This window comes from Microcoleus sp. PH2017_35_SFW_U_B, from assembly GCF_020737865.1.
Taxonomy (GTDB): Bacteria; Cyanobacteriota; Cyanobacteriia; order Cyanobacteriales; family Microcoleaceae; genus Microcoleus.
In genome coordinates this window covers 1-98,223 of the sequence record NZ_JAEQDE010000024.1, presented here as the reverse complement: position 1 = coordinate 98,223, position 98,223 = coordinate 1, and the positions used below count along the sequence as shown (strand labels likewise).

Here is a 98,223-nt window from a genome sequence, read left to right as displayed (position 1 = left end):
CAAGACGCCGAACCAACCTACATAAATGCGGTTGTCGGTGCTGGTGACCCAGTTGCAAAACTGCGACCACAGGTTGGCGCTTTCGCGCTGCTGTAAGGTTGCTGTCATGGTTTTATGATTGCTGTATTTGGTTTTCAATGTTCGTGACGGCTTTGTGTTCCGCCATGTAAATAAATATAAACCTTTTATTTCGGTTTGTAAAGGGGTGTAACAACAGCTTAACTGATGAGAGTCATCAGGAAAGCTGATGAAACGATAAAGAGGCGAAAAGATTGCGTCGCTTCGATCGCACTTAACCCTAACGGGGAACAGGAGCTACCCGAGGTGGAGCAACTGGAGAAGGTGGAGCAACTGGAGCGATCGCAGGTGCAGGTGCAGGGCTGCGAGGAGGTGGAGCACTGCTGAACTGTTGCAGTTGCTGGGGGGTGAGCGATCGCAAAATTCTCAGTCCCAAAGTATTTCGGGAGATGCCCAGGGCGTAGTTTGGCTCTAAATACGGGCGGAACTTTGATTTGTTGTTCAAATAGCTTTCCATGAACGCTAGGCTGAGTCCGTTGAGGTAGCGGCGGGCTAAGGCGGGTTCGGGCCCGATCGCCTGTGCTGGTGGCAAAAAGACGCTTTGAGGGGATTGGTCGATCGTGGAAAAGTGAGTCCCGTTGTTCATCAGCACCAGATATTTGTTCGGCGATGTCAGCCATGTGAAGGGTTGAATTTGTTCGAGCAAAGCGGGGGCGACGGTATCGGCGGTGCCTGCGATTACCATGACTGGGATTTGGATTTTGCTGAGGTTTGTTTCTCCTAAAATGCTGCTGACGATCGGGTTGATGGCGATCGCAGCTTTGACGCGCGGATCGCCGAAATTGTACTGGTTGCGATCGAGGCTGCGGGCGCGGCACTGCAACAGCAGCGAGAGGTTCCAAGTTTCATTTTCCAGCTTGCAGTCTTTGTCTAGCTGTGCAAAGTTAATCTCGGCTCCCGCTAGTGTTAAAGCCGTATAGCCTCCGAAAGATTGGCCGATGACGCCGACTCGCTGCAAGTCTAGCTGTCCTCGGTAGGCCGGATTGGTTGTCGAAAGTTGGGTTAAATAATCGAGCAGGTCTTTGATGTCTAGGGGGCGGTTGACAAATTCTGCTGGTTCTGCTACTTCGTTGGCTCTGCCTGTTACTAGGTCTTGGATTTGTTGGGCGTTGCTGCCGGGGTGTTCGGGGACGGCGACGGCAAAGCCGTAGGAGGCTAGGTGTTTGGCTAAATACTCGTAGGAAATGCGATCGGAACCTAAACCGTGAGAAATTACTACGACTGGAGCCGGTTGCGGACTTTTGAGCGGCAGGTAAATGTCGATATCAAAGGTACGATCGCGATTTGGACTCGTCAGAGTTACCGATGATTTTTTCCAATTATAGGGGCCCTTTTCCTGGATCTGTAGCATTTCGGCGGGCGGTATCCCAGACTCCTCGGCTGCTTGTGTTTCCGACAACTTGGCGACTCCGGCGATCGTCCGATTGGAACGGTTGATCAGCGATGTCAGCTCGTTGGCGATACCCAAGCCGCGCGCAATGTCAATCCTGATGCCGTAAGTGGGGAATTTCCGCAGCACGTTGAGAATTGTCATGCCTTCTGGATCTGAGGCTGCTAAAATTAGGGCCGCTCGGATGGCATAAAATCCGGGCTGCCGAGCTTTGGTTTGAATTACTCGCCCCAAGCGTTCCAGCAGCAATTCTCCTTGAGGCGTGTAGAGGAATTGGGCGATCGTCACGTGGCTGATTTCTGCTTTCGCTTGCAGGCCGTTGCGAATCTCCGCTAGCTGTGATTTTTTGGCGTACTGAGCGAAGCCGTCCAAGTTTGAGTCTATTTTGCCTTCTTTGGCGAAGAGTGTCAGGGATTCGATCGGCACTGATACTTCTAGCGGCCCGTAAGTTATATAGATTCGTTCTGCTCCCAAGGCCGGTGCAGCAGTGCAAACAGCCGTGAATGCAAACAATCCTAGGTATTTTGGGGCGATCGACCGCCGAGCGCGAATTGCCGCAGTAGAGATACTCGGAAACAGACAGTTCATAACTTTAACACCTAGAACTTCTAATAATTAGTCGGTGAAACGATGTAAATTGTTTCACTAATATTTAATACCAAAAAATCGATCTTTACTTGGGAAATTAGGTTATCGTGGGAAGTATATCCAAAAGAGCAATTTTCTGACCTAACAAGACTAGCTGAACTTTAAAATTCAACGCCGAGGGGTGAGTGGATTTGAGAGTTGAGATTTGAGATTTGAGATTAACTCGGCAGATAAATCTGGAAGCTGAAACTAAGGTCTAAAATTTGGGGAGCATCTAGGACTTAAGGCGACGCTTGTATCCGTCTTTGGGCGAGGGGTCAAACCTACTATAATGCCCATTGATTATTGTTTCAGCTATCCCAGATATTTGCGATCGAGTTTGCAACTATAGCCTGAGTGAGAGAATTTATCATGTTCAATGCAACTGCCATCCTGATTGACGCTTTTGTGCAAGAGCTACAGGCCGGCTACCGCCGCACCTACGGCAAGTACAAGCCTGACTACCCTGAAATTATCGCCTGGGCGGGGACTATGGCTCTCGAAAACATCGCTAACTGCGATGCTCTTTACCACAATGTGGAACACACAATGCTCGTGGCCTTGGTGGGACAAGAGATTCTTCGCGGCAAGCATATTCGCGAAGGGGGTGTGTCGCCGGAAGATTGGCTGCACTACCTGATCTCACTGCTATGCCACGATATCGGCTACGTGAAAGGTGTTTGCCGCCAAGACCAAGAATCTGTGGGACTCTATGCTACTGGTATTGATGGAGGCATGGTTTCTGTGGCGATCGGCGCCACTTCTGCTAGTCTAACTCCTTATCATGTCGATCGAGGAAAACTCGTAATTGACGAACGCTTCGGCGGCCACACATTAATTGATGCCGAACAAATCAAGCGCAATATTGAGTTGACACGCTTCCCAGTTCCTGCTAGCGAAACCCATCAAGACCGAAACAACTATTCTGGGCTCGCCAGGGCCGCCGATTTGATCGGTCAATTGAGTGACCCAAATTACCTCCGCAAAATCAGCGCCCTATTCTACGAATTTGAGGAAGTCGGCACTAATAAAATCTTGGGCTACAAATCCCCGGGAGATTTGCGCCAAAATTACGCCAAGTTTTATTGGAACGGAGTTTTCCCATACATTCCAGCAGCTTTGAACTACTTGGAATTGACCCAGGGTGGCAAACAGATTATTGCCAACCTATACGCTAACGTGTTTCAAGTAGAACACGCTGAACCGCTTGCTTTCACCAAGCCGAACTCTCAAGATTCGATTAAATCCCGCGCCAACAGCAACTCGAAGGTTGAAAAAAATAGTGATAATCTTCAACCTTCCATGTCCGGTGGAGATAACAACAAGAAGTTTAGCGATTTTTCCGACCTGAATTTGTGAGAGTGTTTTCGCATAATTCATGATTTATCGACGCGAGTCATCATTAGAAAGTTTTAAGATTTTCTACTTGCTGGCTCCTTTTTGTTTGAGCTACAATAAATACTGTTTACTAGATTCGTAATACAAATTAGGTACGTTGTTGGGCTTTAGCCCTCTTTATAATATTCGGAAAGAGGGCTGAAGCCCAACAACGTACCTCATCTGCTTCCTTGCTCTTTTAAGACAATCTTAAGTAAAATGTATTGAGCTATAATAAGAGTAAGAAATCGTTGTCCCTTAGGGAAAATCAGGTCATGGCAACCAACAACATTGAAGTCGTTTTTAGCTTTGATACAACTGGCAGTATGTACCCTTGCTTGACGCAAGTTCGTCGGAAAATCAAAGAGACGGTAACAAGATTGCTTGATGAAATTCCTGGCATTCGCATTGGCATTATTGCTCACGGGGACTATTGCGATGCTGGCAGCACCTACGTGACTAAACACCTCGATTTGTCCGGTGATGTCGGCAAGATTTGCAATTTTGTGGAAAATGTCGAACCTACTGGCGGCGGCGATGCTCCAGAATGTTATGAATTAGTCTTGCACGAAGCTCAATCACTTTCCTGGACTCCCACTAATTCCAAAACATTCGTACTAATTGGCGACGATATCCCCCACGCACCCGCTCAAACTCCCCAAAAACTTAACTGGCGTCAAGAAGTAGATAAGTTAGCACAGATGGGAATTGCCGTTTACGGCATCCAAGCTCTCAACCGTCCCCATGCTACTTTATTCTACAAAGAACTAGCGGAAAAATCTGGCGGTTTTCACCTCAATCTCGACCAATTTTCCTACATCACAGATTTCTTTTTAGCAGTTTGTTACCAACAATCATCTGACGAACAACTACAAGCTTACGAACAAGAAGTTGTCAGTCAAGGTCGCATGAGTCGCGGCTTAAACAAGATGTTTGATACCATGATGAAGCGGGAAGGGACTGCTGTTTATGAGTCAGTAGAATTGCGCGCTGTCAAACCGGGGAGATTTCAGATTCTCGAAGTAGACAACGAGATTTCTATTAAAGCTTTTGTTCTGGAAAATGGTTTGGCTTTTAAAACCGGGCGCGGGTTTTATGAATTTACCAAAACAGAAACTATCCAAGGTAAGAAAGAAATTGTGCTGATGGAACGTTCGACAGGGGATTTATTTGAAGGAGAAGCGGCGCGAGAAATGTTGGGTTTGCCAATGGGTGAGACAGTTCGCATCAAGCCGAGCAATCTAGAAAAGTATGCGGTTTTTGTGCAAAGTACCTCGGCTAATCGCAAGCTGATGGGGGGAACTCGTTTCCTTTATGAAGTTGAAGATTGGGATCGTTAATCGATTTTAAATGTCCTAACTACAACCACAGAGTAGGGTGCATCTCACTTTTGAAGAGGGCGAAGCATGACCGCATATAAGTTATTAGTTATAATCCCATATTGACTACGGTCGTGCTTCGCCCCTACAAACATATTTACCAAAAACAGATGCACCCCGCAGAGCAGCGCAGATAATGCTAAAATTTCTATGGTTTGTGTTTGTAGCCTTTCTCAAAAAGATGAGGTATGACTGACAGTTTAATATAACTACTAAACTAGGAGGGCTAAAGCCCAACTACGTACCCGATCTTTTTGAGAACCGCTATATTCTAGTATCTGCGGTTAGACAATATACACTTTTAAATTAATATGCAACCAGAAATTCAGCAGCGAGTTAAACAATTGAGGCAGCAGCTACAGGAAGCTAGCTATGCTTATTATGTTCTTGATGCGCCGATGATGGCTGATGAGGTGTACGATCGCCTTTACCGAGAGTTGCAAGAGTTAGAATCAGATTATCCTGAGTTGATTGCTGCGGAAAGTCCGACTCAGCGCGTGGGAGAAAAGCCGGCTACTCAATTTTTTAGCGTCAAGCACAATATTCCTCTCTACAGTTTGGAAAATGCTTTTAATTTTGAGGAATTGACCAAATGGCAGGAACGCTGGCAGCGAATTGCACCCCCCCTAACCCCCCCTTATCAAGGGGGGGGACAAGATATGATTTTACCTTCCGAGGATGGCATTTCACCGCCCCTAACCCACCCTTATCAAGGGGGAAATGCACCCCCCCTAACCCCCCCTTATCAAGGGGGGGGACAAGATGGAATTGCACATCTACCTAGCAATGACGAAAACAGGGAAATTACTCCCCCCCTTAGCAAGGGGGGGCTGGGGGGGGGTTCCTACCAGGAAATTACTCCCCCCCTTAGCAAGGGGGGGTTGGGGGGGGTTTCCTATGTTTGTGAGTTAAAAATTGATGGTTCTGCTTTAGCGTTAACCTATGAAAATGGGGTTTTAGTTCGGGGTGCAACGCGGGGAGATGGGATTGCGGGAGAGGATATTACTCAAAATGTTAAGACTATTCGCTCGATTCCTCTCAAACTTAATTTAGATAATCCGCCGCCTGTGGTGGAAGTGCGGGGAGAGGCTTTTTTGTCTTTGGCTGTGTTTGAGGATATTAATCGGGAACGGGAAAAAGCGGGGGAACAATTGTTTGCTAATCCTCGCAATGCTGCGGCGGGTACGCTGCGACAGTTGGATTCTAAGATTGTAGATAAGCGACGGTTGGATTTCTTTGCTTATACTCTACATTTAGATGAGGGTAATGAGGAAAAGACGCAAGGGGAATCTTTGGAATTGTTGCGAAGGATGGGGTTTAAGGTGAATCCCAATCGGAAAATTTGCTCTTCGTTGGATGAGGTGCGGGAGTATTACGAATATTGGGATACTGAACGGCGAAATTTACCTTACATGACTGATGGGGTTGTTGTTAAGATTAATTCGGTTTGGCTGCAAAAACAATTGGGTTTTACTCAGAGGTTTCCGCGTTGGGCGATCGCACTTAAGTATCCGGCTGCCGAAGTCCCTACAATTGTAGAAGCAATAACTGTACAAGTCGGGAGAACCGGCGCGCTGACTCCCGTAGCGGAACTCAAACCGGTGCAGTTGGCTGGAACGACGGTTTCGCGGGCTTCTCTCCACAATAGCGATCGACTTTCCGATCTCAATCTCCATATCGGCGATACTGTAATTGTCAGAAAAGCTGGGGAAATTATACCAGAAGTTGTCCGAGTTTTAGCAGAACTTCGTCCCCCAAATGCTCAACTTTTTCAAATGCCTAGCTGCTGTCCCGAATGCACGCAGCCTGTGGTTCGCGAAAAGGGGGAGGCCGTGACTCGCTGCATCAACACGTCTTGTCCGGCGATTTTGAGGGGTTCCCTGATTCATTTTTGCAGCCGGGATGCTCTGGATATTAACGGTGTTGGGGAAAAGTTGGTGCAGCAGATGGTGGATAGCAATCTGGTGCAGTCGGCGGCGGATTTGTTTGATTTGACTGCTGACAGGTTGATGGGTTTGGAACGCATGGGTAAAAAGTTAGCAGAAAAGTTGGTAAGTGCGATCGCCCGATCGAAAAATCAACCTTATGCGCGGGTACTTTACGGCCTGGGCATCCGCCACGTCGGCAGTGTCAACGCTCAATTGTTGACTGAAAGGTTTGCCAATGTGGAAGAGTTAGCAGCGGTATCGGCGGCAGGAATTGAGGGAGTTTACGGCATCGGCCCGGAAATTGCACAAGCTGTTTATCAATGGTTTCGAGTTCCGGCAAATCAAAGTTTAATTGCACGGTTGCAAACTGCGGGATTGCAATTGCATTCAGAAATGAAAACTCAGAACTCGGCAGCTCAAAATTTACAATTTGCAGGTAAAACATTTGTACTTACCGGAACTTTGCCGACTCTAAAACGAGATGAAGCTAAGGATTTGATTGTCAAAGCTGGAGGAAAAGTCACAGGTTCTGTCAGTGCTAAAACCGATTATGTGGTTGTAGGTGAAGATGCTGGTTCTAAGTTGGAAAAGGCTCAATCTTTGGGGATTGAGCTACTGTCGGAGGCTGAGTTTATGGAACTTTTGGCAACTTGAAAATTGATAATTGTTCGTAAGGTGTAGCCATCAGCAATGTTTGTAGTCAGGAATGAAGTCCTCTAAATTCATGAGGACTGAAGTCCTCACTACGAACCTGTTTTGTGTTTGATATTCGGACTTCATTCCTCTGATTTTGATAAGGACTGAAGTCCTCACTACGAACCTGTTTTGCGGCAGGCGCAAAATAGCCGATCGCAAATTACGCAATACCTCAAAAGGCATAGAAATTGCGTTAGCGAAGCTTGCAAAAGAGGATCGCACTTCGTCAATATACATACTTCTCTCGCCTGGGCGCCCGAATCGGTTGTCGGCACAGGCTAGTTTTGCTAAAATTTGATATAGTTGGGATTTGCGATCGCGCGTAACTGCCAACCGAACAAAGTTCCAGCAATCAGAGGAGATACGTGATGTCGGAAATCCCAGAACAAACACAAACAAATTTGTCGGCTCCAGAAACAAGTTCCGAAAGCTCTATTTCTTGGACTGAAAACGTAAAAAGTAGCGTGGGAAACATCCTGAGCAGTTGGAAGGTGAAAGCAGGATTGGGAGTGGCTGTACTATTGGGAGTCTTAGTGTTGTCGTTTTTCTGGCAGCACATGATTGCAGTTGTAGGTATGAACAGTTGGGCGGCTCGATCGGGCGCTAGGGCGATCGAATGTATGGTAAGAGATACTAATAACGACGAGTATGTCAGTTGCAGCGCCCTCCTCGACCAGCAAATTGTCCCTCTCGAATGCAGTTCTAGTTTGTTAAACATCGGTTGTCGCGTCAATTACGGAACTGCGGCACCAAATCCGAGACAGCTTGGGCCCAGAGCTTCTGCTGATTTTAGATAATTTTTGACTAGCTTTGCCATCCTAAAAATATGATGCCGATGCCAAGCATAAATGAGGGAGGATCTCATTTTTTCAAAACGCATTTTTTATTGTAGTGCGAGCGTCCCCGCTCGCGAGTCTTGCATCGCTCGCGAGCGGGGACGCTCGCACTATTAAATGCAAAACTGAGATACTTCCAATAAATGGTGCGTCAGAATGAGATGAGGGGTGATAATTAAAAATTACCTTTCCTGACGCACCCTACCCTTGAATTGTTCTTTCTTCCTTCTTCCTTTGCTAGTTTGAGAGAACTTTTGATTAGCTTTGCCGAAAATATGATGCCGATGCCAAGCATAAATGGTGCGTCAGAATTAGATTAGGGGTAATGATTTAAAATTACCTTTCCTGACGCACCCTACCCTTGAATTCTTCCTTCTGTCAACTGTCAACTGTCAACTGTCAACTGTCAACTGTCAACTCTTCTTACCAAGGATTTCCGATGAGGGTGAAACTGCTCCAGTAGTAAGGATGAGAAAAATCTTGGGTTTGTTGTTGTATGTTATTCGGTAAATTTAAGTTGCCCGCTGTTGTCACTAATTGCCGATTTTCAATCCGAACTTGACGAGCAATCATCGCCTGTTGAGTAAGTTGCAGAGTTTCTGCCTTAGTTTTGCCTCCTCGAAGCTGGTGGTAAAATTCGCTCATTAGTCCCAAAGTGCCTCCGTCATCAACATACCACAAACTCCCTAAGGCAGATTTGGCGCCGGATTTGACTGCTAAACCTCCAAAACCTAACTCTGCTTCCCGATCGCCCAAAGCAGTTCTACAAGCACTCAACACTAACAAGTCTACCTGCGGATTGCGCCAATTTAAACTCTCCATGTCATTGAGCTGCAATTTGTAATTCCAGAGTTGAATGTAAGAATTGCTCGGTTGTCCCGAGGTGAAGTTAGCATGGGTTGCTAGGTGAACAATCCGAAATCCTTTGTTGGCGTGTTGCGAGTTGAGATTGTCTATAGTGAAACTCGAATTGAGGAAAGATTGCCCGCGCCACTGGGCAGAAATCGCTTCTAATTCGATCGGCACACTGGGCAAAGGCTTGTTATCGACAAATTCTGACCGTCCCATTGCTAGCACTGTGGCGTCTCTAACTGTCTTATATTCGCGATTAGTCAAGCTAAAACTCGGAATTAGGCTGAAACTGTATTTTTGAATCAAGAAGCCTTTACCGTCGTGCAAAGCGGCAAAGGGCACACTCCGCAATCCGGGATCGACTGACAGCAACAAGGTGTCAATTCCTAAGTTTTGCAAGTCTTTTTCTAGAGGTGCGATCGCCCATTGATACAGTTGCTGGGCGGAGGGAAGATAACTGCTAGTACCGATTTTTGCGGGATTGGTGATTTGTTCGCGGAACTCCTTAACGATGGGATCCAGAGCTTTTCTATTGGCTTCGGGGACGCTGTAGTGAATCGGCCGCCCTACGGGAGGCACTAAAATTAATTCCAGTCGATCGACTCGCGAGATTATATAGATAATACCAGACCGCTTGTGAGTTTCCTGTTCGATATTTCTTAATGTTTGTTGGAATTGCGCCATCATCACTTTTTGGTTGGGAAGGTTGGCTTTGACGCCTAGGTATTCTCCAAACTCTTGATTCCTGATTTGTTCGATTCCCCAGACTGTTTTTTCTATGTCGTTACCTTCAAAAAGTCGATCGGGAGGCGGAACATATCCCAGCACTAAATTAGGAGTAGGGTTGACTGCTGGCGGTGTTTCGCGGCGGGGCACTACTGGCGATTGGCTGGGGGGTAACTTACTGGTGATACTTGAATCCAGTGTTAAAATTTGACCCGCAGCAGGGCCGGGAGTGTCTAACGGTGGAATTCGACGGCGATTTGGAACGTCTTCTGGATCCTCGGGGGATGACGATTCAACCGCTGTTGGAGTTGGATTTGGAGTTGGAATTACGATCGGAGTTGGAGGTGGATTTGGAGTTGGAATTACGATCGGATTTGGACTCGGAGTTGGAATCACCGCCGGAGTTGGATTTGGACTCGGAGTTGGAATCACAACCGGAGTTGGATTTGGACTCGGAGTTGGAATCACCGCCGGAGTTGGATTTGGACTCGGAGTTGGAATCACCGCCGGAGTTGGATTTGGACTCGGAGTTGGAATCACAACCGGAGTTGGATTTGGACTCGGAGTTTGAATTGCGATCGGAGTGGGAGTTGGACTCGGAGTTTGAATGAGTGGGAGTTGGACTCGGAGTTTGAATTGCGATCGGAGTGGGAGTTGGACTCGGAGTTTGAATTGCGATCGGAGTGGGAGTTGGACTCGGAGTTTGAACCACAACCGGAGTGGGAGTTGGATTTGGAGTTGGAGTTGCGATCGGAGTGGGAGTTGGATTTGGAGTTGGAATCGGAGTTGGAGTTGGAGTTGGATCGATCCCATCATCAGTAGGAAATACAATACTAGGCACACCACTAGCTGTACGAGGAAACGACTGCGATGTAATGCTAGATGGCCCAGTTGTAATTGCAGCCGCCGTACCATTTATAGTTGCATTTCCCACGACAAACGGTTGAATCACTCCCCCTCCATCTCCTCCAGTGTGGGCAATTGAAATATTTCCTCCATCGGTGCCACCAGCAGTGGAAATACTAGCAAATCCTGTCGGCGAAAAAGTTGTTGGGAAAGAGCCTGTAGCTCGGAAAAAATTTCCCGCGACGGCTGTAACATTGCCGCCCTTGCCGTTAGTACCGCCTTGGGCATTGATGAAACCGACTTGAATATCGCCGATCGGATCTAAGAGCACATTGCCACCATTTCCGGCTGTACCGCTGGAGTTAATTTGTCCTGCTGTAATTGAAATTTTCGCATCAACAGTGATATTCCCGCCCGTACTTCCCGATGTATTCAAATTACCTGCTGTGAAAACGTTACCGCTTTTGAAGAAAATTTCTCCACCATTAGTAGTAACGTTTTTAACGCTGATATCGCCAGTGGCAGTAATATTAACGTTGATATTCTCGCTCGTACTTCCCGATGTATTCAAATTACCTGCTGTGAAAACGTTACCGCTTTTGAAGAAAATTTCTCCACCATTAGTAGTAATATTTTTAACCGTGATATCGCCGTTGGAAGTAATATTAACTTTGCCTGCGGTTACATCTCCCAATAAGTTGAATGTTTTCGTGTTTTGTGCTGTCACTTGTGCTGCATTAATTGTCGAATTGGCTGTGACATCGCCAGCATTTTTAATCAGAATATTTCCTAATTTGCTGCTGGCGCCCACCGATCCATTGAAAGTGATGCTGCCACTACCAGAGTCCAGAGTTAGGTTCCGGGCCGCATCTATACTGTCGATCGCACTTCCAAACGCAATATTCCCCCCAGCCGTGCTCAATACAGCATCATTCGTCAGCCCGATCGCACCATCAATATTGATATTGCCGTTATTCGTGGTAACATTGCCACCCAATTTAGTATTTAAGGCAGTCACATTCAAACCTGTCAGTGGCGTTGTTTTTCCGATATCTCCTTGCAGCAGCACATTACCTTTAGTAGCATTGATGTTCAAGCGCCGAGATCCATCGATCGCACCTGCGACACTAACATTACCTGTGTCACTACTGAGAATGGCATCACTGCCGAGTTGGACTTTGCCGTTAAGAGTAAGACTGCTGTTGTCTTTGCCGGTAATATTGGCGTTAAGTGCGATCGTACCAGTTCCCGTTTGAATCGTGACTGGATCGGAAAAAGTGCGATCGCTAGGAATAGTAATATTACCGGTGCCATCCGATCGCCCGATCGCGATCGAGCTAAATCCCTTTTGAATCAACTTAATTTCCGATGGAGTCAAATCTAAAGCGGGAGTAGTGTTATCAGTTCCTCCAACCACAATATTTTGTCCTGCTGTTGCCGGTTGCAGTGTGAGCGCACCAGTACCAGAAACTGGCCCAGCAAAATTAATTTCACCTGCTTTTAAAGTCAGCGGGTTACTTCCTGCCGACAAACTCGAATCGAAAGCAATAGTTGCATTTCCTAGTGTAAAAGTTACAGCAGCATTTAATGTCACTGCATCTCCGTAAGTTTGATTGCCGGTTGTCGTGACATTTCCCTTTACCTGAGTTTTCCCGCCTGCATCTGTAGTCAAACTCGCTGCATTGATCGTTTGATTAAATGCGGTTGTTCCTGTAGAGTTAGTTGTTAAATTGCCGAGATCCTTTGGACTTCCAACTGCACCGTTGAATGTAATATTACCACTACCCGCATTGACTTTCAAATCCCCGCTACCGTCAACTGTATTGTTGAAAGTAACGTCGCTACCTGCTTTGAGAATCGGATTGTTGGCGATTGTAACTGCATCTGTGTAGGTTTGAGAGCCGGTTGTCGTGACATCTCCCTTCAGTTGAGTTGTGCCGCCACCACCAGCAGTCAAACTTGCGGCATTGACTGTTTTATTAAATGCAGTTGTTCCTTTAGATAGAGTTGTTAAATTGCCGATCGCACTTTTATCCCCAACTGCATCCTTAAATGTAACATCACCAGTAGTCCCATCCACAGTCAAATCGCTGATGTTATTAGACTTAACAGTATTATTGAAAGTAATGCCTGTGCCTGAGAGAGTGAGATTCTTGGCAGTCGTGACAGCATCTCCATAGGTTTGAGGGCCGGTGGTAGTGACATCGCCATTGAGTGTAGTTGTGCCACCACCATCTGTAATCAAACTTGCGGCATTGACTGTTTTATTAAATGCAGTTATTCCTTGAGAGTTAACTTTAAGATTGCCGATCGCACTTAGATTTCCAACTGCACTACTGAACGTAACATCACCAGTACCCCCATCCACAGTAAAATCGCTGCCACTGTTACTAAGGTTAACAATATTCTTGAAAGTAATACCGTTACCTGCTGTGAGAGTTGGATTTATTTTGGTGATTGTAACTGTATTTTGATAGGTTTGACTGCCGGTGGTTGTCACATTACCATTGAGTATAGTTGTACCGCCAGTATCTGTAGTCAAACTTGCAGCATTGACTGTTTCATTGAATAGAATTGTTCCTTGAGAGTTAACTTTAAGATTGCCGATCGCACTTTTATCCCCAACTGCACCGGTGAATATAATATTTCCCGTACCTGCCGTTAAACTTAGGTCTTTGGTTCCTGTCAGTGCGCCCTTGACGGTGTTGTTGAACAGAATATTTGCACCTGCACCTGTGTTGACAGAAGCATTATCTTGGACGAGTACAGGACTTTGGAAAGTGATATCTTGCTTGATGGTGCTAACGCCTGCGTTGAGTGTTGTCTTGCCGTCAAAAACGATCGAGGCATTATCTTTTCCGGTGAGTGGTTGATTGATAACGATCGCACCGCCGGGAGATTTAACAGTCACCGGATCTTGGAAACTGTGAGGTCTGTCAAAGGTAATTGTACCAGTGCCGTCTGTTCTGCCGATCGCGATCGACTTAAATCCATCTTGCAGGGCATCTTGAAACTGCTGTCCCACATAAATAGTATTCGGATCGACAGGATTAGCTAATCCATTTATGAACTGAATATTACCGCTTGCATCAAACGGTTGCAGAGAAAAAGTACCCGTACCTTGAACAGAATTAGCAGCCCCACCAAAGTTAGCTTCTTTCCCAATTAACGAAATATTTCCCGTGCCGGAATTTATTTGAGCCACATTAACATTCTTAGAAGCTTTCAGAGTGATATCTCCCCCCGAAGCACTCGTGTTAACTGATCCTGATGTTGTAATATTGCCCTTATTGCTCGTAAGCGCGATCGCCCCTCCGGGATTCTTAGTAGTAATATTGGCCGTGGCAATATCGCCAGTTGTTTTGATACTTATAGCGCCAGTGCTGGTAATATTGGCTTCTGGATTTACCCCAAGTGCAGCCAAGGGATTAGTGTCACCGACAGGCCCGTTAAAATTGACAGTACCAGTTCCAGCAGTAATATTTAATTTATTGTTGCCGTCAACAGTGCCGCCAAAGGTAATATTCCCACCGCTGAGGTTTTTAGTGTTGAGAGTGACATCATTACCGAGGGAAACTTTGCCGACAAACGAGATACTCTTGTCTTGAGTAGTAATTGGGCCATTGACTGCGATCGCGCCTCCGCTTGGAGATTGCAAAGTTGTCGAGTAAGGGAAAGTAACACCAGCGGGGTTAATGGCGATCGTCCCCTTCCCGTCAGCCCGTCCGATTACCATTTCATTAAACCCCTTGAACCGTGCAAGTTCAGCATTCCTGAGCTGCAAAACATTAGGATCATCGAGATCGGTGCCGCCAACAGTAATACCTAAACTCGGCGTCAGAGGTTGCAACCGAATTGTACCAGCACCCTTGACTTCAGATGGGGCTAACAGTTGAATTCGATCGCCTGTCAAAGTAACATTTCCGCCGGTGCCTTTGGATTCCACCAACCCTAAAATTGCAATGCCGATGTTGTCCTTCCCGCTTCCCTTACCTGTTCCAGTAAACGTGATATCCCCACTTTTGGTCGATCCAACTTGAGCCGGAACATCAATATTTATCCCTTGATTATTATTCCCCTTCCCATCACCGCCAACACCGTTTAGAGTCACTTTCCCGGTGCCTGTGGATTCCACCAACCCTTGAATCAGAATGCCGGTGTTGTTATCCCCGCTTCCCTTGCCTGTTCCAGTAAACGTGATATCCCCAGTGTTCGTCGATCGAACTTGAGCAGGAAAAGAAATCAATATCCCTTCATTATTGTTATTCCCATTCCCATCACTGGCAACACCGTTTAGAGTCACTTTCCCAATGCCTGTGGATTCCACCAACCCTAAAATCGCAATGCCCGTGTTGTTATCCCCGCTCCCCGAACCTGTTCCAGTCAGGGTAATATCTCCATCCTTCGATAGAACCTTCGATCGAACTGGTAAGCCATTGTTAGCAATAAATATCCCTCCAGTGCTACCTATCCCATTACCACCCGTACCCGTCAGGTTGACTTTTCCCGTCCCCGTTGATTCCACCAAGTCGTTATTCACTAACCGGATGCCGTATTTAGCAGATCCGCTGCCAATACCAGTGAAAGTAATATCACCATCGACTGAAGTTATCGTAGAGCTACGCAAAACTATCCCGTCACTATTGAGACTACTACCGCTAGTCCCATTGAGGGTAATTTTTCCTGTTCCAGTTGTTGTTAACGTGCCAGTAAATATCTCAAGACCAGTGTTGTTTGCTGTGTTTCCTGCACTACCATTGAGGTCAATGTTTCCACCATTAGCATTGATTTTTCCACCAACATTAATTCCTGGTGTAGTGGCAACATTCGCGCGACCAATACCTGTAAAATTCCCACCATTTGTATTGATCGTCACATTGCCAATGGTGAGACTACCACCATTGAGATTGTCGGCATCAGCATTCAGAGTAACGTTACCTGCTTTAGTTGTAATATTAGCCTTGACATCAATGTTGTTATTAGCTAAAGCCGTCAATCCAACTCCCGGAGTAGCTATATTGACCGGAGCATTAAAAGTAATATCATTGGTAGCTTGCAAAATCACATTAGTCGCAGCACTATTAATTAGAGCAGCATCAATCGTATTTCCCCCAATGTCAGGATCGGCAAATTGATCTACCTGAGTTAGTGCAGTAAAAGTTCCCGCGCCATTTTGAATCGTAATATTTGTGGGATCGAGCAACAATAATCCAGGATTACCGTTAGCAGCCAGAGTATTAACATTGCCTCGGAAGTCTAAAAATTGTTTTCCCGACACCTCCACAAACCCGCCATTCCCCGACAACAAGCCACCTCGGGCAGTAATATTGCCATTAAACCGAGTAGTTTCATCAGCCCAAACGATCGCTCGCCCGCCATTCCCGTTGCTAATCGCATCCACATTAATCGTCGAATCTGCACTCACAAATGTCCGCAAAGCATTCGGTACAGTCCCCAAACCCTGAAAATCTCCCCCAATCAGTACATTCCCACCGCCGTTAATACCCGAAGCATCGATGTTAGCCGCGATCGCACCTACACGATCGCCCAATATGCTAACATTACCCCCAGTATTGCCCGAGACGTTGATACTGCCACTGGCGATCGCAGTTCCAGGCACAACAGGCACAGCCACATTCCCCGCCAGCACCACATCCCCATTGGCATTTACCGTCAAATTCGTTGCTTGTTCCTGGCTTTTTCCAGTCAGCAACTGCGGCAAAGATAGCACTGGCTGCGCGAAATTATTCGGCAAGGAACTTTGGCTAGCTGTCGGCTGAATTTCCAGACTCAGCAAATTTCCGGTTTGAGCGATCCGTACCAAATTTTGACCGGGTACGGCCATCACGGTAATATTGCCAGACGGCGCAGTTAACTGACCGGTATTGACTACCGTACCACCGATTAAACTTAAACTTTGACCGGGCGCCACCGTCAAATTCCCTGCATTTACAATGCTTCCTGCTTGCGGACTGGTAAATGCGAAACTGTTCGGATTCCCGATTAAGCTTGCCCAGTTGTTATTGCCGATCGCACTAAACCACTGATTGTTCCCAAAACCGATACCTGTGGCCGCCGTGGCGTTAAAAGAACCAGGTACGTTGAGCAGGGCATTCTGCCCAAAAATTAATTCTTCCTAAGATATTTTGAATGTTGGGATTGGTTAAAAAGTTTGCCGTTTGACCGGAACTGAGACCAAACTGAGTAAAACTGTGAAACAGGTTAGCCTTGTCACCGCCCAATGACCCCCCGGAAATGTCGTAGCGATTGCCGTTGGGTGTCACGACTGTATTCGTGCCGTCTGGTGCGGGGGTGATGGGTTGCGCGGAAGCGGAACCAGCCGCTGCATTGAGCCAGCCAACTATGAATAACCATCCGAGCAAATGTAGTTTGTTGGCTGCCATTGTGTTTAAAGATTTGTGCTAAAAGTGCGATGTATTTATCTATCCTTAGTCTTACTCCTCAAAGTTCCTCATTTGAAATACTCACCGTGCTGAAGCAACGGTGATTCTTGACGCTTCATCGGGGAAAAGCTACCGAAGTAGTCTGACAGTCCCTCTGCGCCCGTTTAGAGTCGTGGCGATTCCCCATCCCGACTTTCTCAATATTCTTAGCGGCGTTTTCATCTCTATCTTGCTCAGTACCGCAATTCAAACAAAGCACTGAGCGAATAGACAAATCGATTTGCCCCCACTTAAAACCGCAGTCTGAACAAACCTGACTGGTAGGTTCCCATCGACTGATGACCTTGAACTCTCTGCCAAACTTCTCTGATTTAGCCTCGCACAAAGTTCGGAATTCATACCATCCTTGTTGGCTAATTGCTCTTGAGAGTTTGCGATTCTTTACCATGCCAGACACATTTAAATCTTCCAAAACAATCACTTGGTTTTCGTTGATTACTTTGGTTGACAACTTAACTTGTGTAAGAAATCTTTGCGAGTATCGGCAATTTTATTGTGCAGCTTGGCGATTCTAATGCGAGTTACATTCCTTCTCTTGGAATCTTTGGGCTGACGGGCTAACTTGCGTTGCAATTTGCGAACTTTGCGGTCTAGTTTTTTATAGCTAGGGCTTTCGGCTTTCTCGCCGTTGCTCATCACCGCAAAGGTTTTGATTCCTAAATCGATTCCGATGCTGGGGTTTTTAGCCTCAGATGAAATGGGTTGAATTTCTATTACAAAGCTCAGCAAATAACGATTTGCACAATCCTTGATTACCGTGACGGAACTAGGTTCAGATGGTAACGCCCTCGACCAAATCGGATTGACAATTCCAATCTTGGCTAGATAAACTCCATCACCTTTGATTGAAAATCCTCCAACTCTAAAACGCGCCGATTGACTGCTGGTTCTTTTTTTGAACTTAGGATATCCGACTTTACGACCTTTTCTCTTTCCCTTGCAGGAGTTGAAAAAGTTCTTAAAAGCAATATCCAGGTCGGCAACTGATTGTTGCAGCGGGACGCACGACACGTCTCCCAGCCAAGCCCTTTCTTCAGTATTTTTAGCCCCAGTTATGACGATTTTTTGCAAATCTGCCGAACTTGGTTTTTTGTCTGACTGTTTGCAAAGTGCGAGCGCATCGTTCCAGACTACCCGGACGCAGCCAAACAACCGAGCTAGGCTCTGCTGTTGTTGGTCGGTTGGGTAAAATCTGTAACGAAATCTTGCTTTCACGGGTTGTGTTAAAATTGGTCTATTATTTGATTATATATTGGTCTACAGGCAATGACAACTATTTACTTACCGCCGAGAACGGCATTCTGTTACAGAACTTAAAATGCACTTGGTCTGCGTGACAAAGTACCGTCGGCCTGTATTTACGGGCGAAAGTCTTGATTTGATTGAAAAAACGTTTCGAGAGGTTGCTGAAAAAATGAATTTTCAGGTTCTGGAGTTTAATGGTGAAGGTAATCACATTCATGCGCTGATTGAGTATCCGCCTAAACTTTCTATCTCTCAAATAGTGAATGCTTTGAAAGGAGTTTCTAGCCGTCGCTACGGACAGGCTGGATACAAAAAACCTCACAAAGAAGCTTTATGGAGTCCTAGCTATTTTGCGGTTTCTGTAGGGGGCGCGCCTCTAGAAGTCTTAAAGGAATATATTAAAAATCAAGAAAAGCCGTCCTAGAAGGACGGGGCTTGTATCCCAATTTTTTGGTCAGTTAGGTAAGTTCGGAATCTTGCATATGGTAGCTTACCAAGGACTGCCGATCAGGGTGAAACTACTCCAGTAGTAAGGATGAGAAAAATCTTGGTTTCTTTGTTTGATATTAGCTGGTAAATTCAACTTCCCTCCTGTTGTCACTAACTGTTGGTTTTTAATTCCAACTTGACGAGCAATCATTGCTTGTTGAGCAAGTTGCAGGGTTTCTGCCTTAGTTGTGCCTCCTCGAAGTTGGTAGTAAAATTCGCTCATCAGTCCCAAAGTGCCTCCATCGTCAACATACCACAAACTCCCTAGGGCAGATGCAGCGCCGGATTTGACCGCTAAACCTCCAAAACCTAACTCTGATTCGCGATCGCCCAAAGCAGTTGTACAAGCACTCAATACTAACAAGTCTACCTGCGGATTGCGCCAATTTAAACTTCCCATATCATTGAGTCGCAATTTAGAATTCCAGAGTTGAATGTAGGAATTACTCGCTTTTCCTGGTTGGAATTCCGCATGGGTTGCTAGGTGAACAATCCGAAATTCTCCCTTGGCGTGTTCGGAGTTGAGTGTATCTAAGGTGAAAGCTGAATTGAGGAAAAATGGCCCCTGCAACTGACCAGAAATCATCTGCAATTCTAGGGGGACGCTGGGTAATGGCTTTTTGTCCACAAATTCCGATCGTCCCATTGCTAGCACTCTGGTGCTATTAACCGATTTGTAATTAGTGTTAGTGGCACTAAAACTCGGAATTAGGCTGAAATTGTATTTTTGAATCAAGAAGCCTTTACCGTCGTGCAAAGCGGCAAAAGGTACACTCCGCAATCCCGGATCTACTGACAGCAATAAAGTCTTAATTCCTAACCTTTCTAAGTCTTTTTCTAGAGGTGCGATCGCCCATTTATACAGTTGCTGGGCGGAGGGTAGATAACTGGTAGTATTGCGTTTGGCGGGAGTGGTGATTTCATCCCGCAACTCTTTGACAACCGGGAAAAGAGCTGCTCTGTTGGCTTCCGGAACGCTGTAGTGAATCGATCGCCCTACGGGAGGAATTAAAATTAGTTCCAGTCGATCGACTCGCGAGACCATGTAGATAATACCAGACCGCTTGCCGGTTTGCTGTTCGATATTTCTTAATGTTTCTTGGAATGTCGGAACCAAGAGTTGTTCGTCTGGGAGGTTGCTTTTTATCCCCAGGTATGATGCAAATTCTTGATTCCTCAGTCCTTCGACTCCCCAGACTATTTTCTGGATGTCGTTAGTTTCAAAAAGTCGATCGGGAGACGAGACATATCCCAGCGCTAAACGAGAATTAGAGTTGGCTGCTGGCGCTGATTCGTTGCTGCTTTGTGTTGGCTGTGATTCGCCCGAGGGCAAGTTACTGATGATACTAGAATCAAGTCTTAAAATGCGATCGTTAACAACACCGGAACTGTTTAGGCGTGGAATACTCCGGGGCTGCAAGTCTTCTGTTTCGGGGGTTGAGGGTGTAGCTGCCGGTGTGGGTGTAGCTGCGGGTGCGGACGATGCTGATGCTGCTGTTCCTACTGTGCTGCCACGTGCGATCGACAATGGGTTAGAATCGATCGCAGGTACTGCTGCTTCTGTTGTTGTCGGCGAAACTGTCGATCGATTTGTCGGCGCAATTCCTTCGGTTGTCGGCGAAACACTCGATCGATTTGTCGGCGCAATTCCTTCGGTTGTCGGCGAAACACTCGATCGATTTGTCGGCGCATTGTCGGCGCAATTCCTTCGGTTGTCGGCGAAACTGTCGATCGATTTGTCGGCGCAATTCCTTCGGTTGTCGGCGAAACTGTCGATCGATTTGTCGGCGGAATGATGTCAGTTATGGGCGACGAAATTGTTGACCGATTTGTCGGCGGAATAAGACCCTCGATCTGCCCATTTGTCGGCGGAATATTTTCCGAGATTAGCCCATTTGTCGGCGGAATGATACCAGTGTTCGGCCCATTTGTCGGCGGAATGATACCAGTGTTCGGCCCATTTGTTGGCGGAATGATACCAGTGTTCGGCCCATTTGTCGGCGGAATGATACCAGTGTTCGGCCCATTTGTCGGCGGAATGATACCAGTGTTCGGCCCATTTGTCGGCGGAATGATACCAGTGTTTGGCCCATTTGTCGGCGGAATGATACCAGTGTTCGGCCCATTTGTTGGCGGAATGATGCCCGTGTTTGGCCCATTTGTTGGCGGAATGATGCCCGTGTTCGGCCCATTTGTTGGCGGAATGATGCCCGTGTTCGGCCCATTTGTTGGCGGAATGATGCCAGTGTTCGGCCCATTTGTCGGCGGAATGATGCCCGTGTTTGGCCCATTTGTCGGCGGAATGATGCCCGTGTTTGGCCTATTTGTTGGCGGAATTACTTCAGGTGTCGGCCCATTTGTCGGCGGAATGATGCCCGTGTTTGGCCCATTTGTTGGCGGAATTACTTCAGGTGTCGGCCCATTTGTCGGCGGAATTACTTCAGGTGTCGGCCCATTTGTCGGCGGAATTACTTCAGGTGTCGGCGGGATTGGCTGCCGATTTGTTGGCGCTGGATCTTTGCCGTCGTCAGTCAACAACACAATATTACCCACAATACTAGAACGCGGAAACGACTGCGATGTAATTCTAGATTGTCCAGTTGTAATTGCACCCGCCGTACCGTTAATAGTAGTATCTCCCACGACAAACGGTTGAATCGGTGGGCCTTGATCTCCACCAGCGTGCACAATTGTAATTTTGCCACCACCGGCGCCACCCGCAGTAGAAATACTAGCAAATCCTGTCGGCGAAAGTGCGGTGGAAAAACCACCTGTAGCGCGGAAAAAATTCCCCGTCGAAATAAACACATCGCCACCAGTGCCACGCGTACCGCCTTGGGCATTAATTGACTCTACTTGAAGATCGCCGATCGGATCTAAGAACACATTGCCACCATTTCCGGCTGTACCGAAGGAGGTAATTTTTCCCGCCGTAATTGAATTTAAAGCTTTAACGGTAATGTTCCCGCCAGTATTTCCCGCTGTATTCAAATCTCTAGCATTCACTTTTCCGGTAGGGCTCGAAAGCTCGATTGTCCCTCCATTTTGCCCGTTTGAAGCAGTGACATTTCCCAACAAATTGATATTTCCGGTGCTATTTACTTGCAAGCTTTGCGCGTTAATATTCGAGTTTGCTGTAACATCCGCAGCATTGGCTGTCAGATTTCCTAGGGCTGTGGTTGCGCCCACCGATCCATTGAAAGTGATGCTGCCGCTACCTGCTGCGAGATTTAGATTCCGGGCGCCATCTATACTGTCGATCGCACCCCCAAAGCCAATATTCCCGCCAGCAGTCTTGAATACAGCATCTTTCGTCAACCCGAGAGAACCGTTAATATTGATATTGCTGTTATTAGTGGTAACATTGCCACCCAACTTAGTATTTAAGGCAGTAACATTCAAACCTGTCAGTGGTGTTGTGTTTCCGATATTTCCTTGCAGCAGCACATTGCCTTTAGTAGCATTGATGTTCAAGCGCCGAGATCCATCGATCGCACCTGCGATACTAACATTACCGACGGCACTGCTGAGAGCGACATCATTGCCGAGTTTGACATTATTGCTGTTAAGAGCAATACTGCTGTTGTCATTTCCGGTAATATTGGCGTTAAGTGCGATCGTACCAGTTCCCGTTTGAATCGTGACTGGGGCGGTAAAAGTGAGATCGTTAGGAATGGTAATATTGCCACTACCATTCAATTTCCCGATCGCGATCGAGCTAAATCCCTTTTGAATCAAATTAATTTCCGATGCCGTCAAATCTAAAGCGGGAGTAGTGTTGTCGGTGCCACCAACCACAATATTTTGTCCTGCCTTTGTCGGTTGCAACGCTAGCGAGGCCGTACCAGAAACCTTATCGGAAAAATTAATTTCACTTGCTGTTAAATTCAGCGAGTTACTTCCTGCTGCTAAAGTCGAACCGAAAGCAATAGTTGCATCTCCCGGTGTAAAACTTACAGGAGCTTTTAGTGTCACCGGGCCTTGAAAACTGATGTTATCATTAGTTGTGGCGATATTGCCGCTAACCGCAACAGTTCCCGCCCCTTTTTGACTGAATGCACCGTCTAAATTCAGGTTTTTCTCAATATTGAGATTAACCTTATTGGTAATTGTGAGCGCCCCGTCATTGGTGGTTGTGACAATTCCTTTGAGATTAACATTGTCAGCAGCAATACCGAGATTGCCAGCTACGTCAACAGTCTTGTTGAAAGTAATATCGGTGCCTGCGAGAATCGGATTGTTGGCAATTGTCACTGCATCTGCATAAGTTTGACCGCCAGTTGTCGTAACACTGCCACCTAAAGATGTTTTGCTGTTGGCAGTTAAACTTGTCAGAGGAGTTGTTTTGCCGATCGCACTTGTGAAGGTAACATTACCGCTAGCCGCCTTCACCGTCAAATCGCTGCCACCATCAACAGTATTGTTAAAAGTTAATTCGCTACCTGACAGAATCGGATTATTGGCAATCGTGACTGCATCGTTATAGGTTTGAGGGTTAGTTGTAGTGACATTTCCCTTCACTTGAGTTGTGCCACCCGCATCTGTAGTCAAACTCGCGGCCTTGACTGTTTGATTAAATGCAGTTATTCCTTGAGAGTTAGCTTTCAGATTGCCGATCGCACTTGCAGCCCCAACTGCACCGCTGAATGTAATATTGCCACTACCCGAATTCACAGTCAAATCGCCAGTGCCGTCAACATTATTATTGAAAGTCACAGCGCTACCTGAGAGAATCGGATTGTTGGCAATTGTGACAGCATCTCCATAGGTTTGAGGGCCAGTTGTAATGACATTGCCCTTGAGTATAGTTGTACCAACCGCATTGGTAGTGACGCTGGCAGAACTGACAGTATTAAATGTGGTTGTACCTGTAGAGTTAGCTGTCAGATTGCCGATCGCACTTAGAGTCCCAACTGCACCGCTAAATGTAATATTACCGCTACCCCCATTCACCGTCAAATTGCTGCTACCGTTCACAGTATCGTTGAAAGTAACGCCCGTGCCTGCGAGAATTGGATTGTTGGCAATCGTGACAGCATCTCCATAGGTTTGAGCGCCGGTGGTAGTCACATTGCCATTTAATTCAGTTTTGCCGCCAGCATTGGTAGTGAAACTGCTAGCAGTGACAGCATTAAATGTAGCCGTACCACCACTGTTGACAATAATATTTCCTAAGGGTACGGTATTACCTATAGCACCTTTCACCGCAATATTTACCGTACCTGTTTCTAAAGTGAGATTGCCACTGCCATCAATATTATCATTCAACAGAATCTTGCCACTTGCTGAATTTCCATTGCCGATCAAGACGCTATCTCCGACTAAGACATTACCCTTAATGGTGATATCTTGAGCGGCGGTGGTAATATTTCCCTTCAGGTTATTAGTAGTAGCGTTGAGAGTAACTGAAGCATCATCAGTTCCCGAAATTGCTTGAGCTTTATTTACAAAAATTGTGCCTTGAGTATTGAAAGTCACAGGATCTTTGAAAACAGCAGGCAAATTGTCTACCGTGATATTGCCTGCGGTAGTATTAGTTCCGATCGCAATTCCACTAAATCCATTAGCCAAGGAGGAGAAAAATTGTTTTCCTAAATCGATCGCCTTCGGATCGTCAGCAAGTGCATCCTGGAAGCGAATTCCGACATTAGGCGAAGACGGCGCAATTGACAAAGTACCCTTACCCTGTACGGAATCTGGGCCTCCCGAAAAGCTCATGTCATTACCGCTAATGCTAATATTTCCCGTACCGGACAATCCCCTAGCATCAATGATATTGATCCGAACTAGATTGGGTGTGGCGATCGCGATATCGCCACCCGCACCGTTCGTAGAACTAGAGTTCCAAACTACTCCGGGATCTGCTAAAATGTTGCCTGTTTTACCCGTGAGGGTAATTTTTCCACCATCGCCCGCCGTGGAACTTGAGTTAAGATTACCAGGAGTAATATTGTTCGCACTCAGTGCAATCGGGCCGCCACTTCCAGTAGTAGAACTGGTATCGATCGCCCCTGTGGAACTCCTCGTAATGTTACCATTGTTGCTCGTAAGCGCGATCGCCCGTCCGGGATTCGTAATATTGCCTGTAGTAATATCGCCAGTAGTGGTAATCGCGATCGGACTGGTACTGGTAACATTCTGAGAATTGACTATTGTCAGGGAACCCAAAGGCACAGTCCCCCCAACAGCCCCGTTAAGATTAATAATACCTGTTCCCGAAGTCAAAGTTAGCTTCCCATCGCCGTCAACAGTTCCCTTAAAATTAATGTCGCCTGCCTTCGTCAACCCAGTATCGAGAGTGACATTAGAACCCTGAACGAGAGACACTTTACCACCAAACGTAATATTCTGTTCGTTGGTGACAACATTTGCATTTAAGTTAGTAGTGGGAGCATCAAAACTAATTGAAGCATTATTTACACCTTTAATGTTGCCATTGACTGCAATTGTGCCGCTAGTTGTGGCGCTAGTTTGGGGAGATCGAAATGTAACCGGAAAATCAAAAGTAACAGCACTGGGGTCAGCAATTGCGATCGTCCCACTGCCGTCCGCCCGCCCGACAATCATTTGGGAAAATCCCTTGAAAGCTGCGAGTTCAGTAGTGCTGAGATTCAAATCAGCAGAATTACCGGCAGTGCCAACAGTAATACCTAAACTCGGAGTCAGAGGTTGCAACAGAATAGTACCGTTGCCTTTGACTTGAGACGTGGGTGAAACCGTAATTGCATCACTGGTCAAAGTAACATCATTACCGGTTCCCGCCGTCAGGTTGATGTTGCTATTATTCAGGTTAATTTCATTAGTACCGCTTGGCCCATTACCAGTCAGAGCAACATTTCCCACCGTCGATTTGAGCGCTCCATTATTCAGATAAATTGCCGCCGAACCGATTGCTGCCTTACCATTCAGATCGATACTTGCCTTCGTCGATTCTACTGCTGAATTACCCTCAACAATAATGCCATAATTTGTTTTATTGATACCAGTCCCCGCACCTGTGCCAGTCATGGCGATATTTCCACTCGCCGATCGCACGTTAGAATTAGCAACAGATATCCCGCTGTTATTGTCTGTGCCCGCACCAGCCGTACCGTTGAAAGAAATACTTCCGCTTCCAGTTGATTCAACTAACGATCCATTTAGAAGTGGTACCTCTGACGACGGCAGGTTTTCCATGCGAATACCGTGGTTACCAATTCCAGTGCCACCACCTGTCCCTGCGAAACTGATGTTTCCATTGTTTGATAGCACTTTGGCGGCGTTAATCAATATCCCGGAGTTATTGTTTTTGCCCGCACCGCCGGTACCGCTGAAACTAATACTTCCAATGCCTGTTGATTGCACTAAGGCCGCGTTGTCGATCGCAATACCGTAATTACTGCTTCCACTGCTGCCACCTTTTCCAACAAGACTGATATCTCCATCGAATGATTTAACGCTGCTATTGCTCTCAACAGATATCCCTCTATTGCTGCCATTAATCCCATTGCCGCCCGTACCAGTCAGGCCAACTTTTCCCGTCCCCGTTGATTCCACCACGGCATTACTCAAAATCAGAATGCCGTTACCAGATCCGCTGCCGTTACCAATCAGTGTAATCTCACCATTGGCTGAACTTATAGTAGGCCCGCGCAAAATTATCCCGTCACTATTGAGGCTGGTACCGCTAGTGCCAGTAAGGGTAATCTTTCCCGTTCCAGTAGTTACTAAAGTAGGTGTAATGGTTCCGCCAGATACCTGAAGGCCGACGTTGATTGCCGTGTTTCCTGCACTACTACCAGTGAGGTCAATATTCCCACCACCAGCATTAATCGTACCACCATTAATATTAATCCCATTTCCATTGACAGTATTCCCGCGGCCAATACCGGTAAAATTGCCACCATTTGTATTAATCGTCGCATTGGTAATGGTGACATTACCACCGGCGAGATTGTCGGTATCAGCATTCAGGGTGATATTGCCTCCCTGAGTTGTGATATTGTTGTTAACAAATATGCTATTACTGGCATTCAGAGTCAGGGAATTTTTATTAGCCCAAGCAATCGGAGCGCTAACTGTAATATCCCCTGCACTCGCACCAAGAGATGTAGTAGAAATAGTGACATTACCTAAACCCAATTGCGTTTGCAGCGTCCCGTTATTAATTGTAGCCGTAGGCGCAGCGATACCGGGAGTAAACACTCCTCCCCCGAATGCACCGGCTGCATCCGGAGCTGTGCTAATAGTAATATTAGTAGGATCTAACAATAAGGTTCCGGCACTGCCGACAGTCGATCGCAAATCCACCAACCCAGCGAAATCCAGCGATTGTTTTCCCGATACCTCCACAAACCCGCCATTCCCAGAAAACAAGCCACCTCGGGCAGTAATATTCCCATTAAAACGAGTAGTTTCATCAGCCCAAACGATCGCTCGCCCGCCATTACCGTTGCTAATCGCATCCACATTAATTGTCGAATCTGCACTCACAAACGTCCGCACAGCATTCGGCACAGTCCCCAAACCCTGAAAATCTCCGCCAATCAGTACATTCCCGCCGCCGTTAATACCCGAAGCATCGATGTTAGCCGCGATCGCGCCTACGCGATCGCCTAAAATGTTAACATTACCCCCAGTATTGCCAGAGACGTTGATACTGCCACTGGCGATCGCAGTTCCCGCCACAACAGGCACAGCCAAATTCCCCAGCACCACATCCCCATTCGGATTTACCGTCAAATTCGTTGCTTGTTCCTGGCCTTTTCCTGTCAGTAACTCCGGCAAAGATAACACCGGTTGCGTCCAATTATTCGGCAGCGAGTTTTGAGTTACTACTGGTTGAACATCCAAACTCAATAAATTACCAGCTTGAGAAATCCGCACCAAATTTTGACCGGGTACAGCCGTAATCAGAACACCGCCTCCTGGCGCGTTTAGCTGGCCGGTATTCACAACCGTCCCCCCCGTCAAACTTAAACTTTGACCGGGTGCCACCGTCAAATTCCCGGCATTTACAATGCTTCCTGCTTGCGGACTGGTAAAGGCAAAACTGTTTGGCTTCCCGATTAAGCTGGCCCAGTTGTTATTGCCGATCGCACTAAACCACTGATTGTTCCCAAAACCGATACCTGTCGCCGCCGTAGCGCTAAAAGAACCCGGTACGTTGAGACTCGCATTTTGTCCAAAAATTTAATTCTTCCTAAGATATTTTGAATGTTGGGATTGGTTAAAAAGTTTGCCGTTTGACCGGAACTGAGACCAAACTGAGTAAAACTGTGAAACAGGTTAACCTTGTCACCGCCCAATGACCCCCCTGAAATGTCGTAGCGATCGCCATTGGGTGTCACGACTGTATTCGTGCCGTCTGGTGCGGGGGTGATGGGTTGCGCGGAAGCCGAGCCGGCCGCTGCATTGAGGCAGCCAAGTATGAATAACCATCCGAGCAAATTTAGTTTGTTGGCTGCCATTGTGGTTAAAGATCTGTGCTAAAAGTGCGATCGTATTTATCTTTCCCTATTCTGACTCATGAAGGTTCCTCCTGTCAATAGGATTTACGGTATTTTGCCTCGAAAAAATATAGCAAATCCGCAGGAAATCTATCTATTTAATTACCATAAATAATTGGTTTAAAGCCGGAACCCTTTTAAGGATAAATTAAAAGCAGACTATTCATTACTCCAATCCTCTTCTTTCCTTTGTCAAGTGCTATCAACTGTCAACTATCAACTGTCAACTATCAACTATCAACTGTCAACTGTCAACTGTCAACTGTCAACTGTCAACTGTCAACCTTGACGATTAGCAGTCAAAAATGCGTAAGTACCGATCGCCAGTGAAAGCAACTTGCTGCTAGTGCCAAACAACTCGCTCCAATTCCTACTCTGGACAGCGCCACAGCCGATTCCAGGGCGAGCAGCTTGCAGTCCGCTTCCAGGAGCAACTCACCCAACAGCCAAATTTTTCTGAGAAACTTTATAAGTTTGGGATGAGCTTTACCAAAATTTTACAAAAATTGACTAAAAAAATTTATATATTTTTGATGAAAGCTAATATTTGCAAGTCTTCCAGTCAATTTGAGACAGTTAGCGATACCAATAGATGTAGTAGCTTGTAAATCTATACTGAGTGAAAATCTGGCTGTGACAGATGAAAGTAGTCTGCCACTAGAGTGTCAGTGAAAACTCTTAAAACAAGCACTCATTGACTCAAAAAAACACCTAAGTGATATCAGTCCGTAGAGTCACTGCCGTAGAGTCTGTTTTGTCGGTTTGACGATCGCCCTTAATATCCGAGGGTCGCGATCGTCTATTCCTGTCTTGACAAGATAGCATTGACCAGCTTACTAACTAACAATATTGGAGGAATCAGGGTTATGACTACCTTAACGCTAGTCAAAAAAACATCTTTTACAGTCGCCAGCTTGGCAACCACAATCTTGCTCAGCATCTGCACGCCCGCCCGAGCTTTCATGTTTGGCAGCACTGGCATCCAGTTCGATCGAGATACCAATATCAACTTTACATTCGACCAATCTCACGGCGCTTACCAGTCTAGCTTGTGGGTAGCCCAAGCTCAGACAGGAGCCAATGGCTACAGCAACATCACCCGACTGTTTTACGAGTTCAAACCCTCAGATAACGGGAACGCCGATGAATGGAAAGGAACCTTCGGCAACTCCGTGGGATCGAACAACGGCTCCCCAACTCAAACCTTCACCTTTTTGCAGGATCAAGTTTATGCCCTGCTGCTCTGGAGTGACAGCGGCAGTGGCAAACAATTCGAGCAGTACGCCTCCAGCAGCACCTTCATGAACAGCCCCGAATGGTTTGCCGCCAACACCCAGTTTCGCAGAGATGACTGTGTGGTGGCCGGATGTCAGCAAGCCGTATTTGGCGAATTTGGGCTCAACCCCCGCTCCCCCGACTCATTTACAAGTATCAACGGCGGTAAAGGCCCAGAACAATATTCATCGCTCACAATGGCCCAACTGGCTCAGGGAAGCAAAATCTCCTTCGACGATGCCGGAGGAGGAAACGATCGCGACTTCCAAGACTTCACCGTCTCCGCCGAGCTAGCACCCGAGCCTGTGACAGTGTTCGGCACCATGCTGGGGATCGGGGCTTTGGCGGCGGCTCGCGGCAAAAAAAAGCGACAGCAGCAACCAAAAAAATGACTCTTAAGCATCCCCATACAAATCTAAATAGTGAGTCTGTTCAGTGGTACTCTGAGAAATAGCATTTCTAAATGTTAAGACTTTTTCCACAACGGGAAAAATAGAATCCTAACAAAGGCACTATTCATGGTATCCACCGCAACAAAAACGAACGTAGGCTACATCACCCAAATCATCGGGCCAGTTGTAGACGTAAAATTCCCAGGCGGCAAACTGCCCCAAATCTATAACGCTATTACGATCGCCGGCAAAAACGAAGCAGGTCAAGACATTTCTGTTACCTGCGAAGTTCAGCAACTCCTCGGAGACAGCCAAGTGCGTGCAGTTTCCATGAGTACCACCGACGGCTTAATGCGCGGTATGGAAGTATTAGATACCGGGGAAGCGATCCAAGTTCCCGTCGGAATCCCGACTCTCGGCCGTATTTTTAACGTCATCGGCGAACCCGTAGACAACCTCGGCCCGGTCAATACTTCCGAAAGTATGCCCATCCACCGCCAGCCGCCGGCTTTCACCGAACTAGAAACCAAGCCTTCGGTGTTTGAAACAGGGATCAAGGTCATCGACCTCCTGGCTCCCTACCGTCGCGGTGGCAAAATCGGTTTGTTCGGCGGCGCAGGCGTCGGCAAAACCGTGATCATGATGGAACTCGTGAACAACATCGCCAAGGCTCACGGCGGCGTGTCCGTGTTTGGCGGTGTGGGCGAGCGCACCCGTGAAGGTAATGACCTTTACAAAGAAATGATCGAGTCTGGGGTTATTGACGAAAAAGACCGCAGCAAATCGAAAATTGCCCTAGTATACGGTCAAATGAACGAGCCACCAGGTGCTCGGATGCGCGTGGGCCTGTCGGCTCTAGCGATGGCCGAATACTTCCGCGATGTCAGCAAGCAAGACGTACTCTTGTTCATTGACAACATCTTCCGGTTCGTACAAGCGGGATCTGAGGTATCGGCTTTGTTGGGTCGGATGCCTTCGGCTGTGGGATATCAGCCGACTCTCGGTACAGACATGGGCGACTTGCAAGAACGGATTACTTCGACTACCGAAGGTTCGATTACTTCGGTTCAAGCTGTGTACGTACCTGCGGATGACTTCACTGATCCAGCGCCGGCTACGACTTTTGCTCACTTAGACGCTACAACTTTGTTGTCTCGCGGTTTGGCTGCGAAGGGTATTTATCCGGCTGTTGATCCCCTGGAATCTACCTCCACAATGTTGCAAATTAGCATTGTAGGCGAAGAACACTATGGTGTTGCGCGTCAGGTGCAGTCTATTTTGCAACGCTACAAGGAATTGCAAGATATTATTGCGATTTTGGGTTTGGACGAGCTGTCGGAAGATGACCGCTTGACTGTTTCTCGCGCTCGCAAAATTGAACGCTTCTTGTCTCAACCGTTCTTTGTAGCAGAAGTGTTCACCGGTTCCCCCGGTAAGTACGTCAAGTTGGCTGATACCATTAAGGGCTTCCAAATGATTTTGGGTGGCGAACTTGATGAGTTACCTGAACAAGCTTTCTATTTGGTTGGCGATATCAACGAAGCGATCGCCAAAGCTGAAAAAATGAAGGCTGACGCTAAGTAGAAAGTAGGGAATGGGTAATGGGTAATGGGTAATTGGTAATTGGTAATAGGTAATAGGTAATAGGTAATGGGTAATAGGTAATGGGTAATAGGTAATGGGTAATGAGTTATTGGAACTGACAAATAACTCATTCCCAATGCCCAATTCCCAATTCCCAATTCCCAATTCCCAATGCCCAATGCCCAATTCCCAATTCCCAATTCCCAATTCCCAATTCTCAATTCCCAACTCCCAATTCCCAATTCCCAATTCCCAATTCCCAATTACCTATTTATGACATTAACTGTGCGCGTAGTGGCCCCAGACAAAACTGTTTGGGATTCTAATGCTGAAGAAGTAATTCTGCCAAGCACGACAGGCCAATTGGGTATCTTGACCGGTCACGCTCCGATGTTGACTGCTTTGGATACCGGAGTGATGCGCGTCCGTCCTGGTAAGGAATGGGTGTCTATTGCTCTGATGGGCGGCTTTGCAGAAATCCAAGAAAACCAAGTAACTATCCTTGTCAACGGCGCTGAGAAAGGCGAAACGATTGATAAAGAAGCTGCTCGTACTGCTTACACCGAAGCAGAAGCTCGTTTGGAAAGCTCTGCTAGTGGCACTTTGCAAGAGCAAATTCAAGCTAAGCAAGCAATCAAACGCGCGAGAGCTCGTTTTCAAGCGGCCGGCGGCACGATTTAGATAAGACGTACGGTTGAAACCGCGCCTACAAAAACAAAGTCCGCCTCCGCGGACTGAAGAAAATAACGTAATGTTAACCGCCAGTTCTTCAACCCGCACTAGAAGGGTTTTGTTTGTATAGACGCGGTTTCAACCGCCCGGTGTTCTTGTATAGACGGCGGTTGAAACCGCCCGGTCTTCTAAACTCCGGCTTCGGACAAGAGAAATTGCATTGTTTCCCAAGATAGCCCTTGCTCGATATAGCGGGGGTTATTTGGATTGTAGGGACTATAGAGCCGATCGACACTAACAATCTTTGCTGTCTCCGGCAAAACTGGCACTTCTGGATCGCTCGCGGTCGATCGCACCAGGGAGCTAGAAAACCCTTTAAAAATAGCAATTTCGTCGAATTCGCCGTCTATTTCGGCCTTCACGATTAACACTTCGTGCGATCGGGCGATCGTGTATTGTTCCAAACGGCGAGCAATAGAGTCAGCCATAGCAAATCTCACATTCCTGAAATCTGCTATAATATAGCTTAATTTGGTCGCTAATTTCAGAGACAGCCAGCCAAAATTTTATATTTAATTCTACCTTTTTTAACACCCGGAAATCAGCGGACATAATATAAGTCAATACGCTTGGGTTAGCGAAGTATGTCATTGCGAGCTCTTAGCGAAGCAATCGCAAAGACTATGGTGCTTCTCAATGAATTTATCTGCGCGCAAAGCAATTAGATTGTTAACTGAACCGTATTGTAATATAAGTATTGTCAAAAACATCTGGAAAATATTACTCCTGCACAACCTACTTCGACGATATTTTATGAGCCACAAAAAGCCGAGGTTTCAATTATCGTTTTTGATTCAAAATATTAAACAGCATTTGGCTTGGAAATATTCGCTGCTATTTATACTATTTTTTTGCTTGAGTTTAACTGTAGCAAGTTGCAACTCCGATCTGATAAATAGCTTTACAGCAAAAAAAACAAACTCATTCTCAAACTTAACAAAAATAGTAAGAATCGGCCATCAGCCTTTCGGATCCCTGTTTTATCTCAAAGCTAAAGGATCTTTGGAAACCCGTTTAGCAAAAATGGGATGGTCTGTAGAATGGACGGAATTTGTCACAGGGCCACCAATTTTAAAAGCAATAGGACAAGGAAAAATCGATCTGGGTTATGCAGGAGTTACGCCGCCAATTTTTGCCCAATCAGAGGGCATACCTTTCGTTTATATTGCTAATGATTCAGCTTTACCTGGCAGCATTGGCATCATAGTTCCTGAAAATTCTCCTATTCGGACTCTCGCAGATCTTAAAGGCAAGAAAATAGCAGCCACTCGGAAAACATCAGCTCACTATTTGTTAATTCGGGCGTTAACTCAAGGCGGATTGAAGTTAAAAAATGCCGAATTAGTCGATTTGTCTCCGCCAAAAGCTCAGGAAGCATTTCTGAGAGGCGAAGTTGATGCTTGGGCGGTTTGGCAGCCGTTTTTAGCTAAGTTACAGGAAACCATGCCTGCTCATTTCCTGACTGATAGCGAGCAACTGATCAATGACAGAAACTTCTATTTGGCAAGTCGCTCTTTTGCTAGCGACTTTCCCGATATTGTTAAAACAGTCATGGGAGAAACGCGACAGATGGCTAATTGGATAACTAAAAATCCCGAGCGAGCAGTAGACTTTATTACCGCTCGAACCGGAATGAAAAAAACCACAGCTAGAAGTTTAACTAAAAGCCGTACCTACGATTTGTTACCAATTCAAGATAGGGCAGTTGAAGAACAACAACGCATTGCTGAAATTTTCTTTAGGTTGGGACTCCTGCCGGATCGAATTTGGATTGAAGATCGGATCTGGAAACAAAAATTAGATTTATAAAACCACAAGTTAGCCAAAGGTAACGATAAATTAAAGGTGGCGATTGTAGCAGCGCTACGAAAAATGAAATTAGGTGTATCCTAGAGAAAGAGAGTTAAAACTGTTAAGTAGCAGAATCAAATGTCCTCAATTGCCAATCAACTGCGTTATGGTTTTGTCTCGATTGTTGTGGCAAGCGTATTGATGGCAGGGAGTACGTTAGCTTACCTCAGCTTTCGGGGACAAATAGAACAGACAAAACAGCTTCAGTACGAGCGATCGCAAGCTGCGGCCGCCCAAATTAGCGCTTATCTGGATAACTTGCAGCGCCAACTTAATTATTTGTCAGAATTGCGTGGCCTAACAGAATTTAATACTGAAACTCAGCGCAGCATTCTTGAAGGATTAATCAATAGCAACAGCGCCTACGAAGTGGTGGGAATTTTAAACAGTAAAGGTCAAGTCGTACAAGTAATGTCGCCTTACGAATCATACTCTACATCTAGCTTAAGTTTAGCAGGTATTTCGGGAGATGCGCCTCTATTTTGGGAGACGTTTCGACAGGCTCAAAATTATGTTAGCTCGGTAGATGTCGATATGAAGACAACGGTTAATGTTGTTAATTTAGCCGTACCTATTCGTGACAGTAAAAATAAAATTGCTGGAGTATTATTTGCCAGAGTAAGTCTAAACTTTTTAATTCAAATTGCAGCCCGATCGCAAGTTGGAAAAACTGGATACAGCTATGTTATCGACAACCGCTCGGTGCTGATTTCGGAAACAGGAAACAAGGTTAATCCGTATTTACTCCCAGATTTGAAAGGGCGATCGTTTGTGGGAGAGTTATCGAAATTAGCTTTAGCTTCGGGAATGCAATCTCCGCTGGTTTATCGAGGCTGGCACGGGGAAGAAGTCATGGGAACGGGTGCGATCGTCCGTCGGGTACAGTGGATGGTGGTTGTAGAGCTACCTACAGCCGAAGCTTACGCTCCCGTGCGATCGCTCATCTACGTCATGGGTGCAGTTACCGCCGTCAGCGCCCTCGCCGCCGTGGGCTTGGGAGTCGCTTTTGCGCGATCGCTCACAAATCCTTTAAAATCTCTAACATCCGCAGCTACTCAAATGACTAGCGGCATATTGGAAACTCGGGTAAATATTGCCTCATCTAACGAACTAGGAAAATTAGCTAATGCCTTCAACAGCATGGCCGGTCAATTGGAAGTATCTTTCACAAAATTAGAGCATCAAAATGCTCAATTGCAGCGACTTGACAAACTCAAAGACGAATTTTTAGCCAATACTTCTCACGAACTCCGCACCCCACTAAACGGCATTATCGGTTTAACAGAATCTTTGATCGATGGTGCTACAGGACAATTACCAGCACTGACTATTTCCAATCTAGAAATTATTGCATCTAGTGGCAGAAGACTGTCAAATCTCATCAACGACATTCTCGATTTCTCCAAGCTGAGACACAAAAATATTGAACTGCAAATCAAGCCCGTCGGCATTCGAGAAATTGTCGATATCGTAGTAACTCTTTCTCAACCTCTAATTGGCACAAAAAACTTGCAGTTGATTAATTCAGTCACTCCCGACATTCCCCTGGTGGATGCCGACGAAAATCGGGTGCAACAAATTCTTTACAACTTGATCGGCAATGCGATTAAATTTACCGACAATGGTACTGTAGAAATTTCGGCGAATGCGATCGGCTTGGAATCGTCGCAGTTGGCAAAAAAAGAAAGTTCAGTAACGAGCCAGCTTCTATCTTTAATTGTCAGGTCAAAACTGCAAATTACCGTATCCGATACGGGAATTGGCATTGCTGAAGATAAGTTAGAACGAATTTTTGAATCCTTTGAACAAGCAGACGGCTCCACTGCTAGAGAACACGGAGGAACTGGTTTAGGTTTGGCAGTTACAAAGCAGTTAGTCGAGCTGCACGGTGGCGAAATTCAAGTATCTTCAGAACTCGGTGTTGGTTCCCAGTTTACCTTTAGTTTGCCAATTTCTAAAAATCAATATCTCGATGACAAGCAGTTGCCAGCAACTGCTCGACATTCTTTAGTTTCGAGAACAGAAGAGCGCAAGTTGATAATTAATGAAGCTGCTCCACCAAGTTTTAACAATAACAGTTCGAGTGCTATTAAATGTTCTTTGAAAAACAACAAAGTAAAAATTTTGATTGTAGATGACGAACCTGTAAATATTCAGGTATTAACTAACAATCTACTTCTTGAAAATTATACAATTGCCGAAGCTAGCAGCGGTAGAGAAGCTTTAGCTCTTATCGAGAGAGGCTACAAACCCGATCTAATATTGCTAGATATCATGATGCCACGGATGACTGGTTACGAAGTTTGCGATAAAGTCAGGGAGAAATTCACGGCTAGCGAATTGCCAATCGTCATGCTAACCGCGAAAAATCAAGTATCTGACTTAGTGCAAGGTTTCAATGCAGGAGCCAATGATTTTTTAACTAAACCTTTTCTCAAAAATGAATTGCTAGCTCGAATCAAAACTCACATCCGTCTCACAAAAATCAATGCAGCTTATGGTAGATTTGTGCCCCACGACTTTCTGCGATTTTTGGGACACGAAAGTATTGTTGATGTTCAACTAGGCGATCAAATCCAGAAAGAAATGACAGTTTTATTTTCTGATATTCGCTCCTTTACAACTATCTCCGAAGCTATGACTCCCCAAGAAAATTTTAATTTTCTCAACAGCTACCTCAGTCGAGTCAGTCCGGTAATTCGCGATCACAAAGGTTTCATTGATAAATATATTGGCGATGCGATTATGGCACTATTTCCTGAGTCGGCAGATGATGCTGTTCGCGCGGCAGTGGAAATGCAAAAACAAGTTATTCTTTTCAACGATCGCCGACAAACAAGGGATTACGCACCAATTACGATCGGTATTGGTTTGCACGCGGGCACTTTAATGCTGGGTACGATTGGCGAAGAAGAACGGATGGAGAGTACCGTGATTGCTGATGCGGTGAATCTCGCGTCTCGTTTGGAAGGATTGACTAAGGTTTACGGCTCTGGAATTCTCGTTACTGAATCAATTTTAGAGCGTTTGGGCGATCGATCGCAATATCTGTGCCGATTTGTCGATCGAGTCACCGTAAAAGGGAAAACATCTGCCGTGTCGGTGTTTGAAATTTATGATGCAGAAACAGAACAAAGCATTCAGCTAAAACAGGAAACTGCTGCTGTATTTCAACAAGGTATACAGCTTTATGTCGAGCAAAATTTTCCTAAAGCGCAAAAAATCTTTAAGAATATTTGCGAAACAAATCCTCAAGATAAGTTGGCAGCAATCTACTGCCAGCGCTCTCTGAAACATCAAATGTATGGAGTTCCAGAAGGATGGTCGGGGATAGAATGTTTGGATGAAAAGTAGTAAAAGTAGCATCAATCTGAAGTCAGAAATTTTCAGGTCTTCATCGATTTTTCTGGAGCTAGTCTCAGTCATAATATATTCATACCGAAGCCTGAAGACCCAAAATGGGGAATTTCCCCGAAAATCCGCTGTAGAGTTCGCTAGGTTTGACTTCATAATCGAATATAATGCGTAAAGCTATGCGAAAAAAAACCTGGTTTCTATAAAAAATCTCAGGTTTGACAGCGATTCAGGAAACAACCTAGAATCAGGCTGTTATTGTGTAACTTTTGTTCAACTACAACAAGGTTTACAATACTTAACAGTGGTGTAGCTTCCCTCCGAGTATAAACCGTGTCTTTTAATCTAAATTAATGTTATGTCAACTTTTTCTCTCAATCGCTTAGCTGCCAAACTTTCAGGAAAAACGACGCTGCAAACTGTACTCATAGTTCCGTTTGTCTTGCAAGTATTTGCGGCAGTGGGAATTGTGGGATATTTATCATTTAAGAACTCTCAAAAAGCCGTGAACGATCTTGCAGATCAGTTAATGGGGGAAGTGAGCAATCGCATTGAGCAAAATTTGATAACTTATTTGCAAACTCCGCACCAGATCAATCAAAGCAAGCTGGATGCACTGAAGTTGGGTTTTGTGAACATCAAAGACTTGCCAGCTTGGGAAAAGTATCTGTGGCGGCAAGTGCAATTATATCCTTATATCAATTTTACCTCATTCGCCAATCGCAATGGAGAATACCGCACTGGCGAAAAGATGTCGAATGGGACTTTATTGATTAACGCCTCCGGCCCGTCTACCAAATTTAATTTTTATTCCTACAATACTAATGATACGGGCGATCGCACAAAAATAGCAGCCACCATCAAAAACTTCGACATCCGACAGAACCCTTTATACAAAGATGCCTCTGTAGCAGGCAAAACCACTTGGAGTTCAGTGGATGTCTCCTCGCTAGAACCCACACTGCTCCTCAGCGCGCTGCAACCAGTTTACAACAACCAGAAACAGCTAGACGGAGTATTAATTACTGCTTTACGTCTGGACAGTATCAGTGAATTTTTAAACAGCCTCAAAATAGGCAAATCCGGTCAAACTTTTATTATCGAAAGAAAGGGAACGCTGCTGGCAACTTCCACCCCAGAAAAACCTTTCCGCAACAAAAACGGTAAAAAACAACAGTTTCAAGTCAAAGAAAGCAGCGATATCGTAACCCAGAGTACAGCTAAATACTTAGAAAGTCACTTTCAAGACTTGCAGCAAATTACCGAATCGAAACTAATCCATTTTGAAATCAACGGGAAGCAGCAATTTTTAAAAGTTATGCCATTCCAAGATGGCAAAGGTTTAGATTGGCTCATTGTCGTCGTCGTTCCAGAAGCCGATTTTATGGAACAAATAAATGCCGGCAATAGAACTACAATCTTGCTATGTCTGGCAGCTTTGGCTGTAGCTACTGCGATCGGAATTTGCACTTCTCGCTGGATTACCAAACCAATTTTAAAATTAAAAGATGCAGCAATAGATTTGTCTCAAGGACAATTTGACAGAACTGTCAAGCTCGATCGTTCCGACGAGTTGGGCGTGCTTGCTACTGCTTTTAACAGCATGGCAGCACAACTGCAAACATCTTTTAGTGCCTTAGAAACTAAAAATACCCAATTGCAGCAACTGGACAAACTGAAAGACGAATTCTTAGCCAATACTTCCCACGAACTCCGCACTCCCCTCAACGGCATTATTGGGATTGCAGAATCTTTGATAGACGGTGCTACCGGAAAACTGCCAGAAACGACCAATTTCAACTTAGCTTTGATTGCATCGTCAGGAAAAAGATTGGCTTCTTTAATAAACGATATCCTCGACTTTTCTCAGCTCAAACACAAAAGTCTTGAACTGCAAACTAAGTCAGTCAACCTCCGAGAAATCGTCTTTGTGATTCTCAAATTATGTCAGCCATTGGTAGGCACAAAAAAATTGCAATTGATTAACTCAGTTGCTCCGGAATTGCCACCAATAGCAGCCGACGAGAATCGTTTGGAGCAAATACTTTATAACTTAATCGGCAACGCGATTAAATTCACTGAAAGCGGCACAGTTGAGATTTCAGCAGCATTGATAACGAGCCCTGAAGAATCATCACCTAATCCCCAATTGGCGATTACTGTATCCGACACAGGCATTGGCATCCCCGAAAATAAATTAGAGCAAATTTTTGAATCATTTGAACAAGCTGACGGTTCCACTGCTAGAGAATATGGTGGGACGGGTTTAGGGTTAACTGTTGCCAAGAAATTAGTGGAATTACACGGCGGTAAAATCTCGGTATCTTCAAGTGTAGGCGTAGGTTCCCAATTTATTTTTACTTTACCAGTCTCAGAGAGTCAGCCGGAAATTAACAGCAAACAGCCTGGTTTAACCGAGGGCGAGGAGATTTTGCTTGCTCCTGAATTAGACTCCGAATCATCTCTAGTAAATTCTACTATCTTAACCAAAAGGGACTTGATAGAAGAAGGTGAAAAAGTAAAAGTTTTAGTGGTCGATGATGAACCAATTAACATTCAGGTCATTATCAATAATCTCGCTCTGGAAAACTATGCGATCGCTCAAGCGATCAACGGCAGAGAAGCTTTAAATCTGATTGAATCAGGATTTAAGCCAGACTTGATTTTACTCGACGTAATGATGCCGCAGATGACTGGTTATGAAGTCTGTCGAGCAGTTCGCCAACAATACTCACCTTTAGAAATACCAATTCTGATGGTGACGGCCAAAAATCAAACGAGTGACTTGGTAGAAGCTTTTAACTCAGAAGCGAATGATTATATAACTAAACCTTTTATCAAAAAGGAATTGTTAGCCAGAATCAAGACGCAAATTAGTATGGCAAAACTGAATGCAGCTTACGGCAAGTTTGTGCCGCATGATTTTTTAGATTTGCTTGAAAGACCGAGTATTATTGAAGTCAAATTAGGCGACAATCAGGAAAAGAATATGACTGTACTTTTTGCTGATATTCGCTCTTTTACGGTACTTTCAGAACAGATGACACCAGCCGAAAACTTTGCATTTATTAATAGTTACTTGGGAAGGGTGAGTCCTGCAATCAGGGAAAACAACGGGTTTATCAACAAATATATTGGCGATGCAGTCATGGCTTTGTTTCCGACATCTCCATCAGATGGTGTGCGAGCAGCAATTGATATGCAAAAAGAATTGAGTATCTACAACGAGCAGCGAGAACAAAACGGCTTGTTGCCGATCGCGATCGGCATTGGTTTGCACGCGGGCAATTTGATGTTGGGTACAATTGGCGAGCGAGAACGGATGGAAAGTACCGTGATTTCTGATGCGGTGAATCTCGCGTCTCGTTTGGAAGGATTGACTAAGGTTTACGGCTCTGGAATTCTCGTTAGCGGTGAAATTATCGATCGCCTGGACGATTCAGAAACATACAACTACAGATTTGTCGATCGAGTAACGGTGAAAGGAAAGACAACTGCTGTGTCGGTATTTGAAATTTATGATGCAGAAACAGAACAAAGCATTCTCCTCAAACAGCAAACTGCGGAGATTTTTCAAGAAGCTCTCAATTTTTACTACCAGAAAAAATTTGTTGCTGCTCAAAAAGTATTTGAGAATATTTTAGAAATCAATCCTGAGGATCTGGTAGCAACGCTATATTTCAAGCGCTCTCGCAAGTATCGAATGTATGGAGTACCCGAGGGGTGGTCTGGGGTGGAAGACGGGGCGGAAAAGTAGGCAGCTTTTCTAAGGAAGGAGAATTAAATAACTTACAATTTTTATTGTTCTTGTGGGATGGGCGTCCCGCCCGTCTTTTCTGGACGGGCGGGACGCCCATCCCACAAATATGTGTAAATTATTTAATTCGCGCTCCTAAGGAAGAGGGTTCGCTTCGGCTTTGCTCTTCTGGTAAAAACAGGGATTCGGGAAGAAGACTTTAGTTGGGAGCATCTCAGTTTTGCAAGAAGCATTTTTTAAAGAGCGGACTGAAGTCCGTACTACGATCCTTTTTTGAGCGGGGACAGCACTATAATAAAAAATGCTTTTTTCAAAAATGAGATGCTCCCGAATCGATCGCATTGGTGTCAGCAATTAAAAACGTCCTCAGCATCGGGCGCGGTTGCTATAAAAGATAGGGCGCGCACGGCACGCCCTACTCTGTTTAAAATATGGTAGTACAAACTTTAAAATATAGTTGTACAAACGCCCAATTTATTCCAAGTTTTTGGGCCGACAATGCCATCAGCAGCGATTTTTTGTTGCTGTTGAAAACTGATGACTGCTTGTTGGGTTTTCGCGCCGAACGATCCATCAGTATCTAGGGAAGCTCCACTGACATTTAAAACTCGTTGGAGGTAGCGGACATCCTCATTTTGGGTGACAGCATCGTTGCGTTGGAGTAGGGGAAAATAACGGCAGGAAGGTAATTCAAGGCGAGTTGCGTTTGTGGTTTGCATGGTTGGATTCTCCATTTATTGTTTGCAAGTTGCGATCGACAAAGAAGTGCGGGCAAATGTTGGCAGTGATTTAACAAGGAGGTTCGCTAACGCAAGCGCCTAATTTCGTCCAAGTTTGCTGGCCAACAATGCCATCAACAGTAATCTTATTTTTCTTTTGAAAATTGATGACTGCTTGTTCGGTTTTGGCGCCGAAGAATCCATCAGTTGCTACGGGATATCCTTTTTTAACTAAGGATTGTTGGAGATAGCGCACGTCTTTATTGGCGGCAGGGCTGCTATCATTTCGTCGCAGTGTGGGCAAGGAAGAGCACATCGGTAATTGAGCGTGAATTTCGTTTGTGGTTTGCATGGTTTTATTGGGGATTAGTGGTTTGCAAGTTGTTTGAACCTGCTATTCCCTAGTTGTAGCTGTGGTGGAAAGTGCTTTAACAGTCGCTTTTTTCAGTGACGCTTGTTTGAGGTAGCTCAGATGAGTGACAGAAGAAACGAGGTTCGTTCAGTTGACAGTTGACAGTTGACAGTTGACAGTTGACAGTTGACCTGGGATAGCGACCTCTACCTAGAAGTCCGAGGATTGGAGTAATGAATCGTCTGATTTTAATTTCTACGCCAAAGAGAGAGGCTTTCAACCAATTCTTTAGCGTATTGAGATAGTGCTTGGTTATTTCATATAAAAAAATATTTTATATTGACGAAGATAATATCGGGATTTTTTGGTTCAAATTAGCTTAAGTATCGCTACTCGCAACTATTTTTTAATGACATATTCAAATACGAAAATCCCCAACTATTAAGATCTGGGGATTTTCTCGATATGGCGCACTTGAGCCAAGGTATGTAGTTGCGCTTCATCGCGCTCTTTCCTAATCTTATAAAGCAATACGGTTTACTTAACGCTTTTGATGAATTTCATCTGACGATTTTTGGATTATAAAGAGGTGAAGTAGATATTAAGAATATTTTACCACAGAGAACACAGAGAACACAGAGAGGGGAGGGATAAAAGGTTTTTTTACGACATCCAAAACCCTCGCAATACTCTGCGCCCTCTGCGCCCTCTGCGCCCTCTGTGGTTCAAAACTCTTCTCTTGATGGAGTGGATTGTATTTCAATACGGTTTACTTAATGCTTTTGATGAATTTAATCTGACGATTTTCTGGCAATATAGCCATTTTGGGCAAGTCAGATTTTTCTTAAGTCAACTGTATTGTCTTATAAAGAGCGCGCTGAAGCGCAACTACTTACCTAGTCAGTAAGGTTGAATAGACTTGCTGCACAAACAACCTATTTTTTTTCTGCTTCTTTTTCTGAAGGTGAAGGAGCTAGCAGACCGGAGATGGCGCCGATCGCATTACTGCCAATCACAACAAAAAGCGGAGGGATTTCCTTGCCCATGACAGAGAGTGTCATGCCAAAAGTAAGTGAAATCATAATCGATCCTGCTAAACTGCCAACAATTAGGCGGTAACAAAAGTTATCAGATTTATACATGATTAATTCAATTGCGAACGATAGTTGACTGCCAAAATTAATATTTATGTTGCAAAACAAATATAATTTGGCGATTTGATGCGATAAAGTTTAGATGCGCTGCTATCAATAGTCGAGTGTTCCCTCGCTCATCTGCCGTTGTCACAAACTTCTAGTATTGGTGCGGGAAATAAGCCCGCTGAATGCTCTATCAGTAATTGCCCAACAAGCTCCGCTGGCATTCAACCATCGCTGAAGTTAGCGGATATTTTCATTTTGGATAACGGCATAGTTTCAGGTAGTAAGTAACAATAACAGCCCCAACGTCATTTAATGTGAATTGCGTTTGTGCTTTGGATGGTTTTTTGATTTGACCTTGGTTGTTTGCGAGTTGCTAGACTTGCTATTCCCCAGTTGTAGCTGTGGGGAAAAGCGGTTTAACAGTCGCTTTTTCTAGTGACGCTTGTTTGAGGTAGCTTAGATGAGTGACACAAGAAAGGAAGTTGGCTAATATATTTTAATGGATGTAACAGATGGATGTTGAGAGTTGAGGGTTGAGGGTTGACTTAATTAGACATTCTATGAGGCCGCACTTAATTATGTAAAGTAGCAGGGAATAATTGTGTAGCGGAGATTTATATCATGAGGTACAATGCGTTAAATTGGGGAATTTGCGTATGTTTGACTCGGTGCTTTTTATTACATCACGCAGCCAGTATTGCTAATTTGCGCGGAATTCGCGATCGCCAATTAGCTGAAACTAATTACTAATTATGCTCAAATGCAACAATCTGCGGATTTGGGCTGGATCTCTGAGAAGTTAGACTATTTATTATGTTAGTGAAAATAATTAGTAGATCGATCGCAAAAATATCTGGTACTATGCCCCTCGGTTTAGCGTTGACATTGCCATTCGTCGTGCAAACTTTCGCCGTAGTCAGTATAGTTGGATATTTGTCGTTCAAAAATGGACAACAAGCAATTCAAAAACTTGCAGACAACTTGCAGGGCGAAATCAGTGGGCGCATTCAAGAACACCTCGCGCATTACTTAGAAAAACCTTATAATATTGTCCAACTCAACGCAGGTGCAGCTCAACTTGGGAAACTGAGACCTGAAGATTTTCTAGAAACTGAACGCTCCTTTTGGCAGCAGGTAAAAATATTTTCATCGGTGCGTCAAATCTATTTAGGGACGAAAGAAGGTCAGTTTATTGGAGTTAGTCGAGAGGAATCTGGTCAATTAGTTACCAGAATTACAGAAAACTTTCCCCGACGTTCTTTTTATGAGCTAGATGCTTTCGGCGATCGAACGAAGCTGTTGCGTTTTGAACCAACTTATGACTTGCGAACTCGCCCTTGGTACATTGGTGCAACCGCAGCCGAATCACCGATATGGACTGCGATTTATACATTTTTTCAAGGCGATTTGGGAATCACGGTGGCTCAGCCATTTTATGATAAGAAGGGCGACTTTCGTGGCATCATGGCAGTCGATATTCTTTTGGGTCAAATTAGCGATTTTCTTAGAAAAATCAAAATTAGTCGATCGGGTCAGGTATTTATTATGGAGCGATCGGGCGCAATAGTTGGCAGTTCGACGGAGGAAAAACCGTACATTACTGACGCCAGTGGCAAATTGCAACGCTTGCCAGCAATTGATAGCACAAATCCCTTAACTGCATCGGCAGCAAAACACATAATTAGTAGTTTCAACTTGAGCTTAGTTGAACCACCACAAAAGCTACAATTTAAACTTAACAATCAATCTAATTTTGTACATATTCTGTCCTATAAAGACCAGGTAGGACTGGATTGGTTGGTGGTGGTAGTAATTCCAGCAAACGATTTCATGGATGAAATCAATAGCAACACCCGCAGCACTATTTTACTTTGTATCGCTGCCCTATTTCTATCAATAATTATTGGAACTTTGACAGCGCGATCGCTCACAAAGCCAATTCTCCGATTAAACGCAGCAGCCAAAAACCTTGCGGGAGGAGAATGGGAGCACAAAGTTGAGCTGGATCTCGATCGCACCGACGAAGTAGGGCAGCTAGCCAAATCCTTTACCAGCATGGCATCTCAACTGCAAATATCCTTCAATACCCTAGAAACTCAGAATCAAGAATTGCAGCAACTCGACAAACTCAAAGACGAGTTCTTAGCCAACACTTCCCACGAATTCCGAACTCCCCTTAACGGAATGATCGGCATTGCCGAATCAATGATTGACGGCGCCACCGGAACGTTATCAGAAATTCAACAACAAAACCTCTCAATGATTGCCAGCAGTGGCAGGCGACTCAACGAACTTGTTGACAACATTCTCGACTTTGCCCAACTCAAAAATCAGAAACTAGAATTGCAGCTTCAGAGTGTAGGATTGAGGTCAATTGTCGAAGTGATTCTCACCGTTTGTCAACATTTAACGGCTGGCAAAGATTTAGAATTAATTAATGCCATCGATTCAGATTTGCCATTAGTTTTAGCCGACGAAAACCGCCTGCAACAAATCTTCTACAATTTAATTGGAAATGCGATTAAATTTACGGAATCCGGCACGGTAAAAATATCAGCAGCAATTGTAGATACCGACGGCAAAACATCTCTGGGAGTGTCCCCGTCAAATCTCCCAGCATCAAACCCAGATTTTCAAATAGCTGTCACGGTTTCCGACACAGGAATCGGAATTTCTGTCGCGAATCTCGATCGCATTTTTGAACCATTTGAACAAGGCGACGGTTCCACAGTCAGGCAATACGGAGGCACAGGCTTAGGTTTGACACTCTCCAAACAATTTGTCGAACTCCACGGCGGCAAAATATACGCAGAATCCCAAATCGGCATCGGTTCGCGTTTCACATTTACCCTACCTCTTTCTCCCGAAACCATTCATCCTAGCGAAGCAGGAATAAATCGGCAGCTAGCATCGCCAATTCAGGATTCAGAATCAGAAAACAACAGAAATAAAACTTATCTATCCTCCAATTGGAATGTGCCTAAACCCGCTCCGAATCCAGTAAAGCAAGCCACTGCGCTATTAGAAGTCGAAAAATTTAAACTTTTGATAGTTGATGACGATCCGATTAACCTGCAAGTTTTAAACAATCACCTTTCTCTACAAAATTACAGTGTCATTCAGGCACTAAACGGCGAACAAGCCTTATCACTCTTGGAAAGCGGGGTGCATTTTGACTTAATCATTCTCGACATCATGATGCCCAGAATGTCTGGTTATGAAGTCTGCGCTAAACTCAGAGAGAAATACCCATCTCACGAGTTGCCCGTAGTGATGCTAACTGCCAAAAATCAAGTATCAGACTTAATAGCAGGATTTCAATTCGGAGCAAATGACTATCTAACTAAACCCTTCTCGAAAGACGAACTGTTAACCAGAATTAAGTCTCACATCAATTTATCGCAAACTAATAGCGCCTACGGGCGATTTTTCCCCGATGCTTTCTTAGACTTTTTGAAAAAAGAAAGCATTGTGGATATCCAATTAGGGAATCATGTCAGCAAACAAATGGCAGTCATGTTTAGCGATATTCGCTCGTTTACTGCCCTTTCCGAAACGATGACTCCGCAGCAAAACTTTGACTTTGTTAATGATTACCTGCGAGAAGTAAGTCCAAAAATTAGAGAACATCACGGCTTTATTGTCAAGTATTTAGGAGATGGGATGATGGCTGTTTTTCCCAACGGTGCTGACGATGCTGTCAAAGGTGGAATCGCTAAACTGCAACAAGTGTACGAATATAATGCCGATCGCATACACAGCGGATATCCACCGATTCAAGTCGGCGTAGGAGTGCATTTTGGTCACATGATGGTGGGTATAGTTGGGGAAGCGGAGAGAATGCAGGGAGATGCTTTTTCGGATAATGTCAATTTAGCCTCTCGTCTGGAAAGTCTCACTAAGTTATATGGAGTATCTTTGATAATTTCCGAGAAAGTTTTGGATAATTTGACGGATCGCGAACAGTATCAAATCCGTTTTTTAGATAGAGTAATTGTCAAGGGAAAACAGCAGCCAATTTCTATCTATGAAGTCCTCGATGGGGAAACAGAGTTGCTCAGGGAAATGAAGTTACAAACTCAGACTGATTTTGAACGGGGTTTAGAACATTATCGCTCTCACGAATTTAAGGCGGCTAAAATCTGTTTTTATCAAGTTTTAGCCGTTAATCCTGACGATAAAACGGCTGCACTATATTTGGAGCGAGTCAATCATTTGATTGAGAGAGGCGTACCGGAAAATTGGTCTGGGGTTTGGACTTTAACTCAGAAGTGATATCGTAGTATCGGTAGATAGTAGATTTGCGGGTTTCAAACAACTTAAGAATTGAGTCAACGACAATTTCTGTAACGATGGGGTTAAAGTCGGTAATAAAGTCATCGGCTTCCAGATTGGCCCTAAAAAATTGCTTAGCCCGATCGCACTGATAGCGCATTTCGTCAAATCCCACAATTTTGACCATAAACGTTGCTAGGGGGGAGTTTTCCAAATCGGTATTAGAACTGCTTTTCGCCCGCCCATTTTCTAATAAATTGAATACTTCTGTTTCTAAAGGAGTTTGAGGTTGGTGAGGTTTCTCTATTTCAGGAAAAAAGCTTTCCAGACGGATGCCTTTATCGGCTCTATCTGGCAGTTCTCCCATCATCATGGCCAGAGAAACATCGAGTCCCAAACCGGAAGAAAGAGCTTCCAGTAGGGCGATAGCAGCCAGTTTGCACCCCAGATAAAGCTGGGAAATTTCGAGATTGTACCTAGCAGTAGTTTCCCAGCGCTGATATGTGCGATCGTCTGGGGTTCCCTCAAACTGCCGAAAAATCACCTCGGGCTTGAGATAAGTCAGAAAACCCTCCATCTTCAGCAAAGCAACTCGGTAGTCGCGAACCGTATAAAAACCGTAGCTGGTAATATTGTGATTAGTTTCCGGTAGTAAATTCCAGGTATTTGCCAAAAAATGGGCTGAACTTTCGTGAGCAAAACTAATTACATCCCGGTTGGCAATTCGCACAGCTTTTTTCACGGTTTCCCGTATTTGCTCATCAGTTAAACTGAGGTGAAACAGGCTAGTTATTGCTTGCAAGCGGTCATAAAGGCGCCGAGTTGGGGTTACTCCCCACTCGGCGGAGCGAAACGGAATTGTTTCTTCTATGCAGGCGACAATTTGAAGCAATTGCTCGCGCTTGAGAAATGGTTCGAGAGATTTTGCTGCAACTAAAGCGCTGAGAAATTCGTTTTGTCCGACGAAGGGATTGAGCACTTCTCCGGGTACAAAACCGAATATGAGCATTACCATTTCTAAGGTAGCATCAGCAGGGAGTTCAGATTGCTCCCGAATCCGTAGCTGTTTGTTAACCTCTTTGGTAACAGGAGTGATGTAGTAGCTGACGTTAAAGTTAATGCTGTGATCGACTTGTACGTAGACGATATCGTGAAATAAAGCTGCCAAAACCTCGATCGCATCTTGATTTCCCCCGACCTCAAAAATATGTTCGGGAGTATGGAAAAACCGCCAGGGCCCGGTCATCGGCTGAACTATAAGTTCGGCAATCCGAGCTAGTTCGGTTGGTTCGACTTCTGCGTTGAGGCGAGCGATCGCCCAAATCAGCTTTTCTAAGCATTGTAAGTATGCTTCTTTGCTATCAATCACAGTCTTTTCCACTAACATTACACCCACTTCTACCATCCTCTTATTGTTTTTATTTTTCCGTAAATTTGCCCCGTTTTTTATTTCTGAGTTTTTTTGAAGAGATTAACAGGAATTTAGGAAGCAAATACTTCCTTGAAATCAACTTAATTCCCTGTAGCAGATCTGCCTTGTTTTCCCAATCTAATTAGGACAAAGTATGATAAGTAAACCACATAAATTGCTAAACCTGTCAAACCCAAAAATCCCAAAAATTGAGGGCTTGCTTTAGCATGAAACATCTGTTTGTACAGCCAAGGCGGGTCAAACCAAACGCTGCAAAAAGGTTCGTCAATTACTTGTATTTGAGATTTAAAGGCACAGGTTAAGAAGGGAATTTGAGCTAGAGCGCCCAAACCGCTGTAAACAGTAATCGCCCACCGCCAAGCTGTAAAAGCCAGCTTTAAAGACGACTGCGGTCGATCGGCAATTTCGTCGTTTAAATCTTCCCAAAACCACAGACAAGCAGGAATCAATGCCCTCCCCATCACCGACGACACAAAGCTTACAGGCAGTGCAGCCATCATCAGGTAAAGTGTAATTGCCAACAAACTCGCCACCCGCCAATAAATCATCAACAAACGGGCGATCGCGTCAGATGAAGCAAAAACAGCCCAAATCAGCACTACCAGCGGGATCGAAATGGTTAATAACACCGACAACCGGTAATCCATCCACACAAGTGGTTGAAACCAAGGCCCGGTGGCTGCCAATAAAAGACTAAACATCTTTGGGAAAATATACTTACTTATTTCTGACAGATTTTACTACAAAAGCGCTCAAAAAGCAGGGATGAGATAAGACGGCGGTCTTTTTAGGTCTTCTTAGGATCGTGAATTAAATAATTTACACATATTTGTGGGATGGGCGTCCCGCCCGTCCAGAAAGGACGGGCGGGACGCCCATCCCACAAGAACAATAAAAAAAATTGTAAGTTATTTAATTCTCATTCCTTAGTTGCTTCATAAACCGATCAAAAAATCCCGCGCCAAAAGTTAATTTCGGCGCGGGATCGAAGGGAGAAAACTAAGTTGCTCGTTTATTCGTCGTAGATGCGGCACTCAGCAGCGTCAGGATTGTCATCGCAATACTTTTCAAAAGAATTCTTAGGTTTGACTTGCTTTTGGTGGGAAGCTTCAGCTTGCAGTTCTTCAACTGCGTCCCACGCTGCTGCACATTCCCCGGAAGTGGCGCCCTTCAAGTCACAGACGGTACGAGCGCTTTCTAGTTCTTCTTCAATTTTTTCTTCGATGTTGCCTGCGGGTGTTGTTGTCATAAACTTGTTGGTATGAAAGGTTTTCTTTTTGGATGTTAGCTTGTGTTTGACTTGCCGTTTCTGTCTGGCGATCTCAACTAATACTAGCTTGAGATGTGCTGCTGTGGCAGCCCAGATAGAAACCATCCCTAACTGCGATCGCGGCCGCCGTCTTTACTTCCTGCTTTGCCCAGATCCCGTCGGCGGGTTCTAGTCCACAGGCATGAATGCAGGTTGAGCTGACCTGACTTTTTATGAAAACACTACACGAAGTTGGTGTGTCAAACTGTATTGAGCTTTATCTTTTAAGATTTTGCTGAACACGGCTTTTAACACTAAACAGATTGAGTCGAGACTCATGTTAACTTATGTTAACACGATCGCGGACTGCGAGGGGAATCGATCGCCCCATAAAACCGTCCCGTCAGTGGCCTGTTCCGGTTAGCCTAAGTATTGTAAAACTTTATTAAAACTATAAGCAACAGTAAGCAATAGTAGTACCATATAGTCAGGAGGGCAAAATGAAACTACCCGATTACGCAAAAGCAATAGGCATCAGTTATACAACAGCTTGGCGGTGGTGGAAGACTGGCAAGCTACCACATCCGGCACGGCAAACAGAAAGCGGTTTAATTATAGTTGACTATTCGCCACAAAAACCACGTTCGGAGTTGAAACAAAATCGAGTTGCAATTTACAGCCGAGTCTCGTCTTCTGAAAACAAGGAAAATCTCAACCGCCAATCACTTCGATTAACCGAATATGCGATAGCCAACGGTTATCAAATCGTCAGAAATGTCAAAGAAATTGGCAGCGGATTAAATGACAACAGAAAACAACTAGAAGCTTTACTCCAACAAGATGACTACAATATTCTTTTAATTGAACATAAAGACCGTCTAGCTAGATTTGGCACACATTATCTAGACATACTTCTACTAAGATCAGGAGTTAAGCTAGAAATTGTCAATTTAGCCGACAATGGGCGAGATGAATTAATGCAAGACTTAGTGGCTGTTGTCACAAGTTTTGCTGCTCGACTTTACGGACAACGCCTGGGAGCACGAAAAACGGAGAGAATCATTGCCGAGTTAAAAAATGGAGAGTCTGAATGCAATTAGCAGAGAGACATATCATTAAATCCACAGAACATCGTTTCGCCACTATCGATCGGTTAGCCTTTAAATCAAAAAATCTCTACAATGCTGCCAACTACGTTATCCGCCAAAACTTTGTATACGGATGGGGGTATCTCAACTACAACAAAATGGCTCAGTTGATGAAATCTCATCCAGCATACAAAGCATTGCCAGCGAAAGTAAGCCAACAAATCTTGATGATATTGGACAAGAATTGGCAAGGTTTTTTTGCAACCGTTAAAGCTTATAAAATGCAGCCCACAAAATTCACGGGATGCCCAAAACTACCTAAGTATAAAGATAAAGTCAAAGGGCGAAACCTTGTTGTATACACAATTCAGGCGATTAGTAGTAAGCAATTACCGAAAGGAATTATCAAAATTTCAGGGACTGATATCTCAATTAAAACTCAGGTAAAACCAGAGAAAATATGTCAAGTTAGGTTAGTTTCCAAGTGTGATTCTTATGCGATTGAGGTAATTCACGATGAGCCGGAGTCCACCAGTGATGCAAATCAGAAAGAATCAGTAGCTAGTATAGATTTAGGATTGAATAATTTAGGAGCGCTAACTTCAAATCAGCCGGGGTTTGTCCCTTTACTGATTAACGGGCGACCACTGAAATCAATTAATCAATTCTACAACAAACGTAAGGCACATATACAGTCTCGATTGAAAGGTCTGCGCCAAACATCGCGTAGAATTCAGCGCTTGACTCGTTGTCGAAACCAGAAAATCGATAATTACTTGCACCATGCCAGTCGTGACATTATCAATCTTTTAAGAGAACTCAAGATTGGGACTCTGGTAATTGGCAAAAATGTACAATGGAAAAACGAGATAAATTTGGGGAAAAAAACTAATCAGAACTTCGTCACAATTCCTCATGATCGATTGATTGAGATGTTGGAATATAAGGCTGCATTAGTTGGGATAAGAGTGATGTTACAGGAAGAATCATATACTTCTGTCTCCAGTTTTATTTCTTTAGACCCGATTTCTGTTTACGGTCAGAATAGCGCCCAGGATGTCAAGTTTAGTGGCAAACGAATTAAGAGAGGATTGTACAAAACATCGAGCGGTCAATTAATTAATGCCGATGTTAATGGGTCTTACAATATCATGAGAAAAGCAATCCCAAATGCTTTTAGCAATGGGATAGGGATCTGCGTAGCTCAGCCGAGGCGGGTCAATCCGCTCGAAGTAAGAAAGAAGGGGGAGGGACTTCATGCCTCCTGTGTCATGTAATAAATGACTATACTTTTACAAGCTATAGAAATAGTTTTTATAGAGAAGTTTGCCTTATGTACGAAAACCAAATGCAATGGGTCAGTGCTTTATCAACCCGTCCGTCTTTAGAATCAGCCCTGAAAGAAGTTGTAGAACAAGCCGATCGCGAATTACAAGGCCCGGCAGATTTAGCCCTGATCTTTATCTCATCTGCCTTTGCTAGCGAGTATTCTCGGCTGATGCCTTTACTGCGAGAATTGCTGCCCGTGCCCGCGATTTTGGGCTGCGGCGGGGGAGGAGTCATCGGCACGAACCGGGGCGGGCTCACCGAAGAAGTAGAGGGTTCTCCCGCAGTCAGCCTGAGTTTAGCCCGCTTACCTGGAGTAAACGTCAGAACTTTTCACGTCGGTGCAGAAGAACTGCCGGACTTGGACAGCCCCCCGGATACTTGGGTGAATGTCTTGGGTGTGCCTGCCCAGGAAGAACCGCAGTTTATCATCTTGGCAGACCCATTTTCCTCACAAATTAACGATTTGCTCCAAGGACTCGATTATGCCTATCCGGGCGCGCCGAAGGTAGGAGGACTGGCCGGCGGGGACGGTGCGGGCAGAGGTGCGGCGCTGTTTTGCGACTATCAGTTGTACCGAGAAGGGACGGTGGGAGTGGCTTTGAGCGGGAATATAGTTCTGGAAACGATCGTCGCGCAAGGCTGTAGACCGATCGGGCATCCTTATCGGGTGACGGAAGGAGAGCGCAATATTTTGCTGAAACTCGAAGAACAAACCGACGATATGGGCAGCAGGGGCATCGAGCGATCGCCCTTAGACGCCCTGCGAGAGTTAGTTCAAACTTTGAGCGAAGCAGACAGAGAATTAGCGCAGCACTCGTTATTTGTCGGCTTAGTCAGCGATGAATTCAAGATGACATTAGAGCCTGGGGATTTTTTAATCCGCAATTTGTTGGGTGTAGATCCGAAAGTGGGGGCAATTGCGATCGGCGATCGAGTCCGTCCCGGACAGCGCATCCAATTTCACCTGCGGGACGCCCGCACCTCCGCAGAAGATCTAGAAATGCTGCTCGATCGGCATCAGCGATCGGCCGAGGACAGGGGTACATCCAGTGCCGGCGCCTTGATGTTCTCCTGTCTGGGGCGCGGGGAAGGGCTTTACGGTCAATCGAACTTTGACTCGCGACTGTTCGGCAGATACCTCAAAAACATCCCCTTGAGCGGCTTTTTCTGCAACGGCGAAATCGGCCCTGTCGGGGGCAGCACATTTCTGCACGGTTACACCTCCGTATTCGGGATTTGCCGCCAAAATTCCTAATTTTGTTGACTGTTGATGGTTGATATCATCTCAAATCCGGTGGCATCGGAATTATTAGCCAAAATTAGGAGACGGCAGTGCCGTTTCCCTACAATATTATTTTCAGTAGGGAAACGGCACTGCCGTCTCCTCGCTTGTCATTCCGATGGCATCGAAATTGATATCAAATCCGGTGGCATCGGAATTATTAGTAGCCAAAATTAGGAGACGGCAGTGCCGTTTCCCTACAATATTATTTTCGGTAGGGAAACGGCACTGCCGTCTCCTCCGTTGCTTTTGACCAAAAAATAAAAGCGGCAGTCACCTGCCGCTTTTAGCTTTAACTAGATATCCGGAAACCTTAGAAACTAAAGGTTGTCCGCAGGACTCCTACCCAGATATCTTCGTTGTTTTTGTTGTGTTCCGGATTCAGAATCACGTAAACGCCGGGTGTCACCGAAATAAAGTCATTAACTTGGAAGCGATAGAAACCCTCTAAGTGATAAGAGGTGTCGCGATCTCTTCTGACATCGCTCTCAGTAACTTTTGGCGGTACACCGGCAATAAAACCGAGGAGGTTTCCAGGCTTGCCAAAATCTGGCAGGGCCAAGAAAAGAGCACCATTCTGAATAGTAGCGTCTCGATCTGCGCCACGTTCTTGGTGAGCCTTGGTGTAACCGTACCAACCACCCAACTGGAAGCGCGGGCTGGGTTTGAGGTTAAGTTGTACCCCAAAGTTATCTGATGCAGTCGATATTTGACCGAAGGGACGGTTAGCCAAGGCACTGCCTGTGCCGCCCATGATCGCAACATCGCCACCCCGATTGTATTTCCGGTTGTAAGTTGCACCAATGTCAATAAATTTGCTTAGGGAGAAGTTGAGCTGACCCAAAGCGCTGAAAGAACCGTCGAAAACGCCCCGGCCATTAGCTGGGTTGGGAGCATCGCCGTCGGAGGCAAGATAGGCGACTGTGGCTCTCACGGCGCCAAAGTTGTATTTGATAGCAGCACCTGCTCCTTCGGGGCCGCGGAACACTGCTGGGTTGTAACGTCCAAACGCGGAGATAGCGCCGCTACTAGGACTTTCTAAGGGAGTAGTCAGTTCGGCAACGTCATCGAGCCTCAGTCCTTTCGGCCCGAACCAGACTGTAGCGTTGCCTGCTGGGAAGCGATACCACAATTGATCGAGGGAGAATTGGCTGCCGTCTTCGCCGGTGAGGGCGACGCGAGCCATGTTTGTACCAGTGGCAGTGGCTGCACCGTAGTTGGCGACGTTTCTAGCTTGCAAGCGGGTTCTGAGCAAGTCTTTGCCGGTGAAGCTGGTGTTGAAGTTCAACCGCACCCGGTAGCCGAGGGTGGTGGAAGTTTTGTCGTCGCGCAGGCCGATACCATCTCCGAAGCTGTCGCTGGCGAGAAAAATGGCTTCTCCTGCCAGTTTGGTTGTGGTGGAGAACTGGTTGGCTTCGAGTTCTGCGGTGCGAGCTTCCAGACCGTCTACTCGTCCGCGCAGGGTAGCGAGTTCGGCTGCAAATTCTTCTTGCAGGCGTTGCAGGATGGCTAAGTCGTCTTTGGTGACGAAGGTCGATGTTGCCGAGCTAATTTGCTTGGTTACTTGGTCTAAGCAAGCGTTGACGCCGGCTGCAAATTCGTAGCGAGTCAGGGCGCGGTTGCCGCGGTAGGTGCCGTCGGGATAGCCTACGATACAACCGTAGCGTTCGACTAGCGATTGCAGGGCTTGGAATGCCCAATCTGTCGGCCGCACGTCGGAGAGCTGAGAGACCGATGTCACTTGGGACATGGCTCCAGATGGTTCGGCGGGGAGGGCTTGGGGTGCTGCTGGGACGATCGGGCCACCCATGCCTGCGGGTGCTGTTTGAGCAATTTCTACCTTGGCGGCTGGGGTGCTAGCAATTGCTGGCACTTCAGTTTTGGCGGTTGCTGTCGGGGTGCTTTCCACTGCCAAGTCTGAGGCTTGGGGCAATGGTTGGGCTGTGGTGACAGCAGGTAGGGGAGCGATCGCTGCCGCTGTGGTGGCGGGGGCGATGGGTGCTGCTGTATTGATGTCGATCGCTGCTGTTTGCAGTTCTGTGGCGCTGGTTTCTGGTGCGATTGCTGCCAGTTTTTCGGCGTCTGCGGAGTTGGCGATCGGGGTTTCTGCCGCCGGAGCGATGCTGTTTAAAGCCAGCTTTTCTGGGGCAGCAGGGGTTGCTGCAACTGGTTCTACAATTTTTGACTCAGATGGCTGTGCTGTTGCTACCTGGTTGGCTTCAGCGGTTGCGGTCGCTTCAGTAGCGATCGCAGCGGTACTGACGACTGATGATAGCCCCAGAATTGCCGGGGATACTAGAAGTAAATTCCAAAAAGTTCTGTTCATTTTCCTCACACCTTCACACTCTATTCAACTCGATCGGCAATTCCCAACTGATACTTTTTGTGGTTCCTTGCCTGTTGACAATAACTGCCAAAAAAATAGAACCTATCCATAACTGTTGATGCACAGTAGGCGTGTCTAGTTCCTGCTTGAACGTAGAAGGCTGGCCCTTTTTACAGCCCAGACCCCAATTTAGGTCAAGCCCACATTACACTACGCTTGATTATACCATCAGTTGCTAATTTCATCTGTCGATCGCCAGACTTGCTTGAGTTGCTTTCTCCCAAAGGGCGATCGACAACCAGTGGTATGGGTTAGACCACAATCGCCTCAAACTGACAAATACTGATAGTCCTTGCTTATGTCTGAGTTAACACACACTTATAGGTAGGATTAGGGCTGCTTGTCGCATTCCTTATACAGCTTTCGATCCTATTATGTCAAGCTTTTTAACCTAACTTTAAACCTCGCGGCCCGGACGGGGTTATTTTTCCGCCAGCAGTGGGGAACGGAAGGTTAAACGCTGCTAGATGCACCCGTGGGGGCAAAATTCCAGTCTTGACCAATTTGGGTGTTCTGATGCGCCCACCAGTCGAGACTTGCCAGCGCGATCGGCATTTTTGAGATGCCCCGTTCGGCGACTTGAATTTGCCACTATTTTAACACAATTTTTTTGTAGTTTGACAGTGGCAGCAGACTGAATGTCTGTGACCTAAAATTAAAGTTTTGTTCCCTCGCTGCGAAGGAGTTTTACAGCCAGTTATTTTTTTGGCACAGCCGATGTCTTTCAAATCACCTTTTGTATGTGATTTATGCTACCGAACAAGGAGCTATTGAGCCTTCACCATTCCTGGACGGATCAACCCGGTCAAATGGACGAAAATACTTGCTTTGATGCGATCGATCGCAGTAAAAAAAACGGTGTATGAGAGCAAGGAGTGCCTCCAGGACATTCCTCATTCGCTACTAACACAATAAATAAATGCCACAAATTATTAGAGGGCGATCGAAGAACCTGTAGATGTGGCAATGCACTTAACCTCGCTCTGGTATGTTACATTGAGGCGCAGCATCTATCTTTTTTGCCACCTTCCATCTATGACTTTGATTAAAAGCAAACTGGGCTTCTTAGTAGTTATCTTATTGATATTAGGATTGTTTTTTCGATTCACCAACATCGACACAAAGTTTTATTGGTATGATGAAGTATTTACTTCCCTGCGGATTTCGGGATACACGCAAACAGAAGTGCTGCATGAAATAAGCAGCGTTCAGTTAGTCGGCGCACAAGATTTGATGAAATATCAGCGCTCCAATCCCGCAAAAAATTTTGGCGATACAGTTAAAGGTATTGCCATTGAAGAACCTCAACTGCCGCCTCTATATTTTCTGGCAGTCAAGTATTGGGGAAAACTATTCGGTGATTCTCCTTTATCGACGAGAAGTTTCTCAGTTTGGGTGAGTTTGTTAGCATTTCCCGCTCTGTACTGGCTGTGCCGAGAATTGTTTCCAGCACCAGAAGTGGCGTGGATAGCCGTGGGATTGCTAGCAGTTTCTCCCTTGCACGTGCTTTACGCTCAAGAAGCTCGTCCCTACAGCTTGTGGCCGGTGCTGATTTTAGTTTCTTGTGCGTCTCTGCTGAGAGCAATGCGGCTTCAAACTAAGCTAAGTTGGAGTATTTATGCAGTAGCAACTATTCTGGGATTTTACACACACTTGTTTAGCCTGTTAGTCGCTTTGGGACACGGAATTTATGTATGGGGAATGCAAGGTTATAGGTTGAATCGCAAGGTAGTTAATTACGTGATGGCAATTGGCTTGTCTTTGGTAGCTTTTCTGCCTTGGATGGTGATTCTAGTAATAAACAAAAAGGCAGCAAAAGAGGCGACTCTTTGGGCGAATGGAGACAGTAATTTGCTATCTTTGATTAATAATTGGAGCGGGAATATCGGTCGTGTTTTTTGGGATTTTGGGCTAAATTCTCAGGCTACATCAATAAATTTGATTGGGTTGATGGCAGCGACTTTGATTTTATTGGCAATCGTAAGTTATGCGGTTTATTTTCTGTGTTGTGAGACAAAGAAACAGGTTTGGCTGTTTTTGCTGGTGTTGATGGCGGTGACAGCAGTGGCAGTGATGCTACCAGATGTTATATTGGGAGGAATCCGATCGACTAAACCTCGCTATCTATTTCCGACTTATTTGGCGATGCAAATATCTGTTGCTTACCTGTTAGCGACTAAAATTAGCGCGCTGGGCGTGCCAAGCTGGAAACGGCAGATGTGGAAAGTTCTGACAGTTGTACTGCTAACGGGCTCTGTGCTGTCGAATATTGTTAGTTCTCAAGCCGAGACTTGGTGGACTAAGGAATTGGGCCGGGAAAATCCCGTAATTGCTCGGAGGATCGATCGCGCTCCTAAGCCGCTGGTTGTCAGTGATATCTCGGAAGTCACTCTGGGAAATATACTGTCAATGAGTCATTTGTTAGAGCCGAAAGTGATGTGGCAATTGGTGTTGCTTGACCAGGAAGGGCGCCGTCAAGCTCAGTTGCTAGACCCACCCGCGATACCCAAAATTCCCAGCGGTTTTAGCGATGTTTTTGTTTACGGGCGAACGCAGAATTTTAGTGCTAAGCTGGCAAAAATGCACAACTCGAAAATAGATGTGCCGAAAAAACAAACAATCCAAATGTTGTGGGTTGGCAAGTTAGAAAAAGAGTGAGAGTTATGGAAGATTTTGGTATTATTATTGCCTGCTGCGACCAGGATTATCTGTTTGCTAAGGGTTGCTGTGCTAGCATTCGATATTTCCTGGGAGATGTACCGATTTGTTTGTTGATTGATGGTACGTTTTCTGTGAGTGCTTTGGAAAAGTCTTACGGGGTGCGAGTTATCGATCGCACAAACGTTTCCCAAGAGGTTCTCAGGAAAAGAAGTTTTGGGTGGGGTAAAACTAAAATGATTGCTTTCTGGGAAAGCCCTTGGTCGAATTTTATGGTTTTGGATGCCGATACGATCGTCTGGGGCGATGTTCTGAAATTGGCTAATTTTAAAGAATTTGATTTTACGATAGATAAGCCTTGTTACGATTACTCGGATGCAGATGTTTCGGAGTTTTTCTTTGATATTCCGGGCGTTGAAAAGCATTTCCCGAAGTTTCGGTGGTCGGAATCGCGATCGAACTATTTCTGCACGGGTACTTTTTTTGCTAAACGCGGTATTTTTAGCTTGGAAGAATACATAGAAATTTTAGATTTTACGGAGGCTAATCCGGGGATATTTAAGTACGGAGAAATGGGGTTTTTGAACTTTATGATTTTCCGGGCGGCCGGGGAAAATCGACTGCGGGTGCAGAATGTGGATATGCAGTTGTTGGTGCCGGATTTTGACCAGGATTTGCTGAGAAAGCGGTTTCCGGTGGCAGAAAACGGGCCTGCGGGCGATCGCGAGTCGGCGACTGTGATTCACTGGTGCGGGCCGAAGCCGACTTTATCGACATCTAAGGTTTACTCGGAACCGATGAATTTTTGCCGCCGCAAGTGTCAGGAGGATGCTTGGAATCGCACGGGTTTGGCTGCGGAGATGTCGCTGCAAGTTGAGGATTTTCAGCGATCGATCTATGTGTATAAGAATAAGTTTAAGAAGAAGTTTCGGCAGTTAGTGCGATCGACTTGAAAAAATACCACAATTAAGTTTGTAGTAAGGACTTTAGTCCTTATATTATGTCCGGTAGATTAGACCTCTTGCATAAGTCTTCGATCGATCCTTCAACCGCAGATTTCAGACAGATAAACACAGATTAACGCAGATAATTTCAGGGTGTTTTCCGATTTTTGCAAGAGGTCTATTACCGATAATCTAATTAGTTTGTAGTGAGGACTTTAGTCCGAGGGAAAGAAGGACTAAAGTCCTCACTACGAACCAATTTGATTGTGGTTATTAAATGTGAATATTATTCATCGAGCGAGCGAGCGACAATTTAACCTTCCAGAGGCAAAGTGGGCGCGGCTGGCGGTAAAACTTGGCGGTGAACGCTGACTTTGTGACTTTCCCGCTGAGTTTGCATTTCGACGGCGATCGCCTCAAATTCAATTTCCATGCAGCCGTAGGGAATCTCTAACTCGATACTAGCTCGCATATTTCCCAACCCGGTAGCTGTAAATTCGGTAATCCAGCGCGGCCCGTCGAGAATTAGGTAGGTTTGCCGATCGAATACCCAAACTTTTACATAAATCCGCGGCATTAATTCCGGTAGTTGCACTTTCACTATTACAGCCTGGCCTGCAAGGATTTGGGCGCGCGGCAATTCCAGGATGGGCATCGGTACTGACTCGTCTTCTGACAAAACGTAGGGAGTTGGTGGAGTTGCTTCTGCTTCTACTTTGGTGGTTTTTTGAGCAACTTGTTTCGGCTGCGGGGGCTCGTCAAACACCACAAATTCTCTCGCTTCCGGGCCAGTAGGTTGCGGTTGGGAAATGGTTTCCCTGATTGCTGGTTGCACTTTAGTTGGGCTGCTTTCTTCGACGACTGTTATGGCTTCGCTGGTATTGGGGGTGGCTTTTGGAGTTGGCGACAGGCTGGTTGCTTTCAGCCATTCGGGGGATTCGCCGGTGCTGGCTAGGGAACTCAGTCGCGACCAAAATCTATTTTGGACGTTTAAGGTTTGAAATGCCTTTTGTGAGGGGGGTGGCGTAGGTTCTGGGGCTGGTGTTTCTGGTTCGGGAGTGTTTTGGGGTTTTTGGTCGATCGCCCGAACTTCGGCCTTTTCTGGGGTAGTTGCGATGTCTGAGGGTTTGGTTGGTTGGTCGATCGCCCCGGCGGATGTTCTAGACGAATTGGTGATTTCTGAGAGCAATTGCGATCGGCTGCTGTCGGGCAGTTTGTTACCGAATGCCGGCAATTCTAGGCCGCCCGCACTTGGAGTCTGGCGGGAATTTAGTTGAGGGGGTAGGGATTCATTGCTTAAAGATTCATTGATGGCGACTTCTGCGGGAGATGGCAGATCTAAGCTTTTTTGTGCTACCCGGAGGAAGGATGGATGTACTTCTTTCCGAGGTGGTCTGACTGCTGTTGCAGAGGGTTCGGCTTGATGTTTTTCTTCGATGAAATCGTCTTTAATTGCTTCTAGCAGGTGTTCTAAACCGGCTGTAATTGTAAATAGTTTGGTGGCTAAAGTTACATCGCCGCTGCTAAGAATTGCTTCTCCTAAAATTAGGCGACTTTTGCAGTCGGGTGGGATGTAGGTAACGCAGGCAAAGATGCAGGGAGGAGCTTGTTCTGGCATCGGCTGCTCGATTTGGGCGAGTATTTGTGAGGTTTGGGGGTCTCGCAGGTAAATTTGCAGTTGTGCTGAACCGATGAGTTTTTGGAGTTCTTGAAGTTGCGATTCGGGGATGGGAGGTGGTGTTCTTCTGGTTTTTTGAGGTGGTTGGGGAATGTCGATTTTGCCGGAAATGATTAAGGGGCGGCCGAGTTGGGTGATGAAGGTTTCTCGATCGAGTACGAGTTCAAGTTCGAGTTTGACTGGGGGGTTCGGCGGCTGAGGCGTTTGGGGAAGGGGGAATTGGTAGATTTTGGTCGGCTGCGGTGGAGGTGGAGGTGGGGCTGGGATTTGGGTTGGTGTCCGATCGACTGCTGCTGCGTTTTGTGAAGCTGAGGGGAAAGCGGCGGCTTCGGAGGAGTCGATCGCGGGTAGGGGTTCGGAAGTTTCCGATTCTGCGGGCAATACTTCTAATTGCACGCCATACTGCCAAGATTTTGCTGGTTCTGATTTGGAATCTGGTAAGCAGGAGAGTTCCCACATTCCGGGTTTGAGACGGGTGTAGGGAATAATCACGACTAATCCTTCGGGGTTGGTGCGGGCCGATCTGCTTTGGACTTTCCGCTGGGGGGCCGTTTCGTCGAAGGATGTATGGATGATGCGAATTTCGATGTCGGTGTTGGGGTGCTGAATGCGCGCCACGACGCGATATTTGCCTTCTAGAATTTCCACGTCGGGGGTTTCTAGGGGCAACCAGGCGCGATCGCCTTCTTTCTGTAGTAAAAATTCTAATTTTTTCATTTTTGTTTCCCCTTGAAGGCTCCCGCTTGATTTGTCACAGGTTGGTGGTGGTTGGTTGAGCGACAGCTACAGATATTGAATTACTTTATGTTTTATAGCCTATCACCTCGATCGGTCAAGAGGCTCGATGGACAGTTGACAGTTGACAGTTGACAGTTGACAGTTGACCGCTGACAGTTGACCGCTGACAGTTACATAGTACGAGCATCAAACTGTTTATGCTAAAGAGTCCTAGCATATATCGATTCTATTCTATATATTTATCTCAATATCGGTAGTGGCGGTTGCTATATCGTTCCGTACAATTATCGCCATCCAAAAGCGATCGACTTACCAAACAGAGCCATTCTTCAATCTAAAATCTAAAATCTAAAATCTAAAATCTAAAATTCATTGACGGCGGCCCCACAAGCCGCTACGCTGTGAAATTAAGGTTGCTTTGCTCGAAGAGGAAGCAGCCAGCGTCGCCCGAAAATCTAGTTGCACTGTCCAAAGCTGCTGTAACAGCTAAGGACAGCTAACCGCCAAACTGGGATGAGCAGTATGGAGGCTAATCGAGGATAACATTCTCTGTCGCCGCCCTGCCTTTTGTTAGTATGCGGGGCGGCTGGGTTTTTGGGTTTTCCTCACCAGAAAAACCAAAAACTAGGAGACCATATTATGTCACAGGAATTTTTGCCTGACGATAACTCGTCCGTTAGCGAAGCCCTCGAAGAGGATCGTCCAAATGACGACTTTGAATCGGAACAGGAAGTCTTGCAGATAACCGTTTTCGGTTCCCACAAAGCCGTTTTAGAAACCATCCACACGTTGTACCGGCTGGGATTTGCAGCCGTCGGCGATTGGAGTCCTCCGCAGCGAGGGTCAAAACCAGGACAAGTGATTAGTGTACTGATTAAGCGATCGGGCAAAGTCTAGAAATTGGGCGGGCTTCATCTTTTTGTGCGGGCTAGAAGCCCACCCCACAATATTTTAAATAAACCCAATTGTGAAACAGGCATCTTGCCTGTTTATCCCCCAATTGTGGCACAGGCATCTTGCCTGTTTATCCCTCAATTGCGGCCCAAAAGATTTAACTTTTTGTGCGGGCTAGAAGCCCACCCCACAATATTTTAAATAAACCCAATTGTGTAACAGACATCTTGCCTGTTTCTCCCTCAATTGTGGAACAGGCATCTTGCCTGTTTCTTCCCAATAGTGGAACAGGCATCTTGCCTGTTTCTTCCCACAATTACGCAATGACTATCTTAAGTAAACCGTATTGATTTATAGCCTTTCTCAAAAAGATGAGGTATGACTGACAGCTTACATAACCCTTCAACTAAGAGGGCTCAAGCCCAACAACGTACCTCATATGAGAGCTAGATCCGCTATAACTGTTTCTCCCCCATAGTGGAACAGGCATCTTACCTGTTTCTCCCCGACAATTACCAAGGACTGCCGATCGTACTAAAAGCGGCCCAATAATAAGGATGCGATAAATTTTTGCTCTCAAGTTTGGGGATAGACGGCGGCAACGGAGTTTCTCCCCTAGAACTTCGCAGTTGCCCATTTTCGATGGTGACTTTACCTTTAATCGCAGCAATTTGTGCTTGTCTGAGAGCTTCAGCTTTAATGATTGGAGGATCTTGAGGTTTGCTGCTAATTTTTAACTGCTGGTAAAACTCTGTCATCAGCGCCAGAGTCCCCGCATCTGACACATACCACAAACTGGCGAGGGCAGATTTTGCTCCCGATTGCAACGCTAAGCCGCCAAATCCGAGTTCTGCTTCTTTGTCTCCCGAGGCAGTTCTACAGGCGCTCAATACTAACAGTTCCAGTGGCGGATTGTTCCATTTCAAATCTCTCATTTGAGATAATCTGAGTTGGTTATCCCAAAATTGAATGTAGGAGTTATCTGGGCTTCCGGGGCGGAATTCCGCGTGAGTCGCCAGGTGGATGATGCCGTATCTTTGTTGCAGTCGCTGCGATTGCAAGTTAACGATGGTAAAATCTTCGTTGATAAAGGATTGACCTGGCCACTGTCGGGCGATCGCACTTAATTCTAACGGAACAGCCGGTAGCGGTTGTTTGTTCGCGGTTTCTGAGAAATTTTCTGCTCCCATTGCTAGGACGTGGGAGTTTCTGAGATCGGCGTAATTGATGTCTATCAGCTTGAATGCCGGAATCCGCGACATACTGTATTTTTCGATCAAAAATTGCTTTCCGTCGTGCATTGCTGCTAGGGGTACCGTTCGCAAACCTTCGCCGACGCAGAACAGCAAGGTGTCAATTTTTGCTATTTTCAAGTCTGCTTCTAGCGGTGCAATTATCCATTGATAAAGTTGTTGAGCTGATTCTAGATAGCTGGTAGTATTAATTTGTGCTACTTTGGTGATTTCGCTGGTAAATGCTTGGACGACTGGCACCAGTTTGTCTTTTTGGGCTGAGGGGACGCTGCGGTTAATTGGCGGTCGATCGGGCAATATTAAGATTAGTTCTAGTTGGTCTGTGCGCGGGATAGCGTAAATTAAAGCTGGTTTTTTCTTAGTTTGAACTGCTAGGCGGGAAAGAGTTTTTGATATTGATTGGGCGGTTTTTTCGCGGGCGGCAAAGTCTTGTTCAAAGTATTTTTGATAGTCTTCTTCCCAGTCTTTTTCGATTCTGGTGACGGCTTCGGTGAGGTTTCCGCGATCGAGAATTTGTCTCATTTCTTGCCCGTTAAGTCCGCCTGGTTCTGGCTTTTGGGCAATGGTAGCGAGGTTCGCGGTGCTCCAGCAGAAAAGTATGGCTGTCAAACAGTAAAAAATAGCTCTTTTGATTTTTTTCTGAGTTGCGTGTTTTTGACGGTGCTGCTGGGATTGGTAGTGCATGGTTTTGGGGCGGTTAGACCATTTTCGATTTGCGATTAAAGAATTGGGAATGATGGTTAAAATCGAATTTTTTGAAACAATAATAACGGCTTATTTGACTGCTGCACCACTCTGGATCGTAAAAACCGTTGGTTCGGAGTGCGATCGTCCTGCTCGGTTGCCGATCGCGCTTCCTGTAAATAATTAACTCTGCTGGCGATCGCGATTATAGCATTCCACACAAACCCCAAACATTTGCGATCGCCCCAACAGCCCGCACCGCCTGATTCCTGGCGCACCAACGACCGCCCCTGGGCCCAGAAATTCGCGAATTATGTAAAGTTTTGTAAATTATGCAGAAGTTTTGCATAAAAATCGCAGATCCCGACAGATAGGCAAATAGAAGGCATTGCAGGGGATATGGCGGCTCCGACAGCCGGCGCACCAGTCGCTCTGGGAGCATTCGCTCAACCCGGCGGCCTGCATAGCTGGTTGGAGACTATTTTTCTGAGTAACCTTGGAACAAGAGATGCCTACTAAGGACGAAATTGACGATCGGCTCAAACAGCTAGCCATAGCTGCCAAAAATCACCAGCCTAAAACTTTAGGGCGACAGAAAGCTGTGACCAGATTAGTGATGGAAATTGAAAAATATAAAATCATTAACTGTCCGCAGAATAAGAATTTTTCCTACGCAATTTATCAGGAAATTTTGCTGGAAGCCAAACAGGAACTGATGTTTCGCATTTCCCGGGAAATTCACAACTACCGACCTGAAAAAGAGGTCAGCCAATGGGTAAACTTCTTGATAGTTAAATGTTTTCAAGAAACCACCCCTAAAGTGATAGGTAGGAAAGATTTACAAACTGTATACTACGGAGATATGGAACCCGTTTTCAATCAAATGGAAAAGCAGCAGGTTCAACATGAATCTTGTCAAGTTGGAGCGGATCTAATTGATATGATTTTAGAAGATCCCGGCAATGTCTTTGAAAACGAAGTGAGTAAAAAGCATCCCAATGTCAATTTTAAAGTGTTGCTGATCAAGAGAGTGATAGAAGATGCAAGTTTGCAGCAGATATCCGAAGAGTTAGGAGTAAGTGTTTCTACTCTGAGCAGTTTTTACCAGAGATCTTTGGAGAAATTCACGCCCAGATTCCGAGAATACTTGTAGGACATTAAAAACCAAAACACAGAGATGGATCATGAATAACACAGAAGTTGATTTAGTTTTGACAATACCGATCGCCCCAGCAGCCTACCGCAGCGCTCAAACCCTTGCACAGCAACAAAGTGACCCCAAAAAAGCCAAACAGGTTTATCTCAATGCTTTGGCGGTGCACGCAGTCGATTTGTACTTTCAGTGCATGGAAATAGACACTGATTTGGGCGCCAGCAATATTTGGAATCCTGTGATCCAGAAATTTATGGATATTGCAGATTTGGAGGTAAAAGGTATTGGGAAGCTGGAATGCCGTTGGGTAAGCCCTGGTGAAGAAGGTGTCTCGATTCCGGCAGAAGTGCGATCGGACAGAATCGGTTATGTTGCTGTAGAGATCGGCCAATCTCTCGAAGAGGTGAAGTTGCTGGGATTTGTCAAAAATGGCGATCGAGAAAAAGTTCCACTTAGCGAGTTGGAGTCGATCGACAACCTGCTAGAATACTTAGACGAGCTCAAGCCTGTAAATCTCAGTCAGTGGTTGCACAATATTGTCGGTAGCGGTTGGCATACAGCCCAAACACTGTTCGAGTCAAAACCAGAATTGCAGTTTGCTTTCCGAAGTCCCCAAGTAGTCGAAAAAAGTGCTTCAGCAGATGTACGCGTACCAGTCAAGCGAGGCAAATTACTCAACTTAGAGTGGGGAAAAGAGCAAGTAGCTTTATTTGTGGAATTGATGACAACCGATGAACCAGATATCGATATTTCGGTAGAGGTTTATCCCACAAACGGTCAAACTAACTTGCCCAACGATTTGCAGTTGATGGTGCTGGATGATGAAGGTGAACCTCTGATGCAAGCTAGGGCAAATAAAACAGAAAATTTGCTCTTTGAGTTAAGCGGAGAACCGGGAGAGCATTTTAGTGTCAAGTTGGCTTTGGGCGATTTCAGCGTGACTGAAAATTTTTTGATCTAATTGTCACTTATCAAGAGGGGGTGTGAATTGTGGATAAGTTAATTGTTTTGAAATTAGACGGAGATTGCGAAGAAGGTTTTCGCTGCACCATAAAAATTGGGAAAAATAATCAATTTCCCTCTACGGACTTTACGGAAAGTAAAACATTGCCAGCCAACCCGCAAATAGCAGCTTTTGAAGAAGAACATTGGCGGGAAAAATATCGAGCTATGGGAACAAATTCCCGGCATCACCAGGAAAATTTAGTGCATTTAATTTACCCTTTTTTGCACAAAGATGCCAAAAAAAATACTGCTGTGAAATCGACGGTGGCTAAAGGATTGTCTTTTCGTCGGATAAAACCGAAAAAGATTAATGCAAGAAGTCCTGTGAATGATTGCAAAGAGTCTGGGAAAAAACTTGTGTTGATGCTGAATGATTGGCTCAAGTCTCCTGAATTTGCCAGGGTAGATAGAATAATTGGGGACAATTTAAATCCAGATGAAGAGGCAAGGGTGCTGATTTGCACAAATGACAAACACTTGCACAAACTGCCTTGGAATCAGTGGGATTTGTTTGAAAGATTTCCGAAAGCCGAACCTTCGCTGAGTAAATTAAACTATGTAACACTGGAAAATCCTGGACAACCTATCCGCAAGTCTAAGGTAAGGATTTTAGCAATTCTGGGAAACAGCGCTGGGATTGATATCACGCAAGATAGGAAAATTTTGGAGAATTTGTCTCCCAATGCTGAGGTGAGGTTTCTAGTGGAACCGAAACAGGACGAAATTAACGACGAACTTTGGGAGCAATCTTGGGATATTATATTTTTTGCAGGACACGGGGAAACTGAGGACGATATTGGAAAAATATATATCAATCAAACTGATTTTTTGACAATTAATGAGTTGTGGTGCGGCTTGAGGAAAGCGGTAAAAAATGGTTTGCAACTTGCAATTTTTAACTGTTGCGATGGGTTGGGTTTGGCTAGAAATTTAGATGATTTTCAGATGATTCCGCAAATGATTTTAATGCGGGAGTTTGTGCCGGATTTTGTGGCTCAAGAATTTTTAAAGTGTTTTCTTAAAGAGTTTGTGGATGGCAAGTCTTTGTATGCAGCAGCGGGGGAAGCACGGCGGCGGTTGGAGACTTGGGAAAAGGATTTTCCTTGTGCTAGTTGGTTGCCTGTAATTTGGCAGCATCCGGCAGCGAAGCCTGCGGTTTGGAACGATTTTTTGCTGGCGCCGGATTCGCCTGCTGTGGCCCAGGATTTGACTTTGCTTCCCACGTCTGGGAAAAGACCGCCGGTTAATGTTTTTTCGCGTTTGAAGTCGGTGATTTTGGCGAGTGCGGGCTGTACCCTGGCTGTGATGGGAACGCGCTCTCTGGGGGTTATGGAGGCGCTGGAACTGTCAATGCTCGATCGACTAATGAGCCAGCGCGAACCGGAATTAATCGACAATCGGTTGCTGGTTGTGGAAGTGACAAACAAGGATGCCGAGAAGTACGGCTATCCCCAAACGGATGCTACTTTAGCAAAGGCGATGGACAAATTGCAGCAGTTTAAACCTATAGCAATTGGTTTGAATATGCACCGAAATGTGGCAAGGGAGCCAGGAAGAAAAAATTTAATTTCCCTATTTGATAGCAATCCTAATATTATTACTGTATGCAGTTATGGTTCCAATGATATAAATTACGATCCGCCGCCAGAATTGTCTAAGGCTAAATTAACCAATCAACTTGGTTTTAGCGATTTGACTCCGGATGAATTGCGCCATGAAAAAGGTAGCAGTATTCGCCGTCAATCTCTTTCCTATAAACCAAATGTTTCTAGTTTTACTAACAAGTGTAAAATTCCCACTAGCTTCAGCTTTCTGTTAGCTTTGCGTTTTTTGGAAAATCAAGGAATAAAATCACAGATAAGTAACAATCAAGAGTGGCGAATCGCTGATGTTACATTCAAAAGATTGGCTACTCGTACAGGAGGTTATCAAGATTTAAAGGCGCTAGTAAGTCAAGTTTTGCTCAACTACCGCGCCAACCCCAAGCCAGCTTTTAAAGTGACGCTTCAAGAAGTATTGGAAGGGAAAATAAACTCTGATTTAGTCAAGGGTAAAATTGTCCTAATTGGTCACACTTCGGAGGTTTCGAGGGAGGATTCTGATACTCCTTACGGTAAAATGTCGGGAGTTTGGATTCACGCTCACATGGTGAGTCAAATCCTCAGCGCTGTAATTGATAAAAGGCCGCTTTTGTGGGTTTTGCCGCAATTGCAAGGGATACAGTGGGGAGATGCTGTTTTTGTGTGGTTGGTGGCTGTGACGGGCGGGCTGTTGGTTTGGCGGGGTCGATCGCTCTTGGTGTTGGCGATCGCTAGCGGTGCTATGATCTGTGTGCTGTACCAAGGTTCTTTGGTAATTTTGACTTTCGGTGGCTGGATGCCTTTGGTTCCGGCGGTTGTGGCTTTAGTTGCGACGGGTGGTATCTTGTTTGTGTACGATCGATCTTAATTAGCCTCGGCGGCTGAAATTTCGGAGAAATGTCGGCGGTTGAAACCGCATCTATACAAGCAAATTCCGAACTCAGAGGGACTGGGAGAGAAGAGAGCTTTTATGTGTAAAATGCAATTGCAGTTAGTTTTGGGTTTAATTTTGGCGATCGATTCTGCGTCAGCGCTGGCAAATCCGGCACATCCAGCTACTGTAGTAGAAAATAATTTGGTCAAAAATCATCGAATTGCGATCGCACAAAACGCCAAACCCCAGAGAAAGCCGGATATAAAAACACCAATCACACCACCAGACAAAAACACGAAACCCGGGGCCGGATCGAAAGTATCAAAAACACCTAACACACCTCCCGATTCTAATACCAAACCTGGTGGACTCGACCCTTCTAAATCATGCAAAAGAACCAATAAGGTAATTGCTCAACCCCTTTAACAAGAAGACAAGATAGACATTAGATAAAGGAATGGAAAAACTCCCCGACTTAAAACAACTATCGAGCGAGGCAAAAGAAGCCTTGATAGTAGAGCTATGGGAGAAAATCCAAAAACTCAGCGCAATATTAGACACCTACGAACCAAAACCCGAGCCAGAGCCATCTCCCAAAAAAACTCTTCAAAATTCCAGCACTCCACCTTCCAAAGGATTCAAGCCCAACATTTGTACCGACGCTCTAGTTGAGCAATTACAACGGCAGCTTATTTTGAGAAATAGCGGCAATTGATTCCCCTGCGATCGCAAATCCCGCCTTGATTTCAACACCCTCGATCAAATCCTGTGGCATATTTTTAAAGACTCCAACCCAAAAATAAATCTAACAATCAATACAGTTGAACCTGAAGCAGCGGAAATTCGGGATTGAGATCGAACTCTCACCGTAAATTTTTCAATAATTGCTTTTTATGTCCTATGTCTTTAGGTTGTGAATTAAGTTGCAACAATCAAATTTAACTAGCGCTATCACTGGGAGCAAAGTATGGCAAGCCTCGTGGTAGAGTTCGGCTAAGTCGATATTTTGGGTGGCGACAAGTTGGCGGCGGTATATTTCAGTTTTGGATCGCAAAGTAAATAATTTACACTCTTGAAAGTGGGACGGGCGGGACGCCCATCCCACAAGAACCATCAATAAGTTATTTAATTCTCATTCCTTTGCTGTTGACTTGATTTGCGATCGCACCAACAATTTTCGATCTGATAGGTACTTGTACGGATTACGAAAATAGTGTTAAGGCTACCAATCAAACCAAATTTCTCAGTTTTTTTTATACTCATCTTTGTTAATTGTGGCACGGGCGTGTCGCCCGCGAGCCATCGGCAGTTAAAAACTCCAAAATTTATGGTACTTTTTCCGATCGAGCAACTAACTGTGATATATATAACTCACTTTTCCTAATTTATATGTAATAATACTTAATTAGATAAATAATTTTACACTATGCGGTCGATCGCCAATGTTAGCTATCGACAACCCAAACAGAATCGATGCCAAATTAAAAACAACATTTCCAGCTCCCTCAATGAAAATAGCCGCGTGTGGCAGTTAATTGCAGTAAATTCAAGTCAGGGATTGATAAACAGATTGAATTTCCAAATTTACACACGATTTTCATATAAATTGACAAATTTAGCCAAACAAATTAATTCTAAACTGTTAGAATAGCTAACAGTTAGTATTACTGCAATTGCGGTGCAGAGCGAATACCTGTACTGTCTATAAAGCAAATTAGCGATCCGTCCATAATTAAATGCCCGAGTCGCCTATACTTACTTACACCCCCCTGGGAAAAGTAAACTAAAAACCTAAATAAGTCACTGAAGCACCCTCCGAGCAAGTGCAGGAGCTTCACAGAAAGCCTCTGTTGACGCCAAGGTTTTTTTACTCAAACATGAAATTTGATTTGTATGCTGCACCAACCGAGCATCCCTTTTGCTCACGCCACCTTGCTGAGTACAGCAATGGTGGAGATTTTTCAGGGGGAAGAAAGATGAATTTGGAACAATCCTCTACAGGAATAACCCCCGATAGCTGCGCTGCGGCAGTAGTGGAAATCATTCCGCTGATTGTGGGGTCGATTCGAGCCCAAATGCGAAATCAAGGAGAACCCTTTTTATCGATATCTCAGTTTCGCAGTCTCATGTTTCTTTACCGCTATCCAGGTTCTTCTTTATCCAAGTTAGCAGATTATTTGGGGGTAACTCGACCGACTGCTTCTGCAATTTGCGAGCGCTTGGTTCAGGAAAAATTTGTAGACCGCAAAGAACATCCTCAGGAACGGCGAGCGGTGGTGCTGAAACTGACAGAAACTGGTCGTGCGAGGCTCGAAGAAATTCAAGCGCTCACCTGTAGCAATATTTCGCCAATGTTCGAGGATTTGTCTGAGGAGCAGATGGAGAGCGTTTTAGCAGGATTGACGTTACTCAGAGAGGTGTTTGACGGCAAATCTAACGATCGGTAAAACCTCATATACATCTATTTACTGTTTAATCTGTGACATATAGGTTGTAGGGTACGTAGTCCGCACCCTACAGCTTTTTTTGACCTATAGCCCAATACGGTTCATTTAACACTCCTTATACTTGGATATCCCCCTCGCATCCTCGTTAAGAAGCAGCGTGGTTTTATAGTCATCACAAAAATTAGGTACGTAGTTGGGCTTGGGCCCTCTTTATCCATAGGCCTAAAGAGGGCTTAAGCCCAACTACGTACCTTGATTAGGAATAACAATTTAATAACTTAAGCAATGTTTGCTCGTTGCTCGTTACCAGGAAGAGCCTAGTAATGCAGATTCGGAGGCTCTGCTTCCCTTTACCTTGCCGCTTATGGAGATAGAGGATAGTTATTACATAATTTACTTTTTGGCTGAATTTAACAGCTTTGCTAAAACGTTTCGCGTTATCTGCTGAGCTCCGGCATTTAAAACAGGCGATCGCAACTGCGGCGCATTGTAATCGTCTAATCCCCACGCCCACTGCATCGAACCAGTCGCGAATACTTTCGCCCCCGAATCTGCTGTATAAACCGTCATGTCAGCATAGCGAGTCCCGCCGCCGTGAGGGTATGGAGAATGCCCGACCCGAACTATATTTTTCGGAGCATTGCCAAACATTCGATCGACTTCATAACCCAACAGTCCCGGTAACTTGTCGCCCTGTTTTAACTGAGTTTTTTCCAGCAGCCAATCCGGGGCATTTTTATCAATCACAATATCAGAATTAACTTGAAATGTCTCGTACATAACACCTATCAAAGCATCTTCTGGACTTCCGATAGAGTGGTCTCGCCAGCGAGTTGTTACTAAAGAATTAAGTGCTGGCGATTTATTGTAACTTGTTGCTATTTGAGTGCTTTCTAGTTGCTCTGTTCCATAGCTTAATTCCCCAGTATTAGCTATTTTTACTATCGAATTAACGGCGCCTAATTCTTTTTGTAATGCGCCCATAGGGTCTAAATCTGCCATTTCTTTATAAGCAACCACAGTTCGGTTTACTTCCCTAGTAATTCGGCTGGGTTCTAGGCGGATCTGCCAATAGCAAATATTGGAACCAAAAAATCCGATGCTGACGCCTTCATCTCTAGCAGCTTCTATATTTTCTCGCATATCTCGCGACCAGTATTCGTCGTGACCGACGGACAAAAATGCTTTGTGAGACAACAGCAACCGGGAGTTAAAATGCGTGTCAATGTTGGTGGCATAGGTAACATCGTAGCCTTCTTTTTCCAGCCACCTGACCATATTGTATTCCCAACCAGCGCTCGAAGTTCTCCTTTTTGGCTGAAAATTTGTCAGAAATTCCCCCGCACCTACGCCGTAAGCTGCTTTGCGGTTGGGACTCATGGCGTAGGGCCGATTAAACGAAACCTTGTAAGCTTGTTTTGCCATGCTGTTCCAGCGGTAAAGGGATTTGTGACCCCAATTGTTGTACGCTTGGAAAGTGGTAACGCTGGATTGAAATAAAATGTCGGATTTGCGATCGTCATCCCGCACTATAAAGATGATATAACTTTGTTTCCCGCTGATACTGGCAGTGAGTTTAGCTAAATAAATGCCGCTTGTCCAGTCGGAAGGGCGATCGGGAATTCGCAAAATATACGGGTCTTTCCAATCGCATTCTATCAGTCCCGATGCTTCATCTTCTCTCGGCGGAGGCTGTCTGATTCCCTTCCGCACAATTGGGTCATTCATCCGGCGGCCACCGAGTCCATTATACCATCCGGTGCGGAATATTTCTATGCTATAATTCGGTTCTTTAGTGTTGACAAATAACTTAATTTCGCCGCCGAGATTGACGCTGGTCAGAGAGGCATAACCTTCGATTTCTCGCTTCGTAGCAGGATTTTCTAACTCCCAGTCTGGGGTTCCGGGTTTTTGGTTTTCTCGGGCTGTGAGATTGGTGCCGATAGCACTTTTTGCGATATTTGAATAGTCTTGAGAATGTGCTGCGCTGTTAGACAAAAAAGGGGCGGCTAAGCCAAGTGAGAAAGCTTTCAGAAACTCTCGGCGGCGCAATTTCGACAATAGTTTAACTGTCACTGGTTTAAGTCTATGAATTTTAGGTGATAGATTGTACGGTTGGGTTTGGGTGTATCGGGCGTAACAATACTTTACAATAGCCCTGGAAACATCATACCTGAGATAGATTAATTTGCGATCCTCTTCGAGGGCTTCGCCAACGCGCGATCGTCCTACTCCGACTGAGTGATTTGTCTGAATTTTTCTTCACATATAATGTATTAGGTCTTATGATGTATGCCTTATGGCGTATGTCCCATCACCGAACAGTTTTAGATAGAAAAGCCGATTTGAGATGTTTTTAGGTACAAGTCCCCGGAAGCATCCGCGAATCGCCTCTAAAATCTAAAATCTGAAATCTAAAATCGGATGATTTATTTGTGTGAACCAGCTTTATGAGTGAATCAACCAATCCACCGCTATCTCCACCAGTTTCTCGACGAACCGCCCTCAAATTCCTCGGAGTCGGTGCCGCAGGCGGGCTGCTGGGCTACTCTCGATTGTCCAAGCCCGAACCCGCCGTTTTTGTGCAAGATACTCTTGACTTGCCGCGAATGCTGAATAAACCCAAAACCGTTGCAGTTGTCGGCGCAGGATTAGCAGGGCTCGCCTGTGCTTACGAACTGAGTCAGCGGGGTTTCGCCGTGACGCTGTTGGACAAATCGCCCCAACTCGGCGGTAAAATTGCTAGTTGGCCGATACAAGTCGGCAACGAAACCTTTATGATGGAACACGGTTTTCACGGTTTTTTTCCGCAATACTACAACCTCAAAAGTGTGGTCAAAGAACTAGAAATTACCGATAACTTTGTATCTTTAGAATCCTACGCCGTTGTATTTCGAGACGGCAAATACCAACCAGAAGTTTTCCGTCCCAACCATTCAGCTTTCCCCTGGAATATCGTTGATTTGGGGATATCTTCTCCGAATAGGCTCAAGTGGGGAATCAATCTGACAAAACCCGCTCACTGGCAAGTCTTTCGGGAAATCGGCGGTTTTCAAACTCAAAAAAGTTTCGCTCGCCTTGACAATATATCAGTTGCTGACTGGGTAAAAGGTGAATTCCCGCGCGGACTTTACGACTTGTATTTTCTGCCTTTTGCCAAGTCCAGTCTCAACGCTCCCGACGAATTGAGCGTGGGAGAATTAATGCAATTCTTCCACTTTTACTTTTTCGGAAATCCCGAAGGTTTGGCATTCAACGGCACGCGGCAAGATATGGGCACGAGTTTGGTGCAGCCGATTGCCAGATCCATTGAAAGTAAAGGTGGCAAAGTATTGACAGATGTCGCAGTTAGCGGAATTCACTGGGAAAACGGTCAGATTGATTCTTTGACTTATCAGTCTGGAGACGTGCAGAGTAAAGTACCTTTTTGGGTAAAGCGAAACGCGCTGTTAACTGACAGCAACTCTACGGAATATTTCGGCGCTGGCGACAGCGTGTTTGCCGCCGCACCCGGAGGAAAAGAGGCAATTTCTCTGAGCTGTACTCACCAAGGCTGCACGGTTCAGAAACAAAATGACGGTCAATTTCACTGTCCTTGTCATGGGGCAGTTTTTGATGCTGATGGGCGAGTTGTGAGCGGGCCTGCTCAACGGGATTTGCCTCGATTTAAAGTAGTTGATAAAAAATCCGATGAGATACAGTTAGCCACCGCTCCTAATAAGTCGCAACCGCAGAATGCAGGGGAAACATTGAAGGCTGATTATTATGTATTTGCGGCGGATGTTCCGGGGATGCAGCATTTGTTTAGTTTGGCCAGCGGTGAGGTGAATCCGCAGGTGCAGAGCCGAATTGAGGAATTGAAAATAGCCGATCCGTTTGCGGTTGGGCGTTTTTGGTTCGATCGCGATTTTGCCTGGGAACACAGCAATTTTAGTTCGCTTTCCGGCTACAAACTGACTGACAGCATCACACTTTACCACAAAATCCAGGATCAGTTCATCGAGTGGCATCAGAAAACTGGCGGTAGCGTAGTGGAACTGCACGCTTATTGTTACAAGGAGAAGGAATTCCCCAACCAGGAAGTTTTGCTGGCTACTTTTGAGCAAGAATTGTATGAAATTGTACCGGAATTAAAAGCAGCAACTCTGCTGCACCGGGAGTTGGTAAATCAAAAGAATTTCTCGGGCTATCCGCCCGGTAGTTATGCGGAAAGGCCGGAGACTTGCTGCGCTGTTCCCAATCTGTTGTTTGCCGGAGATTGGGTAAAAATGCCTTTTCCTTGCGGTTTAATGGAAAGGGCGGTGAGCAGCGGTTTGTTGGCAGCTAATGCTATTTTATACCAGGAGGGTTTGCAGAGGCGATCGCTCTTGACGGTGAATCCCGAAGGCGTGCTGAAAATCTAAGGTTTGCAGCGGGGCGGATTTTCAATCGTGTCCGCACGAATAAAAACTGGTTCGTAGTGAGGACTTTAGTCCTCAGGAGAAGAAGGACTAAAGTCCTAACTACGAACCTTAAAAAAAACTGGTTCGTAGTGAGGACTTTAGTCCGCATCCATAGAAGGACTAAAGTCCTAACTACGAACCTTTTTATTTTATTTCGAGTTAAATTAGCACACAAAACATTGGTTTATGGCTAAAAGAATCTGGTGGCAAAAACCGCAAATCCGCACCGACGAAGAACAGCAATTGCACCGAAAAGTTAGCTGGCTGGAACTCTTTTTTGACCTGGTATTCGTAGTTATTATTGCCGAATTATCGCACAATTTGGCGATCGATGTTTCTTGGGTAGGCGCGGGTAAATACATCTTGCTATTCTTGCCCGCGTGGTGGGTTTGGATCGGTGCAACTTACTATAATGAGCGGTTTGAGACAGAAGGAATTGAAAATCGATTGTTTACGTTTCTCCTAATTTTGGCTGTAGCGGGATTGGCGGTATTTTCCCACCACGGTTTAGGAGAAACCTCTGTGGGTTTTGCCTTATCTTACGTATTTGCGCGATCGATCGTAACTGTTCTCTGGTGGCGTGCTGGTTACCACGAACCGAGTTTCCGCCCAACTGCGAAACGGTTTGTCATTGGTTCTAGTATTTCGATCGCCTTTTTTATCTTATCCGTTTTCGCACCTCCCCCAACACGTTTTATCTTGTGGGTAATTGGCTTATTTGTAGATATCAATACCCCGATATTTACCCTCAGACACCAATCAAAACTCCCCCAATTTAGCAGTTCCAGACTTCCCGAAAGATACGGACTATTTATGATTATAGTTTTGGGGGAAGCCGTAGTCAGCGTAGTTCAAGGATTAGCCGCCAAAGAACACTTTGAATTCGCCCATGCCATCACTGGAATTCTGGGAATGACGCTGATTTTCGGTATATGGTGGATATACTTTGATTTTGTCGCTCGCAGGCCTCCAAAACCTGCAACTGGTTGGGTATTTGCTTGGGGATATTTGCATATGCCGCTGGTAATGTCGGTGACGGCAACGGCGGCAGGAATCAACAATGTAATTGCCTCGAAAGCAACAGTGCTGCCTTTGAACGTGCGGTGCTTAATTTGTGGTTCTTTAGCGATTTCTTTAGCTGTGATTGCTCTACTAGAAACCACTTTGCGCCGAGATGAGGACGAACCCGCTCACCCGATATGGAGTCCTGCCTTAAAGTTAGCTGCGGCGGTTGTGACACTAATTGTAGGTCTTTTCGGAGGATTAGGAGCGATCGCTCTCCTGAGTTTGTTGGTAATATTACTAGCAATTCAGATGAGTTACGGTTTGTGGGTGTGGTTTCGCTGAGGAGAAAAGTCAGAGCTTGGGAACAAAAAAACATCCGCGTGGCTTTGGGTGCATCTGCGGGTAAAATGTTGAATGAGTATAAAGCAAGAATAGATGCTGAAGAGTAACTGGAAAATTCCCAATAAATCTGTAACGTTTGATGATTTTGCAACAGAATACGATTTCGCTGCCACCTTGGAAAGCCAGAACGATTTTTTTACTAAAAATCTGTCTTCCAACAAAGGTACAGCATTAGATATTGGCTGCGGTTCTGGCATTCTGGCTTGGGAATTAGCTAAGTATTACGAGCGTGTAGTGGCGGTAGATTTATCAGCAAAAATGCTGGCTATTGCTAGTCAAAAACGCTCAGCCCCCAATATCGAATACATCCAAATGGATGCCAGTCAATTAGCGCTCGATCGCCAATTTGATTTAATAGTTAGTGCCACCACTTTTCACCACCTACCCAACCTACCCGTCGCCCTCTCAGGCATTAAGAACTTGTTAAATCGGCAGGGTAAAATTGTCTTTTTAGATAATGTCTCAGAAGTCGAAACACCAGCCACCCTCGGCTACATTATAGGTGCAATTAGAGATTTTATTCCCGATTGTTCTAAATACGGATTTCGCGATGCTTCAAGATTGTTGAAATTTAGATTGTCGCCAAGCTGGTTGAAGCATTTAGCGAGCGACAGGTATTTGTCAGAAGGGAGATTTAAAAGAATTTACGGCCGTTGCTTTCCCGGCTGTTATTTTGTAAGATTGGGTTGTTCTATGGGCGTAATTTGGGAAAATTTGTAATGCAAAATAATGCGATCGAATCGATATCTGCAAGGGGAGAAAAAACTCACATCCGCGAGTTGGGCATTAATTTGGAGCAATGGTATGCAGTCGCCCGCAGCACAGAGGTACAGAGTCAGCCCCTAGCTGTGATATTGTGGCATCGGGCGATCGCACTTTTCCGCGACAGTACAGGCAAAATCAACGCCTTAGAAGACAGGTGCCCGCACCGACAAGTTAAACTCAGCCACGGCAAAGTTAAAGGCGATTTAATCGAATGCGCTTACCACGGATGGCGATTAAATGCAAGCGGAGAATGCGCCGAAGTCGATTATTTAGCAGAAAACCAAAAGCTACCTAACTGCAAAATTCGCTCCTATCCAGTCAAGGAGCAAAACGGTTTTATCTGGCTGTTTCCCGGCGACAAAACCCAAGCCGAAAAAATAGATTTATTGGATTTGCCCGAGTGGGAACATCTCAATTATATTGCCACAGTCTCAGTCATCGACTGTCAGGCACACTATTCATTTTTAATTGAAAATTTGATGGATATGTACCACGGACACTTGCACGATGATTGGCAAGCTTGGGCAAATCCGGTATTAGATAGTTTAGCAGAAGACGAGCATCAAGTAACAGCTCGCTATCAAGCACAAAGTTATTACAAAATAGATAAAATTTGGTCAATTTCCCAGTTATTTTTTAAGTCTCTGCGCCGACTGCACCCGGAACCGCTTGACGTGAGTTATGTTTACCCGAACTGGGTTTCAACATTGGGAAGCGACTTTAAGATTTACTGCTTAGTTTGCCCGGTAAGCGAGACAGCAACTCGCGCTTATTTAGTTCATTTTACCTCATTAAATGCGTTTTGGCGGCTGCACAAATTGCCTGTGTGGTTTCGCAAGTTTATCAAAGATAGCTGTTTCGGTGCCGCTCAAAAGTTATTAGATGGTTTGGTGCGGCAGGATGTGTTAATGATTGAGGAAGAACAGCAGGCTTTTTTGCAGAATTCGGAAAGAAAGAGTTACGAATTAAATCGGGCGTTGGGTAGCGTGCAAAAGTTGATGAGAAGTCAGGCAGAAAATGGGTGATTCAGCCGCAGATTGACATCTGCGGCGCGACGAATGGAACCAGCCTGCACAGGCTAAGTTGAGAGTTCGCCTTTCCAAGCTTGAGCATGGTATTCTAGCAACAGGGAAAATTGACTTTCGGGAAGCAATTACCAACCACACCTAACACAGGAACCAAGCATGAACCGTGTCAGCATCAAGGGTGAACAACATCCGATTAAAAAAATCTTTAGCGATGACTTTATGTTCACCATTCCCCTCTACCAGCGTCCCTATGCTTGGACAAAGGAGGAAGCTGGGGAACTGCTGGAAGACCTGCTAACATTCTTGGGAGATGGTAACGAGACGATTGATGAACTCAACCCCTACTTTCTAGGCAGCATAGTTTTGATTAAATCGGAGCAGCCAGCCGCTGAAATTGTAGATGGTCAGCAACGTCTAACGACTCTCACCATACTACTAGCTGCTCTCAGGGCATCATTGCCAACAGAACACGCCAATGACTTGACCACTTTTCTATACCAAAGAGGCAGCTTGATTGCGGGTACTCCTAATCGTTACCGTTTGACTTTGCGCGAGCGAGATGCAGACTTTTTCAAGGAATATATTCAAAATGAAGGTGGTATTAACAAGCTCAAAGAGTTGAACAGTGTTGAGCTGATGGATAGTCAGAAGCTGATTAAAGAAAATGCACATTTATTCTTGCAACGTTTCCATGCAATAGGCGAACATTGCTGTATACGCCTTGCCCAGTTCATCATTACTCAGTGCTTCTTAGTAGTGGTTTCTACGCCTGACTTTGACTCTGCATATCGGATATTCTCTGTGTTGAACAATAGGGGATTAGATCTTTCTGTAACTGATATCTTGAAAGCTGACATTATCGGAAAAATACCCGAAAGTCAACAAGAAAAATATACTAAAAAGTGGGAAGATACCGAGGAGAATCTGGGACGCGAGTTATTCAAAGATTTGTTTTCTCATATTCGCATGATTAAGGAAAAGAAAAAACTTAGCAAGAGTATCCTTAAAGAGTTTCAAGAAAACATCAATCCTGCGGCTGGGCCTCAGCAATTCATTGATGAAATTTTAGCTCCTTATGCTAAGGCTTTTTCGGACATTTACAACTTAACCTATGAAAGCGAGGCGCGTGCACAGGAAATTAATCAACTATTTAAATGGTTAAACAAAATTGATAATTTTGACTGGGTACCACCTGCCATTCTCTACCTATCTCGCAACCGTAACCGTAATAACCCCGATAATTTGCTGCGTTTCTTTAGAGATTTAGACCGCCTTGCCGCAGGTTTAATGATTGTCCGCGCCAATATCAATGAGCGCATAGAACGTTACAGCAGATTGCTTACTGCTATTGAGCAAGAGGAAGATTTATTCAATTCCTATTCACCGCTCCAGTTTACTCCTGAAGAGTCAAACAATATCCTTAGAGTCCTCGATAGTGACCTTTACCTAATGCAAAAAATTCGTCGTTATGTTTTGGTGCGCTTAGATGCTGCTCTGTCAGAAGGTGAAGCATCTTACAACTTCTCCAACATTACTGTCGAGCACGTACTTCCCCAAAATCTAGGTGCTAATAGTGAGTGGATGAAGTGGTTTGCTAATCAGCAAGAGCACGCTCAATATGTACATCGTCTTGGCAACTTAGTTTTACTATCTTGTGCGAAAAACACTCTGGCACAAAATTATGATTTTGATGTAAAAAAACAGAAGTATTTCACCACTAAAACAGGTGTTTCACCCTTTGCACTTACTACCCAAGTGCTGCGGGAACAGGAATGGACGCCAGAAGTAATCGCTCGACGACAGAAAGAGCAGATTAATGTTCTCAAGAATCTTTGGCGCTTATAGGATAATTGAATTGGATATCAAATTGCTATTATCTATCCATCAGCACAAAAGCCAGAGCTAAAATTAACAATCAAACCAGAAATTGCTTCGGGTGCATCTGGCGCAAGGAAGAGGGCGAAGCATGACCGCATATAAGTTATTAGTTATCATCTCCTATTTTCTGCGGTCATGCTTCGCCCCTACGCATATATTCGCTTGCATTGAGATGCACCCATTGCTTCAAGATTGAAAGCTAAAATCAAAGGAAAAGTTACTCATCCATAAATTAAAATAGAACCCTGTTGTTGGGTTCTCTTCTTGTTCTTGCGAACGAAACATGAAAAAAATTGGCGCGGCCTACACTGCTCTATCGAACAGTTCGGTCGTACATTACTGATTATAGCTTGCTTCTTAGCAGAAGGCAACCCATATTTCTAACTTGCCCGAAGGCTACACAGCCCAAAACCTACATCCGATGGCTCGATAGGATTGGTTACACCTCTGCTAAAAATCGCAATTCATCTGCGTTAATCTGCCGTTATCTGCGGTCAAAAAAATCTAAATCCCGCAGCAAAAACCTTACTTTTTCGGCCGCTGCTGCTGGTAAACGCTGACAACTTTTTCCGCATAAGTAGCAGTGGCGCCACTTTTGCAAGCTGCGGATTCTCCTGTCATCCACCAGCAAGCGGCGCGGCGGATAGCGGTTAATTCATTGTTGCTGCTAGCTTTGTATTCGTCGCGCAGCAAATCGCCCACGATACAGGTAACAATTGTTTTGGCTTTTGTGGCGTCGGCTTCAAATTGTTGCGGTGTTAAATCTTGTTTGGTACAGAATTTTGCCCAGCGGGAAATATTACCCGGTAAAACTTGCCACTGACTGTACATTCCGTCATTTGCGGTTTGCGGCGGGGCGGCTTGTCGCAGCGCTTCTACGAGGGCGGAAACTTGCGCGTCGGTGACTGCGGCTGCGGCTGGAAGTGTTTGGAATCCGAGACTCACGATTAGGCTGCTGAGTAGTAGATTGGTTTTTGCGATCGATTTAAAGTTCATTCACAATTCCCTGTTTTAATCAAAGTTTCCTGCACAAGGTTTACCTGAAAGGCGATCGAATGCCTCTGTCTTAAGTATGATTTGCTTTTTAAATTTGAGGGCGATCGCGCTTATTATAGAAATTAGCCAAGAATTAAGATAAAATTGTGGAAGTACAACCCAGGGAAATTCGACGTTACACTACAGCAGAGGGTAGGGCACCATTTACCGAGTGGCTTGATGCCCTCCGCGATCGGAATGTTAGAGTTAGAATCAAATCTAGGCTTGACCGAGTTGAGCAAGGTAATCTCGGAGATGTCAAGTCAGTAAAAGAAGGAGTTTTTGAACTCAGAATTAATTATGGGCCGGGCTACCGCGTCTACTTCGGACAAGTTGGGTTGACAATTGTCGTCATCCTAGTAGCCGGAGATAAAAGCACTCAAGAACAAGACATTCGACAAGCTATAGTATACTGGGAAGATTATGAAAGACGTGAAAGCACCGACAAGTGATAGCTACCGCGAGTACCTAATTGAATCTCTCAAAGAGCCGGAAGAAGCTGCTGCCTATATCTGGGCTATTTTGGAAGAAAAAGACCCTGAACCCGCACTTTTGAGAAATGCTATCAGAAAGGTGATTGAGGCTAGAATCAGGATGAATGCTCTTTCGGAGTCGGCAAAAGAACATCACGAAAAACTCGACAAGATGCTGACTGAAAGCGGCGGTTCGGAAATTTACAGTTTGGTAGAATTGCTTGAAGCTTTAGGATTTAAACTAGAAATTAAGATCGCAAATATTGAGTTGCCGGCCGAGTCGGAATCAACAACTTTTGTGGAATCAGAATTATGCCCGGAACCTGCTAATCTATAACGAGTTGGAAGTCGATCGCATTCTGTGCATCGGTCAGGGCGGGTTTATAGATATTGTGAATGTGAATCAAAGATTTTTTGTGAACCCGCCCCTACAAATATGGTCGTTAATTCACCGAGAATCATATCACCGCTCTATCGCAAAATCTAACAGTCGGTGAGCCATTTCTAGCTTGCTGCAAGGTGCAATTTCTACTTGCTTCCCGGCGGTATTAATTAATATTGCTTGATTGGTATTGCTGCCGAAACCTGCACCTATTTTATCGATCGGGTTTGCGGCAATTACATCCAGCTTCTTAGCCCGCAATTTCTCCAACGCTGGCTTGACAATATCCCCAGTTTGTGCTGCAAAGCCGATGAGCTTTTGGTGCGGCTGCTTCAAGTTCCCCAACTCTGCCACAATATCGGCTACAGGCGCTAACGGTAAAGAATTGGGGAGCGATCGCTTTGGCAATTTCTGATTACTGCGATCGACTGGTTTGACATCCGCCACCGCCGCCGCCATCACCGTCAAATCGGCATCGTGAAAGCATTCTAGCATCGCCTGTCGCATTTCTTGGGCGCTGGTAACTGCGATCGCCCGTACACCAGACAGCGACAATTCCCCAGTTATGCTGTGTACCAGCGTCACAGCCGCGCCGCGATGCAGTGCAGCTTGCGCCAAAGCTATGCCCATTTTGCCCGTGGAAGGATTGCCGATAAACCGCACCGGATCGAGGTGTTCTCGGGTTCCTCCCGCACTGATTAACACCCGCTTGCCCGCTAAATCTCGATCGCCCTTGGTATACAACAGCGACTCAATATGAGGCAAAATCTCATTAGGTTCAGCCATCCGGCCAACACCCGCGCGATCGCACGCCAGCATTCCCGCCCCCGGATTCGCCGCATGATAGCGCCGATAAGTCAACACTTCCCGCCAATTCCGCTGCACCGCCGGCTGTTCCCACATATCAGTATTCATCGCCGGCGCCAGCAGAATCGGGCAAGTAGAAGCTAAGACAGTATTAGTCAACAAATTATCAGCAAAACCCCCCGCCAACTTAGCCAAAGTATTAGCAGTCAGGGGAGCAATTACAAAAACTTCCGCCCATTCTCCCAGTTGAATATGCAGCGGGCGGCCGTGATTTGCTTGCCAAAAATCCTTGTCTGTAAAAGCAGGATGGCGGGAAAGAGTAGCAAAAGTCAAAGGCGCGACAAACTCCCCGGCCGCATCCGTAAGAATTGCTTTAACTTCAGCTCCTGCTTTTGCTAAAGTTGAAACTACTTCACAAACTTTGTAAGCGGCAATCCCGCCACTAACGCCGATTAAAATTCGTCTACCTTTCACCATAGGATTTTATATTTTAGATAGGGAGCATCTCAGTTTTGCATATAGTGCGAGCGTCCCCGCTCGCGAGTATTATACTGCTCGCGAGCGGGGACGCTCGCACTATAATGAAAAATGCTTTTTTCAAAAATGAGATGATCCCTTTAGATAAAAAACGACTTACTTATAATATTATTTGGATATAAGATTGGTTGGTAGTGAGGACTTTAGTCCGCATCCATGAAGGACTAAAGTCCTCACTACCAACCTTGTTTCATATTTCAATAAAAAAGAATCAAGAAAGAAGTTGAGATGAAAACAGACAAAAATCCATAACTCATCTGTTCAATCCGCAACAAAATATGCTGCTAACTTCTTCCTCAATCCCGTCGAAATTTTGAGCTAGATTTTTAAGCCTATGCTTCGTCGTAGGCTTCCATATCCAGAAGGTGGAGATAGGGTTCAACCATCTCCGGCCGCTGAAAGGCAAGCGATCGCAACAAATGCCAATCATTCAATCCCTCAAAAGGATCTGTATAATCGTCAACTTCCAAACGGACAGCCAATTCTGCCACGTCCTCAGAAGTAAGTACAGCAATATCGCGCGATGCTTTGGTTAAAGTTTTCATTTTTTGACCCTGCCCGAGACTTCCGCCATACTATATCCTAAGCCTTTAATCAGATTTAGACACAGTTTCTACAACAAAACTTCGCATTACATCTACAACTTCCGGCAGAATCTCGTGTCCCATGTTAAATTCTCGATACTGCACGGGTGCTCCCCAAGCAGTCAAACTCTCGCGCGATCGCACCGCAGCACTAACGGGCACAATATTATCTTGAGTACCGTGCACGATCGAAACAGGCGGCAAAGCACTCCCAGCAACGGGCGAAATCGACGAGTGCAAATAACCGCTCAGACAAATTAAACCAGCTACGGGCAAAGTCAAACCCACATCCAGAGTCATCGCCCCGCCTTGAGAAAAGCCTCCTAAAATCGTGCGAGACAAAGGCACGCCCGTGCTGCTTTCCAAAGACAGCAATAATTCCTTCAGCAATTCCCTGCTTTCTACCAATCCCTCAGCATCTTTGTTTGCCAAGTCATACCACATTTTGCCACCCATTACCTGGGGATGGGGAAACGGAGCATCGGGAAACACAAACTGATAATCCGGCAAATTGAAAGCCGGTGCTAACGCAGTCAAATCCCGAGCATTAGCACCCCATCCGTGCAAAGCGACAATTAAAGCGACTGGTTTGCGATCGGTGGTTGGCGGAATGCTAATAAATTGTAAAGACATCGTAATTAGTAATTGGTAATCAGACCTTACTACAATGATAAATTGTCGCGGCGCGTAAAATCCCAGATATTTGTTTTCGGTAATATTTAAATGTAAATTAGGATGTGCTTGCTAATATCGTTTCCGGTTGCATCGGTATTGTTTAAACTGTCAACTGTCAATTAAGGATCGCAAATTAAATAATTTATACATATTTGTGGGATGGGCGTCCCGCCCGTCTAGAAAGAACGGGTTCTCCCGCCCATCCCACAATAACAATAAAAATTGTAAGTTATTTAATTCTCATTCCTAAGAGGGCCCGCACTCTTGGCACCGCCATATAACTGTCAACTGTCAACTGTCAACTGTCAACTGTCAACTGACGCGTACCGCTGATGAAATATTAGCAACTGATTGCTCGGGCTGTTGCCGCACGGGTACCTCAATCCAGAATTCAGTTCCCTCTCCCGGAGCCGATACGCACCTGAGCGAACCTTGATGTTTTTCCACTATTTGATAGCTAATCGACAATCCCAATCCGGTACCTTTGCCTACAGGTTTGGTAGTAAAAAATGGCTCAAACAAACGTTGTTTTACCTTCTCCGTCATGCCCGCTCCATTGTCCGCGATCCGCACGCACGCACAATTATAACTTAAAAGTTCAGTGCGAATCACAATGGTAGGTAAAAAAGGCGACTCTGAGGAAGATTTTGCGATTAAATGTTTATTTTTTTCGCCGTCATACAAAACATCAATCGCATTGCTTAAAATATTCATGAATACCTGATTTAATTGTCCTGCCCAGCACTCCACCAAGGGCAATTTGCCGTATTCTTTGATAATTTTAATGCCGGGAAAATCACCGCTAGCTTTTAGCCTACCGTCCAAAATCATCAAGGTACTGTCAAGGCCTTCGTGAAGATCGACCGACTTCATTTCAGCTTCATCCAAACGCGAAAAATTTCGCAGAGAAAGCACAATCTGGCGGATGCGTTCGGCTCCTACATTCATCGATTTTAGGAGTTTAGGCAAGTCTTCACTAATGAATTCCAAATCGATCTCTTGTAGTTTTCCTTGTACTTCTGGCGTTGGGTTGGGATATTGCTGCTGGTATATTTTCACAAGTTCCAGCAAGTTTTGAGTATATTCGCCTGTATGGCTCAGGTTGCCAGAAATAAAGCAGACAGGATTGTTAATTTCGTGAGCGACTCCAGCCACCAACTGCCCCAAGCTGGACATTTTTTCAGTTTGGATTAGTTTTAATTGCGCTGACTGTAAATTTGTCAGTGCCGTTTCTAGTTCAGCGGTGCGCTCTTTTAGTTGAATTGTACGATCGCGCACTTGGTGTTCTACTTTGGCTGTACGTCCTAGAGACATCAACAGGTAAGCCGTCAAGCTGCCACTCATCAAAAGCCCGATCGCGCCAATTGCCAGCGAACCCTCATGGGCGCTCAGACTATCGTACCCCTTTCCCGGCAAAACTAGCAGCATCCACTGGCGGTCTGCTACGTTGAATGTGCGAGTGCAAGCACTCTTATTTTCACAGATAGGTTGCCGGAGATTAGTTAACTCTGGATGTTCTAGTTGTGGATTATCTATAAACTGCTTGGTTTGCGAGTCGTAGCGCATCAAAAACCGTTCTTTTTCTGTGGCGGAGTTGTCATAGAGATAAAAATTTATGTGGTCTAAATTCAGTGATTCTAAATAAAAATTGACCATATTGGTAATCTGAAACACACCTGAAATCACTCCCCTGAGGTTTTCGCGGCTGTTTGCCGAGTTATCTGGAGAACTTGCGCGGCCAGGTACTGGCAGAAATAGTTGCACTCCAGGTCTATCGTTCTTAATTAATTTAATCTTCCCCGAAGCAGCTATTTTCCCGGTATTCACCGACTTCTCTAAAGCTGCTTTGCGTTCGGGATTGGAAGCCAGATCGAAACCCAGTGATTTTGTATCTGCTTCCAGGGCTTCTCTGTACGTGACAGGAAAATATTCCGATCGCGCTTTTACTGGTACAGGCTTTTTGTCAGCATCTCGCTCGTAGATTTGAAATGCCCGAAAACCTTCGGCTCGAATTGTCTGTTCGTAAGCTGCTTTGTCCGCAGCCGGGACGCGCAAAACCCAGTTTACAGAAAAGACAGCAGCATTTCGGGACAGTGCCGGTTGAACGAATTCCCTCAAATCTTGTCTGCTAACTTCAGCAGATGCGCTGTAGAATGCTTGAATTGAGTACAGAAAATCTAAGTTTTTGTTGATGCTTTGCTGTAAAGTCGCATTCAGGCGATCGGCTTGCTGATGAAATTCTGCTGCCATCCGCTGATTTTCCCAATTCCAGACAACGGCAGCCGCTATCAATGACAAGCCGGCACCCGTGCAAAGAGTCAACGCTGCTGGAATGTAGCGGCGATACGACTGTAAATTTTTCGTCAGTGAATTAAACCAATTGCTCGCAACATTCATATTTCCAGAGTTTTTGGCACCGGAGTGCGATTCGTTTAAATAGTTCTGAATTTCCTTGATAACACGATCGACAGCGCAGAAACAAGATTGTGTCAAAACTTAAGATCGCACAAATATGAATTTATCTTCATAAAGTTCGGTTTCTACGAAAATATTAGTTTGGTAACGACAATATAACAATTACTTTACCTCAGTATAGTGCGCCGAATGCACCTTACACAAGTAGCAATTCGCACTTGATTGTTAAATTTGAGTGGGCGCTACACACCTTGCCTAAATAGCAATTTGCACTTAACCGTCAACACGAAGGTGCGCTTATTACTTTGTGCGAGTAATAATTCGCACCTTTGTGTTGATTTAATTGTATGCAACCCACACCTTACTCAAGTGGCAATTTGCACCTTACAAAATAGTCCCAATTTCCTTCAAATACACCCGAGTAAACGGTTCCCCATCCTCCAGACTGTACTGTTCGATCAAACCTTGGCGGCGGATAGAAATACTATTGCCTTCCCGCACCACCACAGTATCATCATCAGTGCTTTCCCTGAGCAAAATCATCTCTGTTTCCCCCGGATTATCCAGCACCACCATATTACTGCCCTGATAAAACATTCCCTCAGCTTCCAAAACATTTTCGGGATATTCAGCAATCAACAAATCGAGTTTAGGATTTCGCAGCAAAGTTTGCACATTAAGATTGTAATTTTTATGCAAAACCTTTTCAGAACGGTTGACAAAAAGTCCAGTGCGACAAACAGCACCGATTGTCCAATCAGGATGTTGCAACAGAATGTGGTCAATTGTTTCTTGCAGTTCGTGTACCGAAATTCGGTTGAACGTAATAATCGGAATTCTGGCTGACTTTCCAGAATCAAAGAAAGTATCAATAATATGTGAAGGCACATCAACCCCTTCTCCGACAGCCGGGTTGAGGTGCATAAAAATTCCCGGCGCGGCATTGATTTCGATAATCCCAAAATTCCCGGTTTTCCAAGATTTGGCGAGAGTTTCTGTGACAACATCAATCCCCAAACAAGTTAACCGAAAATGCAGGGCGATATCTTGAGCTAAAACAATGTTATCCGGGTGAATGGTGCGGGTAGCATCGATGCTGACGCCGCCTGCGGAAAGATTGGCTACTTTGCGAAGAGATACAGTGCGATCGCGCTCTACGACACTATCCAATGACAGCCCTTGTTCTTCCAGGTACATTTCCATCGCTTCGTCGGACTGAATTTTGCTCATCGCCGAAGTTGGCGTGTCCAAGCGTTCTGGTTTGCGGTTTTCGCGGCGGATCAATTCCCGAATAGTTGAGTCGCCGTCCCCTGTTACCCAAGCGGGCCGACGTTCAGTTGCAGAAACAAACTTGCCGTCAACGCACAGCAGCCTAAAATCCGCTCCTTTGATGCTATTTTCCACAATAACTCGCACGGGCCATGTTTCGGGAATTGCGTTGACTGCTCTTTTAAAAGCCGCCTGCAATTCTTCTGCATCTCGGATATCTGCGGTGACGCCAATTCCTTTATGACCGACTACTGGTTTGATAGCAACTGGGTAGCCAATTTCTCTCGCAACTCCCAGAGCTCCGTTTTCTGTGGAGACGATATCGCCTTTGGGAACTGGAAATCCTAAGGTAGCAAGAAAAGCTTTACAATCGTCTTTGCGCGTGGTAAAATCCGAGTCTAAATGGCTGTCGGAATCAAAAGTTGTGGCAGAGCCACGCACCAGTTTTTTACCGTAACCGTATTGCATCAATCCTTCATCCCACAAATAAAATGTGGGAATGCCTTTTTGGGATGCCGATCGCATTAATGAATAAACTGTCGGGCCTCCGTAAACAGACTGGCGGAACATATTTTGCAGCGCGCCAATTTGTGCTTCTAGGGGGAAATCTTGATTTTGATTGATGGCTTCAAACCAATCCCAAACAGCGTAAACTACGGCTCTGGCGCTGCGGGCGTGAATTGCTTCTATGCTGATTCTGCTAAAGTGAGAAAATGGTTTGACGTTCCAGTGTTGGAAGTGCAAACCCATGTCGAGTTTTGCTACTTCTGAGGCGGTGCGGCCGAACAGTTGGGCGTGGTTCGTGAAGGTTTCGCCTAGTAGTTGCGGGTAGCGATCGCCAATAATTTCATGATAATGTGCGATCGGCTGTGGTGCGATCGCCTCCGTCACCGCAAAATCGAAAACTAAAGCCGCTGTTTCTAAATAAGGGTTTGGCCCGATGTAATGTTTGAAGTTGAAAATATCAAAAACATCGGTTTTTCTAGCATTGACGCGGGTTGTCTCGGTATTTTTTTCTTGAAGCATTTTTTGACCTCCTTTGAGCTAACTTGTCACCCTAGCTCTCTTGTCGGCGCATTGGGTACTACCTATGGGTATAGATATTGTAGAGTCTCAGACAGATGAGGTATGTCCGCTAATCGGTAATCGGTAATCGATCGAGCATATAGACTCGATCGGGTTTTTGGAGGTACAGACGCCACCGTTTACAAATCCTGACATTCGCAGAATCTGGCATACCTCATGGGGTGCGATCGCCACTATATTGCAGAGAGAGGGAGAGAATGGGAGAGGGGGAGAGGGGGAGAGAGGGAGAGGGGGAGAATTGCCCAATTACCAATTCCCAATTACCAATTCGCCATTACGAATACTAATCACTAATGACTAAATTACTAATGACTAAATTATTAATCACTAATGAAAAAAAGCTATAACTTTTGAGAGGTACACGGCCAATTAAAATTGGCTATGACTGTGAAAAAGGATTTAAGAGGCAGAGAATTATGAAAATCGCACAAACTGCTCTCAGGGATCAAGTTCATCAATTAGCTGAGGAAGCATTTCACTTGAAGCTGATTTCTGGGTACGGTGACGGTCAACATAGCAACGAATATCAGATTGTCTGGAACGGCAAACCCCGACACCTGCCTTTGGAACGAGCGCGTACAGTATTGAGCAATTTGATCGAGCGATCGCACTAATTCGCGATCGAACTAATCTAGAAGCGCCGATCGACCCGGTTGATACGAAAAATAAGAGGTTTATGGGTGAAGTCTCCAGTCAGAAATCGGGTTGATACCCCGTCGCGCGTCCAAGACTGTAATGTAAACTCATTTTTTGACCCCTCCTCCATGGCCTGAGGAGGGGTTAGTTTTTTATAAAAAATCGCGTTACAGCCCCGCATTCGAGCGAAATAACCGGAATGCTTGAGTTGCGTGCTTCCAACACCTATCAAAATCAGATGTTTATTCTGTATCAATCTCTACCTTTTGGCAGTGTTAGGAAACAAAAATGTTATGTTTTAGTGAAATATAATCCATTAAGAGTGCAGATCGTATGGCTGGCAGCGAAAATCAGGGAAAGTTGCTAATTATTGGCGGCGCCGAAGACAAAGACGGGGATTGCAAAATTCTGCGGGAATTCTTGCGGTGTGCTGGAGGCACTAAAGCCCGCATTGTAGTGATGACGGCTGCTACCAGCCTCCCAGGAGAAGTCGGAGATAATTACATCAGAGTGTTTGAGAGGCTGGGCGCTGAAGATGTGCGAGTGGTTGACACCCAGAAAGCCGAAGATGCTGACAATCCAGATTATTTAGAAGCGATCGAACAAGCGACTGGCATATTCTTTACCGGCGGGGAGCAAGCGCGGATTATTAGCTGCTTGAAAGATACCAAACTCGACGCAGCTATGCACAAACGCTACTCCGAAGGGGCGATTATTGGCGGCACCAGTGCAGGCGCGGCGATGATGCCAGACATGATGATTATTGAAGGAGACTCCGAGACAAATCCTCGCGTTGACGTGGTAGCAATGGGCCCGGGAATGGGTTTCCTGCCGGGAATTGTCATCGACCAGCATTTCGCCCAGCGAGGCCGTCTGGGACGCTTAGTTGCTGCACTCTTGTTGCAACCAGCAGTCTTGGGATTTGGGATTGACGAAAATACAGCTATTTTAGTCAGCGGTGACGTGGTTGAAGTCATTGGCGAAGGGGCTGTAACTGTCATCGACGAGTCGGAAAAACTCCACGACAATATGGATGGACTGTTGAAGGATGAGGCTTTGGCGATTTGCGGGGCCAAGTTGCACATCCTCCCCCACGGATACCGGTTTAATTTGAAAACTCGCCAGCCGATGCTCGATAGGGTAGCAACGGTAGCATAGTCAGAAAGGGCGATCGGGCAACTTACCTGCAACTGTCCAAAAATCTCAAAATTATCTAGGGTGCGATCGATCGCACCTTAGTGCTTGAACGAAGTATAGCGGATCGAGCTCTCCTATGAGGTACGTTGTTGGGCTTGGGCCCTCTTAGTTTAGTGGTTATAGAAGCTGCATGAGAGCGGACTGAAGTCCGCACTACAAACCTTTTTGTTCGTAGTGCGGACTTCAGTCCGCAGCTTTTTACGGACTGAAGTCCGCACTACGAACATTTTTGTGATGGTAATCCACCGGACACGATCTCAGGGTTAAAAAAACCTGATACTTCGTCCAAGACACTAATAAAAAGAAGAGGATTTTACCTCTTCTTTTATTGCTGCCGTTTCTGCTTTTTTAAGCACTTTTTTGTTCGTCAAAAAACGACTGCTGCCCATCTTCAGTCGATACTAAATTCCACCCTTGAGTTATCAGCCTCTGAAAAGTTGCCCATCCCTTAGAACCCCCTGGCTCCATGTAGTCCGAAACCGCGAACTGCGGAAAAGCTGTATAAGGCCGCCACGCTTGACGAGCTTCGGTACGCAGGTGCAATATCTTTTCTCCATTGCCTCCCAATCTGGGCAACCAACACATTTGTTTTAGCATTTTTAACACTCCAGAGTTTTTACAGTAACGGTAATTCGTCAACATCCCAAATTAAACTTTTAGAGCCATCTTAGCCGCTGCTCGGAAGATCTAACAGGTAACAGGGACGGATGAAATTTTCACCGATTACCAATTACTGAGGTAGCAGCAGTCGTTTAAGCTGATTTTGGTTCTGCACAGTTTCCCAGTCTTTGACTAAAAAACAAGTGCTACCAAGGTATAAGCAAAAATAATCATTGCTCTGATCCGCTCAAACTTGACTTAAAGGCGATCGCCCGAGAATCCAGTTGAATAAAGTATTTATCTTTCTGGTTTCCCTTACTTGATAACTACAAGCTCATCCTCGCTGTTTCCGCCTAAAATGACATCTTTCTACGGTATTAGCTCTGTCAGCTAAAAAATGTTCCTTTAGTTACAAATATTAATATCTGAAGGCGATTTATCTAGTTATCAAAAGTTAAATTAATTTTCATAAACAGCGATCGATAAGTTTTAGTTACTTTAGCTACAATTTTGATTTCATTCAGGGGTTCGGAGAGATAAAGGTACGTAGTTGGGCTTGGGCCCTCTTGAGACGTATAGATAAAGAGGGCCCAAGCCCAACTACGTACCTAATTTTTATGATGACAATAAAACCACCCTGTAGGGTGCGCGCGGAACTCGTGACAACATTCGAGTTACGATTTAACTCTTAAGAACGATGGCGACAGATTGGCAAAATTGTAAAAATGAATACTAATCACAGTTATAAGTTCTGCGTAAAAGGTATTCATGGCCGCTGCAATTGAATTCAAACTCTTCGCTCCCAACAACAAAGCAGCTACAGTGCTCGGCTCTTTTTCTAAATGGGAAGAAATTCCCTTAGAAAAAGATGATAGAGGTTATTTCCACACTAAAATTCAGCTCGCAGGCGGTATTTATCAATATAAGTTCCGAGTGCAGTCGCAGAGTCCTTGTTTTGAAACCGACGAATGGGTAAAAGTTAATGACCCCTACGCTACTGAGATTGACAGCACTGCTCATATTTTAAACGCGCTAAATTGGCAGCAGTTTTGCTAGTCACAGCAGTAGGAATACCGATGCTGTGGATGGGCGAAGAGTTCGGACAATCCACTCGCCAAACCCCCAACCAGCCGAATAAATTGCAATGGTCTTTGTTGAACAATCAGCAGAATCATGATTTGTTGGAATACTACAAACACCTGATTCGATTGCGGACAAATGTTCCGGCACTTTACACCGAAAACATTGAATTTATCCACCAAAATGCCGAAGCTAAAGTGCTCGCTTACTATCGCTGGAACGATGATGGTTCGCGAATAGTAGTGGTGGCCAATTTTTCGGACACTTATCTATCTGATTACTGTATTCCTAACTTTCCCGATACCGGAAATTGGCACGAGTGGATGTACAACAAAATTGTAGGAGTTGGGGAAGAAGACTTTAAGTTTGATTTGCCGGAATGGTCGGCTCATGTATTTCTTTGAGATGAGAAAAATTTATGTCCCCAGGCAGAGGTTTGGTGAAGTTGTAGAAGATTAAATTGTATTTATGACTGGCACATACAACTCGATCGACCGGGTTTTTATACCGAGCATGATGGCCATAACAACTCGGTGTATGCGTCCTGAATGGCGATCGCAATTCCTGGTATTGAGCATAAGAATTGTACGGCGCCGTGCCAAATGTCAATTAACAAAAATATTGTGAGAGGGTAACTTCTATGGGCTGGCTAAAAAGACTGTTTGGTTTAGAAAAACTGGAAAATCAAGAAAATGTGGAAGCTCCTGCTTACCAAGCACCTGTAGCTCCATCTCAAGCTCAAGTTCAAACTCAACCTGCTGCGGCTGCGACTAAAACAATCCCGCCGGAACGCATGGGATTGAATGGAGAATACGATCAAAGCGGTTTAGCTAAACGGGTGGCTCAGGCTTTCGATGCAAATCCTGATGTGGCGGACATTGAGACTGTTTATGTTGCTCAACACGGTACTACGGTGGTTCTCAAAGGTACAGTTCCCAGTCAGGAAATTGTAACCAAGTTGGTGACAATTGCTAAAAGCATTAATGGTGCAACTGGGGTGGAAACCAATCAAGTTACTGTTGGCTAGGGGAGCATCTCAGTTTGGCATTTATAGTGCTGTCCCCGCTCGCGAGTTGTAGAATACGCGAGCGGGGACAGCACTATAATAAAAAAAATGCTTTTTGCAAAACTGAGATGCTCCCGTTGGCTAGGGCGACGGTTGTTGGGAACAGTTAACGGTTAACAAGTTAACTGTTAACGATTAATTATTTTTTTGAGCGATCTTGCTGTACATAAAAAATATGACCGGGGAAAATTTAGTACCTACTCGCGGCACATTAGAACGGAGTCTTGGGCAAGGGATTCAAGCTTTGTACCGATCTGTACTCGGACACCAAACGAGTCAGGCGCTCTGCAATCTTTTGGATAACAAATTAATCATTGTAATCGAAAATGCGATTACTCAACCAGAAAAACTGCTGGCTCAGAACGGTCAGCAAGATTTGGCTTCCCAGGTGCGATCGCAATTAGAGTCAGTTCTGGAATTGCCACTGAAAGACTTAATCAAAGAAGTTTTGGGTGTGGGAGTGATCGATCTCCTCAGCGATGCCACTTTGGAGACCGGTCGCGCCGGAACGATCGCAATTTTGGAGTCTGCACCTCAAGTTCGCGATGCTACTTCTAAGTCTAAAACTCAACCAGAAGTGGCTGATGGTTGAGGTGGTGGCGGATAATTAGTTCTAAATCCTTGATGTTGAAAGGTTTAGAAAGATATGCAACGCAGCCTGCTTCGAGAATCCGATCCCGGTCTTCTGTTTTTGCTAGTGCTGTGACGGCCACGATCGGAATATGTCTGAGATCCGGGTTTTCTCTGATCCGCTTTACTAATTCTATACCGTCTATATCGGGCAGACAAATATCGAGTACGATTAGGTCGGGAGAGCGCGAGACTGCTGTCGAAAGAGCACTGTACCCGTCCATGGCTCCTACGCACTCGCAGCCGAATAAATCGAGTATTTGCGTCAGCAGCTCTAAGTTATCGTGATTGTCGTCTACAGCCAATACGAGAGGACGCTTGTCAACCGCCAGGTGACCCATATTTAAAGAAGATTCCAAATGCTGATTCCACGTAGGGTAGTTCATAAATCCAGATCGAAAAACGATCGTAAAAGTTGTACCCGAGGCATTCTTCAAGTGGCGCTCGGGCACTTGAAACAGATTGGCTCGTATTTGTAGCTCTCAGATGGCCAGTCTTCGGTCTAACCAGATTGTACAATATGGCTGCGAGTTCTGGCAAAGACTGCACCAGTTGATCGCTCCACAGTATCTCCATAATTTTACTGATCCCCGGGCAAATTGCCAACTTACGCCCTAAGGTTGCGTCAGCTTTGACAACAAGAGGCGATTACTAGGAAAAAGCTTGCTAATAAACTATCCTAGCTTAATTTTTGCTTTGAAGAGTGGCCGCAGTTTTTGAGAATTCCCTCAACATTACACTACTGATATCCTCCGTGTATCTACCTAAAGAAAGATTAGATGAGGCACATAAATTTAACAACTTCCACCTGCTGAGAGATACTTATTTCTCCGGTTTAGATTTCAATGTTTTTAAGTAGTAATTATCGCTAATTAAACCCGTAAAAATATCATTTTTTACTGACTGTTTACCAGATATTAACCTAGGAGATGTTGATGACAATTGCAATCAGAGACGACTTAACTTACCAGAAAGAATTGGTTGAAAGCCCGCCCGCGCGATTTGATGACAACAGAAGCCAGCGATCGCGTGGAAGCCGAACTGCACAAAGAAGTTTTACCTACGGACGACAAAACCCTCCAAACAGAAATAGCTGACCTCTGGAAAGATACGAATCCGCTGGTACGATTGCTAAGCCGGGTGCGTGAGCCTTTGCGCGGGCCTGCACCTTTGGGCATCGATTCCAATTTGTTTGTACGGAGGGTCGAACTAGAAGGCTCACTTCCTTCGGGAGTAAAATCGGAAACTGCGATCGCGGGTGTATTTTCGGCAACGAAGGATGAGTTGTCCCAGGAGCGAATTCAGGAAATAGCGAGCTTTTTGCCGGAGAGAATTCGGGAAATTTGGGAGTCGGCTTAACGGGATATTTCCCAGTATAAATACTGAGCAACCGGTTTACTCTTCCAGCATTCTGCACTCTCAGTCAGAAGCTTGTGCGATCGACCCGCTTTCTAGATTGGTTTGATCGTTCGGACTTTAGTCCGCATCAAAGTCTGTTGAGAAACCCAGTTAGGATCGCAAATTAAATAATTTACACATATTTGTGGGATGGGCGTCCCGCCCGTCTAGAAAGGACGGGCGGGACGCCCATCCCACAAGAACAATAGACCTCTTGCAAAAAAAATCTATGCTATAATAAAAGATTTTCAATTTAATCCCCCTAGAGCTAACTCATAATTATAAATTGCTGATAACAAATTACA

66 protein-coding genes and 3 pseudogenes are annotated in these 98,223 nt (G+C 45.3%); 38 read left to right on the top strand and 31 right to left on the bottom strand.

The genetic code is table 11. The features are described 5' to 3' along the window. Nucleotides 1-108 (bottom strand): annotated as a pseudogene (locus JGK36_RS04715) (photosystem II q(b) protein); the annotation flags it as partial. A gap of 190 nt (nt 109-298) precedes the next feature. Further along, nucleotides 299-2,056, bottom strand: coding sequence for an alpha/beta hydrolase (locus JGK36_RS04710; protein WP_293196363.1), 1,758 nt, complete (start codon nt 2,054-2,056; stop codon nt 299-301). Between the two features lie 411 nt (nt 2,057-2,467). Here JGK36_RS04710 and JGK36_RS04705 point away from each other — a divergent pair, with 411 nt between their 5' ends. The 4 genes from JGK36_RS04705 to JGK36_RS04690 all read left to right on the top strand — a co-directional run bounded on the left by JGK36_RS04705 (nt 2,468) and on the right by JGK36_RS04690 (nt 8,272). Next, nucleotides 2,468-3,454: an Npun_R2479 family HD domain-containing metalloprotein gene (locus JGK36_RS04705; RefSeq protein ID WP_293196361.1), complete on the top strand. Its 987-nt coding sequence runs from the start codon at nt 2,468-2,470 to the stop codon at nt 3,452-3,454. Nucleotides 3,455-3,747: 293 nt separating this feature from the next. After that, nucleotides 3,748-4,812 (top strand): vWA domain-containing protein, encoded by a 1,065-nt coding sequence (locus tag JGK36_RS04700; RefSeq protein WP_293183051.1) that lies wholly within the window; start codon nt 3,748-3,750, stop codon nt 4,810-4,812. A gap of 350 nt (nt 4,813-5,162) precedes the next feature. Continuing rightward, entirely contained in the window at nt 5,163-7,433 is a 2,271-nt protein-coding gene (gene ligA, locus JGK36_RS04695; protein WP_293196359.1) for an NAD-dependent DNA ligase LigA, read from the top strand. Nucleotides 7,434-7,843: 410 nt separating this feature from the next. After that, the gene (locus JGK36_RS04690) at nt 7,844-8,272 is read left to right on the top strand and encodes a hypothetical protein (protein ID WP_293196357.1); all 429 of its coding nucleotides are present in this window, start codon (nt 7,844-7,846) and stop codon (nt 8,270-8,272) included. A 462-nt stretch (nt 8,273-8,734) separates the two neighbouring features. Here the strand turns inward: JGK36_RS04690 and JGK36_RS04685 are convergent, their stop codons facing one another. The 4 genes and pseudogenes from JGK36_RS04685 to JGK36_RS04670 form a co-directional block, all read right to left on the bottom strand. Further along, nucleotides 8,735-9,847, bottom strand: a complete 1,113-nt coding sequence (locus JGK36_RS04685) for a CHAT domain-containing protein (protein WP_293196367.1) — start codon at nt 9,845-9,847, stop codon at nt 8,735-8,737. Between the two features lie 334 nt (nt 9,848-10,181). Continuing rightward, nucleotides 10,182-16,667 carry a hypothetical protein gene (locus JGK36_RS04680; protein WP_293200824.1) on the bottom strand — a complete coding sequence of 2,162 codons (6,486 nt, stop codon included), beginning with the start codon at nt 16,665-16,667 and terminating at the stop codon, nt 10,182-10,184. A 151-nt stretch (nt 16,668-16,818) separates the two neighbouring features. Then, nucleotides 16,819-17,139, bottom strand: coding sequence for a hypothetical protein (locus JGK36_RS04675; protein ID WP_293200822.1), 321 nt, complete (start codon nt 17,137-17,139; stop codon nt 16,819-16,821). Between the two features lie 81 nt (nt 17,140-17,220). After that, a pseudogene (locus tag JGK36_RS04670) lies at nt 17,221-18,414 on the bottom strand (RNA-guided endonuclease InsQ/TnpB family protein). Between the two features lie 70 nt (nt 18,415-18,484). Between JGK36_RS04670 and tnpA the strand changes: the two are divergent. After that, nucleotides 18,485-18,868 (top strand): annotated as a pseudogene (gene tnpA / locus JGK36_RS04665) (IS200/IS605 family transposase); the annotation flags it as partial. A 66-nt stretch (nt 18,869-18,934) separates the two neighbouring features. On the opposite strand, the gene JGK36_RS04660 reads toward tnpA, so the two are convergent. The 3 genes from JGK36_RS04660 to JGK36_RS04650 form a co-directional block, all read right to left on the bottom strand. Then, complete coding sequence (locus tag JGK36_RS04660) at nt 18,935-20,461, bottom strand: CHAT domain-containing protein (protein WP_293196351.1); 1,527 nt, start codon at nt 20,459-20,461, stop codon at nt 18,935-18,937. Further along, entirely contained in the window at nt 20,434-27,909 is a 7,476-nt protein-coding gene (locus JGK36_RS04655; RefSeq protein ID WP_293200821.1) for a filamentous hemagglutinin, read from the bottom strand. Before JGK36_RS04655 ends, JGK36_RS04660 begins: the two co-directional genes overlap by 28 nt. Nucleotides 27,910-27,980: 71 nt before the next feature. Beyond that, nucleotides 27,981-28,382 (bottom strand): hypothetical protein, encoded by a 402-nt coding sequence (locus tag JGK36_RS04650; protein ID WP_293200819.1) that lies wholly within the window; start codon nt 28,380-28,382, stop codon nt 27,981-27,983. A gap of 905 nt (nt 28,383-29,287) precedes the next feature. Between JGK36_RS04650 and JGK36_RS04645 the strand changes: the two genes are divergently transcribed. Further along, nucleotides 29,288-30,088, top strand: coding sequence for a PEP-CTERM sorting domain-containing protein (locus JGK36_RS04645; RefSeq protein WP_293190619.1), 801 nt, complete (start codon nt 29,288-29,290; stop codon nt 30,086-30,088). 126 nt (nt 30,089-30,214) lie between these two features. Continuing rightward, nucleotides 30,215-31,672 carry a F0F1 ATP synthase subunit beta gene (atpD, locus tag JGK36_RS04640; protein ID WP_293183033.1) on the top strand — a complete coding sequence of 486 codons (1,458 nt, stop codon included), beginning with the start codon at nt 30,215-30,217 and terminating at the stop codon, nt 31,670-31,672. Here atpD and JGK36_RS04635 read toward each other — a convergent pair. Further along, nucleotides 31,589-31,921, bottom strand: coding sequence for a hypothetical protein (locus JGK36_RS04635; RefSeq protein ID WP_293196345.1), 333 nt, complete (start codon nt 31,919-31,921; stop codon nt 31,589-31,591). The two genes, atpD and JGK36_RS04635, sit on opposite strands and share 84 nt — an antisense overlap. Nucleotides 31,922-31,945: 24 nt before the next feature. Here JGK36_RS04635 and atpC point away from each other — a divergent pair, with 24 nt between their 5' ends. Then, nucleotides 31,946-32,353 (top strand): ATP synthase F1 subunit epsilon, encoded by a 408-nt coding sequence (atpC, locus tag JGK36_RS04630; RefSeq protein WP_293151311.1) that lies wholly within the window; start codon nt 31,946-31,948, stop codon nt 32,351-32,353. Nucleotides 32,354-32,532: 179 nt separating this feature from the next. Here the strand turns inward: atpC and JGK36_RS04625 are convergent, their stop codons facing one another. Next, nucleotides 32,533-32,832, bottom strand: a complete 300-nt coding sequence (locus JGK36_RS04625; protein ID WP_293151314.1) for a hypothetical protein — start codon at nt 32,830-32,832, stop codon at nt 32,533-32,535. Between the two features lie 460 nt (nt 32,833-33,292). Between JGK36_RS04625 and JGK36_RS04620 the strand changes: the two genes are divergently transcribed. The 3 genes from JGK36_RS04620 (at nt 33,293) to JGK36_RS04610 (ending at nt 41,366) form a co-directional block, all read left to right on the top strand. Next, the gene (locus JGK36_RS04620) at nt 33,293-34,213 is read left to right on the top strand and encodes an aliphatic sulfonate ABC transporter substrate-binding protein (protein ID WP_363319660.1); all 921 of its coding nucleotides are present in this window, start codon (nt 33,293-33,295) and stop codon (nt 34,211-34,213) included. Nucleotides 34,214-34,333: 120 nt separating this feature from the next. Then, a complete protein-coding gene (locus tag JGK36_RS04615; RefSeq protein WP_293196343.1) occupies nt 34,334-37,609 on the top strand; it encodes a response regulator in 3,276 nt (1,091 codons plus the stop codon). Nucleotides 37,610-37,967: 358 nt separating this feature from the next. After that, nucleotides 37,968-41,366: an ATP-binding protein gene (locus JGK36_RS04610; protein WP_293190614.1), complete on the top strand. Its 3,399-nt coding sequence runs from the start codon at nt 37,968-37,970 to the stop codon at nt 41,364-41,366. A 446-nt stretch (nt 41,367-41,812) separates the two neighbouring features. Here JGK36_RS04610 and JGK36_RS04605 read toward each other — a convergent pair whose 3' ends face one another. From JGK36_RS04605 to JGK36_RS04595, 3 genes are all read right to left on the bottom strand, one after another. Beyond that, nucleotides 41,813-42,085: a peptidoglycan-binding domain-containing protein gene (locus JGK36_RS04605; protein WP_293183023.1), complete on the bottom strand. Its 273-nt coding sequence runs from the start codon at nt 42,083-42,085 to the stop codon at nt 41,813-41,815. Between the two features lie 70 nt (nt 42,086-42,155). Continuing rightward, nucleotides 42,156-42,437, bottom strand: a complete 282-nt coding sequence (locus JGK36_RS04600; protein WP_293183021.1) for a peptidoglycan-binding domain-containing protein — start codon at nt 42,435-42,437, stop codon at nt 42,156-42,158. A 935-nt stretch (nt 42,438-43,372) separates the two neighbouring features. After that, on the bottom strand, nt 43,373-43,519 hold the full coding sequence (locus tag JGK36_RS04595; RefSeq protein WP_293183019.1) for a hypothetical protein: 147 nt from the start codon (nt 43,517-43,519) through the stop codon (nt 43,373-43,375). Between the two features lie 873 nt (nt 43,520-44,392). Between JGK36_RS04595 and JGK36_RS04590 the strand changes: the two genes are divergently transcribed. Beyond that, complete coding sequence (locus JGK36_RS04590) at nt 44,393-47,854, top strand: response regulator (RefSeq protein WP_293196341.1); 3,462 nt, start codon at nt 44,393-44,395, stop codon at nt 47,852-47,854. Here JGK36_RS04590 and JGK36_RS04585 read toward each other — a convergent pair. From JGK36_RS04585 to JGK36_RS04575, 3 genes are all read right to left on the bottom strand, one after another. Next, nucleotides 47,787-49,241, bottom strand: coding sequence for a hypothetical protein (locus JGK36_RS04585; protein ID WP_293183013.1), 1,455 nt, complete (start codon nt 49,239-49,241; stop codon nt 47,787-47,789). The two genes, JGK36_RS04590 and JGK36_RS04585, sit on opposite strands and share 68 nt — an antisense overlap. Before the next feature lie 125 nt (nt 49,242-49,366). Then, complete coding sequence (locus JGK36_RS04580; protein ID WP_293183011.1) at nt 49,367-49,987, bottom strand: DUF3177 family protein; 621 nt, start codon at nt 49,985-49,987, stop codon at nt 49,367-49,369. A gap of 311 nt (nt 49,988-50,298) precedes the next feature. Beyond that, nucleotides 50,299-50,535, bottom strand: coding sequence for a Calvin cycle protein CP12 (locus tag JGK36_RS04575; protein WP_293151347.1), 237 nt, complete (start codon nt 50,533-50,535; stop codon nt 50,299-50,301). Nucleotides 50,536-51,035: 500 nt separating this feature from the next. On the opposite strand from JGK36_RS04575, the gene JGK36_RS04570 reads away from it, so the two are divergent. The 3 genes from JGK36_RS04570 to JGK36_RS04560 are packed head-to-tail and all read left to right on the top strand — an operon-like array spanning nt 51,036 to nt 54,207. Further along, nucleotides 51,036-51,635 carry an IS607 family transposase gene (locus JGK36_RS04570; protein WP_293183009.1) on the top strand — a complete coding sequence of 200 codons (600 nt, stop codon included), beginning with the start codon at nt 51,036-51,038 and terminating at the stop codon, nt 51,633-51,635. Next, complete coding sequence (locus JGK36_RS04565) at nt 51,626-52,900, top strand: transposase (protein WP_293183007.1); 1,275 nt, start codon at nt 51,626-51,628, stop codon at nt 52,898-52,900. Before JGK36_RS04570 ends, JGK36_RS04565 begins: the two co-directional genes overlap by 10 nt. 56 nt (nt 52,901-52,956) lie before the next feature. Further along, complete coding sequence (locus tag JGK36_RS04560) at nt 52,957-54,207, top strand: FIST N-terminal domain-containing protein (RefSeq protein WP_293196339.1); 1,251 nt, start codon at nt 52,957-52,959, stop codon at nt 54,205-54,207. A 340-nt stretch (nt 54,208-54,547) separates the two neighbouring features. Here JGK36_RS04560 and JGK36_RS04555 read toward each other — a convergent pair whose 3' ends face one another. Both JGK36_RS04555 and JGK36_RS04550 read right to left on the bottom strand, forming a co-directional pair. Further along, complete coding sequence (locus JGK36_RS04555) at nt 54,548-56,560, bottom strand: iron uptake porin (protein WP_293190610.1); 2,013 nt, start codon at nt 56,558-56,560, stop codon at nt 54,548-54,550. Nucleotides 56,561-57,387: 827 nt separating this feature from the next. After that, a complete protein-coding gene (locus tag JGK36_RS04550) occupies nt 57,388-57,510 on the bottom strand; it encodes a hypothetical protein (RefSeq protein WP_293191610.1) in 123 nt (40 codons plus the stop codon). Between the two features lie 145 nt (nt 57,511-57,655). Between JGK36_RS04550 and JGK36_RS04545 the strand changes: the two genes are divergently transcribed. Both JGK36_RS04545 and JGK36_RS04540 read left to right on the top strand, forming a co-directional pair. Next, nucleotides 57,656-59,278, top strand: coding sequence for a glycosyltransferase family 39 protein (locus tag JGK36_RS04545; RefSeq protein WP_293185814.1), 1,623 nt, complete (start codon nt 57,656-57,658; stop codon nt 59,276-59,278). A gap of 5 nt (nt 59,279-59,283) precedes the next feature. Then, entirely contained in the window at nt 59,284-60,231 is a 948-nt protein-coding gene (locus tag JGK36_RS04540) for a hypothetical protein (RefSeq protein ID WP_293185812.1), read from the top strand. A gap of 304 nt (nt 60,232-60,535) precedes the next feature. Here JGK36_RS04540 and JGK36_RS04535 read toward each other — a convergent pair whose 3' ends face one another. Then, the gene (locus tag JGK36_RS04535) at nt 60,536-62,617 is read right to left on the bottom strand and encodes a hypothetical protein (protein ID WP_293196337.1); all 2,082 of its coding nucleotides are present in this window, start codon (nt 62,615-62,617) and stop codon (nt 60,536-60,538) included. Between the two features lie 660 nt (nt 62,618-63,277). Here JGK36_RS04535 and JGK36_RS04530 point away from each other — a divergent pair. Beyond that, a complete protein-coding gene (locus JGK36_RS04530; protein ID WP_293185809.1) occupies nt 63,278-63,535 on the top strand; it encodes a hypothetical protein in 258 nt (85 codons plus the stop codon). 509 nt (nt 63,536-64,044) lie between these two features. On the opposite strand, the gene JGK36_RS04525 is transcribed toward JGK36_RS04530, so the two are convergent. Beyond that, nucleotides 64,045-65,469 (bottom strand): CHAT domain-containing protein, encoded by a 1,425-nt coding sequence (locus JGK36_RS04525; protein ID WP_293196335.1) that lies wholly within the window; start codon nt 65,467-65,469, stop codon nt 64,045-64,047. Nucleotides 65,470-65,525: 56 nt separating this feature from the next. After that, complete coding sequence (locus JGK36_RS04520) at nt 65,526-65,747, bottom strand: hypothetical protein (RefSeq protein ID WP_293196333.1); 222 nt, start codon at nt 65,745-65,747, stop codon at nt 65,526-65,528. Between the two features lie 230 nt (nt 65,748-65,977). Here JGK36_RS04520 and JGK36_RS04515 point away from each other — a divergent pair, with 230 nt between their 5' ends. From JGK36_RS04515 to JGK36_RS04490, 6 genes are all read left to right on the top strand, one after another. Then, entirely contained in the window at nt 65,978-66,622 is a 645-nt protein-coding gene (locus tag JGK36_RS04515) for a hypothetical protein (protein WP_293196331.1), read from the top strand. A gap of 31 nt (nt 66,623-66,653) precedes the next feature. Then, nucleotides 66,654-67,583, top strand: coding sequence for a DUF1822 family protein (locus JGK36_RS04510; protein WP_293185802.1), 930 nt, complete (start codon nt 66,654-66,656; stop codon nt 67,581-67,583). A gap of 29 nt (nt 67,584-67,612) precedes the next feature. After that, nucleotides 67,613-70,075, top strand: coding sequence for a CHASE2 domain-containing protein (locus tag JGK36_RS04505; RefSeq protein WP_293196329.1), 2,463 nt, complete (start codon nt 67,613-67,615; stop codon nt 70,073-70,075). A 102-nt stretch (nt 70,076-70,177) separates the two neighbouring features. Continuing rightward, nucleotides 70,178-70,507: a hypothetical protein gene (locus tag JGK36_RS04500; RefSeq protein ID WP_293185799.1), complete on the top strand. Its 330-nt coding sequence runs from the start codon at nt 70,178-70,180 to the stop codon at nt 70,505-70,507. A gap of 31 nt (nt 70,508-70,538) precedes the next feature. Continuing rightward, a complete protein-coding gene (locus tag JGK36_RS04495; protein WP_293185797.1) occupies nt 70,539-70,796 on the top strand; it encodes a hypothetical protein in 258 nt (85 codons plus the stop codon). A 1,162-nt stretch (nt 70,797-71,958) separates the two neighbouring features. After that, nucleotides 71,959-72,528: a MarR family winged helix-turn-helix transcriptional regulator gene (locus JGK36_RS04490; protein ID WP_293191620.1), complete on the top strand. Its 570-nt coding sequence runs from the start codon at nt 71,959-71,961 to the stop codon at nt 72,526-72,528. A gap of 393 nt (nt 72,529-72,921) precedes the next feature. Here JGK36_RS04490 and JGK36_RS04485 read toward each other — a convergent pair whose 3' ends face one another. Then, on the bottom strand, nt 72,922-74,604 hold the full coding sequence (locus tag JGK36_RS04485; RefSeq protein WP_293176324.1) for a N,N-dimethylformamidase beta subunit family domain-containing protein: 1,683 nt from the start codon (nt 74,602-74,604) through the stop codon (nt 72,922-72,924). A gap of 374 nt (nt 74,605-74,978) precedes the next feature. On the opposite strand from JGK36_RS04485, the gene JGK36_RS04480 reads away from it, so the two are divergent. The 5 genes from JGK36_RS04480 to JGK36_RS04460 all read left to right on the top strand — a co-directional run bounded on the left by JGK36_RS04480 (nt 74,979) and on the right by JGK36_RS04460 (nt 82,015). After that, nucleotides 74,979-76,931: an FAD-dependent oxidoreductase gene (locus JGK36_RS04480; RefSeq protein ID WP_293176322.1), complete on the top strand. Its 1,953-nt coding sequence runs from the start codon at nt 74,979-74,981 to the stop codon at nt 76,929-76,931. A 225-nt stretch (nt 76,932-77,156) separates the two neighbouring features. Beyond that, the gene (locus JGK36_RS04475) at nt 77,157-78,317 is read left to right on the top strand and encodes a low temperature requirement protein A (protein ID WP_293176320.1); all 1,161 of its coding nucleotides are present in this window, start codon (nt 77,157-77,159) and stop codon (nt 78,315-78,317) included. Nucleotides 78,318-78,410: 93 nt separating this feature from the next. After that, nucleotides 78,411-79,097 (top strand): bifunctional 2-polyprenyl-6-hydroxyphenol methylase/3-demethylubiquinol 3-O-methyltransferase UbiG, encoded by a 687-nt coding sequence (locus tag JGK36_RS04470; protein ID WP_293176318.1) that lies wholly within the window; start codon nt 78,411-78,413, stop codon nt 79,095-79,097. Then, nucleotides 79,097-80,167: an aromatic ring-hydroxylating dioxygenase subunit alpha gene (locus JGK36_RS04465; RefSeq protein ID WP_293196325.1), complete on the top strand. Its 1,071-nt coding sequence runs from the start codon at nt 79,097-79,099 to the stop codon at nt 80,165-80,167. Before JGK36_RS04470 ends, JGK36_RS04465 begins: the two co-directional genes overlap by 1 nt. A 159-nt stretch (nt 80,168-80,326) precedes the next feature. After that, nucleotides 80,327-82,015 carry a DUF262 domain-containing HNH endonuclease family protein gene (locus JGK36_RS04460; RefSeq protein ID WP_293196323.1) on the top strand — a complete coding sequence of 563 codons (1,689 nt, stop codon included), beginning with the start codon at nt 80,327-80,329 and terminating at the stop codon, nt 82,013-82,015. A gap of 558 nt (nt 82,016-82,573) precedes the next feature. Here JGK36_RS04460 and JGK36_RS04455 read toward each other — a convergent pair. Then, nucleotides 82,574-83,044, bottom strand: coding sequence for a hypothetical protein (locus tag JGK36_RS04455; protein WP_293196321.1), 471 nt, complete (start codon nt 83,042-83,044; stop codon nt 82,574-82,576). Between the two features lie 146 nt (nt 83,045-83,190). Here JGK36_RS04455 and JGK36_RS04450 point away from each other — a divergent pair, with 146 nt between their 5' ends. Together JGK36_RS04450 and JGK36_RS04445 are read left to right on the top strand one after the other, a co-directional pair. Beyond that, nucleotides 83,191-83,535: a type II toxin-antitoxin system RelE/ParE family toxin gene (locus tag JGK36_RS04450; RefSeq protein ID WP_293176310.1), complete on the top strand. Its 345-nt coding sequence runs from the start codon at nt 83,191-83,193 to the stop codon at nt 83,533-83,535. Then, a complete protein-coding gene (locus JGK36_RS04445; RefSeq protein ID WP_293196319.1) occupies nt 83,507-83,893 on the top strand; it encodes a transcriptional regulator in 387 nt (128 codons plus the stop codon). Before JGK36_RS04450 ends, JGK36_RS04445 begins: the two co-directional genes overlap by 29 nt. Before the next feature lie 126 nt (nt 83,894-84,019). Here JGK36_RS04445 and coaBC read toward each other — a convergent pair whose 3' ends face one another. From coaBC to JGK36_RS04420, 5 genes are all read right to left on the bottom strand, one after another. After that, complete coding sequence (gene coaBC, locus JGK36_RS04440; RefSeq protein ID WP_366516532.1) at nt 84,020-85,222, bottom strand: bifunctional phosphopantothenoylcysteine decarboxylase/phosphopantothenate--cysteine ligase CoaBC; 1,203 nt, start codon at nt 85,220-85,222, stop codon at nt 84,020-84,022. A gap of 392 nt (nt 85,223-85,614) precedes the next feature. After that, the gene (locus tag JGK36_RS04435) at nt 85,615-85,827 is read right to left on the bottom strand and encodes a DUF2555 domain-containing protein (protein WP_096830400.1); all 213 of its coding nucleotides are present in this window, start codon (nt 85,825-85,827) and stop codon (nt 85,615-85,617) included. Nucleotides 85,828-85,872: 45 nt separating this feature from the next. Then, the gene (locus JGK36_RS04430; RefSeq protein WP_293176306.1) at nt 85,873-86,499 is read right to left on the bottom strand and encodes an alpha/beta hydrolase; all 627 of its coding nucleotides are present in this window, start codon (nt 86,497-86,499) and stop codon (nt 85,873-85,875) included. A 354-nt stretch (nt 86,500-86,853) separates the two neighbouring features. After that, nucleotides 86,854-88,938, bottom strand: a complete 2,085-nt coding sequence (locus tag JGK36_RS04425) for a CHASE domain-containing protein (RefSeq protein ID WP_293196317.1) — start codon at nt 88,936-88,938, stop codon at nt 86,854-86,856. A 402-nt stretch (nt 88,939-89,340) separates the two neighbouring features. Then, nucleotides 89,341-91,251 carry an acetate--CoA ligase family protein gene (locus JGK36_RS04420; RefSeq protein WP_293196315.1) on the bottom strand — a complete coding sequence of 637 codons (1,911 nt, stop codon included), beginning with the start codon at nt 91,249-91,251 and terminating at the stop codon, nt 89,341-89,343. Between the two features lie 476 nt (nt 91,252-91,727). On the opposite strand from JGK36_RS04420, the gene JGK36_RS04415 reads away from it, so the two are divergent. Further along, nucleotides 91,728-91,925, top strand: a complete 198-nt coding sequence (locus JGK36_RS04415; protein WP_293149664.1) for a hypothetical protein — start codon at nt 91,728-91,730, stop codon at nt 91,923-91,925. A 355-nt stretch (nt 91,926-92,280) separates the two neighbouring features. Next, a complete protein-coding gene (locus tag JGK36_RS04410) occupies nt 92,281-93,105 on the top strand; it encodes a cyanophycinase (RefSeq protein WP_293176300.1) in 825 nt (274 codons plus the stop codon). 387 nt (nt 93,106-93,492) lie between these two features. Here JGK36_RS04410 and JGK36_RS04405 read toward each other — a convergent pair whose 3' ends face one another. Beyond that, the gene (locus JGK36_RS04405; protein ID WP_293176298.1) at nt 93,493-93,741 is read right to left on the bottom strand and encodes a hypothetical protein; all 249 of its coding nucleotides are present in this window, start codon (nt 93,739-93,741) and stop codon (nt 93,493-93,495) included. Nucleotides 93,742-94,512: 771 nt separating this feature from the next. Here JGK36_RS04405 and JGK36_RS04400 point away from each other — a divergent pair. The 4 genes from JGK36_RS04400 (at nt 94,513) to JGK36_RS04385 (ending at nt 96,482) form a co-directional block, all read left to right on the top strand. Beyond that, nucleotides 94,513-94,800, top strand: coding sequence for a glycogen-binding domain-containing protein (locus tag JGK36_RS04400; RefSeq protein ID WP_293176296.1), 288 nt, complete (start codon nt 94,513-94,515; stop codon nt 94,798-94,800). After that, nucleotides 94,794-95,228, top strand: a complete 435-nt coding sequence (locus tag JGK36_RS04395) for an alpha amylase C-terminal domain-containing protein (RefSeq protein ID WP_293193863.1) — start codon at nt 94,794-94,796, stop codon at nt 95,226-95,228. The genes JGK36_RS04400 and JGK36_RS04395 overlap by 7 nt, the downstream gene beginning before the upstream one ends. Nucleotides 95,229-95,464: 236 nt before the next feature. After that, complete coding sequence (locus tag JGK36_RS04390; protein ID WP_293176292.1) at nt 95,465-95,851, top strand: BON domain-containing protein; 387 nt, start codon at nt 95,465-95,467, stop codon at nt 95,849-95,851. A gap of 214 nt (nt 95,852-96,065) precedes the next feature. Next, complete coding sequence (locus tag JGK36_RS04385; RefSeq protein ID WP_293176290.1) at nt 96,066-96,482, top strand: DUF2294 domain-containing protein; 417 nt, start codon at nt 96,066-96,068, stop codon at nt 96,480-96,482. Here the strand turns inward: JGK36_RS04385 and JGK36_RS04380 are convergent. Beyond that, nucleotides 96,451-96,906 (bottom strand): response regulator, encoded by a 456-nt coding sequence (locus JGK36_RS04380; protein ID WP_293176288.1) that lies wholly within the window; start codon nt 96,904-96,906, stop codon nt 96,451-96,453. The genes JGK36_RS04385 and JGK36_RS04380 overlap by 32 nt on opposite strands. A gap of 619 nt (nt 96,907-97,525) precedes the next feature. Between JGK36_RS04380 and JGK36_RS04375 the strand changes: the two genes are divergently transcribed. Further along, nucleotides 97,526-97,879: a DUF2267 domain-containing protein gene (locus JGK36_RS04375; RefSeq protein ID WP_293196313.1), complete on the top strand. Its 354-nt coding sequence runs from the start codon at nt 97,526-97,528 to the stop codon at nt 97,877-97,879. Nucleotides 97,880-98,223 lie beyond the last annotated feature (344 nt).

Coding starts and splice junctions, on each gene's coding strand:
- JGK36_RS04710 (WP_293196363.1), bottom strand. CDS start 2,056: ATGAACTGTCTGTTTCCGAGTATCTCTACTGCGGCAATTCGCGCTCGG.
- JGK36_RS04705 (WP_293196361.1), top strand. CDS start 2,468: ATGTTCAATGCAACTGCCATCCTGATTGACGCTTTTGTGCAAGAGCTA.
- JGK36_RS04700 (WP_293183051.1), top strand. CDS start 3,748: ATGGCAACCAACAACATTGAAGTCGTTTTTAGCTTTGATACAACTGGC.
- ligA (WP_293196359.1), top strand. CDS start 5,163: ATGCAACCAGAAATTCAGCAGCGAGTTAAACAATTGAGGCAGCAGCTA.
- JGK36_RS04690 (WP_293196357.1), top strand. CDS start 7,844: ATGTCGGAAATCCCAGAACAAACACAAACAAATTTGTCGGCTCCAGAA.
- JGK36_RS04685 (WP_293196367.1), bottom strand. CDS start 9,847: ATGGCGCAATTCCAACAAACATTAAGAAATATCGAACAGGAAACTCAC.
- JGK36_RS04675 (WP_293200822.1), bottom strand. CDS start 17,139: ATGGCAGCCAACAAACTACATTTGCTCGGATGGTTATTCATAGTTGGC.
- JGK36_RS04650 (WP_293200819.1), bottom strand. CDS start 28,382: ATGGCAGCCAACAAACTAAATTTGCTCGGATGGTTATTCATACTTGGC.
- JGK36_RS04645 (WP_293190619.1), top strand. CDS start 29,288: ATGACTACCTTAACGCTAGTCAAAAAAACATCTTTTACAGTCGCCAGC.
- atpD (WP_293183033.1), top strand. CDS start 30,215: ATGGTATCCACCGCAACAAAAACGAACGTAGGCTACATCACCCAAATC.
- atpC (WP_293151311.1), top strand. CDS start 31,946: ATGACATTAACTGTGCGCGTAGTGGCCCCAGACAAAACTGTTTGGGAT.
- JGK36_RS04625 (WP_293151314.1), bottom strand. CDS start 32,832: ATGGCTGACTCTATTGCTCGCCGTTTGGAACAATACACGATCGCCCGA.
- JGK36_RS04615 (WP_293196343.1), top strand. CDS start 34,334: ATGTCCTCAATTGCCAATCAACTGCGTTATGGTTTTGTCTCGATTGTT.
- JGK36_RS04610 (WP_293190614.1), top strand. CDS start 37,968: ATGTCAACTTTTTCTCTCAATCGCTTAGCTGCCAAACTTTCAGGAAAA.
- JGK36_RS04605 (WP_293183023.1), bottom strand. CDS start 42,085: ATGCAAACCACAAACGCAACTCGCCTTGAATTACCTTCCTGCCGTTAT.
- JGK36_RS04600 (WP_293183021.1), bottom strand. CDS start 42,437: ATGCAAACCACAAACGAAATTCACGCTCAATTACCGATGTGCTCTTCC.
- JGK36_RS04595 (WP_293183019.1), bottom strand. CDS start 43,519: ATGATTTCACTTACTTTTGGCATGACACTCTCTGTCATGGGCAAGGAA.
- JGK36_RS04590 (WP_293196341.1), top strand. CDS start 44,393: ATGTTAGTGAAAATAATTAGTAGATCGATCGCAAAAATATCTGGTACT.
- JGK36_RS04585 (WP_293183013.1), bottom strand. CDS start 49,241: ATGTTAGTGGAAAAGACTGTGATTGATAGCAAAGAAGCATACTTACAA.
- JGK36_RS04580 (WP_293183011.1), bottom strand. CDS start 49,987: ATGTTTAGTCTTTTATTGGCAGCCACCGGGCCTTGGTTTCAACCACTT.
- JGK36_RS04575 (WP_293151347.1), bottom strand. CDS start 50,535: ATGACAACAACACCCGCAGGCAACATCGAAGAAAAAATTGAAGAAGAA.
- JGK36_RS04570 (WP_293183009.1), top strand. CDS start 51,036: ATGAAACTACCCGATTACGCAAAAGCAATAGGCATCAGTTATACAACA.
- JGK36_RS04565 (WP_293183007.1), top strand. CDS start 51,626: ATGCAATTAGCAGAGAGACATATCATTAAATCCACAGAACATCGTTTC.
- JGK36_RS04560 (WP_293196339.1), top strand. CDS start 52,957: ATGTACGAAAACCAAATGCAATGGGTCAGTGCTTTATCAACCCGTCCG.
- JGK36_RS04555 (WP_293190610.1), bottom strand. CDS start 56,560: ATGAACAGAACTTTTTGGAATTTACTTCTAGTATCCCCGGCAATTCTG.
- JGK36_RS04550 (WP_293191610.1), bottom strand. CDS start 57,510: ATGTCCTGGAGGCACTCCTTGCTCTCATACACCGTTTTTTTTACTGCG.
- JGK36_RS04545 (WP_293185814.1), top strand. CDS start 57,656: ATGACTTTGATTAAAAGCAAACTGGGCTTCTTAGTAGTTATCTTATTG.
- JGK36_RS04540 (WP_293185812.1), top strand. CDS start 59,284: ATGGAAGATTTTGGTATTATTATTGCCTGCTGCGACCAGGATTATCTG.
- JGK36_RS04535 (WP_293196337.1), bottom strand. CDS start 62,617: ATGAAAAAATTAGAATTTTTACTACAGAAAGAAGGCGATCGCGCCTGG.
- JGK36_RS04530 (WP_293185809.1), top strand. CDS start 63,278: ATGTCACAGGAATTTTTGCCTGACGATAACTCGTCCGTTAGCGAAGCC.
- JGK36_RS04525 (WP_293196335.1), bottom strand. CDS start 65,469: ATGCACTACCAATCCCAGCAGCACCGTCAAAAACACGCAACTCAGAAA.
- JGK36_RS04515 (WP_293196331.1), top strand. CDS start 65,978: ATGCCTACTAAGGACGAAATTGACGATCGGCTCAAACAGCTAGCCATA.
- JGK36_RS04510 (WP_293185802.1), top strand. CDS start 66,654: ATGAATAACACAGAAGTTGATTTAGTTTTGACAATACCGATCGCCCCA.
- JGK36_RS04500 (WP_293185799.1), top strand. CDS start 70,178: ATGTGTAAAATGCAATTGCAGTTAGTTTTGGGTTTAATTTTGGCGATC.
- JGK36_RS04495 (WP_293185797.1), top strand. CDS start 70,539: ATGGAAAAACTCCCCGACTTAAAACAACTATCGAGCGAGGCAAAAGAA.
- JGK36_RS04490 (WP_293191620.1), top strand. CDS start 71,959: ATGAAATTTGATTTGTATGCTGCACCAACCGAGCATCCCTTTTGCTCA.
- JGK36_RS04480 (WP_293176322.1), top strand. CDS start 74,979: ATGAGTGAATCAACCAATCCACCGCTATCTCCACCAGTTTCTCGACGA.
- JGK36_RS04475 (WP_293176320.1), top strand. CDS start 77,157: ATGGCTAAAAGAATCTGGTGGCAAAAACCGCAAATCCGCACCGACGAA.
- JGK36_RS04470 (WP_293176318.1), top strand. CDS start 78,411: ATGCTGAAGAGTAACTGGAAAATTCCCAATAAATCTGTAACGTTTGAT.
- JGK36_RS04465 (WP_293196325.1), top strand. CDS start 79,097: ATGCAAAATAATGCGATCGAATCGATATCTGCAAGGGGAGAAAAAACT.
- JGK36_RS04460 (WP_293196323.1), top strand. CDS start 80,327: ATGAACCGTGTCAGCATCAAGGGTGAACAACATCCGATTAAAAAAATC.
- JGK36_RS04455 (WP_293196321.1), bottom strand. CDS start 83,044: ATGAACTTTAAATCGATCGCAAAAACCAATCTACTACTCAGCAGCCTA.
- JGK36_RS04445 (WP_293196319.1), top strand. CDS start 83,507: ATGAAAGACGTGAAAGCACCGACAAGTGATAGCTACCGCGAGTACCTA.
- coaBC (WP_366516532.1), bottom strand. CDS start 85,222: ATGGTGAAAGGTAGACGAATTTTAATCGGCGTTAGTGGCGGGATTGCC.
- JGK36_RS04435 (WP_096830400.1), bottom strand. CDS start 85,827: ATGAAAACTTTAACCAAAGCATCGCGCGATATTGCTGTACTTACTTCT.
- JGK36_RS04430 (WP_293176306.1), bottom strand. CDS start 86,499: ATGTCTTTACAATTTATTAGCATTCCGCCAACCACCGATCGCAAACCA.
- JGK36_RS04425 (WP_293196317.1), bottom strand. CDS start 88,938: ATGAATGTTGCGAGCAATTGGTTTAATTCACTGACGAAAAATTTACAG.
- JGK36_RS04420 (WP_293196315.1), bottom strand. CDS start 91,251: ATGCTTCAAGAAAAAAATACCGAGACAACCCGCGTCAATGCTAGAAAA.
- JGK36_RS04415 (WP_293149664.1), top strand. CDS start 91,728: ATGAAAATCGCACAAACTGCTCTCAGGGATCAAGTTCATCAATTAGCT.
- JGK36_RS04410 (WP_293176300.1), top strand. CDS start 92,281: ATGGCTGGCAGCGAAAATCAGGGAAAGTTGCTAATTATTGGCGGCGCC.
- JGK36_RS04405 (WP_293176298.1), bottom strand. CDS start 93,741: ATGCTAAAACAAATGTGTTGGTTGCCCAGATTGGGAGGCAATGGAGAA.
- JGK36_RS04400 (WP_293176296.1), top strand. CDS start 94,513: ATGGCCGCTGCAATTGAATTCAAACTCTTCGCTCCCAACAACAAAGCA.
- JGK36_RS04390 (WP_293176292.1), top strand. CDS start 95,465: ATGGGCTGGCTAAAAAGACTGTTTGGTTTAGAAAAACTGGAAAATCAA.
- JGK36_RS04385 (WP_293176290.1), top strand. CDS start 96,066: ATGACCGGGGAAAATTTAGTACCTACTCGCGGCACATTAGAACGGAGT.
- JGK36_RS04380 (WP_293176288.1), bottom strand. CDS start 96,906: ATGAACTACCCTACGTGGAATCAGCATTTGGAATCTTCTTTAAATATG.
- JGK36_RS04375 (WP_293196313.1), top strand. CDS start 97,526: ATGACAACAGAAGCCAGCGATCGCGTGGAAGCCGAACTGCACAAAGAA.